The sequence below is a fragment of the Pseudomonas sp. PDM31 genome (assembly GCF_019218965.1).
GTDB lineage: Bacteria > Pseudomonadota > Gammaproteobacteria > Pseudomonadales > Pseudomonadaceae > Aquipseudomonas.
In genome coordinates this window covers 57672-173014 of the sequence record NZ_JAHUWS010000008.1, presented here as the reverse complement: position 1 = coordinate 173014, position 115343 = coordinate 57672, and the positions used below count along the sequence as shown (strand labels likewise).

The following is a 115343-nucleotide window of genomic DNA, read 5'->3' as shown; positions in this document are numbered from 1 at the left end:
GCCTTGCGAGTACGCCAATTGATCGGTGGCCGCCCGCACCGCCTTCAGTTCGAGGCGCGGATCGGCCATGCCAGTGCCGGACTTCAATAGCGGGGCGCGCAGAATGCTGCGCGGGTAAATGGTCAGCGTCAGGTTGTCATGCCCCATGACCTGGTCGAGCAGGATGTGCGGTTTGGAACTGATTTCTCCGGGGTTGGAGTACAGCGCCAGGCTGTGTTCCACCTGCTCCATCTTCTTTGCCAGGCTGTCTCTGGATAACGCGTTCAGCTCGTGGGTCAGGGTGAAATAGGCGAGGATCGCCAGGAACACCACCAGCAGCGCCCCGACAATGCTGACCGTCAGACCGAGGCGCAGCGACAGGCTCGCAGGCTTCATGGCCGCGCCTCCAGCACGTATCCGACACCGCGCAGGGTGTGAATCAACTTGTTGTCGAACGGCTCGTCGATTTTCGCCCGCAAACGCCGGATCGAGACTTCGACCACATTGGTGTCGCAGTCAAAGTTCATGTCCCACACCAGGGTAATGATCTGGGTGCGGGTGAGCACCTCGCCCGAATGGCGCATCAGCAGATGCAGCAGGGCAAACTCCTTGGTGGTCAGGTCGATGCGCTGCTCGCCACGAAAGGCTCGGTGGCGCCCCGGGTCGAGCTCCAGATCGGCGACTTTGAGCACCTGTGCAACCGGGATGTTTTCACTGCGGCGCATCAGGCTGCGCACCCGAGCGAGCAATTCGGGGAACTCGAACGGCTTGACCAGGTAATCGTCCGCGCCCAGATCCAGGCCGCGGATCTTGTCGGTAAGCCGACCACGGGCGGTGAGCATCATCACCCGGGTGGAGCGGGTACGGCGCAGTTGTTCGAGTACGCCCCAACCATCCAGTTGCGGCAGATTGACGTCCAGGATCACCAGTTCATAAGCCTGTTGTTGGGCCAGATGCAGTCCATCGGCGCCCGTTGCCGCGCGGTCAACGATATAACCACTTTCCGTCAGTCCCTGATGCAAGTATTCGGCAGTTTTGAGCTCGTCCTCGACGACAAGGATTCGCATGATCAATCACCACTTTTATTAAATGAAAAATAATTAAGGTGGTCTGGAAAGTTATTGTTTTTGTGGGCTTCCGGACGGTTGTTTGCAACGACTGGTTGAGTGCAATGCTGCTTTCCTGCAAATGTTTCTCCGGGTAACGGCGTGCAGGGTAAAGTCTGTAGTGGCTACAGAGTCAACCGCAACCCTCGGTCATCGGCCTTGAAAGTCGGGCTCTGCGACAGCTTGTCGCAGAGCCCGCGGATGATAGTTCTTCATCTTCACGGGGTTTTAAATCAGGCAACTACAGTTCGGCGGATAAATGCGTGTATTTGTTTCATTGTATTGCTGTGATCGCCTTTGCACTCAGCATGCTAGAGCAAAACAACTTGTCGGGCTGTTGAATAACGTATTTGTAATTTTCCAGTCACCTTGTCGATAAGTTCAAAACCCTAACGTGGCGGGATCGAAGATTCTTGGTTTATCGAAGGAAGTATTCAATTGCCCGGGTTTAAAGAACTGACGGCGCGATCTCGCCTGAAAAAAACCGCTAGCGGGGTGGCTGCCACCTGCTTTTTGTTGCTGTCCGGGTCGTGTCTGGCCGCTGTTTCGTCTGGCTCGATACTGACACTGGATCAGGCTTTGCAAACGGCGTTGGCCGGCAATCCGGATTTGGCGGCTGCCCAGTGGGATATCGGCATTGCCGAAGGGGATCGACAGCAGGCCGGATTGATCCCCAATCCCGAGGTGTCGTGGGAGGCTGAAGATACGCGGCGCGAATCGCGAACGACCACTGTGATGATCAGCCAGCCCCTTGAACTGGGCGGCAAACGGGGGGCGCGGATCGATGTTGCCAGCCGCGGGCAGGACGCCGCCGCAATCGAACTGGAGCTCAAGCGAAATGCGCTGCGAGCGGACGTCATCCAGGCGTTCTCCAGTGCGCAGACCGCGCAGCAGCGCTTGCAGTTGTCCCGCCAGTCACTGGAACTGGCCGAGCAGGGTTTGCGGGTGGCGCAAGGCAGCATCCAGGCAGGTAAATCATCGCCGGTCGAAGGCACGCGGGCGCAAGTGCAACTGTCGCAAGTGCGTCTGGAGTTGAGTCGGGCCGAGCGCGATCAGGCCAATGCCTATCAGCAACTGGCGCAAGTCATGGGCGCACCGTTGCCGACGGCGGTCAGTGTGCAGGCTGCGGCTCAAGGCTTGCCTGTCGTGCCGCCACCGACCCGATTGCTCCAGCGTCTGAATCAAACGGCCGAGCTGCGCCTGGCCAAAATGCAGATCGACCAGCGTGAAGCGTCGTTGGAACTGGAGAAGACGCAACGGATTCCCGATCTGACCGTGAGCGTCGGCAGCCAGTACAGCGAGCAGGAGAAAGAGCGGGTAAACGTCGTCGGGCTGTCGATGCCAATCCCACTGTTCAACCGCAATCAGGGCAACGTGCTGGCGGCCGCCCGGCGCAGTGATCAGGCGCGGGATCTGCGCAATGCCACTGAGCTACGGTTGCGCACGGAAATCCAGGCGTCGCTGGAGCAATGGCAGACCGCCAACGGCGAAGTCAAAGCGTTCAACCAAAGCATCCTGCCCGCCGCGCAAAGTGCCGTCGACAACGCTACCCGAGGTTTCGAAGCGGGCAAGTTCGGCTTCCTCGAGGTGCTCGACGCCCAACGGACCCTGATCGATTCACGCACCCAATACATCCAGGCCGTGGCCGAAGCCACGGACGCGCGAGTCCGTATCGAACGCATTTTTGGCGATCTCGACGCGCTCGCGGTCGGCCCCTGAATTTCATCTTTCAAATAACTGCGAGGCCGCGAAGCACTCACGACAGCGTGGTTGCCGAGGGGCTGATGCAGAGGAGTTTCCATGGATAAAAAACTGATCGTTGTCGCTGTGGCGACCTTGGCCCTGGGCATCGGTATCGGCTCGCTCAGGGTGGGCAACGCTTCCATTGACGCCCACGCCGATGAAGCTTCGGAGCATGCCGATCATGCCGAAGCTGGCGCATCAGCCGGCGGCGAACCTGCCGAAGATGAACCTGCCGAAGGTGAACACCAGGAAGGGTATCTGACTCTCAATGCCGAACAGATCAAGGCGGCGGGCATTCAATTGGTTGAAGCCGGCGCGCGGCCCATCAGTCTCGGCTTGCCGTTCCCCGGCGAAGTACGTTTCGATGAAGATCGCACGGCGCATTTGGTGCCTCGGGTGCCGGGGGTAGTGGAGTCGGTACAGGCCAACCTCGGGCAATCGGTAAAAAAAGGCCAGGTGCTGGCAGTGATTTCCAGTCAGCAGATTTCCGATCAGCGCAGCGAGCAGGCGGCGGCACAACGGCGTCTGGCGCTGGCGCGAACCACTTACGAGCGTGAGCGCAAATTGTGGCAGGACAAAATCTCCGCCGAACAGGATTTCCTCCAGGCCAGACAGGCGCTGGAAGAAGCCGAAATCGCCCTGAACAATGCCCGGCAGAAAATCAGCGTGCTCAGCGGCAGCGTGGTCGCCACCGGGGGCAATCGCTATGAACTTCGCGCGCCATTTGACGGCGTGGTGGTGGAAAAACACCTGACTCCGGGGGAGGTGGTCGACGAAACCACCACGGCCTTCACACTTTCGGATCTGTCCCGGGTGTGGGTGACCTTCGGCGTATCGCCCAAGGATCTGGCCAAGGTGCAGGTGGGCAAACCGGTCTTGGTGAGCAACCCGGAACTGAATGCCGAGGTTGCGGGTACTGTGGCTTACGTCGGCAGTCTGCTGGGCGAACAGACGCGTACCGCAACGGTTCGCGTAACGCTGGAAAACCCGCAAGGTTCGTGGCGTCCCGGGTTGTTTGTGACGGCTTTGGTCGCCACCGACAGCCGCCAAGCCAGGGTCGCCGTTCCTGAAACCGCGATCCAGACGGTCGAGGACAAACCCACAGTGTTCGTGCGCACCAGCGACGGGTTCAAGGCACAGCCAGTGGAGTTAGGCAGTCGTGCGGCCGGCCAGGTGGAAATCACCCAGGGGCTGGAAGCCGGCGTGCAGGTCGCCAGCGCCGGCAGCTTCATCCTCAAATCGGAACTGGGCAAAGCGGCAGCTGAGCACTCTCACTGAAAACGTCAGTGAATCCCACCGTTCCGCCCCCCCCTCGACGAGAGGTTCTCATGTTCGAACGCCTGATCCAGTTTGCCATCGAGCAGCGCATCATTGTGATGCTCGCCGTTCTTCTCATGGCCGGCCTTGGCATCGCCAGTTATCAAAAATTGCCGATCGACGCCGTGCCCGACATCACCAATGTCCAGGTGCAAATCAACACCGGTGCGGCCGGGTTTTCGCCGCTGGAAACCGAGCAGCGCATCACCTTCCCGATTGAAACGGCGATGGCCGGCCTGCCGGGACTTGAGCAGACCCGCTCGCTGTCGCGTTCGGGGTTGTCGCAGGTCACGGTGATTTTCAAGGAGGGCACCGATCTGTTCTTCGCCCGACAATTGGTCAACGAACGCCTGCAGATCGCCAGGGAGCAGTTGCCCGAGGGGGCGGACCCGATGATGGGGCCGATTTCCACCGGGCTCGGCGAGATCTTCCTGTGGACTGTGGAGGCGCAGGAAGGGGCGGTGAAGGACGACGGGAGCGCCTATACGCCGACCGATCTGCGGGTGATTCAGGACTGGATCATCAAACCCCAATTGCGCAACGTCCCCGGCGTGGCCGAGATCAACACCATTGGCGGGTTTGCCAAGGAGTACCAGATTGCCCCGGATCCGAAACGGCTGGCGGCTTACAAACTGACCCTTGGCGATCTGGTCACGGCGCTGGAGCGCAACAATGCCAACGTCGGCGCCGGCTACATCGAGCGCAGCGGCGAGCAGTTGCTGATTCGAGCCCCCGGTCAGGTGGCGAGCACCGAGGACATTGCCAATATCGTGATGGCCAACGTCGACGGCACGCCTATCCGGGTCAAGAACGTCGCCACTGTCGATATCGGCCGCGAACTGCGTACCGGGGCCGCCACGGAAAACGGTCGCGAAGTGGTGCTGGGGACTGTGTTCATGCTGATCGGCGAGAACAGTCGCACCGTCTCTCAGGCAGTGGCCAGCAAACTTGAGCAGATCAACCGTTCGCTGCCCAAGGGCGTGATTGCCGTTGCGGTGTATGACCGCACGCATCTGGTGGACAAAGCCATCGCCACGGTGAAGAAGAACCTGGTGGAAGGCGCGATTCTGGTCATTGCGATTCTGTTCCTGTTTCTGGGCAACATCCGCGCGGCGCTGATTACCGCGATGGTGATTCCGCTGTCGATGCTCTTCACGTTTACCGGCATGTTCACCAACAAAGTCAGCGCGAACCTGATGAGCCTCGGCGCACTCGACTTCGGCATCATCGTCGACGGTGCGGTGGTGATCGTCGAAAACACCCTGCGACGGCTGGCCCATGCGCAGCAACATCACGGGCGTTTGCTGACCCGCTCCGAGCGTTTTCACGAAGTGTTTGCGGCAGCCAAAGAGGCGCGGCGACCGTTGATTTTCGGCCAGTTGATCATCATGGTCGTGTACCTGCCGATCTTCGCCCTGAGCGGTGTCGAAGGGAAAATGTTTCACCCGATGGCCTTCACCGTGGTGATCGCGCTGCTGGGCGCCATGCTGTTGTCGGTGACCTTTGTCCCGGCGGCCATTGCGCTGTTCGTCACCGGTAAGGTCAAGGAGCAGGAAGGGGTGGTCATGCGCGGGGCGAGGCGCGTGTATGCACCGGCGTTGTCCTGGGTGATGAGCCATCGGCCGCTGGCCTTGGGCATGGCGCTGGCTGTGCTTGCACTCAGTGGCGTATTGACCAGTCGCCTGGGCAGCGAATTCGTGCCGAGTCTCAGTGAAGGCGATTTTGCCCTGCAGGCCTTGCGCGTGCCGGGTACCAGCCTGACCCAATCGGTCGATATGCAGCAACGCCTGGAAACGACGATCCTGGGCAAAGTGCCGGAGGTCGAGCGCGTCTTCGCCCGTACCGGCACGGCTGAAATCGCCTCCGACCCGATGCCGCCGAACATCTCCGACAGCTACGTGATGCTCAAGCCGAAGGAGCAGTGGCCAGACCCGGACAAGTCCCGGGAAACGCTGATGGCCGAACTGCAACAAGCCGCGGCGACGCTGCCGGGCAGCAACTATGAACTGTCCCAGCCGATCCAGTTGCGCTTCAACGAACTCATTTCCGGGGTGCGCAGCGACGTGGCGGTCAAAGTGTTCGGCGATGACATGGACGTACTCAACACTACGGCGGCGAAGATCGCGGCCGCGATGCAGAAGGTCGACGGCGCTGCCGAGGTCAAGGTCGAGCAAACCACTGGTTTGCCGGTGCTGACCATCAACATCGACCGCGACAAAGCGGCGCGCTACGGGCTGAATGTCGGCGATGTGCAAGACACCATTGCAATGGCGGTTGGCGGGCGTCAGGCCGGGACGCTGTATGAAGGTGACCGGCGTTTCGACATGGTGGTGCGCCTGTCCGATGCCATGCGCAAGGATATCGAGGGCCTGTCCGCGCTGTTGATCCCGGTACCGGCACCGCTCAATAGCGCCACCGATCAGATCGGTTTCATCGCCCTCAAGGACGTTGCCAGCCTCGATCTGGTGCTCGGACCGAATCAGGTCAGCCGCGAAAACGGCAAGCGGCTGGTGATCGTCAGCGCCAACGTGCGTGGGCGGGATATCGGCTCCTTCGTCGAAGAGGCTGGCAAGGTGATCGAGCGCGAGGTCCAGGTTCCGGCGGGTTACTGGACCAGTTGGGGTGGGCAGTTCGAGCAATTGCAGTCGGCAGCCAAGCGCTTGCAGATCGTGGTGCCGGTGGCGCTGCTGCTGGTGTTCGGCTTGTTGTTCATGATGTTCAACAATCTCAAGGATGGGCTGCTGGTGTTCACCGGGATTCCATTTGCCTTGACTGGCGGCGTCATGGCGTTGTGGATGCGCGATATCCCGCTGTCGATCTCGGCGGGTGTGGGGTTTATCGCGCTGTCGGGGGTGGCGGTGCTTAACGGCCTGGTGATGATCGCGTTCATCCGCAACCTTCGCGAGGAGGGGCGATCACTGGGTGATGCGATCAACGAAGGCGCACTCACACGTTTGCGGCCCGTGTTGATGACGGCGCTGGTGGCGTCCCTGGGCTTCATTCCCATGGCCCTGGCAACCGGCACGGGGGCGGAGGTACAGCGTCCGCTGGCGACGGTGGTAATTGGCGGGATTCTGTCTTCGACCATCCTGACGCTGCTGATATTGCCTGCGTTGTATCAGCTGGCGCATCGGCGGGAGGAGGAGATAACGCCCACTGCGTAGAACTTCCCGTTGGAAGTGAGAGTTGATTCGCGCACATAACGAACTTGTAATTTCGCCGCCACCGTGACGATAGGACCGGATTGTTACCCTGATTCCGTAAATTAATTCAACGAGGAATCAAACATGAAACTTGTACAACTGAGTGTGTTGGCGGCGGCGATGGTGATGTCTTCTGTTGTCCTGGCTGCAGGTGGTGGCGACAGAACCTTCAAAAGAATGATGGCGAATAAAGATCAGGCGATGGAGAAGTTTGTCGCCAAAGAGCAGGCGCGTGATCCCGTCGTGCTGAATGAAAAGAAGGATGACAAGACTAAAGACTTGTAAATGTTTTTTGTTGAATAAGCCCATCAACGAATGCCGATGATGGGCTTTTTTATCAGCCGGGTTTTAAAGGAATTGCAGATGAAAGTGACTAAATTGATTATGTTCGCCGCAGCGATGATGGTGTCGCTCAATGGGTTTGCTGAAGGTGGCGGTGACAGGGTGTTCGAGAAAATGCTGAGTGCCAACACTCGTGCCATGGAGCAATACGCCGTCAATCAGGGCAAACCCGTGCCTGTGGTGAAGGACTACGAGTACGGGATGAAACTGGATGTGGTCAAGGTGGTGAGCGTTGTACGGCCCGTGGCGGGGTGTGCGGCGGTGCCGGCAGCCATGACGTATGAAGACTCCCAAGGGCAACTGAATACGATCAAGTACACGGTGGCGGGGGATTGTCCCGGGCGTGGTGGTTAAGGGGTGAGGGCTAAACACCAGACAATAAAAAAGGCGTCCCGAAGGACGCCAAAAGATTCACCTCTTACCAAAGGAGCCAGGAGCTTCTAAAGGTGAATTTGTACAAAAGCTGAAGTCAGAGAACGGCCAGCGGATACTCGATAATCACCCGTACTTCATTCAGGTCTGATTCAAACGCCGTGGCGCGGGTAGTGGCTTGACGCACACGCAAGGACAGATCCTTGAGCGAGCCGCTCTGCACCACGTATTTGGCTTCGATATCGCGCTCCCAGCGTTTCTGGTCGGTCAACGGGTTGCCTTCGTCATCGCGGCGCATGTACACCGAGTTGGCGTTGGAGTAGTCGGCATCACTGCCACGAGCATAACGGGTCATGAACGACAGCCCCGGAACACCATAGCCCGTCATGTCGAGGTCGTAGCGCACCATCCAGGAACGCTCCTTCGGCGCGTTGAAGTCGCTGTACTGGATGGAGTTGTCGAGGTAGATCGAATCGGACTGTCTCAGATAGTCGAAGTCGTCATTGCCGTTGTTTTGCTGGTGCGACAGTGCGATGGAGTGGGCGCCGAATTTCACGCCGGCCTTGGCGCTCCAGATGTCGTTGTCGAACGCGCCGAGCAATTGCTTGCCTTCGTCGACGGCCTTGTAATAGTTCACGCCGCCAAACAGCGACAGGTCGGTCGACAACGGGTAAGTCCACGTGGTGCCGGCGTAGTACTGATTCCAGGCTTCCTTGAGACGGCTGGAGTACAGGCTGAAGCTGAGATTGTCGTTCAGTTCGTAGTCGCCACCGAAATAAGCGAGCCAGGGTGAATCGACCGGACCGCCATAGAAAGCCTCGAAGTTTTCGTTCATGTCACTGGAGTCCGGCTGGCTCATCGCATGCACGCGACCGCCCTGTATCGACAAACCGTCGATACTGCTATTGGTCGCGGTGACGCCCTTGAAGCTTTGCGGCATCAGCCTGGAATCGCCGGCAGCGACGACCGGGGTGGCGGGGAATACATCGCCGACTTTTATTTCCGTATCAAAGGCGCGCACTTTGGCGGCGCCTCCGACCTTGGAGTATTCGTCCTGCGCCTGGCCTTCGTTATTGACAGGCAGTACGTTGCCACCGTTGCGACCGTCGCCGGTATCGAGCTTCACGCCGATCATGGCAAACGCATCCAAACCCACCCCGACGGTGCCCTGTGTGTAGCCGGATTCAAACTTGCTGATAATCGCGTGAGCCCAGGTTTCTGTATACCCGTTACCGGTTGAACTGGACTGGCCTTTACGGTAATCACGGTTGAAGTAGAAGTTGCGGTTGAGCACGGTCAGGCTACTGCCCTCGATAAACCCTTCGGCTTTATCTTGCGCTGACACCATGGATGGCGCGGAGCCGATAACCAGCGCTAACGCCGCTATCGACCATTTAGTCTTGTTAACCATCAATCACTCCTTGGGTTTGGCCGCGCGGGTACATGCCCGGGACGTGAGCCTTTTGGGGCGGTGGCAGGCATGGGGGCGCCTGCCAGGGCGCCGGGTGACATCCTTGCAATGGGCGGATAACGCCAAGGTGATAGGGTGATTACAATTTCGTCATGTGCAGCCCGGCGGTACCGTTCGGCGAGTGCTTGCTAAAAAGGACGGAGGGCTTGGGGCCAATTGCTGTAGACGCAAAAACGGCACCCGAAGGTGCCGTTTCAATCGATCAGACCAGTACCGCCAGGTCCGTGTACCGGGCAATGCTGGAATCGGTAGTGAGCAGCTTCATGGGTTCGGTCATGGCCGTTGCCACAAGCAGGCGGGCGAACGGATCCCGGTGGTGATGTTCGAGGTCTTTCACCGCAATGCAATGTTCTGACGTCACCGGTAGCTCGATGAACCCGCTTTCGCGACAGTACTGACGAATTTCCTCCAGATCGACATTCAGCTTTCCTAACCCGATCTTGATTGCCAACTCCCAGAATGTCGCGGCGCTGATATAAACATCGGCGGCGTTTTCAATGAGCTTTCTGGCTTTGCCGGATAACCTGGGGTCGTCGCACAGGGTCCAAAGCAAGATGTGGGTGTCGAGCAGAACCCTCATTCGGGGATTCCTTCAAATGCATCCAGCATCTCGTCTGGCAGCGGTGCATCGAAGTCTTGAGGCAAGTTCAGTTTGCCCTTCATCGCCCCGATGCGTTGCCCGCTGGCTTTTCCCACGGGAACCAGTCGAGCAAGCGCACGACCATGTTTGGCGATCGTAATGACCTGCCCGGCGGCCGCATCATCGACGAGTTTGGACAGATTGTTTTTTGCTTCGGCCAGCGGAACGATGATCATGGCTCTTCTCCTTTATTCTGGCCAAATATGGCCAGAATAAAGGTCGTTGACCAAAGTAATTTCACGATAGGTTACGTCTTCATGTGTCGAGCGGGATGGGTAATCAAAACGACTGTCCCGTAATGTGAGGGTTTCCTGTTTCATTGGATGTTCCGAACGGCTTTCCATGCACCATACGTCCGGCAGCGATGATTGGATGTCAGCTATTGCACACCTTCAAGCAGGTTGCTTCCTGAAAAGGGTAGGGTAGGAAGGCCAAAACATTTCAGCTGGCGGCTATTCCTACAGTCTGTCCATCCCATGATGTAGGACTCACTTGGACAGCACTCCCGGGATACTGAAATCCCATAAAGCAAAAACGGCACCCGAAGGTGCCGTTTCTGTTTATTGCCAGGTTCGTCTAAACAATCAACCCGCCAGACCCGATTGCTGAACCAGGGTCAGCAGCGGTTGTGGGTAGACGCCGAGGAAGAACGCGACCACGGCAATGGCCAGCAGCATCACACCGCCTGCTTTCTGTTCCCAATGCAGTTGCGCATCGTGGCGACGCAGGCTCGGTTCGATCAGGTAGAGGGTGACCATGACGCGCAGGTAGTAGTACACGCCGATGGCACTGCCCAGTACCAGGGAGCCGACCAGCCACCATTGATGGGACTCGACGCCGGTGGCGATGATGTAGAACTTGCCGATGAAGCCCGCGGTCAGCGGGATACCGGCCAGGGACAGCATCATCACGGTCAGTACGGCGGTCAGGTACGGACGGCGCCAGAACAGGCCGCGGTATTCGTACAGGGCATCGGCGTCACGGCCGTTGTACGGCGAGGACATCAGGGTGATCACGCCGAACGCCCCGAGGCTGGTGATCACGTAGGTGACCAGGTACACGCCGATGGCTTCCACGGCCAGACCCTTGCTCGCCACCAGGGCGATCAGCAGGTAGCCGAAGTGGGCGATGGACGAGTAACCCAGCAGACGCTTGAGATTGCTCTGGGTCAGCGCCAGCAGGTTACCGAACAGGATCGAGGCGATGGCGATAACCGTCAGCACGTCGCTCAGAACGCCGCTGCTTGCGGCAGGGGAGATCTGGAACAGACGCACCATCACTGCGAACACGGCGACTTTCGAAGCGGTGGCCAGGAACGCAGCCACCGGTGCCGGAGCACCTTCGTAGACGTCCGGAGTCCACAGGTGGAACGGTACCAGCGACAGCTTGAACGCCAGGCCGATCAGCATCATGCCCAGGCCCAGTTGCGCCAGCGAGCTAGGCAGGCCCGTTGCCGCCAGCGCCTGACCGATACCGGTGAAGCTCAGGGAACCTGAGTCTGCGTACAGCAGCGCCATGCCGAACAACAGGAACGCGGAACCGGCAGCCGACAGCACCATGTACTTGATACCGGCTTCCAGCGAACGCTTGTTGAAGAAGGCGTAAGCTACCAGACCGTAGACCGGCACCGAGAGCAGTTCCAGACCGATGAACAACCCGGCCAGGTGCTGCGCGCTGACCAGCACCAGGCCACCGGCGGCGGCCATCAGGATCAGCAGGTACAGTTCTTCACGGTTGCCCGGGTAACCCGAACCGCCATCGCCGAGGTAGGCGTGGGCAAGGGTCACACAGGCGAGGGTGGCGACCAGGATCAGCGCCATGTACAGGCAAGCGAAGGTGTCGATCTGCAGCAATGGCGTCACGGCCAGGGGCGCGACTTTCAGGGCCGGCAGGATCGACAGCAAAGCCAGGTTCAGGCCCGCCACCGACAGCAGGAAGGTCTGGGAGTGGTTGCGGCGCCAGGCGATCGCCAGCATCACCACGATGATCGTGGCGCTGGTGATCAACAACGGCGCTAGCGCGATAAAGTGTTGAGTCGTGAATTCCATAGCGCTCTTACCGGGCCGAAGCGAGTTGAGTGAAGGCGGTGCCGAGCCATTGCTGCACGCCATGCATCGTAGCGGCAGAGGTATCGAGGAACGGTTGTGGGTACACGCCGATATAGATCAGCAGTGCAGCCAGACCGACCACCATGATCAGTTCGCGACTGTCCATGCCGTGCAGTACCGCGTCCGACTTGGCCGGACCGAAGTACGCACGGTGGATCATGATCAGCGAGTAGACCGAACCGAACACCAGGCCGGACGTGGCGATGATGGTGATCCATGGTGCGACCGGGAAGGTGCCGATCAGGATCAGGAACTCACCGACGAAGTTACCGGTACCCGGCAAGCCCAGGGACGCTGCTGCGAAGAACAGGCTGAGGGCTGGCAGGTAAGCGATCTTCGACCACAGGCCACCCATTTCACGCATGTCGCGGGTGTGGGTGCGTTCGTACAGCTGACCACTGAGGATAAAGAGTGCTGCGGCCGACAGACCGTGCGCCAGCATCTGCATGACTGCACCCTGCAGCGCCAGTTGGCTGCCGGAGTAGATGCCGATCAGTACGAAACCCATGTGGGAAACGGACGAGAAGGCAATCAGGCGCTTGATGTCGGTTTGTGCAAAGGCCAGGAACGCACCGTAGAAGATCCCGATCAGACCCAGGGTCATGGCGATCGGCGCGAACTCGGCCGAGGCATTCGGGAACAGCGGCAGGGCGAAACGCAGCAGGCCGTAGGCAGCGGTCTTCAGCAAGATACCGGCGAGGTCGACGGAACCTGCGGTCGGCGCCTGGGCGTGAGCGTCAGGCAACCAGGAGTGGAACGGTACGACTGGCAGCTTGACCGCGAAGGCGATGAAGAAGCCGAGCATCAGGATGTACTCGGTGGTCGTCGACATCTTGGTCTTCAACAGGTCGGCGTAGTTGAAGGTAATCACGCCGGTGTCGTTGAAGTTGACCAGGACCAGACCGAGGATCGCCACCAGCATGATCAGGCCGGAAGCCTGAGTGAAGATGAAGAACTTGGTCGCCGCGTAGATCCGGGTTTTCTTGCCGTCCGAAGAACTGTGACCCCAGAGCGCGATGAGGAAGTACATCGGCACCAGCATCATTTCCCAGAAGAAGAAGAACATGAACAGGTCGAGGGCGAGGAACACGCCGACGACACCGCCCAGGATCCACATCAGGTTCAGGTGGAAGAAACCAACGTGACGCTGGATCTCTTTCCACGAGCAGAGTACCGAGAGCACGCCCAGCAGACCGGTCAGCATGATCATCAACAGCGACAGGCCGTCGAGGGCCAGGTGCACGCTGATGCCGAAACGCTCGATCCAGACATGCTTGAACTCAAGCGCCCAGGTCGGGTCGGCGCCAGGCGCCGGTGCAAATGAATAGTCGCCATGGGCCCACAGCCAGAGGCCGAGAGCGAGTTCCAGGGACATGGTCAGCAACGCAATCCAGCGCGGGAGGGTAGAGCCGAAGCGCTCACCCATCCAGCACAGCAGGCCGCCGATAAAGGGAATCAGGATTAGCCAAGGCAGAATCATGACGGGCTCGTTTCCTTTCGCAAATTCGCAAGGTTCATATCAGACCGCTACCAGCACGACGGCGCCAATTACCAGCACGGCACCCGCAGCCATCGAGGCGGCATACCAACGCAGTTGACCGGTCTCGGTACGGCTCAGGGCGGTGTGACCGCCTTTGGCCATGCGCGGGATCAGACCGATGGTCTGGTCGAGCGGGTCTTTGCGCAGGATGTGGCTGATCGCCAGGTAAGGCTTGACGAACAGTTTGTCGTAGATCCAGTCGAAGCCCCAGGCAGCGAACCACCAGGCCGAAAGGAAACGGCCGATGCCGCTGTTGGCGATGGCGGTGACGAAGCGACGCTTGCCGAGGAACAGCAACGCAGCCAGCAGGATACCGGCCAGGGCAATGGCGCCCGAAGCGATTTCCAGACTGTGCTTGGCTTCGCCGCCGGCATGGCCGACGCTTTGCGGCAGCACGCCGTGCAGCGGTGGAACGATCATCGCGCCGATGAAGGTCGACAATACGATCAGCACCGACAGAGGCAGCCAGTGGGCGATACCGTGACCGGCGTGGGCTTCGGTCTTCGCTTCACCGTGGAACGCGATGAAGATCAGGCGGAAGGTGTACAGCGAAGTCATGAACGCGCCGACCAGACCGGCATAGAGCAGACCGTTGTTGCCGCTGGCGAACGCTTCCCAGAGGATTTCGTCCTTGGAGTAGAAGCCTGCGGTGACCAGAGGCAGGGCCGCCAGGGCCGCGCCGCCGACGATGAAGCTGGCGTAGGCCAGTGGCAGTTTCTTCCACAGACCGCCCATCTTGAAGATGTTCTGCTCGTGGTGGCAGGCAACGATCACCGCACCGGAAGCAAGGAACAGCAGGGCCTTGAAGAAGGCGTGAGTCATCAGGTGGAAGATCGCGCCGTCCCAGGCACCAACGCCCAGGGCCAGGAACATGTAGCCGATCTGGCTCATGGTCGAATAGGCGAGGATGCGCTTGATGTCGGTCTGGACCAGGGCAGCGAAGCCCGCCAGAACCAGGGTCACGCCGCCAACGATGCCCACCAGGTGCAGGATTTCCGGCGCCAGGGTGAACAGGCCGTGGGTACGGGCGATCAGGTAGACACCGGCGGTCACCATGGTTGCGGCGTGGATCAGTGCCGAAACCGGGGTAGGACCGGCCATCGCGTCCGCCAGCCAGGTTTGCAGCGGCAGTTGCGCGGATTTACCGACAGCACCACCGAGCAGCATCAGGGTGGCCATGACCATCCAGAAGTCGCCGGTCTGGAATTTCTGCGGTGCCAGCACCAGCAGTTCCTGAACGTTCAGCGTGCCCAGCTGGGCAAACAGAATGAACAGGCCGATGGCCATGAACACGTCACCGATACGGGTCACGATGAAGGCTTTGAGTGCCGCGTTACCGTTGTTGCGGTTGCTGTAGTAGAAACCGATCAGCAGGTACGAGCACAGGCCCACGCCTTCCCAACCGAAGTACAGGAACAACAGGTTATCGCCCAGTACCAGGAACAGCATGCTGGCGATAAACAGGTTGGTGTAGGCGAAGAAGCGCGAGTAACCGGCTTCACCGCGCATGTACCAGGACGCGAACAGGTGGATCAGGAAGCCGACGCCGACAACTACGCCGAGCATGGTCACGGACAGGCCGTCCAGATACAGCGCGAAGTTCGGCGTGAAGCCTTCCACCGCCATCCACTGCCACAACACCTGGGTGTAGTGACCGCCTTCTGGCGGGGCGACGTTGAATTGCCAGATCACGTAGGCGGTCACGATTGCCGACAGACCGATGGAACCCACGCCGATCAATGCGGCCAGGTTTTCCGAGATGCGTCCACGGGAGAACGACAGCAGCAGGAAACCAATGAGAGGGAATACGAAAGTCAGAAAGAGTAGGTTCATCCGCGCATCTCACTGGCAGCGTCGATATCGAGCGTGTGGAAGCGGCGATACAGTTGCAACAGAATCGCCAGGCCGATACTGGCCTCGGCGGCTGCCAGGCTGATCACCAGGATGAACATGATCTGTCCATCCGGCTGCGCCCAGCGGCTACCGGCAACGATGAACGCCAGTGCGGAGGCATTCATCATGACCTCCAGGCTCATCAGCACGAAAAGGATGTTGCGGCGGACCATCAGGCCGACCAGACCGAGGCAGAACAGGATGCCGGCGACCGCCAGACCATGCTCCATAGGGATAGCAGGCATCGTCATTGCTCCTTGGCTTCGTTGCGGCCCAAGTGGAACGCCGTCACGGCTGCAGCGAGCAGCAGCATCGAGGCGAGTTCAACCACCAGCAGGTAAGGACCGAACAGGCTGATGCCCACGGCCTTGGCGTCTACGGTGGTGTGGCCGACGGCTTCACCGCTCTGGTGGGCGAACAGCACGTACAGCAGTTCAGCCAGCAGCAGGGCGCCGAGAATGACCGGACCGAGCCAGATACCGGGCTTGAGCCAGACGCGCTCTTGCTGAACCGAGGCCGGGCCCAGGTTCAGCATCATCACCACGAACACGAACAGCACCATGATGGCGCCAGCGTAGGCGATCACTTCCAGGACACCGGCAAACGGTGCGCCGAGGGCGAAGAACGTCATGGCCACGGCGATCAGCGAAATGATCAGGTAGAGCAGGGCGTGCACAGGGTTGGTGTTGGTGATCACGCGAAGCGTGGACACCACAGCGATACCCGATGCGAAATAGAAAGCGAATTCCATCTTTCTTCCTTAAGGCAGCAAGCTCTTCACGTTGATCGGTTCGGCTTCATTCTGCGCGGAGCCCTTCGGCTTACCGGCAATCGCCATACCTGCAACACGATAGAAGTTGTAATCAGGGTTTTTGCCGGGGCCGGAGATCAAAAGATCTTCTTTCTCGTACACCAGGTCCTGACGTTTGAACTCGGCCATTTCGAAATCCGGCGTGAGCTGGATCGCGGTGGTCGGGCAGGCTTCCTCGCAGAGGCCGCAGAAAATGCAGCGCGAGAAGTTGATGCGGAAGAAGTCCGGGTACCAGCGACCGTCTTCGGTTTCAGCTTTCTGCAGCGAGATGCAACCCACCGGGCACGCCACGGCGCACAGGTTGCACGCTACACAACGCTCTTCACCGTCGGGGTCGCGGGTCAGGACGATACGGCCACGGTAGCGCGGCGGCAGGTAGACCGGTTCTTCCGGGTACTGCAGCGTGTCGCGCTTGCGGAAGGCATGGCCGAAAATCATCACCAGGCTGCGAAGCTGGGTGAAGAAGCCATGCACGATGTCAATTATGTACTTCATGATTCTCTATCCTCACTGAGCCGCGACGGCGGGCGTGTTGAGCAACACGATCGCAGCGGTCACCAGCATGTTGACGAGGGTCAGCGGCAGGCAGAACTTCCAGCTGAAATCCATCACTTGGTCATACCGTGGGCGCGGAATCGAAGCGCGCAACAGGATGAAGATCATGATGAAGAACGCGGTTTTCAGTGCGAACCAGATGAACGGGATCTGCGGCAGGATGCCGAACGGGCCGTGCCAGCCACCGAAGAACAAGGTCACCAGCAGCGCCGAGATCAGCACGATGCCGATGTACTCGCCGACGAAGAACATGCCCCATTTCATGCCGGCGTATTCAATGTGGTAACCGTCTGCCAGTTCCTGTTCTGCTTCCGGCTGGTCGAACGGGTGACGGTGAGTCACGGCCACGCCAGCGATGAAGAAGGTCAGGAAACCAAAGATCTGCGGAATGATGAACCACAGGTTCTGCGCTTGGTATTCAACGATGTCGCGCATGTTGAACGAGCCGACCTGGATCACGATGCCCATCAGCGACAGGCCCATGAACACTTCGTACGACACGGTCTGTGCCGAGGCCCGCAAGCTGCCGAGCAGGGCGAACTTGTTGTTGCTCGACCAGCCGGCGAACAGCACCGCGTAGACCGACAGACCCGCCATGGCGAAGAAGAACAGGATGCCGATGTTGATGTCCGCCACGCCCCAGGTCGGGGTGATCGGGATGATCGCGAAGGCAATCAGCAGGGCGCTCATGGCCACTACCGGTGCCAGGGTGAAGATCATCTTGTCGGCGAATGGAGGCGTCCAGTCTTCCTTGAAGAACATCTTGATCATGTCGGCGGCGATCTGGAACGCGCCGAACGGACCGACGCGGTTCGGACCGTAACGGTCCTGCCAGAGGGCGAGCAAACGACGCTCGACCCAGCTCAGCAGTGCACCGCAAACCACCACGGCAAGCAGAATCACCACGGCCTTGAGGACCGCGATGATGATGTCGATCACTTCAGGAGTGAACCAGGTCATTGAGCTGCCTCCTGCAGACCATCAACGGATTTGCCAAAGATCGCTGGCGGAATGCCGGCGATGCCCGCAGGCAGTGCCACCAGGCCGGCACCCAGCTCTTCGTTGATGCGCAGCGGCAGACGCAGGGTCTGGCCAGCAACGTTCAAGCTGAGCATGGCGCCGTCATTGACACCCAGGCGGTCGGCTTCGGACTTGGCCAGTGCGACGTAGGCAGCCGGAATGCGTTCCTGAACCGGAGCGGCTTTCGAAGAGTTCTCTTCGCTGCCGAACAGGTGGAAGAACGGTACGACATGCCAGGTGCCCTGGGCCGGGTTGAATGCACGCGGAACACTGGCGAACCAGTTCAGCGAGTCACCGTTGCTTTCGATCAGGCGGGTGCCCGGGTCGCCAGCGCGGATGTGACCACCGACTTCGTCCTGGAACTTGTTCCAGGCCTGCGGCGAGTTCCAGCCCGGAGACCAGGCGAATGGCACTTGCTGACGCGGTTCGGCGGAACCCGAGTAACCTTCCATGGAGAAGGCGAACGCGGTGTCCTTGTCTTGCGGGGTACGCGGTTCGTGCACGCTGATGTCGGCGCGCATGGCGGTACGACCGGAGTAGCGCAGCGGTTCACGGGCCAGTTTCATGCCCTTGATGCGGAACGCGGCGGACGGTGCGGCGTCGACGATGCGGTTCAGGATCGAAGTGCTGGAAGCGACGGCGGCGGTGACGTGGTCCAGTTGGGTCCAGTCGATCGGCTGGTTCAACAGGGTCGCGCGCAGGGCATGCAGCCAGCGCCAGCCTTCGTGAACCAGGATGCTCGCGTCCATGTACTTCGGATCGAACACCTGGAAGAAACGCTGGGCGCGACCTTCCTGGCTGACCAGGGTACCGTCGCCTTCAGCGAAGCTGGCGGCTGGCAGAACCAGGTGCGCGCGATCGCTGGTAGCGGTCTTCTGATGGTCGGCGACGATCAGTACTTTGGCGGCGGTCAGGGCAGCATCGACCTTGGCCTTGTCGGTACGGGTGTACAGATCGTTTTCCAGCACGACGATGGCGTCGGCTTTCCCGTCGATGACCGCTTGCAGCGCGGCGTCGACCGATTCGCCACCGAGCATGGCCAGGCCGAGGCTGTTGGCCTCTGGCACGATCAGGCTGATGGAACCGTTCTTCTCGCGCAGTTTCAGAGCCTTGGCGATGTTCGCGGCGGCTTCGATCAAGGCTTTGGAGCCCAGGGAAGTACCGGCGATGATCAGCGGACGTTTGGCCGCGAGCAGGGCGTCGGCAATGCGCTTGGCCAGCTCGAGGGCTTCAGCGTCCAGGCCTTCAACGGCTGGCGCGCTGGCGTCGAGGGCGTGTGCCACGGCGAAACCGATGCGGGCCAGGTCGTCTGGAGCGGCGTGCACGCATTCTTCAGCGATGTCGTCGAGCTTGGTTTCAGCCAGGCTGGCGATGAACAGCGGGTTCAGCGCGTGCTGACCGATGTTCTTCACCGCGGCGTCGAGCCAAGGCTGGACGCGCATGGCGTCGGCCATGTCTTCGGCCTTGCCCTTGACCGATTGACGCAGGGACAGGGCCATGCGCGCAGCAGTCTGGGTCAGGTCTTCACCGAGAACGAAAATCGCATCGTGGTCTTCGATGTCGCGCATGTTCGGCACAGGCAGCGGGCTGTCTTTGAGTACCTGCAGGACCAGGCGGATGCGTTCCAGTTCGGACGCTTCGATACCGGAGTAGAAGTGCTCGGCGCCGACCAGTTCGCGCAACGCGTAGTTGCTTTCGAGGCTGGCGCGGGGCGAACCGATACCGACGATGTTGCGACCGCGCAGCAGGTCGGCGGCTTTATCCAGCGCTTCGTCCAGGCTCAGCTTGGTGCCGTTGGCCAGCAGCGGCTGACGCGGACGGTCTTCGCGGTTGACGTAGCCGTAGCCGAAACGGCCACGGTCGCACAGGAAGTACTGGTTTACCGAACCGTTGAAACGGTTTTCGATACGACGCAGTTCACCGTAGCGCTCGCCCGGGGAGATGTTGCAACCGCTGGAGCAGCCATGGCAGATGCTCGGCGAGAACTGCATGTCCCATTTACGGTTGTAGCGCTCGGAGTGAGTCTTGTCGGTGAACACACCGGTCGGGCAGACCTCGGTGAGGTTGCCGGAGAACTCGCTTTCCAGGGTGCCGTCTTCAACGCGACCGAAGTACACGTTGTCGTGGGCGCCGAATACACCGAGGTCGGTGCCGCCGGCGTAGTCCTTATAGAAGCGCACGCAGCGGTAGCAAGCGATGCAGCGGTTCATTTCGTGGGAAATGAACGGGCCCAGTTGCTGGTTCTGGTGGGTACGCTTGGTGAAGCGGTAACGGCGCTCGTTGTGGCCGGTCATTACCGTCATGTCTTGCAGATGGCAGTGACCGCCTTCTTCACAGACCGGGCAGTCGTGAGGGTGGTTGGTCATCAGCCATTCAACAACACTGGCGCGGAACGCCTTGGATTCTTCATCTTCGATGGAAATCCAGGTGTTGTCGGTGGCAGGCGTCATGCAGGACATGACGATACGACCACGGGTGTCGTTCTCGTCGGTGTACTGCTTGACCGCGCACTGGCGGCAAGCGCCAACGCTGCCAAGGGCAGGGTGCCAGCAGAAATACGGAATATCGAGGCCCAGAGACAGACATGCCTGTAACAGGTTGTCTGCCCCATCGACTTCGAGCGCTTTGCCGTCTACGTGGATAGTGGCCATGGTTCAAAGTTCTTCGTTGGCCCGGTGTCAGCGGGCGTGGCTAATGGAATCTTGTTGTGCGCGTGAATCAACACAGCCGTTAAAGGCGTCATCACACGAAAAGCGAAGGGCACGGACCCTTCGCTTTTTTAAGCGTTTACGCGCCGACTACAATCGGCCTTGCCAGAGGCGGGACGGCGGCGCTGACTGGCGCGATACCGGCTTCGAACTCATGGCGGAAGTATTTGATTGCGCTGCCCAATGGCTCCACGGCGCCCGGTGCGTGAGCACAGAAGGTCTTGCCCGGGCCGAGGAAACCGACCAGACCCAGCAGGGTCTCGATGTCGCCTGGCTGGCCTTCACCGTTCTCGATCGCCATCAGGAGCTTGACGCTCCATGGCAGGCCATCGCGGCACGGGGTGCAGAAGCCACAGGATTCGCGGGCGAAGAACTGCTCCATGTTGCGCAGCAGGGACACCATGTTGATGCTGTCGTCCACCGCCATGGCCAGGCCGGTACCCATACGGGTGCCCACCTTGGCGATGCCGCCGGCGTACATTTGTGCGTCCAGGTGTTCCGGCAACAGGAAGCCGGTACCGGCGCCGCCTGGTTGCCAGGCCTTGAGCTTGAAGCCGTCGCGCATGCCGCCGGCGTAGTCTTCGAACAGCTCGCGACCGGTGACGCCGAATGGCAGTTCCCACAGACCCGGGTTCTTGACCTTGCCGGAGAAGCCCATGAGCTTGGTGCCCATGTCTTCACTGCCCTCGCGTGCCAACGATTTGTACCAGTCCACGCCGTCGGCAATGATCGCCGGGACGTTGCACAGGGTTTCAACGTTGTTCACGCAGGTCGGCTTGCCCCACACGCCAACGGCGGCAGGGAAGGGCGGCTTGGAGCGCGGGTTGGCGCGGCGGCCTTCGAGGGAGTTGATCAACGCGGTTTCTTCACCGCAGATGTAACGCCCGGCGCCGGTGTGGACGAACAGTTCGAAATCGAAGCCGCTGCCCAGAATGTTTTTACCCAGCAGGCCAGCTGCCTTGGCTTCTTCCACGGCACGGTTGAGGTGCTTGGCGGCGGTGGTGTATTCGCCACGCAGGAAGATGTAGCCACGGTAGGTTTTCAGTGCACGGGCACTGATCAGCATGCCTTCGATCAGCAGATGGGGCAGTTGCTCCATCAGCATGCGGTCTTTCCAGGTGTTGGGCTCCATTTCATCCGCGTTGCACAGCAGGTAGCGGATGTTGATGGATTCGTCCTTTGGCATCAGTCCCCACTTCACGCCTGTGGGGAAGCCTGCACCGCCGCGACCTTTGAGGCCGGAATCTTTCACGGTCTGGACGATATCGTCCTGAGCCATGTCGGCAAAGGCCTTGCGCGCAGCGGCGTAACCGTTCTTGGCCTGGTACTCGTCGAGCCATACGGCTTCGCCGTCGTCACGCAGACGCCAGGTGAGCGGGTGAGTCTCGGCCGAACGCTTGATGCGGTTGGCCGGGCCGAAAGAAGTCAGGGTCATACGTAGCCCTCGAGCAATTTGGCAACGCCTGCTGGCTGCACATCACCGAAAGTGTCGTCGTCGATCATCAACGCCGGCGCCTTGTCGCAGTTGCCGAGGCAGCAGACCGGCAGCAGGGTGAAACGACCGTCGGCGGTGGTTTGACCCAGGCCGATGCCGAGCTTGCTCTGGATTTCGCTGACAACCGACTCGTGGCCGCCGATGTAGCAGACCATGCTGTCGCAGACGCGAATGATGTGACGGCCGACCGGCTGACGGAAGATCTGGCTATAGAACGTCGCCACGCCTTCTACGTCGCTGGCCGGGATGCCGAGGATTTCGCCGATGGCGTACAGGGCGCCATCCGGCACCCAGCCACGTTCCTTCTGGACGATCTTCAGGGCTTCGATGGACGCCGCGCGCGGGTCTTCGTAGTGATGCAACTCGTGCTCGATGGCCGAGCGCTCGGTTTCACTCAAGGTGAAACGGTCTGTCTGGATAAGCGTGCTGTTCATGCTTAGCGGTCCACGTCGGCCATAACGAAATCGATACTACCCAGGTACGCGATCAAGTCCGCGACCATGCTGCCTTTGATCACCGAAGGGATCTGCTGCAAGTGCGGGAAGCTTGGGGTACGAATCCGGGTGCGGTAGCTCATGGTGCCGCCATCGCTCGTCAGGTAATAACTGTTGATGCCCTTGGTCGCTTCGATCATCTGGAAGGATTCGTTGGCCGGCATGACCGGGCCCCACGAAACTTGCAGGAAGTGCGTGATCAGGGTCTCGATGTGTTGCAGGGTGCGCTCTTTCGGTGGCGGCGTGGTCAGCGGGTGATCCGCCTTGTACGGGCCTTGCGGCATGTTGCGCATGCACTGCTCGATGATCTTGATGCTCTGGCGCATTTCTTCGACACGTACGATGCAACGATCGTAGGCATCGCCATTGGCGGCCAGCGGCACTTCGAATTCGAAGTTCTCGTAACCGGAGTATGGACGCGCTTTACGCAGGTCGAAGTCGCAACCGGTCGAACGCAGGCCGGCACCGGTGACGCCCCATTCCAGGGCTTCCTTGGTGTTGTAGGCGGCGACGCCGATGGTGCGGCCACGCAGGATGCTGTTGTCCAGTGCGGCTTTCTGGTATTCGTCCAGACGCTTTGGCATCCACTCGACGAAGTCTTTCACCAGTTTTTCCCAGCCGCGCGGCAGGTCGTGGGCGACGCCACCGATGCGGTACCAGGCCGGGTGCAGGCGGAAACCGGTAATGGCTTCGATCACCGTGTACGCCTTCTGGCGGTCGGTGAAGGTGAAGAACACCGGAGTCATGGCGCCGACGTCCTGGATGTAAGTACCCAGGAACAGCAGGTGGCTGGTGATCCGGAAGAACTCGGCCATCATGATGCGGATGACGTCGACCTTCTCAGGCACCTTGATGCCGGCCAGCTTCTCGACCGAGAGCACGTACGGCAGGTTGTTCATCACGCCGCCGAGGTAGTCGATACGGTCGGTGTACGGGATGAAGCTGTGCCAGGACTGACGCTCGGCCATCTTCTCGGCGCCACGGTGGTGGTAACCGATGTCCGGAACGCAATCGACGATCTCTTCACCGTCCAGCTGCAGGATGATGCGGAACGCACCGTGCGCCGAAGGGTGGTTAGGGCCGAGGTTGAGGAACATGTAGTCCTCGTTCGCGCCGGAACGTTTCATGCCCCAGTCTTCAGGCTTGAAGCGCGCGGCTTCTTCCTCGAGTTGTTGCTTGGCCAGGGTCAGGCTGAACGGATCGAATTCGGTGGCGCGCGCCGGAAAATCCTTGCGCAGCGGGTGACCTTCCCAGGTGGGCGGCATCATGATGCGCGTCAGGTGAGGGTGGCCTTTGAAGTCGATGCCGTACATGTCCCAGACTTCACGCTCGTACCAGTTGGCGTTCGGCCAGATGCTGGTGACGGTCGGCAGGCTGAGGTCGCTCTCGGACAGGGCGACCTTGATCATGACGTCGCTGTTACGCTCGATCGACATCAAGTGATAGAACACGGAGAAGTCGGCGCCGCTTGGCAGCCCTTGACGCTTGGTGCGCAGACGCTCGTCCACGCCGTGCAGGTCATAGAGCATGACGTACGGCTTGGGCAGGTTACGCAGGAAGGTCAGGACTTCGACGAGTTTGGCGCGGGCAACCCAAAGCACCGGCATGCCGGTGCGGGTAGGCTGGGCGGTGAACGCCTCCGGGCCAAAACGGTTGTTCAGTTCGACGACCACATCCTGGTCGTCTGCCTTGTAAGGCGGGATGTACAGAGCACTGCCTGTAGTCATGGTTATTTATCGCTTTCGGTCAACGTAAAGAATGAAGCCAGTGTCTCGTTCTATCAAAGAAGCAGATCTGGATCAGACTTCGTCGGGGCTGCGCAGGTTGGTGACTGCGATTCGCTGTTCGCGGCGCTTTTCCTTCTCGGAAGGCATCTCGGCGCGGTAGACGCCTTGATCACCAACGACCCAGGAAAGCGGACGACGCTCCTGTCCAATCGACTCCTGCAACAGCATCAGGCCTTGCAGGAAAGCTTCAGGACGGGGCGGGCAGCCAGGCACGTAGACGTCCACGGGCAGGAACTTGTCCACCCCTTGAACGACAGAGTAGATGTCGTACATGCCACCGGAGTTGGCGCACGAACCCATGGAAATTACCCATTTCGGTTCGAGCATTTGCTCATAGAGACGCTGAATGATCGGCGCCATCTTGATGAAGCAGGTACCAGCGATAACCATGAAATCCGCCTGGCGCGGCGATGCCCGGATAACCTCGGCGCCAAAGCGCGCGATGTCGTGGGGCGCCGTGAAGGCGGTGGTCATTTCCACGTAGCAGCACGAAAGACCGAAGTTATACGGCCACAGGGAGTTCTTGCGCCCCCAGTTGATCGTGCCGTTAAGCACGTCTTCGAGTTTGCCCATGAAGATGTTTTTGTGGACTTGATCTTCTAACGGATCGGAAACGGTTTCCCGCTCGCCAATCGGATACTGCTCGTTAGGAGCATCGGGGTCGATCCTGGTGAGATTGTATTGCATTGCCAAAGCCTCATTGTTTCAGCTTCGCTTGCCGCTTGCGCCGAGCTTCCGGAGCCCAGTCAAGGGCGCCCACTCGGAATAGGTAGACAAGGCCTGCCAACAGAATTGCTATGAAAACGAGAGCTTCGACGAATCCGGTCCAGCCGCTTTCGCGGACGGACACAGACCATGCAAAGAGAAAGAGGGCTTCGATATCGAAGATCACGAAGAGCATCGCGACCAGATAGAATTTTGCCGAGAGCCGCAAGCGGGCGCCACCTGTAGGTAGCATGCCGGACTCGAACGGTTCGTTTTTGCTGCGGCCCCAGGCTTTTGACCCGAGGAGGCTTGAGACGCCCAGCATGAAGGCACAGAGGCCGACGACGCCTAGAAGGAAAATGGCAAAGCCCCAGTTGTGGGCCATGAGTCCTGTCGCTTCGGGCATGCTGGTAATCCTTAACAGAGAGCAAAGGTCTCTGAGCTTGAAAAAGTAACAAAGCAGTGACGATATGTCGCAGCAATCAATCCCGCTGATTTTATGGCTAAACACCCGGCAAGTAAAATTCCTATAGCGAAATTTATTATAGGAATAAGGACATTCTGAGCCTTTGGAGCCCTGTAGCCCTTGCGATGCGGGCATTAGCCGGCATTTGGGGAATTATGTTTTGTTTGGAATGTAACGAACATGGTTTTTGCTAAATGATAATCAGTATTGTTTGTGCTGGTTTTTAAAGTGTTTAACTGGTTTATGGTGGGGAAGTTGTCTTACATGCGCATAACTGTAGGAGCTGTCGAGAGAAACGAGGCTGCGATCTTTTGATTTTTTACAAGCAAGATCAAAAGATCGCAGCCTCGTTTCACCAGACAGCTCCTGCGGTGAGGTATGGATGCAGGGTTTGTGGTGTTTGAGGAATCGCAGGCAAAAAAACGCCCCGAACCAGTCGGGGCGTCAGATGTGCAGCGCTGCGGTTAGCTTTTCAGTCGGTCCGCAGCGGCCGTGTACTCAAGAAGCAGATCAGTGGAACTGTTCTTCTTCAGTCGAACCGGTCAGCGCGGTGACCGAAGACGAGCCACCCTGGATCACGGTGGTCATGTCGTCGAAGTAGCCGGTGCCCACTTCCTGCTGGTGAGCCACGAAGGTGTAGCCCTTCGAAGCGTCAGCGAATTCCTGCTCTTGCAGCTTCACGTAGGCAGTCATGTCGTTGCGGGCGTAGTCGTGCGCCAGGTTGAACATGCTGTGCCACATGTTGTGAATGCCGGCCAGTGTGATGAACTGGTGCTTGTAGCCCATGGCGGACAGTTCGCGCTGGAACTTGGCGATGGTCGCGTCGTCCAGGTTTTTCTTCCAGTTGAAAGAAGGCGAGCAGTTGTAGGACAGCAGTTGGTCCGGGTATTCCTTTTTGATCGCTTCAGCGAAGCGACGAGCCTCGTCCAGGTCTGGCTTGGCGGTTTCGCACCAGATCAGGTCGGCGTACGGAGCGTAAGCCAGGCCGCGAGCGATCGCCTGGTCCAGGCCAGCGCGCACTTTGTAGAAGCCTTCCTGGGTACGTTCGCCAGTCACGAACGGCTGGTCGTACGGGTCGCAGTCGGAAGTCAGCAGGTCGGCGGCGTTAGCGTCGGTACGAGCCAGGATGATGGTCGGAGTACCGGCAACGTCAGCCGCCAGACGGGCAGCGGTCAGCTTCTGTACGGCTTCCTGGGTAGGAACCAGTACCTTGCCGCCCATGTGGCCGCATTTCTTCACGGAAGCCAGTTGGTCTTCAAAGTGAACGCCGGCGGCGCCTGCTTCGATCATGCTTTTCATCAGCTCGTAGGCGTTCAGTACGCCGCCGAAACCGGCTTCGGCGTCAGCCACGATAGGTGCGAAGTAGTCGATGTAGCCGTCGTCGCCCGGGTTCTTGCCGGCTTTCCACTGGATCTGGTCGGCGCGACGGAACGAGTTGTTGATGCGCTTGACCACGGTTGGAACCGAGTCCACCGGGTACAGCGACTGGTCCGGGTACATCGATTCGGCGGAGTTGTTGTCCGCAGCAACCTGCCAGCCCGACAGGTAGATCGCCTGGATACCGGCTTTAACTTGTTGTACAGCCTGGCCGCCGGTCAGGGCGCCCATGCAGTTGACGAAATCTTTCTCAGGACGGAAGGCTGGCTTGGCACCCTGGGTCACCAGGTTCCACAGCTTCTCGGCGCCCATTTTTGCAAAGGTGTGCTCAGGTTGAACCGAGCCACGCAGACGGACGACGTCAGCAGCGGAGTAAGTGCGTGTCACGCCTTTCCAGCGCGGGTTTTCAGCCCAGTCTTTTTCGAGGGCTGCAATTTGCTGTTCGCGTGTCAGTGCCATGGAGATAAACCTCGTCGCGTCTTTATGAAAAGTTGTTCTGCGGTGGAAAATTCCTGCGCTCGCTGACCAGAAGCTCAATGGTTCGGTCGGATTCGGCGGGGCTGACGACGGGGTGGACGATGACTCGGGGGGGAAGAGAGCAGGTAGAGGCGAACTGCGGGCGCATTCGGGCATCGTGGGCCTTGGTACGAACATCAGTGTGCTGCCGGGTTACCTATTAGCTTCCGTCCCTCGGGACAACTTCGTTCCAGTCGGCAACCTCGTCAAACACACCTTGTGGGCGGTACAGACACGAAGCGGATCGCGGGGTAGCTGCGAGACATCGCTTCGAAGGCCCTTGCCAGGGCCCCTGGTTAGCGGGAGCGAGGCCATCATGCCTTTGCTTTTTTGGCGCGTCAAACGTTTTGTAGTGCTTTTTTTCAAGCACTACATTTTTCGGTGAATGCGACTCGCCAGTCAGTTTTTGGGACGTTAGTCCAAAGTGTCGACTTTCACCCGCACAGTCATGTCATTGCGGCTCTGAGTCGCATAGTTGCGGGTCATACCCTGTTTGTCGGCCTGCGTCTGGCCATTCATGCCGGCCAGCAGGATCCATTCACCCAGGCGCCCGGTGACTGTCGTGTCGGTACTTTGCACGTTCACTACATCGGGACGTTCCTGGCTCATGCGGTCACGATTGGTACTGATCGACAGGTGAACGATGTCACCGGTGACGCTGGCGGTGACGTAGAAGCCCTGGGTGACGTTGCGGTATTCGGTCTGGCTGCGCAGGTCGCCGTAGGAGTCGGTCTGGCTGCTGGTCAGCGGGATGCTCTGGCCGACCTGGATCAGCGCCGGCGCGCCTTCACTGGCCTGGATTTGCTGGATGCCACCGTCGCGGCTGTCGGTGCCATAGCTGATGATCCGGGTCTTGCCCGGTTTGGCGCCGTTCACCGAATAACCCTGACCACCCTGAACGTTGTTTTCGTTGGTGTCGACAGTGATCAGCAGGCGTTTTGGGGCGGTGTCGAGTTGGCTGAGAAGGGCTTTAAGTTCGTCGATCTTGCGCTGATCGGCGTTGACAATGAGCTGATTGCCGTAGGCGCTGACCTGGCCGTCCTTGCCGATATAGTCTTGGGCGACCGGCAGCATGTCGGCGCTGGTGTGATATTTCAGCGGCACGATTTCCGTGGCTGCCATGACCGAAAAGCTGCTGGCTACCAACAGTGTGGTGAGCAGGGTGCGTAGGGACATATCCGTTATCTCCGCAATCAAAGGCTTGATGTTGCCAGTTTGTCGGCCTGGCGGGGCGGTAGTTGAATCCTAGACGGCAAAACGCCCCGGCATCTGAAGATGACGAGGCGTTTTGATGGTGTTCACATATTGCTTTTGTGGCGAGGGGGCTTGCCCCCGTTGGGCTGCGCAGCGGCCCTGAAAATACTGGGGCCGCTGCGCGACCCAGCGGGGGCAAGCCCCCTCGCCACAGAAGCCCTCTATGACACACAAGCCCCTCCATGACAAAGAGGCCCTCTATGACACAGAAGCCCTCTATGGCACACAAGCCTTCTGTGACACACAAGCCCCTCCATGACAAAGAGGCCCGCCATGACGCAGGGCCTCTTCATCACAGGGTTCAGGCCGAATGGCGAACCATGTCCACATGAGGAATCCCGGCTTCCAGGAACTCCTCGCTGACCATGCGAAAGCCCAGGCGCTCATAGAACGCCGTGGCCTGCACCTGGGCGCTGAGCATCTGCTGCTTGAGCCCGCGCTTCTCGGCTTCACCGATCACTGCATGCATCAGTGCATCGCCGACTTTCAGGCCGCGCCAGTCCTTGAGTACCGATACCCGGCCAACGTGCCCGTCGGGCAGCAAGCGGGCGGTACCGATCGGAAAGTCGCCTTCGAACGCCAGGAAATGCACGGCGGTCGCGTCATCGGCGTCCCATTCCAGCTCGGGTGGCACGCATTGCTCGGCGACGAACACCGTCTCACGAATGCGCCGGATCTCGGCGTTGTCCTTTTGCCAGTCTGCGACACTTACGTGAATCTTATTCATCGGCGAACCCCAGGCTTCCTTGCTTGACCAGCTCGCACAGCAGGCCGCGGCCGTCTTCGTCGCTCAGCCAGGCGCCGAGGTTGTCGATGTGCAGCGCGTCGGCGGCGCAGATCATCTTCAACAGTTCGCGCAACTTGCCTGGCAGGTAGCGGCTCTGGCCGCTGGCGAACAGCAGCAGGTCGTCGTCGACTTCCGACCAGGCCAGGCGTGCGCTCGGGTTGCGGATCAGCACGGCGCCTTCTTCCAGTGCGCTGAGCACGTCGTCTTCTTCCAGATCTTCCGGCCCGACCACCAGTTCCGGGTAGCGCGGCTCGGTCATGAACTGGCCGAACCAGGTCAGCAGCAGGCGCTCGTCGCTCATGTGTTCGGCCAGCAGGCCTTTCAAGCGGTCGAGGGCGTCATGCTGGATCTGGTGCGGATCCGCCACCGGCAGGGCGTCGGCGTCGGTGTAGCGCTCTTCATCCGGCAGGAACTGGCTGAGGAAATCGGTGAAGTGGGTCAGTACTTCAGCGGCGCTCGGTGCGCGGAAACCAACCGAATAGGTCAGGCAGTCATCGACTGCAACGCCGCAGTGGGCCAGGCGCGGCGGCAGGTACAGCATGTCGCCCGGTTCCAGGACCCACTCATCGGTGGCTTCGAAGTCGGCGAGGATGCGCAGGTCGGCATGCTGCAGCAGGGCGCTATCGGAATCGCACATCTGGCCGATCTTCCAGTTGCGCTTGCCATGGCCTTGCAGGAGGAACACGTCGTAGTTGTCGAAGTGCGGACCCACGCTGCCACCCGGGGCGGCGAAGCTGATCATCACGTCGTCGATGCGCCAGCTCGGCAGGAAGCGGAAATGTTCGAGCAGTTCGCTGACTTCCGGTACGAACTGGTCCACGGCTTGAACCAGCAGGGTCCACTCTCGCTCCGGCAATTTGCTGAATTCGTCTTCGGCAAACGGACCGCGGCGCAATTCCCACGGGCGTTCGCCGTTTTCGATGATCAGACGCGATTCGACTTCTTCTTCCAGTGCCAGGCCGGCCAGTTCGTCGGCGTCGATCGGGCTTTCGAAATCAGGAATTGCCTGACGGATCAGCAGTGGTTTTTTCTGCCAGTAGTCGCGCAGGAATTCCCGTGCCGTGATACCGCCGAGAAGTTGCAGAGGAGTGTCAGGATTCATGTGTAACCTATTGAAAAAATGCACTTTTCATACGGGAATAAAAACGCCCGGCGCTGCCGGGCGTCTCAAAGGGGTCTTGCGGTCGATCAGATACGTTTGGCTTGCTCTACAGCGTTACCGATGTAGTTCGCCGGGGTGAGCAACTTCAGCTCTGCCTTGGCGGCGGCCGGCATGTCCAGGCCGTCGATGAAAGTCTGCAACGCTTCCGGGCTGATGCCCTTGCCGCGGGTCAATTCTTTCAGCTTCTCGTACGGGTTTTCGATGTTGTAGCGGCGCATCACGGTCTGGATCGGCTCGGCCAGGACTTCCCAGCAGGCGTCCAGGTCAGCGGCGATTTTCTGCTCGTTGAGCTCCAGCTTGCTGATGCCCTTGAGGCTGGCTTCGTACGCGATCACGCTGTGGGCGAAGCCGACACCGAGGTTGCGCAGTACGGTGGAGTCGGTCAGGTCGCGCTGCCAGCGGGAGATCGGCAGCTTGCTCGCCAGGTGCTGGAAAAGCGCGTTGGCGATGCCCAGGTTGCCTTCGGAGTTTTCGAAGTCGATCGGGTTGACCTTGTGCGGCATGGTCGACGAGCCGATTTCGCCAGCGATGGTGCGCTGCTTGAAATAACCCAGGGAGATGTAGCCCCAGATGTCGCGGTCGAAGTCGATCAGGATGGTGTTGAAGCGCGCGATCGCGTCGAACAGCTCGGCGATGTAGTCGTGCGGTTCGATCTGCGTGGTGTACGGGTTGAAGCCCAGGCCCAGCTCGTCTTCGATGAAGGCGCGGGCGTTGGCTTCCCAGTCGATCTCAGGGTAGGCCGACAGGTGTGCGTTGTAGTTGCCCACGGCGCCGTTGATCTTGCCCAGCAGCGGCACGGCGGCGACTTGAGCGATCTGGCGCTCCAGGCGGTAAACCACGTTCGCCAGTTCTTTGCCCAGGGTGGTCGGCGAGGCCGGCTGACCGTGGGTGCGCGACAGCATCGGCACGTCGGCGAAACGGATGGCCAGTTCGCGGATGGCGTTGGCGGTCTGGCGCATCAGCGGCAGCATCACATCATCACGGCCTTCGCGCAGCATCAGGGCGTGGGACAGGTTGTTGATGTCCTCGCTGGTGCAGGCAAAGTGGATGAATTCGCTGACCTTGGCCAGTTCCGGCAGCTTGGCCGCCTGCTCCTTGAGCAGGTATTCGATGGCTTTGACGTCGTGGTTGGTGGTGCGCTCGATCTCTTTGACGCGCTCGGCGTGCTCCAGAGAGAAGTTTTCCGCCAGGGTGTTCAACGCCGCGTTGGCTTGCGCGGAGAACGCCGGCACTTCGCTGATGGCAGGGTGAGCGGCCAGGCGCTGGAGCCAGCGCACTTCAACCAGGACTCGGGCACGGATCAAGCCGTACTCGCTGAAAATTGGGCGCAGGGCCTGGGTTTTGCCGGCGTAGCGGCCGTCAACAGGGGAAACCGCAGTGAGCGAAGAAAGCTGCATGGGGTGTTCTCGGACAGTCGGGCAACGAAATGGGGCGCGTATCATACATGAAAAAATCCGCCGGTCCGTCGCCAACTGACCGGCGTATTACGCGTTACAGATTACAAAAGCATGTTGCGGGCGCGGTTCAGCTGCTGCGCATCAGCGGATAAAGCTCTTTGAGCAGCTTGCGCCGGCTGACCACCAGCTGCCAGCGATGCCCGCCCAGCTGCCGCCACAGGCGTGCCGAACGGATACCGGCGAGCAGCAGGGCGCGAATTTTCGAGGCATTGCTCGGTTGTTGCAGGTTGCGCATGTCGCCGTGCACCTGGATGCGTTGGCGCAAGGTGCTCAGGGTATCCTGGTACAGCGCGCCACAGGCGGCGATCACGTTTTCGTGAGCCGGGCCAAAGTGTTCGACCTGGGACTGGATTTGCGGCAGGCGCTTACCGATCACGTCGAGCATGTCGCCGCGCTTGGCCAACTGACGCTCCAGGCCAAGCATGGCCAGGGCATAACGCAAGGGTTCGCGCTGCAGGGCGCTTGGATCGCGTTCGAGGGCGCCGATCAAGGCACGATAGCCTTCGCGCAGATTGATATCGTCGCCGCCGTAGACTTCCAGGGTGTCCTTGGGATCGCGAATCAGCAGGCTACCCAGCATGCAGGTCAGGCCGGCTTCGTTGGTCTGGCCGGTTTTGGCGATCTTGTCGACCAGCACGGCGGCGAGAAACACGCCGCCCAGCGCCGTCAGTTGTTCCTGGGTGGGAGTCATTGCGCCTGGCCTTTACTGGTCCATGGCTCTGCCACTTCAATGACGCCGCCGCCCAGGCAGATTTCGCCGTCGTAGAACACCACGGACTGGCCCGGGGTGACTGCGCGCTGCGGGTCATCGAAAGTCGCACGGTAACCGGTGGCGGTCTTTTCCAGGGTGCAGGGCTGGTCGCTCTGGCGATAGCGGACCTTGGCGGTCAGCCTGCGCGGCTGGCTCAGGTCGATCGGGTTGACCCAATAGATGTCCGAAGCGAGCAGGGCGCGGGAGAACAGCCAGGGGTGATCGTTGCCCTGGCCGACGATCAGCTCGTTGTGTTCCAGGTCCTTGATCAATACGTACCACGGCTCGTCACTGGCATCTTTCAAGCCGCCGATGCCCAGGCCCTGGCGCTGGCCGATGGTGTGGTACATCAGGCCGTGGTGACGGCCGATGATCTCGCCTTCGGTGGTCTTGATCTCGCCCGGCTGGGCCGGCAGGTACTGCTTGAGGAAGTCACTGAAGCGGCGCTCGCCGATAAAGCAGATTCCGGTGGAGTCCTTTTTCTTCGCGGTCGCCAGTTCGTATTTCTCGGCAATCGCGCGCACTTCGGGTTTTTCCAGTTCGCCGACCGGGAACAGGGTCTTGGCGATCTGCTCGCCGCCGACGGCGTGCAGGAAATAGCTCTGGTCCTTGTTCGCGTCCAGGCCCTTGAGCAGTTCGGTGCGGCCGTCGATGTCGCGGCGACGCACGTAGTGACCGGTGGCAATCAGGTCGGCGCCAAGCATCATGGCGTAGTCGAGGAACGCCTTGAACTTGATCTCGCGGTTGCACAGGATATCCGGGTTCGGCGTGCGGCCGGCCTTGTATTCGGCCAGGAAGTGCTCGAACACGTTATCCCAGTACTCGGCGGCGAAGTTGGCGGTGTGCAGCTTGATGCCAATCTTGTCGCACACGGCCTGGGCGTCCGCCAGATCATCCATGGCGGTGCAGTATTCGGTTCCGTCGTCTTCTTCCCAGTTCTTCATGAACAGGCCTTCCACCTCATATCCCTGCTCGATCAGCAGAAGGGCGGAAACGGAAGAGTCCACGCCGCCGGACATGCCGACAATGACGCGCTTCTTTTGTGTGTCAGAAGGGGCTGGATCACGCATAGGGATTCAATGAGTGTCTTGAAAAAGGACGAGATTCTAACAGGCTCAAGCCTGCAAGGCTAAAGAGAAGGACGGATCAGTTCGAGGCCGAAGTGATGGCCGGCCAGGTAATCGTCGATGCAGCGGATGATCAGCTCGCTGCGCCAATGGTCGCGCTGCTCGATTAATTCGTCGCGGGTCAGCCACTTGGCGCCGACGATGCCGTCGTCCAGTTGGTAATCGGGGCGGTGTTGCAGCGGTTTGGCGATGAAGCAGACTCGCTGATAAGTCACGCCGTTGCTTGGGGCGGTGTAGAGATAAATTCCCACCACGCCGGTGGCTTCGACGTCCCAGCCGGTTTCTTCGAGGGTTTCGCGTACGGCGGCTTCGGTCAGGGTTTCATTCGGATCCAGATGGCCGGCAGGCTGATTGAGCACCACACGTCCGTGCTTGAGTTCCTCGACCATCAGGAAGCGGCCGTTGTCTTCGACGATGGTGGCGACGGTGATGTGGGGTTTCCAGTCCATGAAGTTTCCTCAAATTCTGAATATTGAAACACGGTCAATGTGGGAGCGGGCTTGCTCGCGAAAGCGGCGGTTCAGTCAATGGAGATGTTCAATGATAAACCGCATTCGCGAGCAAGCCCGCTCCCACATTGGATCTTTGGTGGGGCCAAAAACACAAACCCCGGCACATGGCCGGGGTTTGTGATGTTCCCTTACAACCTTAAACCAACGCTGCAACCGCTGCGTTGAAGGTTGCGCTCGGGCGCATGGCCTTGCTGATCAGCTCGGCACTGGCGTGGTAGTAACCGCCGATGTCCACTGGCTTGCCCTGAACGGCGTTGAGCTCGGCAACGATGGTTGCTTCGTTCTCGGTCAGGGTCTTGGCCAGGGTCGCGAACTGCGCTTGCAGTGCAGTGTCTTCGGTCTGGGCAGCCAGGGCCTGAGCCCAGTACAGCGCCAGGTAGAAGTGGCTGCCGCGGTTGTCGATGTTGCCGACTTTACGCGATGGCGACTTGTTGTTGTCCAGGAACTGGCCGGTGGCCTGATCCAGGGTCTTGGCCAGAACCAGCGCCTTCGGGTTGTTGTAAGTAACACCCAGGTGCTCGAGGGACGCGGCCAGAGCGAGGAACTCGCCCAGGGAGTCCCAACGCAGGAAGTTCTCTTCCAGCAGTTGCTGAACGTGTTTCGGAGCCGAACCACCGGCGCCGGTTTCGAACAGGCCACCGCCATTCATCAGCGGCACGATCGACAGCATCTTGGCGCTGGTGCCCAGTTCCATGATCGGGAACAGGTCGGTCAGGTAGTCGCGCAGTACGTTGCCGGTCACCGAAATGGTGTCCTTGCCTTCGCGAGTGCGCTGCAGGGTGTACTTCATTGCATCGACTGGGGCCATGATCTGGATGTCCAGGCCGGCGGTGTCGTGATCCTTCAGGTAAGCCTGAACTTTCTCGATCACCACGCCGTCGTGGGCGCGCATCGGGTCCAGCCAGAAAATGGCCGGTGTGCTGCTTGCGCGGGCACGGTTGACGGCCAGCTTGACCCAGTCCTGGATCGGCGCGTCTTTGGTCTGGCACATGCGGAAGATGTCACCGGCTTCAACAGCCTGTTCCATCAGCAGGGTGCCTTTGCTGTCGGTCACACGAACCACGCCGTCAGCCTTGATCTGGAAGGTCTTGTCGTGGGAGCCATACTCTTCGGCTTTCTTCGCCATCAGGCCAACGTTCGGCACGCTGCCCATGGTGGTCGGATCGAAGGCGCCATTGGCGATGCAGTCAGCGATCACAGCCTGGTAGATAGTGGCGTAGCAACGGTCCGGGATCACCGCCTTGGTGTCGTGCAGCTGGCCGTCGGTGCCCCACATCTTGCCGGAGTCACGGATCATGGCCGGCATCGAGGCGTCGACGATAACGTCGCTCGGCACGTGCAGGTTGGTGATGCCTTTGTCGGAGTTGACCATGGCCAGCGACGGACGAGCAGCGTAGACCGCCTGGATGTCGGCTTCGATGGCTGCTTGCTGCTCGGCCGGCAGGGCCTTGATGCGAGCGTACAGGTCGCCGATGCCGTTGTTCAGGTTAAAGCCGATCTGTGCCAGCACGTCAGCGTGCTTGGCCAGTGCGTCTTTATAGAACTCGGCAACGATCTGGCCGAACATGATCGGGTCGGAGACCTTCATCATGGTGGCTTTGAGGTGAACCGACAGCAGTACGCCATTGGCCTTGGCGTCTTCGATTTCAGCGGCGATGAAGTTACGCAGGGCGTTTTTGCTCATCACGGCGCAGTCGAGGATCTCGCCAGCCTGAACGCTGGTCTTTGCCTTCAGGACGGTGGTCGTGCCGTCTTGAGCGATCAATTCGATTTTCACGGCGTCAGCGGCGTCGATCAGGGCGGCTTTTTCGCTGCCGTAGAAATCACCGGTGCTCATGTGCGCGACGTGGGACTTGGAGTCCTTGGCCCAGGCGCCCATCTTGTGCGGGTGCTTGCGAGCGTAGTTCTTCACCGACAGCGGGGCGCGACGGTCGGAGTTGCCTTCGCGCAGAACCGGGTTCACGGCGCTGCCCTTGACCTTGTCGTAGCGCGCCTTGACGTCTTTGTCGGCGTCGCAGGTGACGGTTTCCGGGTAGTCCGGCAGTGCGTAGCCCTGAGCTTGCAGCTCTTTGATCGCGGCTTGCAGTTGCGGTACCGAGGCGCTGATGTTCGGCAATTTGATGATGTTGGCTTCAGGCGTAACGGCCAGGTCGCCCAGTTCGGCGAGGTGGTCGGCTACGGCTTTGTCACCCAGTTGCTCGGGGAAGCTGGCCAGGATGCGTCCTGCAAGAGAGATATCGCGGGTTTCCACGGCGATATCAGCCGAGGCGGTGAAAGCCTCTACGATAGGCAACAGTGAATAGGTGGCGAGGGCAGGAGCTTCGTCGGTGAAGGTATAGATGATCTTCGAGCGGGTGGGCATATTCGGATTAACTCTCTCTTCTTTGCTAAAGCGTGCGCAGAAACTCGAGGGGCGCCGGGTAAGCGCGTTCGTTCAAAGTCATCCATGAGCCGAATATCGAGATTTCGTTGCTGTGATGTTGGGTGCATCAGTAGGGCGTCAAGTGGCCGGGCTGTTGTAGCAGGCCGGCTTGCCGGGCGGAAACTGTCGTCGTAGAGCCGTTCCGCCGTCGTGACCCTTTAGTCAGCGGCCGCATTATACATAGGTAGCTGGCATTCTGCCGATGCTTCAGATGCAATGATTCTCGTCCATTGGTCTAAAGGTCGCAGGAGCGGGGTCGGTGCAAGGTCAATGCTTATCCCGGGTTTTGGCATTTTTGCCTTTGCTTTCAAGCTTGTAGTGCGCCCGTTGCAAGGCTTTACCGCAGATGACAGGAACATAGGGTTTGCGCGCCGATTTAACTGGGTTACGCTCGAACCAAGCCAGATGTTCAATCCAATCAATGGAGTTCAGCATGGGTTACAAGAAGATTCAGGTTCCAGCTGTCGGCGACAAAATCACCGTCAATGCAGACCATTCTCTCAATGTTCCGAATAACCCGATCATTCCCTTCATCGAAGGCGACGGTATTGGCGTTGATATCAGCCCCGTCATGATCAAGGTTGTCGATGCTGCCGTTAAAAAGGCCTACGGCGACGAGCGCAAGATTTCCTGGATGGAAGTGTACGCCGGGGAAAAAGCGACCCAGGTTTACGATCAGGACACCTGGCTGCCTCAGGAAACCCTGGACGCAGTCAAGGATTACGTGGTTTCGATCAAGGGCCCGCTGACCACTCCGGTCGGTGGCGGCATCCGTTCGTTGAACGTTGCACTGCGCCAGCAACTGGACCTGTACGTCTGCCTGCGCCCGGTGCGCTGGTTCGAAGGCGTGCCGAGCCCGGTCAAGAAGCCAGGCGACGTCGACATGACGATCTTCCGTGAGAACTCCGAAGACATCTACGCCGGTATTGAATGGAAGGCCGGTTCGCCGGAGGCGACCAAGGTCATCAAGTTCCTTAAAGAGGAAATGGGCGTCACCAAGATCCGTTTCGATGAAAACTGCGGTATCGGCGTCAAGCCGGTGTCCCTGGAAGGCACCAAGCGTCTGGCGCGCAAGGCGCTGCAGTATGTGGTCGACAACGACCGCGACTCGCTGACCATCGTGCACAAAGGCAACATCATGAAGTTCACCGAAGGTGCCTTCAAGGAGTGGGCCTACGAAGTGGCGGCTGAAGAGTTCGGCGCGACCCTGCTCGACGGTGGCCCGTGGATGCAGTTCAAGAACCCGAAAACCGGCAAGAACGTTGTCGTCAAGGATGCCATCGCCGACGCCATGCTCCAGCAGATCCTGCTGCGCCCGGCTGAATACGATGTCATCGCGACCCTGAACCTCAACGGCGACTACCTCTCCGACGCCCTGGCGGCGGAAGTGGGCGGTATCGGTATTGCGCCGGGCGCCAACCTGTCCGACACCGTGGCCATGTTCGAAGCCACCCACGGTACTGCACCGAAATACGCGGGCAAGGACCAGGTCAACCCGGGTTCGCTGATCCTGTCGGCAGAAATGATGCTGCGTCACATGGGCTGGACCGAAGCGGCCGACCTGATCATCAAGGGCACTAACGGGGCGATTTCCGCCAAGACCGTGACCTATGATTTCGAGCGCTTGATGGATGGCGCCAGGCTGGTTTCTTCCTCCGGCTTCGGCGATGCGCTGATCTCGCACATGTAAGCGAGCGGCAGTCATGCAAAAAACCGCCCGGCTCAATCGAGCCGGGCGGTTTTTTTATGACTGGGATGACGGTGTGGTCTTAAGCTGTAACGGTCTGTTGTACAGCGGGTGCCGTGGAATTCAGGCTGTCCACGGGGTTGCCGATGTTGACTGCGTGCAGGCCCTTGGGCCCCTGGATAATCTCGAATACAACAGCTTGACCGGCTTTCAGGGTTTTATAGCCATCCATCTGGATGGCGGAAAAGTGGGCAAACAGATCGTCTGTGTTGCCGTCTTCATTTATGAAACCGTAACCCTTGGCGTTGTTGAACCATTTGACCTTGCCGCTGACCTTGACGCCTGACATACCAACTCCCTCTGCAACAGACTCCATCACTGGAGTATCATCCAGTACATCCGCAGTCGTATCTGAAAATAAGATTGACTCCGCGGACCTTTTTTACCCACTGTGGGCTCTATTGGTTGTAACACCGTTTTGCCGATAGTCAAGCAGACCCGGCACTCGGAGTTGAAAACGCTGATAGCCGCCCCCACCACTGTAATTGAACAACAGACGAACCTTTCTTTCCATGCATGCAATCAGCCAGATTCGACTAACATTCAATCAGGATCGCCCGACTCTCCAGAAGGATCGCCCGGAGGAACACGACGACGATTCCGCAGGCATTGCTGTTCAGGAGGCCAAGCCTGCTTTACAGGCACCGCCGATGTACAAGGTGGTTTTGTTCAATGATGACTACACACCGATGGATTTCGTCGTCGAAGTGCTCGAGGTGTTTTTTAACCTGAATCGCGAGCTGGCGACCAAGGTCATGCTGGCCGTCCACACAGAAGGGCGGGCAGTATGTGGAGTGTTTACCCGGGACATCGCCGAGACCAAGGCCATGCAGGTCAACCAGTACGCCAGGGAAAGCCAGCATCCGCTACTCTGTGAAATCGAGAAGGACGGTTAATCGCCGGACACTTGGGTATGAGGTGAAGCTATGTTAAACCGCGAGCTCGAAGTCACCCTCAATCTTGCCTTCAAGGAAGCACGCTCGAAGCGTCATGAGTTCATGACCGTCGAGCATCTCCTGCTGGCCCTATTGGACAATGAGGCTGCCGCCACCGTTTTGCGTGCGTGCGGCGCGAACCTCGACAAACTCAAGCATGACCTGCAGGAGTTCATTGACTCCACCACGCCACTGATCCCCGTTCATGACGAGGACCGCGAAACCCAGCCAACCCTGGGCTTCCAGCGTGTACTGCAGCGTGCCGTGTTTCACGTACAGAGCTCGGGCAAACGCGAAGTGACTGGCGCCAACGTGCTGGTCGCGATCTTCAGTGAGCAAGAGAGTCAGGCAGTGTTCCTGCTTAAACAGCAGAGCGTTGCGCGCATCGATGTCGTCAACTATATCGCCCATGGCATTTCCAAGGTGCCGGGGCATGGCGATCACTCTGAAGGTGAGCAGGATATGCAGGACGACGAGGGCGGTGAATCTTCTTCCTCGGGCAATCCTCTGGATGCTTATGCCAGCAACCTCAACGAACTCGCGCGCCAGGGTCGGATCGATCCACTGGTGGGGCGCGAACTGGAAGTCGAACGCGTAGCGCAGATCCTGGCGCGTCGGCGCAAGAACAATCCGCTGCTGGTTGGCGAGGCGGGCGTGGGTAAAACCGCGATTGCCGAAGGCCTGGCCAAGCGCATCGTCGACAACCAGGTGCCGGATCTGCTGGCCAACAGCGTGGTGTATTCCCTTGACCTGGGAGCCTTGCTGGCCGGTACCAAATACCGCGGTGATTTCGAGAAGCGCTTCAAGGCGTTGCTCAATGAACTGAAAAAACGCCCGCAGGCGATCCTGTTCATCGACGAAATCCACACCATCATTGGTGCCGGTGCCGCCTCTGGCGGTGTCATGGACGCCTCGAACCTGCTCAAGCCGTTGCTGTCGTCGGGTGATATCCGTTGCATCGGCTCGACCACGTTCCAGGAATTTCGCGGGATCTTCGAGAAGGACCGTGCCCTGGCCCGGCGTTTCCAGAAGGTCGATGTGTCCGAGCCTTCGGTGGAAGACACCATCGGCATCCTGCGCGGCCTGAAGGGGCGCTTCGAGTCCCATCACAATATCGAATACAGTGATGAGGCCTTGCGCGCCGCTGCCGAACTGGCTTCGCGCTATATCAATGACCGGCACATGCCGGACAAGGCCATCGATGTCATCGACGAGGCGGGTGCCTATCAGCGCCTGCAGCCGGTGGAAATGCGCGTCAAGCGCATTGAAGTGCCGCAAGTCGAGGATATCGTCGCGAAAATTGCGCGAATTCCGCCAAAACACGTCACCAGTTCCGACAAGGAACTGCTGCGTAACCTTGAGCGTGACCTGAAGCTGACCGTGTTCGGTCAGGACGCGGCGATCGACTCGCTGGCAACCGCGATCAAATTGTCGCGCGCTGGCCTGAAGTCGCCTGACAAGCCTGTCGGTTCGTTCCTGTTCGCAGGGCCGACCGGTGTCGGTAAAACCGAAGCGGCGCGTCAACTGGCCAAGGCGCTGGGCGTCGAGCTGATTCGCTTCGACATGTCCGAGTACATGGAGCGCCACACTGTATCGCGTCTGATCGGTGCGCCTCCGGGTTATGTCGGGTTCGATCAGGGCGGTCTGCTGACCGAAGCCATCACCAAGCAACCACACTGCGTGCTGTTGCTCGATGAAATCGAGAAGGCGCATCCGGAAGTCTTCAACCTGCTGCTGCAGGTCATGGACCACGGTACCCTGACCGATAACAACGGGCGCAAGGCGGATTTCCGTAACGTGATCGTCATCATGACGACCAACGCCGGTGCCGAAACCGCAGCCCGCGCTTCGATCGGTTTTACGTTCCAGGATCACTCGTCCGACGCGATGGAAGTGATCAAGAAGAGCTTCACGCCAGAGTTCCGCAACCGTCTGGATACCATTATCCAGTTTGGTCGCCTCAGTCATGAGGTCATCAAGAGCGTGGTGGACAAGTTCCTCACCGAGCTTCAGGCGCAGCTGGAAGACAAACGTGTGTTGCTGGAAGTCACCGATGCCGCCCGCAGCTGGCTGGCAGCCGGTGGTTACGACTCGGCCATGGGCGCTCGTCCGATGGCTCGCCTGATCCAGGACAAGATCAAGCGTCCGCTGGCGGAGGAGATCCTCTTTGGCGAACTGGCCGAACATGGCGGTGTGGTGCACATCGACATCAAGGACGGCGAGCTGACCTTCGAGTTCGAGACCACGGCCGAGATGGCTTGACGTTAAGCCGCAACAAAACAGAAAGGCGCCGAAAGGCGCCTTTTTGCTGTGTGCCGATTTTCAGGGTTCACACATACCCCTGTGGGAGCGGGCTTGCTCGCGAAAGCGGTGGGTCAGTCAACATCGATGGTGAATGTCAGGCCGCCTTCGCGAGCAAGCCCGCTCCCACATTGGCCTGGTGTGCTGCATCAAATCCCAGACAAACAAAAACGCCCGGCATAGGCCGGGCGTCTTGTATTGACTTGATTAACGGGCGCGGTAAGTGATGCGCCCTTTGCTCAAGTCATAGGGAGTCAGCTCTACGCGCACTTTGTCGCCGGTAAGAATACGGATGTAGTTCTTGCGCATCTTGCCGGAGATGTGCGCGGTTACGACGTGCCCATTTTCCAACTCCACACGAAACATGGTGTTGGGCAGGGTGTCGACGACAGTGCCTTCCATTTCGAAGCTGTCTTCTTTCGACATGCAGTAAAGCCCTCGGTGTCCAATGAATGGCCCGGTGCAACTGCGCCAGGCAAAAGCGGCGTGCATTGTGCCCGAAAAGTGGGGTTCAAGCCAAGGGGTTTAGGGAATGCTCTAGTTCAGAACCACCCAGCGCTGGTTAATCAGCAGCTCGATAGGGCGATATTGAGTCTTGTAGCTCATTTTTTTGCAGTTTTTTATCCAGTAGCCAAGGTAGACGGCTTCCAGTTCCAGGCGGCGGGTCTCGGCGATTTGCCACAGGATCGCGAAACGTCCCAGGCTGCGGCGTTCTTCGGCGGGTTCGTAGAAGGTATAGACCGCCGACAAACCGTTGGGCAGTAAATCGGTGACGGCAACCGCGAGCAACTGGCCGTTCAGGCGGAATTCGTAAAATCGGGAGAACGGCAGGTCGCGTACCAGGAAGGTCGAAAACTGATCGCGGCTCGGCGGGTACATATCGCCATCGGCGTGGCGTTGCTCGATATAGCGCTGATAAAGGTCGAAGTACTCTTCGCTGTACCCCGGCTTGGCCGGGCGTACCTGCAGATCCGCGTTGCGCTTGAGGATGCGTTTCTGCTGGCGGTTCGGTGTGAATTGAGCCACGGGAATGCGCGCCGGAACGCACGCATTGCAATGCTGGCAATGCGGTCGGTAGAGATGATCGCCGCTGCGACGAAACCCCATCTCCGACAGGTCTGCGTAGACATGCACATCCATGGGCTGGCTAGGGTCCAGGAACAGGGTGGTGGCCTGCTCCTCGGGCAGGTAACTGCAAGAGTGCGGCTGAGTGGCATAGAACTTCAGACGCGCCAACTCGGTCATGATCAACCCTCGGGAATAAGCTTTTGATTAAGTGTAAGCCACGGCGGCAAAAGTCGCTCAGCAAACCCAGGTGGCACCATTGGGTTGATCCAGATGCCTGGCAAGGTAGGCGGCGAATTCGCGGCGGGGAATCGCCCGGGCGCCCAGGCTGTGCAGGTGATCGGTGGGCATCTGGCAGTCGATCAGGACAAAGCCTGAGTCTTGCAGATGCCGCACCAGGGTGGCAAAGCCGAATTTCGAGGCATTGTCGGCGAGGCTGAACATCGACTCGCCAAAAAACAGCTGTCCCATCGCCAGTCCGTACAGCCCGCCGACCAGTTCGTCCTGGTCCCAGACTTCCACCGAATGCGCATGACCACGCCTGTGCAGCTCTATGTAGGCGTCCTGCATGGCGTCGGTGATCCAGGTGCCGTCGGCGTATTCCCGTGGCGCGGCGCAGGCGCGGATGACGGCGGCAAAGTCCTGGTCGAAGGTCACTTGATAGCGTTGTTGGCGCAGCAGCTTGTTCAGGCTGCGCGAGACGTGCAGTTCGTCAGGAAACAGTACCGTGCGCGGGTCGGGCGACCACCAGAGAATCGGCTGGCCTTCGGAAAACCACGGAAAGCAACCATGGCGATAGGCGTTGATCAGCCTGTCGGCGGACAAATCACCACCGGCAGCCAGCAGCCCGTTGGGGTCGCGCATGGCTTTTTCCAGTGGTGGAAAGTTCAGGGAGTTGCGTTGTAACCAAGTCAGCATGGCATCCGGGCTTGCAGAAGGGGAGGGCAGTGGCGGGTGTTGTCCCGCCGTTGAGTTTGCCTTCAAATGACAGGAATGTCGTCCAGGTATTTCTCGGCGTCCAGTGCGGCCATACAGCCCGCGCCGGCAGAGGTCACGGCCTGGCGATAGACGTGATCGGCCACGTCGCCCGCAGCAAACACGCCGGCAATGGCGGTGGCGGTGGCATCGCCTTCGCTGCCACCCTTGACCAGCAGATAGCCGTCGCGCATCTCCAGCTGGCCGACGAACAGGTCGGTATTGGGTTTGTGGCCGATGGCTATAAACACCCCGGCCAGCGACAATTCGCTGGTTGCGCCAGTGTGGCTGTCACGCAAGCGGGCACCGGTGACGCCACTGGAGTCACCGAGCACTTCGTCCAGGTTCTGGTTCCAGTGCAGGCGGATATTGCCGTTGGCGGCCTTCTCGAAGAGTTTGTCCTGGAGAATTTTCTCCGAGCGCAACTTGTCGCGGCGATGGATGAGATGCACTTCCCTGGCGATGTTCGACAGGTAAAGGGCTTCCTCGACCGCCGTGTTGCCGCCGCCAACGACGGCCACTACCTGATTTCGATAGAAGAAGCCGTCACAGGTGGCGCAGGCGGAAACGCCTTTGCCGGCAAAGGTTTCTTCAGAGGGCAGGCCCAAATACTGCGCCGAAGCGCCGGTGGCAATGATCAGCGCGTCGCAGGTGTACGTGCCGCCGTCTCCGGTCAGCTCGAAGGGGCGTTGTTGCAACTTGGCGGTATGGATGTGGTCGTAAACGATCTCTGTGGCAAAGCGCTCGGCGTGTTTTTGCATGCGCTCCATCAGCACCGGACCGGTCAGGCCTTCGACGTCGCCCGGCCAGTTATCGACTTCAACGGTGGTGGTGAGCTGGCCTCCTGCCTGTATGCCGGTGATGACGACCGGTTTGAGGTTGGCGCGGGCGGCATACACGGCCGCACTGTAACCGGCAGGGCCGGAACCCAGAATGATCAGGCGGGAATGCTTCGCTGTGCTCATAAAAACACCTCATAAGCCTTTGTCACAAAAGAGAATGCATGCTCAAATTGAACTGCATGTCATGTGCTGTTGACTATGCTACACCCAAGGGTCGCAAACATGGCGTCGCACGCACAAACCCGTACAATGCCTCGCTATCAGGGCATTTGTATTAAAAAGCAGTGCATGCCGTGTTTATAAAAACCGCTGTGCAGTGTTAAAAGTAGTCCCGGTTACGCATCGCAACTTTTTTACCTGCCTGGATTGGGCAGTTTTTTATAGTCAATCAACAGATGGACGCGCCGTTGGCGCAGGAATAGAAGCGTTTTGAAGAAATCCACCGCAGCACCCAAACCAGCCGTCGTTCCGCTCTGGCGCCAACATCTGCACTACCGGCTCAAGGAAGGTGCACTGATCGCCATCGGTGCCCTGTGCCTGTTCCTGATGATGGCCCTGTTGACCTATGGCAAGGATGATCCGGGCTGGAGCCACAACAGCAAGATCGACGACGTGCAGAACTTCGGCGGGCCTGCGGGCTCCTACAGCGCCGATATCCTGTTCATGGTGCTGGGCTACTTCGCCTACATCTTCCCGTTGCTGCTGGCGATCAAGACGTATCAGATCTTTCGTCAGCGTCACGAACCGTGGCAGTGGAGCGGCTGGCTGTTCTCCTGGCGCCTGATCGGCCTGGTGTTCCTGGTGCTCTCGGGTGCGGCGCTGGCGCATATCCATTTCCACGCGGCAACCGGTCTGCCGGCCGGTGCCGGTGGTGCACTGGGTGAAAGCCTCGGCGACCTGGCCAGGACCGCCCTGAACATCCAGGGCAGCACGCTGTTGTTCATCGCCTTGTTCCTGTTCGGCCTGACGGTGTTCACCGATCTGTCGTGGTTCAAGGTGATGGACCTTACCGGCAAGATCACCCTGGACCTGTTCGAACTGTTCCAGGGCGCCGCCAATCGCTGGTGGGCCGCCCGTGCCGAACGCAAGCAACTGGTCGCCCAGTTGCGAGAGGTTGATGACCGTGTGCATGACGTGGTCGCACCGACCGTCACCGACAAGCGCGAACAGGCCAAGGTCAAGGAACGCCTGATCGAGCGTGAGCAGGCCCTGAGCAAGCACATGTCCGAACGCGAAAAGCAGGTGCCGCCGGTGATTGCCCCGGCTCCGGTCAAGCCGGCCGCGCCAAGCAAACGTGTGGAAAAAGAGAAACAGGCGCCGCTGTTCGTCGACAGCGCCGTGGAAGGCACCTTGCCGCCAATCTCGATTCTCGACCCGGCGGAAAAGAAACAACTCAATTATTCGCCTGAATCCCTGGCTGCGGTCGGCCATCTGCTGGAAATCAAGCTCAAGGAATTCGGTGTCGAAGTCGCGGTTGACTCGATTCACCCGGGCCCGGTGATTACCCGTTACGAAATCCAGCCGGCGGCAGGGGTCAAGGTCAGCCGTATCTCCAACCTGGCCAAGGACCTGGCACGTTCCCTGGCCGTGACCAGCGTGCGCGTGGTGGAAGTGATTCCCGGCAAGACTACGGTGGGTATCGAGATCCCCAACGAAGACCGGCAGATCGTGCGCTTCTCCGAGGTACTGTCGACCCCCGAGTACGACAACTTCAAGTCCCCGGTCACACTGGCCTTGGGCCATGATATCGGCGGCAAGCCGGTGATTACCGACCTTGCGAAGATGCCCCACCTGCTGGTGGCCGGTACCACCGGTTCCGGTAAGTCGGTGGGTGTGAACGCGATGATCCTGTCGATCCTGTTCAAGTCCGGCCCGGAAGACGCCAAGCTGATCATGATCGACCCGAAAATGCTTGAATTGTCGATCTACGAAGGCATTCCGCACCTGTTGTGCCCGGTGGTCACCGACATGAAGGACGCGGCCAACGCCCTGCGCTGGAGCGTTGCCGAGATGGAGCGGCGCTACAAGCTGATGGCGAAGATGGGCGTGCGTAACCTGTCCGGCTTCAACGCCAAGGTCAAGGAAGCCCAGGACGCCGGCGAGCCGTTGAGCGATCCGCTGTACAAGCGCGAAAGCATCCACGACGAAGCACCGCTGCTGCAAAAGCTGCCGACCATCGTGGTGGTGGTGGACGAATTCGCCGACATGATGATGATCGTCGGCAAGAAGGTTGAAGAGCTGATCGCCCGTATCGCCCAGAAAGCCCGAGCCGCCGGTATCCACTTGATCCTCGCGACCCAGCGGCCGTCGGTGGACGTGATCACCGGTCTGATCAAGGCCAACATTCCGACCCGCATGGCGTTCCAGGTATCGAGCAAGATCGACTCGCGGACCATCATCGACCAGGGTGGCGCCGAACAACTGCTGGGCCACGGTGACATGTTGTACATGCCGCCGGGCACCAGCCTGCCGATCCGTGTGCACGGTGCATTCGTGTCCGACGACGAGGTTCACCGCGTGGTGGAAGCCTGGAAGTTGCGTGGTGCGCCGGAGTATAACGACGACATTCTCAACGGTGTCGAAGAGGCCGGCAGTGGCTTCGAAGGCAGCAGCGGCGGTGGCGATGGCGACGATCCTGAGGCTGACGCGCTGTACGACGAAGCGGTGCAGTTCGTTCTTGAAAGTCGTCGCGCGTCCATCTCCGCGGTACAGCGCAAGCTGAAGATCGGCTACAACCGCGCTGCGCGCATGATCGAAGCCATGGAAATGGCCGGGGTCGTGACCTCCATGAACACCAACGGTTCGCGTGAAGTCCTGGCCCCCGGCCCGGTGCGCGACTGACCTGATATTGAAGGGCAGGTGTCTTCAGGCACCTGCCGCACTCCCACGAATGTTATGAGGACTCCCATGCGTCTGATCCGCATGCTGTTGCTGCCGGTACTGGCTTTGACCACGCTCCAGGCTCACGCCGACGACAAGGACGTGGCGCGCCTGACTCAACTGCTGGAAAAATCCCAGACCCTGAGCGCGCGTTTCTCCCAACTGACCCTTGACGGCACCGGCACCCAATTGCAGGAAACCGCCGGTGAAATGTCCTTGCAGCGTCCGGGGCTGTTCTACTGGCACACTAATGCACCGGCCGAGCAGACCATGGTCTCGGACGGCAAGAAGGTCACCCTGTGGGACCCGGATCTTGAGCAGGCGACCATCAAGAACCTCGATCAGCGCCTGACCCAGACCCCGGCCCTGTTGTTGTCCGGTGACGTGTCGAAGATCAGCCAGAGCTTCGATATCAGCGCCAAGGAAGCCGGCGGCGTGATCGACTTCACCCTGAAGCCGAAAACCAAGGACACACTGTTCGACAGCCTGCGTCTGTCGTTCCGTAACGGCCTGGTCAATGACATGCAGATGATCGACAGCGTCGGCCAGCGCACCAATATCCTGTTCACCGGGGTCAAGGCCAACGAGCCGATCCCGGCTTCCCGGTTCAAGTTCGACATCCCCAAGGGTGCCGATGTGATCCAGGAATAACATGCGACCCCTGTACCTGTAGGAGCGAGCATGCTCGCGATGGTCGACAACGATAACGTTGGCAGCTTGACACCCAGCGGTGTCCTTGAGTCCATCGCGAGCATGCTCGCTCCTACAGGGGGGGGCGTGTTCAATTGAGGTATCAGAGATAGTCATGGACCTGTTTCGCAGCGCTCCGATCGCTCAACCATTGGCCGCCCGCCTGCGCGCGACCAACCTGGACGAGTACGTCGGACAGGAACACCTGCTCGCTCGCGGCAAGCCTTTGCGCGAAGCCCTGGAGCAGGGTGCCCTGCATTCGATGATTTTCTGGGGCCCGCCGGGCGTGGGCAAGACCACCCTGGCGCGCTTGCTGGCGGAAGTCTCGGACGCGCACTTCGAAACCGTCTCGGCGGTCCTGGCCGGCGTGAAGGAAATCCGTCAGGCGGTGGAAATCGCCAAGCAGCAGGCCGGGCAGTACGGCAAGCGCACCATCCTGTTCGTCGACGAAGTGCACCGCTTCAACAAGTCCCAGCAGGATGCGTTTCTGCCGTATGTCGAAGACGGTACGCTGATCTTCATTGGCGCCACCACGGAAAACCCCTCGTTCGAACTCAACAACGCTTTGCTCTCCCGGGCCCGCGTCTATGTGCTCAAAAGCCTCGACGAAGCGGCCCTGCGCAAACTGGTGCACCGCGCGCTGAGTGAGGAGCGCGGTCTGGGCAAGCGCAACCTGACGCTCAGCGACGAAGGCTTCCAGATGTTGTTGTCGGCCGCCGATGGTGATGGCCGACGCCTGCTCAACCTGCTGGAAAACGCCTCGGACCTTGCCGAAGACAACAGCGAGATCGGCACAGACCTGCTGCAAAGCCTGCTCGGCGACACCCGCCGACGGTTCGACAAGGGCGGCGAAGCGTTCTACGACCAGATCTCCGCGCTGCACAAATCGGTGCGCGGCTCCAACCCCGATGGCGCATTGTACTGGTTCGCGCGGATGATCGACGGCGGTTGCGATCCGCTGTACCTGGCCCGGCGCGTGGTGCGTATGGCCAGCGAAGACATCGGCAATGCCGACCCGCGCGCCCTGAGCCTGTGCCTGGCCGCCTGGGAAGTGCAGGAGCGCCTTGGCAGCCCCGAAGGCGAACTGGCGGTGGCCCAGGCCATTACATATCTGGCCTGCGCACCCAAGAGCAACGCGGTGTACATGGGCTTCAAGACGGCATTGCGCGCCGCCGCCGAGCACGGTTCGCTGGAAGTGCCGCTGCACTTGCGCAACGCGCCCACCAAACTGATGAAACAATTGGGTTACGGCGATGAATACCGCTATGCCCACGATGAGCCGGACGCTTATGCCGCTGGCGAAGATTATTTCCCGGAAGAACTTGAACCGATCCCGTTCTATCAGCCGGTGCCCCGGGGCCTGGAGTTGAAGATCGGCGAAAAGCTCAATCACCTGGCGAAACTCGACCGTTTAAGCCCAAGACAGCGGAGAAAATAGTGCTTCCCTTGATCGTTGCGGTTTCCGTCGGCGGAGTTGCCGGCACGCTGTTGCGCTTTGCCACGGGCAATTGGATCAACGCTAATTGGCCGCGGCACTTCTATACCGCGACGCTGGCCGTTAATATCGTGGGCTGTTTGCTGATCGGCGTTCTATACGGTCTGTTTTTGCTACGCCCGGAGGTGCCGATTGAGGTGCGTGCCGGGTTGATCGTCGGCTTCCTCGGGGGGCTGACGACTTTTTCATCCTTTTCACTGGATACGGTGCGCCTGCTGGAAAGCGGGCAAGTGCCGCTGGCCCTGGGCTATGCGGCGCTCAGCGTATTCGGCGGGCTGCTTGCCACCTGGGCCGGCCTGTCCTTGACCAAACTTTGATAAACGAGAAACCGACATGCTCGATTCCAAACTGTTACGTAGCAACCTTCAGGACGTAGCGGACCGCCTGGCATCCCGTGGCTATGTGCTGGATGTTGCGCGCATCGAAGCGCTGGAAGAACAGCGCAAGACCGTCCAGACCCGCACCGAAGCACTGCAGGCTGAACGTAATGCGCGCTCCAAATCCATCGGTCAGGCCAAGCAGCGCGGCGAAGATATCGCGCCGTTGATGGCGGACGTCGAGCGCATGGCGGGCGAGTTGAGTGCCGGCAAAGTCGAGCTGGACGCGATCCAGACCGAACTGGACTCGATCCTGCTGGGTATCCCGAACCTGCCGCACGAATCCGTGCCGGTCGGTAAAGACGAAGAAGACAACGTCGAAGTGCGCCGTTGGGGCACCCCGACTGCCTTCGATTTTCCGGTTCAGGACCACGTCGCCCTGGGCGAAAAATTCGGCTGGCTGGATTTCGAAACCGCCGCCAAGCTGTCCGGCGCGCGTTTCGCCTTGCTGCGCGGCCCGATCGCCCGTCTGCACCGCGCCCTGGCGCAGTTCATGATCAACCTGCACGTCACCGAGCACGGCTATGAAGAGGCCTACACGCCTTATCTGGTCCAGGCCCCGGCGCTGCAAGGCACCGGTCAGTTGCCGAAATTCGAAGAAGACCTGTTCAAGATCGCCCGTGAAGGCGAAGCCGACCTGTACCTGATCCCGACCGCCGAAGTGTCGCTGACCAACATCGTTGCCGGCGAAATCGTCGACTCGAAACTGCTGCCGATCAAGTTCGTCGCTCACACACCGTGTTTCCGTAGTGAAGCCGGTGCATCGGGTCGCGACACTCGCGGCATGATCCGTCAGCACCAGTTCGACAAGGTCGAGATGGTGCAGATCGTCGAGCCGTCGCAGTCGATGGAAGCGCTGGAAGGCCTGACCGCCAACGCCGAGAAAGTCCTGCAACTGCTGGAACTGCCTTACCGTACCCTGGCGCTGTGCACCGGCGACATGGGCTTCGGCGCGGTCAAGACCTACGACCTGGAAGTGTGGATTCCGAGCCAGGACAAGTACCGCGAAATCTCGTCGTGCTCCAACTGCGGCGACTTCCAGGCCCGCCGCATGCAGGCGCGTTTCCGCAACCCGGAAACCGGCAAGCCGGAACTGGTACACACCCTCAACGGTTCCGGCCTGGCAGTCGGTCGTACCCTGGTGGCTGTGCTGGAAAACTACCAGCAGGCCGACGGTTCGATCCGTGTGCCAGAGGTGCTGAAGCCGTACATGGGTGGCCTTGAGGTCATCGGCTAAATGAACTATCTGCCGCTGTTCCACAACCTTCGCGGCAGTCGTGTGTTGGTCGTCGGTGGGGGGGAGATTGCCTTGCGCAAATCCCGCCTGCTGGCCGATGCCGGTGCGCTGCTGCGAGTGGTTGCACCTGAAATCGAAGCACAACTGCGTGAGCTGGTTGCCGGCAGCGGTGGCGAGTGCCTTGTGCGCGGTTACGTCGAGGCGGATATGGACGGCTGTGGCCTGATCATCGCCGCCACCGATGACGAAGCGCTGAACGCGCAGGTGTCCGCCGATGCCCATCGGCGCTGCGTGCCGGTCAATGTGGTGGACGCGCCGGCCCTGTGCAGCGTGATCTTCCCGGCGATTGTCGACCGTTCGCCATTGATCATTGCGGTGTCCAGCGGCGGCGATGCGCCGGTGCTGGCTCGCCTGATTCGCGCCAAGATCGAAACCTGGATTCCTTCTACCTACGGTCAGCTCGCTGGCTTGGCGGCGTGTTTTCGCCATCAGGTCAAAAAGCTGTTCCCGGATGTGCAGCAACGTCGCGCATTCTGGGAGGACGTTTTCCAGGGGCCGATTGCCGACCGTCAACTGGCCGGGCAGGGTGGTGAAGCCGAGCGTCTGCTGCAAGCCAAGATCGATGGTGAAGCGACGGTGGCCACCGGTGAGGTGTATCTGGTGGGCGCCGGGCCGGGTGATCCCGACCTGCTGACCTTCCGCGCCTTGCGCCTGATGCAGCAGGCCGACGTGGTGTTGTACGACCGTCTGGTGGCACCGGCGATACTCGAGTTGTGCCGTCGCGATGCCGAGCGGGTCTACGTCGGCAAGCGTCGCGCCGATCACGCGGTGCCGCAGGACCAGATCAACCAGCAACTGGTGGACCTGGCCAAACAGGGCAAGCGCGTGGTGCGGTTGAAGGGTGGCGATCCGTTCATCTTCGGTCGCGGCGGTGAAGAGATCGAGGAACTGGCGGCCCATGGCATCCCGTTCCAGGTCGTGCCGGGTATCACGGCGGCCAGCGGTTGCGCGGCGTACGCCGGGATTCCGCTGACTCACCGCGATTACGCGCAGTCGGTGCGTTTTGTTACCGGGCACCTGAAGGACGGCTCCAGCGATTTGCCTTGGGCCGATCTGGTGGCCCCGGCGCAAACGCTGGTGTTCTACATGGGGCTGGTGGGCTTGCCGAGCATCTGCGAACAGTTGATCAAGCATGGTCGCGCCGCCGATACCCCGGCGGCGCTGATCCAGCAGGGCACCACGGTCAACCAGCGGGTGTTTACCGGCACGCTGGCCGACCTGCCACGGTTGGTGGCGGAGCATGAAGTGCATGCGCCGACATTGGTGATCGTGGGTGAGGTGGTGCAACTGCGCGAGAAACTGGCGTGGTTTGAAGGCGCTCAATCACAAGTCTGATCTGTGGTGAGGGGGGCTATCGGGGCTTGTGTGGCGAGGGGGCTTGCCCCCGCTGGACTGCGCAGCAGGCCCATGCTTTTTGGGGCCGCTGCGCGACCCAACGGGGGCAAGCCCCCTCGCCACAGGCAAGCCCCCTCGCCACAGAAGCCCCCCTGTCACAGAAGCCCCCCTGTCACACAAGCCTCCCTCAACACAATTGATCGCATCTGCTCTCAGGTTTCAGTGTGTAATCAGGCCCTGCGCCAAACCCCTTTGCCATTCAACCGCTCCCGATCATGGGCTGCGGTGAAATCCTGCGCCGGGCCTTTTGGCACGATCCCCGTCGGATTGATGGTCTTGTGACTGCCGTAGTAGTGGGTCTTGATGTGGGTGAAATCCACCGTCTCAGCAATCCCTGGCCACTGGTAAATCTCCCGCAACCAGTTCGACAGGTTCGGATAATCGGCAATGCGCTTGAGGTTGCACTTGAAGTGCCCGTAATACACCGCGTCGAAGCGAATCAGCGTGGTAAACAGGCGGATGTCCGCTTCGGTGAGGTACTCGCCTGTCAGGTAGCGGTTGGCGTCCAACAACTGTTCCAGGTGATCGAGCTCGGCAAACAATTCATCGAACGCCGCCTCATATGCCTGCTGCGACGTGGCAAAACCGGCGCGGTACACGCCGTTGTTCACCGCCGGATAAATCCGCTCGTTCAGGACGTCGATTTCACCCCGCAGCGCAGCGGGATAGAAGTCCAGGTCGTTGCCGGTCAGTTCGTCGAACGCGCCATTGAACATGCGGATGATTTCCGATGATTCATTATTGACGATGTGCTCTTGCTGCTTGTCCCAGAGCACCGGTACCGTGACGCGGCCGGTGTAGTCGGCGGCATCGGCGGTATAGCGCTGGTGCAGGAAGGTCAGCCCGTCGAGTTTGTCGCCAGTGGAGCCGTGGGCCTTGTCGAAGGTCCAGCCGGTCTCCAGCATCGAATAGCTGACCACGGACACGTCGATCAGGTTTTCCAGGCCTTTGAGTTTGCGCAGGATCAGGGTGCGATGAGCCCAGGGACAGGCGAGTGACACGTAGAGGTGATAGCGCCCCGGTTCAGCCGCGAAGCCACCGACACCGCTCGGCCCCGGCTTGCCGTCTGCCGTCACCCAGTTTCGGCGCTGCGCCTGTTCGCGCTGGAACGCGCCGTCTTTGCTGCTTTCGTACCACTTGTCCTGCCAGCGGCCATCGACTAATAAACCCATGTTCAATCCTCCTGAAATCGTTAAGCGTTTGAGTCGAGTCTATTCCGATGAGTTCGAACAAAAAGCGCAAAGATCGGGCGTCAATAATCGATTAAATCGATTTGTTACGGGCGGCCCAATATTTCTCGGCAGTTTCGAAGGCTTGCTCACGGCTCTGGCGGAGGCCGCGCAAGGCCAAGGCCATGGTCGAAATCAACGCCATCTGCGGATAGCTGTCGACTACATCGCCACGCCATACGGCTTGCAAATGCCCGGGATCGAGCGCGGCGGGTTTGACGTGACGCTGCGCCGACAGCTGCGGCCATTCCTCGTCCCAGCTTTCGCCGCCGGTGGTGCCATACAGGTGACTGTCGGCGTCCGGGTTGATCTCGATTTCTCCACCGTCGCCCTTGATCACGATGGCGGTGTCGCCGAGCAAGCCGCTGGCATCGCGATGCACAGCCTGATAACCCGGATGGAAAATGCTTTGCAGGCCGCAGCGCGCGCCCAGTGGATTGAGAATCCGCGTCAGCGAGTGGATCGGTGAGCGCAGGCCCAGGGTGTTGCGCAGGTCGATCATCCGTTGCAGTTGCGGCGCCCAGTCCACCAGTGGCATGAACGCCAGGCCGCCGTTGTCCAGCGCCGAGCCGACCTGTTGCCAGGTGCGGCACAGGGGGATCTGCAATTGCGCCAGTAATTGCTCGCTGTACATCCGGCCCGCCGTGTGCGCGCCAGCGCCATGCATGAAGATCCGCACGCCGTTCTGCGCCAGGCATTTGGCTGCCAGCAGGTACCACGGCAAATGGCGCTTCTTGCCGGCGTAGGTCGGCCAGTCCAGATCGACATTCAATGCCGGTGCCTGCAAGCGCTCACGCAAGGCCTCGGTGAACCCGGCCATCTCCTCGGCGCTTTCTTCCTTGTGCCGCAACAGCATCAGGAACGCACCGAGCTGGGTGTCCTCGACCTTGTCGTCGAGCACCATGCCCATGGCTTCGCGGGCTTCGACCCGGGTCAGGTCGCGGGCACCGCGCTTGCCTTTGCCCAGGATCCGGACGAATTGGGCGAACGGATGTTCGGCGGGCGTTTCGAGGGTCAGCGCTGGAAAGTCGGTCATAAGCAATTCGTCGGTTTGGGCAGGCCCGCCAGTTTCGCGGCGAGTTTGGCAGGGGTGCCTTTGAACAGTTGGTTGAGGTGCAGGCTGTTGCCTTTTTCCGGGCCGAGCTTCAATGCGGTGTACTTGATCAGCGGACGTGTCGCCGGTGACAGCTGGAACTCGGCATAGAAGCTGCGCAGCAGTTCGAGGACTTCCCAGTGCGCAGGCGTCAACTCGATGTCTTCGGCGGCCGCCAGGGCACCGGCCACGTCAGCATTCCAGTCACTGAGCTCGACCAGAAAACCGTCCTTGTCCAGTTCGATGGCGCGGGCGCCGACCGTCAGGGAATTCATAGCCAACTGTTTACCTTGTCGTGGTGGATCGTCAGTTCGACGAAGGTCGGGTAATCAATGGCTTTGACCCAGTCAGGGGCTTGAAGCGCCCGGGCCTGGGCATCTTCTGCCAGAACGTAGAGTTTCAGGCCGCTTGCCTGCAGCGTGGTGTAGGGCGCGGTGGCGGGTTGCAGGGCATAGGCGGCGTCACCGGACAGCAGCAAGGCGTCGCCGGCGCCAATCACGCGCAGGCAACTGGTCAGGCGATCGTCGCCGAACGGGGAATGAGACAACACATGCAAAGTCGACATCAGAGGGTGATCACCTGGTCGTAACGGTCAATGAGGGCGGTGATTTGCTGGGCAGTCAGCACCTGGGCTTCTTCCAGCGAGAGAGCGCTGGAATCCAGACCACGTTGCGCGGCGCTGTCGGCACAGAAAAACAACTCTTCGACACCGAACATCGGGAGAGCCTGAAGGTTGGCGCTCAGGTCTTTCTGCTGCAGGGCCTTGGCATCCTGTTGCGCGGCCAACTGGAACACGCCGTCATCGAGAAACAGCAGGCCGATCGGCAGATCGAAGGCGCCGCCGGCCAGCACGATGTCCAGCGCTTCCCGGGCACCCGGCCCAGACCATGGCGATTGGCGGCTGATGATCAGCAAGGATCTGGCCATCTCAAGCACCTCCGAAACAGATCAGGCGGTCAGCATCCTGCACCGCATCGTGCAACTGGCCGAGGCCGGACAATTCCCAAGGCGCGCCGACGGCAACCGCCTCACGTTGATAGCGCCTGGCTTCTTCTTCGTTCAACACACCACGGCGCAAGGCGGCGGCGATGCACACGACGCCGTCGAGTTGATGGTCGCTGACAAAGGCGCGCCATTGCTTGGGCAAATCCAGTTCATCCTGAGGCGTGACCACGCTGCCGGAGGCGTTGCCGACACCGTCCTGATAGAAAAACAGCCGGACAATCTCATGCCCGCCGGCCAGTGCCGCCTGGGCGAACAGCAGGGCGCGGCGCGAGGAGGGCGCGTGGGCGGCGGAAAATACGGCAATGGCGAACTTCATGGCGGACTCGATCAGCGAAACTGCGGCCATGATAATGCTTTATCGACGGGGCGGCTAAGTCGATGTTGTCTGTGCCGGCGCCTTCGCGAGCAAGCCCGCTCCCACAGGAGGACTTACTATCGACACAGAACCAATGTGGGAGCGGGCTTGCTCGCGAAGGCGGCCTGACCGTCACACCTGAATCAACGCGGCATATAACCCAACTGCCAGCGCCGCGGGATCTTCAACGACAACAGCCCCAGCGCGGCAGCCAGCAGACCACTGGCAAACAACGCCTTGAGCCCCAGGTGATGTTCCAGCACGGCACCGAGTACCGCGCCGGCGAACATGCCCGTCCAGGGGATCAATTGCACGCGCCAGCCATTACGGCGCTCGCCGAGCATCCAGCGGCCCAGCCCGCGACCGAAGCGCGACAGGGCACCGGTCACATAGGTCAGGCCGACCGGCAGGCCATTGACCTCCTCGACGGCCGCATTGAGCATGCCCATGGCGATGATCGCCGCCAGCAGCGCGGGCAATTGCTCGTCGTAAGGCCAGGCGCCGGCAGCGCAGAGCAGGGCGGCGATGCACAGCAGCAACGGCAGCGCCCGCCGTCCGCCGAAACGGCTGACGACGATGCCCAGCGCATTGCCGATGACGAACATGAGCACCAGCAGCAACCGCAGGATCAGCCCCAGGTCACCGACGCTGATGGCGACGGCAAGGCGGGTGGTGTTGCCGCTCATGAAGGAGACGAAGTCGCCCGTTGCCATGAAGCCGATGGCATCGGTCATGCCGGCCAGTACCGAGAGCATGGCCACCAGGCTCAGGCCGATACGCCCGCGCCATTTCTGTGTGTGCAGGTGACCGGGGCTGGCGTGGGTTCTGGAAGCGGAAGGCAGCATCGGCGATGGCACTCCTTGAGCGGTGATTACGGTGTTATTCCATATAAATCGCAATATTCCAGCCAATCCATGCCGGCCATCTCCGCCACTTCCCGGTGCACTTCAAGGCGCCGGGCTTCGTATTCCTCTGGCGTGGCGGCCGTCAGTTGCAGGGTCAACTCCCAGGCGAACAATCCCTGTCGCTCTGCCTCGGCCTCGAACGCTTCATGCAAGCGTTCTTCACGGTACTGCTCCGAGGTTTCGCCCTTGGCTTGAGCCAACAGCGGATTGAGGTGGTCGAGTTCGACGCGCAATTGCGGGCGTTCGTCGAGAAACTTCTTCAGCGCTTGTTCGTGTTGCAGCTCGGATGCCGCCATGGTCGCTCCTTGAACAGGGATTACGAAGACTGCTTTTTGCTGGCCTTGGCGGCAGCCGCCAGGCATTCGAGGGCAAATTGTTCGGTGTAGGTCATCTGGATCGGCGTGGTTTCGCCCTTGACGGTTCTTTCGCCGTCGAGGATGTAACGGATGCGCTTGTCGGTGACGCCGATTCGCTTGGCGATCCAGGAAGGTGTCTGGCCGATCTGGCTGATCAGCTTGTCGGCATATTCAGTGGTTGGTTTGTAAAACTCGGCGTTGGGTGTCATTGGGGTTCCAGTCAGGTATTGATGTGGCGGGATTGGCGCGACAGGGTGCGCGAATCGTCGCGTGGTGTCGCGTTATAAATGCAGTAAAGCAGAACGATACGCCGCGCCACGGTGATACAGTCCGCTTTTTCCTCATGAGTGAATGCAATGCGAATTCTGATGGTGGCGCTGGCCGCTGCCTTGCTGGCGGGATGCGCGGGCTCGGCGATGAACGATGCTCGCACCAAGGCGCCCTACAAGACCCTCAACTCGAGTAAACCGGCCAAGGATGTCGCCCAGTGCGTGCAGTTTTCCTGGCAGGACGAGGCCGTCTTTGGCGTCGACGCCGCTGCCTACCTGGAGCCCGGCGAGAAGGGCGTTACTACCGTTTACACGCGCTCGGCCGAGTCCTTCGTCGACGTGACGACCGACGCCTCGGGAACGGTCCTGAGCTACTACGCCCAGCAGGATGACTTCGTGGCCAAGCGCCGCCTGGCGGCGTTGGCGACCTGCCTGTGATCTGAAAATTGATGCATTACCCCTGTGGGAGCGGGCTTGCTCGCGAAAGCGGTGTGTCATTCTAATAGGATGTCGACTGGCACACCGCTTTCGCGAGCAAGCCCGCTCCCACAGGGTTTTTGTGCGTTGATCAGTAACTCAGGCGCTTCTGTAAAAAGAAATGCTTGTACCCCGGCGGGTAGTCGGCAATGTGGCCAATCTCGCTATAGCCGCATTTGCTGTAGAACGCCGGGGCCTGGAATTCAAAGGTATCGAGCCACAGCCCGACGCATTGGCGCTCGCGCGCAAGGTCCTCGGCCATCTGCATCAATTTCGTGCCCATGCCTTGTCCCCGCGCCTGTTCCGGCACCGACAACAGATCGATGAACAGCCACTGGTAAAACAGGCGCGCGTACAGGCCGCCGAGGATCTCGTCATTGTCATCGCGAATCAGCAGGGCGACATGCTCAGGCACCGCGCCAGGTACCTTCGAGGCGTTGTAGGCGCGTAACGGCTGCAGGATGGCCTGGCGTTGTTCTTCCGTAGGGTTTTGCGTCAGCTCGATTCGCAGGGTCATGGCTATATCCTTATGGCATTGAAGCGGCAGCCTATCCCGCTTGTCGCGATGGATCCAGCCCCGAAAAGTTGAACCCTCGATCGTGTGCAGCTGTCATTTCTCAGGAAGCCCACAACGCGCTCCTTGAGGAAAAACCGTGAACATTTTTGAAGCCTTGCGCGAAAGCCATGAACGCCAACGCACTTATGCCAAAGCGCTGATCCGTACCAGCGGCGATACGCCGGAGCGGGTCGAGGCATACAAACAGCTCAAGTCTGAACTGCAAGCCCATGAAACCGCCGAGGAACGTCACTTCTATATACCCTTGATGGAGTTCGACAACGGCATCGATCTGAGCCGCCATGCGATTGCCGAGCATCACGAAATGGATGAGATGATGGAAGAGCTGGATCAGACCGAAATGTCCAGCCCGGCCTGGCTGGCGACCGCGAAAAAGCTGTCGGAGAAAGTTCACCACCACCTTGAGGAGGAAGAGCAGAAGTTCTTCCAGATGGCCGGCAAACTGCTCGACGACAAGCAGAAAGAAAAGCTGGCGGGGCAGTATGAAAAGGAATACCAGGCGCAACTTTCTTGAGCTGCGCGCTGCCGGGTTTCTGCATTTTCACCTAACATGCCTGCCTTCAGGACAAAAACGGGGTGGGTTGTCATGGCGAAGAACACAGCCGAGCGGGTCAACATCGTCGAATCTCAGGTGTTGTCCCACGACTGGTATCTGTTGAAGAAAGTCACCTTCGATTACCTGCGCAATAACGGCGACTGGCAGCGTCAAAGCCGGGAAGTCTATGACCGCGGCAATGGTGCGGCGATTCTTTTGTACAACCGGGAAAAGCGCACCGTCGTGCTGACGCGTCAGTTTCGCTTGCCGGTGTTCGTCAACGGTCACGATGGCTTGTTGATCGAGGTGGCCGCCGGCCTGCTGGAGGGGGCTGCGCCCGAAGAACGCATCCGTGACGAAGCCGAGGAAGAGACCGGTTACCGCGTGCACCACGTGCAGAAGGTCTTCGAGGCATACATGAGCCCAGGCTCGGTGACAGAAAAGCTGCACTTCTTCATTGCTCAATACGATGCGTCGTCGAAGGTCAGCGATGGCGGTGGGCTGGAAGAAGAAACCGAGGAACTGGAAGTGCTGGAGTGGACATTCGAGCAAGCGCTGGCAGCATTCGAGCGCGGTGAAATCTGCGACGCCAAGACCATTATGTTGTTGCAGTACGCGGCCATGAAAAACCTGTTCGCGCCCGCGCGCTAGACGACTCCCCGCTGCAGGCGACAGGACCTCGAGCCTTGCACCGCACTTGCGGCCGTCATCGCCGGCAAGCCAGCTCCCACACAATTGCGGTGTTCGTTGCTCTCGGAGTTTGACGCAGATCTGTAGGAGCCGGCTTGCTGGCGATTGGACCACAAGCCTTGCATCCCACCCCAGGCCACCATCGCTGGCAAGCCTGGTCTTGCGAATCAGAAACCCGGCAGGCGCGAGGTTCCAGGCCACAGTCCGCCTTCAAGGGTGAGCAGCAATTGCTTGGCCTCAAGCCCCCCGGCAAACCCGGTCAGCTTGCCCGAGGCGCCAATCACCCGGTGACAGGGCGCCACGATCGAAATCGGATTCTTGCCATTCGCCGCACCCACCGCGCGGACCGCCGCCGGGTTGCCGATCTGTTCGGCGATCTGGCTGTAGCTGCGCGTCTCACCGAACGGGATGGTCAGCAGCGCCGCCCAGACCTTCTTCTGAAACTCCGTCCCGACAAAGTCCAGCTCCAGGTCGAAGCAATGGCGGGTACCGGCAAAATATTCGCGCAACTGCCCTGCGGTGCGGATCAGCACCGGATCGTCCGGCGCCTCGCGCATTGGTCCGAGCCGCACCCGCCCGGGTTTGTCGTTTTCCCAGAGGATGGCCGCCAGTCGTGAACCGTTCGCCACCAGCTTCAGTTCGCCGACCGCAGACGCAAAGGTGGTGCAGGTGTAGGTCATGCCGCAGGCCGCGCCGAATTGCTGAACAGCTGTCAAGCATACCGCCTCGAAGGGGAGGCGCAATACGCAAAGCCGACCATACTTGCCTACTGCTCCTCAAGCGCTCCCCTGTTCAATAACAAGAAGAGACCGACTCAATGAAGTACGAACCTTTTTCCAAATCGCTGATTGCGACCTCATTGGCGCTCAGCTGCCTGACGGCCCATGCGGCCTCCGTAGCCCCGGTTGCCGGCGAAAACGGCATGGTGGTCACCGCCCAGCATCTGGCCAGCCATGTTGGCGTGGATGTGCTGAAGAACGGCGGCAACGCTGTGGATGCCGCCGTGGCTGTGGGTTATGCGCTGGCGGTGGTTTACCCTGCGGCCGGTAACCTCGGTGGCGGTGGTTTCATGACCATCCAGCTCGCGGACGGACGCAAGACCTTCCTCGATTTCCGCGAAAAGGCCCCACTGGCCGCCACCGCGAACATGTACCTCGACAAAGAGGGCAATGTAGTCCCGGACCTGAGTACCCGTGGCCACCTGGCGGTCGGCGTGCCGGGCACGGTGTCGGGCATGGAACTGGCATTGTCCAAGTACGGCACCAAGCCACGTAAAGAGGTGATCGCCCCGGCCATCAAACTCGCCGAAGACGGTTTCGTGCTGGAACAGGGTGACGTCGAACTGCTGGAATACGCCACCGACGTGTTCAAGAAAGACATCAAGGATTCCGGCTCGATCTTCCTCAGCAACGGCGAACCGATGCAGGTCGGGCAGAAACTGGTGCAGAAGGACCTGGGCAAAACCCTGCGGGAAATTTCCGAAAAAGGCACTGATGGTTTCTACAAAGGCTGGGTCGCCGACGCCATCGTCACTTCAAGCCAGGCCAACAAGGGCATCATCACCCAGGCTGACCTGGACAAATACAAGACCCGCGAACTGGCGCCGATCGAGTGCGATTACCGTGGCTACCACGTGGTCTCGGCACCGCCACCGAGCTCCGGGGGCGTGGTGATCTGCCAGATCATGAACATCCTCGAAGGCTATCCGATGAAGGAATTGGGCTATCACTCGGCCCAGGGCATGCACTATCAGATCGAAGCGATGCGCCATGCCTACGTGGATCGCAACAGCTACCTCGGCGACCCGGATTTCGTGAAGAACCCGATCGCCCACCTGCTGGACAAAAACTACGCGACCAAGCTCCGTGAGGCGATCAATCCGCAGAAGGCCGCGGTATCCAGCGAGCTCAAACCGGGCGTAGCACCCCACGAAGGCAGCAACACCACCCACTATTCGATCGTCGACAAATGGGGCAACGCGGTGTCGGTGACCTACACCCTCAACGACTGGTTCGGCGCCGGGGTCATGGCCAGCAAGACCGGGGTCATCCTCAACGATGAAATGGACGATTTCACCTCGAAAATCGGCGTGCCGAACATGTACGGCCTGGTTCAGGGCGAAGCCAACGCCATCGCCCCGGGCAAGGCGCCGCTGTCGTCCATGAGCCCGACCATCGTCACCAAGGACGGCAAAGTGGTGATGGTGGTCGGCACCCCAGGCGGCAGCCGGATCATCACCGCAACCTTGCTGACCATGCTCAACGTGATCGACTATGGCATGAACATTCAGGAAGCGGTCGACGCGCCGCGTTTCCACCAGCAATGGCTGCCGGAGGAAACCAACCTGGAGTTGTTCACCACCAGTCCCGATACGGTGAAGTTGCTGGAAAGCTGGGGCCACAAGTTTGCCGGTCCCCAGGACGCCAACCACCTGGCGGCGATCCTCGTCGGCGCACCGTCCCTGGAGGGCAAGCCGGTGGGCAAGAACCGCTTCTACGGGGCCAACGATCCACGGCGTAACACCGGGCTGTCGCTGGGTTATTGAGGCTTGTGTTTAAAAGGGGCGGCCCTATGGTCGTCCCCCTGTTCAACGACACTTCAAGGAGGAATCATGGCCACCGCGCTGCTTGTCATCGACGTCCAGCAGGCTCTGAGCTGCGGCGAATACGAGTGTTTCGACATCGCCCGGGTCATCAATACGATCAACGACCTGTCTGCCCGGGTGCGCAAGGCCGGGTTGCCGGTAGTGCTGATCCAGCACGAGGAAGAGGGCGGTCCTTTCACCCATCAAACGCCCGGCTGGCAACTGGCCGAAGGGCTGCAAACCGCAGCCGGTGACCTGCGTGTACGCAAGACCACCGGGGATTCGTTCTACCAGACCAATCTGCAGAAACTGCTGCCCGCGCAGGACTTCGAACGCCTGATCATCTGCGGTCTGCAAACCGACTATTGCGTCAACGCCACGGTGCGCCAGGCCTTGAAACTGGGTTACGACGTGGTGCTGGCGGCCGACGCGCACTCGACCATGGACAACGGCACCCTCACCGCCGAAGACATCATCGCCGAACACAACAAGGACCTGGCACACCTGACCGGTTCGGTGGCGCGCATCGATGTGATACCCGCCCAAGACATCCACTTCTGAATCACCGCAATCCCCCCTACACGGGAGTGGACGTTGTTGCTGCGGCTGTGGCATGTTCGAAAAATCACGTCATGTAGCCAGCAGGATCAAAATAATGGGGGAGGGTGACAAGGTCAGCGCAACGATGCCAATGACCACGCTAAAGGCGTTCAACCGCTGTGTATTGCACCTGGGCCAGTTGGCGCGCGATGGCGGTGCCTGCGGGTTCATCGCCGATGGCCTGCAGTCGTTCGCAGAGCTTGTGCCTTTCACCTCTGCCTGGTGGGGCGAAATGTCCACACCGGGGGTCGATGTTCCCCCGCAAAGCTGGATGCACGGGCGCATCAACCTGCCCGAATCCTTTGCCGCCGAATGGCATCCAGTGGCGGCCAACGACAAATTTTCCCACGACACCCTGAGCCAACCCGGCGAGGTGTTGCGCGACACCGGCTTCAACGACCCGTGCGAAGCGGTTAACGACTTCGCCCGGCGCTACGATCTTTTTCACCTGATGTGCGTCACCTACGAGTTGCCCGAAAGCGGTCTGATGTTCTTCGTCTGTCTCTACCGGGGCGAGCACGAACAGGCCTTCGATGAAATCGAGGCGCAGCTGTTTTCGGCTTTCTGCGATCACCTGTTCCAGTCATGGCGGTTTCAGGTGCAGGACATGATTCGCTTCGACACCGGCAACGGCGCCAGCGATTTCGGTGTCGCGCGCAGGGATGGCAGCCTGCTGTTTGTCGGCGCCCACCTGTGCGCCGCGATCCAGCGCGAGGTACCCGGCTGGAGCGGCTCGATGCTACCGGCGCAGGTGATCGCGCAACTGCACAAGGCACCCTGCGTGACTCGTTTGGGCCGCTGCGCGCTGACCCTGAGCTCCAACGCCGAACACGTCATCCTGTCCCTCGAAGCCCCCACCGGCGGGGAGGGCCTGGCACCGCGGGAGCGCACCGCAGCCATGCTGTTCGCCGCGGGCCACTCCTACAAGGAAATCGCCAAGCTACTCGCCCTGAGCCCTGCCACCGTGCGCACCTACCTGCGCAATTGCTACTTGCAGCTGGGGGTGAAAAGCAAGGTGGAGCTGGGCTCTGCGCTGCGTTTACCGAACTCGCCAGCGGAGTTTGCACGCAAGGATTGAATGTCGCGGATTGTGAACTGCTGCGATTGAATCTGTGGTTTATCAGTCCAATTGCCTATCAGTTCTGATAGTTCCAGTCGTGGGTAAAGTATTTGATACTCATCTCCTTCAGCTTTGGTTCTGAAGGAGTAGACGCTCATGACCTGTCCACCTGAAGCGATTCTGCGCAAATATCAGTACGACGCATTGGATCGACTTGCCAGCGATACACTGACGGATATTTCCGTGCGGAAGCGCTTTTACTGTCGTAGTCGTTTGTCTACCGAAGTACAAGGAGCTGTTACCTATTCACTGTTCCAAAGTGGTGATCAGTTGTTGGCGCAACAGCGATTTCACGGCGCGATACGTGAAGCCATATTAATAGCCACTGATCAGCAACGTTCGGTTTTGCGTAGCGTTGATGTCAATGCGCCCGAAGCCAGTGCCTATACGCCCTATGGCCATCGCTCTGGTAGAGATGAGTTTACCAGTCTGCTGGCATTCAACGGCGAATGGCGGGATGCATTGACTGGGCACTATTTGTTGGGCAACGGGTATCGGGCGTTTAATCCGGTGTTGATGCGGTTTAACAGTTCGGACAGTTTCAGTCCGTTTGGGAAGGGGGGAGTGAATGGGTATGCCTATTGTCAGGGGGATCCGATCAACAATAGCGATCCGACTGGGCATATGATTTTGCCAAGCAGAGTTAAAACGTTGGTCTCGGGGTGGTTAGGGAAAGTCAGAGCCAACTTGCGTGTTCGAGTCGGAGAGTCAATGCATAATTATTACTCTGTCGGGCCAGCCGCGATCAAGGAACTGGGTATTCGCACAATAAACCCACTCGATCCGATGTCTGGACCAGGCAATAAACTAGGGAGTTATTCAACGAGGTACGCTGATGAACCGGGAGTCAGATACCAAGAATACAGCTCCGGCGTGACCCGCAGCACAGTGCTTGATCCAACACCAGCCCAAGTACTGTTCGATGCTACACCAGGCTCAGAACTTGATCGCATTTATATGAACCCGCGACATCCGCAGCACCTAGAAGTACACCATGTGCATCAGCGAAGTTCCCAAAGAAATATTAGCAATCATTTATCTGTTCCGAACCCAGCCACGACCAATACTAATGGAATTCGTGAACCTAGCCTTGTATTTGCGCGAATTGATAGCGGGCTGGGGGGTGATATCCCAGGTGTTATGCCAAGCCAGTTGCTTCGTAGGATCACGTCTGGACGTATACCGGGCGTATCCCCAGCAGCAATACAGCGGCGATACCCTCAGTTTTTTTTCCGCTGAAATTTTCAGAGTAATGGAGGGTCGGGCTCGCCAGTAATAGTGCTTTATACCCACTTGTGCAAATTTGAGCCGGAGGGTTGCCACCTTTGCATAACCATACTATTTACCCGACCCTCCTCATTTGCAGAGGTCCATTCCAACGCTGCGCCCTATAGGGTAGGCCCTGTCTTTCAAGGGCTTGCGCAGTCGCTTGCGGCCGTTTCAAAACAATAGGAACAGTGTTGGCCAAGCTGGCGTTGCAGGCCATTGCGCAAACCGCTACTTCCCGATTCGCCCAATAATAATCAGAGAGCGTTCCGATGCAGCGATTCATTCCCAATCTGTTGGCCGCCGCGCTGGCCTTGTCCTCGGTGCACGCCATGGCGGCCGCGGACCTTGTGCTGTTCAACGGCAAGGTATTCACCGCCGAACCCGGTCAAGGACTGGTACAGGCCGTCGCGGTGCAAGACGGCAAGATTCTGAAAGTGGGCAGCGATGCCGAAATCAATGCCCTGGCCGATGCCAGTACCCAGCGCATCGACCTGGCGGGCAAAGTGTTGATGCCGGGCATGATCGATACCCACAGCCATCCCGTCTCGGGCGCTTTCGACAGCATGAAGGCCAACCTGCTGGACGAGGTCAAACCCTTGCCGGAACTGGAGCAATGGTTGATCGAAGAAGACAAGGCCGGGCGTGCCCGGTCCGGTGATGTGATCAGCGTGGCCGGGGTCAGTTCGGCCTACTGGGAGAAAAGCCGTGAGCTCGGCAAAGTGTTCAACCAGGGGCGCTGGGCGGATCAACCGATTGTCTTCGGCGGCATCGACGGCCACACCGGTTGGGCCAACAACGCGATGCTCAAGCGTCTGAACATCGACGCGGCACTGGTCAAGAGCCTGCCGGAGAAAGAGCGCAGCTTCGTCGGCCATGAAGCAGACTTCACCCCTAACGGATACTTCGCCGAATCGCGCTGGGACGTGGTGCGCAACGGTATTCCGGCGCCCAGCCCGGAGGCCATGCTCAAGGCCGCTCGCGAGGCGGTGAAGATCAACAATCAATTCGGTGTCACCGCCTGGATGGATGCGGCGGCGAACGGTGGCAGTGAAGATTCGCTGTTCGACTTCCATGCCACCGCCGAAAGTGTCGGCGTGCTGCCGCTGTACAAGGAGCTGGCGCAGAGCGGCGAACTCAGCGCCCACGTCGCCGCGTTGATGGTCACCAATCCGAAGAGCAAACCCGCCGACCTGGAGGTGATCGCCACGGTGATGAAGCAATTCGAGGGCGTGCCTAACCTGACGTTCCCCGGCGTGAAGATATTTGTCGACGGTATTCTCGAGTTCCCGGGGCAAACAGCGGCGGTCGTGGTGCCGTACAAGAACAGCCACAAGGACGGTCAACTGCTGACCGACCCGGCGCATTTCGGCGAACTGGTCGTGGCGGCAGAAAAACGCGGCTGGATCGTGCACATGCACGCCGTCGGCGACCGCGCGGTGCGTGAAGCGCTCAATGGCGTGGCGTATGCGCGCAAGCTCAGTCCGACGCCCGTACCCCACAGCGTCGCGCACCTGCAACTGGTCAATCCCAAGGAGTTTCCACGCTTCAAGGAACTGGGCGTGATCGCTTCGATGCAACTTCTGTGGGCCACCGGCGAGTCTTACACCGTTGAACTGGTCAAGCCTTACATCAGCGCCTTTGCCTACGGTTACCAGTATCCCGCGCGGTCCTTGCAAAACGCCGGCGCGACGATTGCCGGTGGCAGCGACTGGCCGGTGTCGAGCGCCAACCCGTTCAACGCCATTGCCCAGGCCAGCACGCGCAAAGGTCCGTTGGGCGTACTCAATGCCAAGGAAAGCATCGACCGTCAGACCATGTTCTACGCCTACACCATCAACGCGGCGAAAACCCTGCGCCTGGAGCAGCAGATCGGTTCGCTGGCACCGGGCAAGCAGGCCGACCTGATCATCCTCGACCGCGACGTGTTCAAGGTCAGCGATGACGAACTGTTCGAAACAAAAGTCCTGAACACCTTCTTCGCCGGTAAGCAGGTCTACGCCCCCGCGTCCTGACCTGCGTACACCCGACACTTGTAAAAAAAACGGCCAGCCCCTCGTAGCGCGAGGGGCCTGGCTTGGCCATGCCTGAAATTCCCCGTACGCCATAACAACAAGAGAACTGTATGAACGCACTTTCAGCATTGACCCTCGCAGCACTCGCGCTGGCCCCCTTGACCAGCCAGGCCCTGACCCTCAACGATGATTTCAGCCTGGAGATGACCCTGGGCGTCGTCAGCGATTACCGCACCCGGGGCATCTCGCAGACTCTGGGGGATCCGGCAGTGCAGGGCGGCGCAACGCTGCTGCACAGCAGCGGTCTGTACATTGGCGCCTGGACCTCCAACGTCGATTTCGGCGGCGGCTTCGACACTCGTCAAGAACTTGAGTACTACGCCGGTTACTACTGGCAGGCCACGGACGCCATCAGCCTGGATTTGGGCTACATCAAGTACGACTACCCGAAAAATGCCGAATTCAACCTCAGCGAGGTCTACGCCGTCCTCGACCTGTACGGCGTAAAGCTGGGTGCCTATTACTCCAAGGACACGCCGAACTTCTTCGGCGAGGACCAGGACACCCTTTACACCTACCTGGGCTACAAAATCGATTTGCCGGCCGAAGTCGGCCTGGACCTGCGCTTTGGGCGCAACGATGTGAATGACCCCGCGTTCTGGTCCGCCAGTGGCGATAGCCGTGAGTCTTACTACGAGTGGGAAGCCAAGCTGACCCGCGACTTCGTCGGCGTGACCTGGGGGCTGAGCTATGTCGACACTGACCTGTCGAAAAGCGAGTGCAGCAGTTGGTACGGCTATAACGACCTTTGCTCGGCAACGGTCGTAGCCAGCGCAACCAAGACCTTTTAAATTCCGTCCCTGACAACAAAAACAGTTCCACAAAGGAAACACCGTCATGAGTGCGCAACGCAGTCCCCTGATCGAGACCCGCTCGATCGATTTCATTCCCGAGGCTGAGCGACACGGCAGTCTCTACAGCCAGTTCACCCTGTGGCTCGGCGCCAACCTGCAAATCACCGCCATCGTCACCGGCGCCTTGGCCGTGGTGCTGGGCGGCGATGTGTTCTGGTCGTTGATCGGCTTGCTGATCGGGCAAGTGCTCGGCGGTGCCGTGGTGGCGCTGCACGCAGCGCAAGGGCCGAAGCTCGGTTTACCGCAGATGATCTCCAGCCGCGTGCAATTCGGCGTGTATGGCGCGGCTATCCCGATTGTCCTGGTGTGCCTGATGTACCTGGGTTTCAGCGCCACTGGCGCGGTGCTGTCGGGGCAGGCGATCGCGCAGTTGATCAGTGTCAGCGACAGCACCGGCATCCTGATCTTCGCGGCGAGCATAGCGTTCCTGACGATCTTCGGTTATCGGGTGATTCACCTGGTCGGGCGAGTGACCAGCGTGCTGGGCATCATCGCCTTCGCCTATCTGTTCACCCGGTTGATGAGCCTCAACGACATCGGGCTGCTGCTCGACAATCGTCATTTTGGCTGGAGCACCTTCCTGCTGGCGGTTTCGCTCTCGGCATCCTGGCAGATCGCCTTCGGCCCCTACGTGGCGGACTACTCGCGCTACCTGCCGAGCAAGACTTCGTCCTGGAAAACCTTTACCGCCGTGGGCCTCGGCACAGTGCTGGGGGCTCAGACTTCGATGGTGCTGGGGGTGTTCGCCGCCGCATTGGCAGGGGCCAGTTTCCGTGGACACGAAGTGGCGACCATTGTCGGTCTGGGCAGTAGCGGAGTGATCGCGTCCTTGCTGTACCTGAGCATCGTGTTCGGCAAGGTCACAGTGTCCACCCTCAACGCCTACGGCAGTTTCATGTGCATCGCCACCATCATCAGTGGCTTTCGTCGTCGCCTGGAAATCACCGCCCGCCAGCGCATGCTGTTTGTGCTGCTGATCGTCGCGGCGTCCACCGCGCTGGCATTGCTGGGGCAGTACTCGTTCCTCAACTCGTTCAAGTACTTCATCCTGTTTTTGCTGACGTTCTTCACCCCGTGGAGCGCGATCAACCTGGTGGATTACTACTTCATCAACAAGGAGCGTTACGACATTGCGGCACTGTCCGACCCGAACGGGCGCTACGGTCGCTGGAACGTGCTGGGGATCAGCGTGTACGTGATCGGCGTGTTGATCCAGTTGCCCTTTGTCGACACCCATTTCTACTCCGGGCCGATGGTTGCGCAGTTGGGCGGCGTGGATATTTCCTGGATCGTCGGGCTGCTGGTGCCGGGTGTGATCTATTACGCGCTGGCCAAGCCATCGATGGCTGCCGTGGCGGTCGAGCGCGGTTAATACCGGCAAGCACGGCTAGCTCTTGTAGTCAGGGGCTGCCTGTGGCGAGGGGGCTTGCCTGTGGCGAGGGGGCTTGCCCCCGCTGGACTGCGTAGCAGGCCCAAGTTTTTTTGGGGCCGCTGCGCGACCCAACGGGGGCAAGCCCCCTTGCCACAAAAGCCTGTTCGCCACAAAAGCTCCATTATCTCAGGCAGCGCTTCACCACAGGCAAGTCCGCTCAGCGTCCTGTTCAGCGCTCGGGAAGCTTCCAGTCTTCGTCCAATTGTGGCGAGGGGGCTTGCCCCCGCTGGACTGCGTAGCAGGCCCAAGTTTTTTGGGGCCGCTGCGCGACCCAACGGGGGCAAGCCCCCTCGCCACAAAAGCCTGTTCGTCACAAAAACTCCATTATCTCAGGCAGCCTTTCGCCACAGGCAAGTCCGCTCAGCGCCCTGTTCAGCGCTCGGGAAGTTTCCAGTCTTCGCGCAATTGTGGCGAGGGGGCTTGCCCCCGCTGGACTGCGCAGCAGGCCCAAGTTTTTTGGGGCCGCTGCGCGACCCAACGGGGGCAAGCCCCCTCGCCACAAAAGCCTGTTCGCCACAAAAGCTCCACTTTCTCAGGCAGCCTTTCGCCACAGGCAAACCCGCTCAGCGTCCTGTTCAGCGCTCGGGGAGCTTCCAGTCTTCGCGCAATTGTGGCGAGGGGGCTTGCCCCCGCTGGACTGCGTAGCAGGCCCAAGTTTTTTGGGGCCGCTGCGCGACCCAACGGGGGCAAGCCCCCTCGCCACAAAAGCCTGTTCGCCACAAAAGCTCCATTATCTCAGGCAGCGCTTCACCACAGGCTCAGCGTCCTGTTCAGCGCTCGGGAAACTTCCAGACTTCGCGCAACTGCTCGTACTGCGCCTCGGGCAGTTGCACTAGCACGGGTGATTTTTTCGGGTCCAGCCACTCGAACAAACGGGCGATATCGGCCGGGTCCATGGCGGTGCAGCCACGGGTAGGCGCGGTGGGGCCGCGCCAGATGTGGAAGAAAATGCACGAGCCGGCGGTGGGCGAGGCCGGGGTGTTGTGTTCGATGAAGATGCCTTGTCGATACAGCTCATCGCTGCGGCGCATGCGTTCGGAACTGTGCCAGTCCCTGGTGACCGCAGCACCGTCGACCAGTTGGTTGTAGCGTGCTGAGGCGCTGTCGTCCACGCACTCGATGGTCGACGCCAGGGGCAGGTAGGGCAGCTTGGTCACAGCCGTGCCGGCGTAGCCAAACGCGCTGCCCAGCCTGAACATCCCGGCCGGGGCTTTGCCGTCGCCTTCCTGTTTAACCGGCCCGGAGTTTTGCTCAATGTCGAGCAAGCCCTTGCCCCAGCCCATGCCGTTTTTGCCGAGCACCACCGCAAAAGGTGCTGCAAACTTTTCGAAGACCTTGCCACGCCGTTCATAGCGCTGGGCACTGCCCTGGAGGTCATCCCAGTTTTTGCTGGTGACCACGATCAGTTGTTCGCTGTCGTCCAGCCCTTGGGCCATGGCCGCCAATGGAAAACACAACAGCAACAGGATGCTGACCAGTTTGTTCATGGCGCGGGCGGCGTAATGGGGAAATCCATGACGTCCGGCTTCGGCGCATCTGCGCGGTAGGTGAAGTGCCACCACTCGGCCGAATAACCGCTGAAACCCTCTTTTTCCATGGCGCTATTGAGCCGTTGGCGGTTGGCTTTGGCCGTCGCGCCGATCAGCGCCGAGTCGGTGTGCGCGCGTTCATCGAAGCAGTCGAAGCCGGTGCCCATGTCGAGCGCGCCGTCGCGCCAGCGCTGGCCGTAAGGGGCGGTGCAATCGACAGGCGTGGCAGCCGGCGTCCAGGCTGCGGCGGGCAGGGCGTCGGGCCCGGTCAGGGTCAGGTCGACGGTGTTGCCCCGGGAATGATTCGACACCCGGGCTACATAGCCCAGACGCCAGAAATCTTTCTTGTCCAGGGTCGGGTAGAACTCGCTTTTCAATGGGTCACCCGGCTGCGTGGCGAAGCGTCCCATGTCGGCCACGGCCCGGGTCGGTCGGTAGCAGTCGAAGACTTTCAGTCCGTAACCCTGGGCTTGCAGCGCCGTCTGCACCCGGGCCAGCGCCTGGGCAGCGTCCAGGGACAGCAGGCACTGCGGCGCCTGGTAGCCGTCGAGTGGGTGCCCGGTGAAGTTGTGGGCGCTGGCGTAACGGATGTCCTGCTCAATGCTTGGGGCGACCGAGCGCAAGTACACCATATGGCCGGGCCTTGGCTCGTCGGCCAGGCACGGCAGGGCGAGGCTCAGGCACAGCAACAATAACGGACGTGAACGGGCGGCTGAAGACATCGGCAAGGGCCTCAGGGCAGGAGCAGTCTGCTTATGATGGCTTGAAACCGTCTGCACCTCCATGAAGTTGTTGATCGGCATGGTAGGACGAGCGCACCAGCGGGCCGGACGCGACATTCTTGAAGCCCATGCGCATGCCTTCCTCGGCGAACCAGGCGAAGGTGTCGGGATGCACGAAGCGCTGGACCGGCAGGTGACTGCGCGAAGGCTGCAGGTACTGCCCCAGGGTCAGCATGTCGATCTCGTGCTCACGCATGCGCTGCATGACTTCGATGACTTCCTCGTCGGTTTCGCCCAGGCCGAGCATCAGCCCGGATTTGGTCGGCACCCCGGGCACTGCTTGCTTGAATTTGTGCAGCAAGTCCAACGACCACTCGAAGTCCGATCCCGGCCGTGCGGCCTTGTACAGGCGCGGCACGGTTTCCAGGTTGTGGTTGAACACATCCGGTGGTTCGCTGGCGGTGATTGCCAGCGCCACGTCCATGCGCCCGCGATAGTCAGGCACCAGGGTTTCCAGCGGCACCCCCGGCGACAGCTTGCGGATTTCCCGCAGGCAATCGACAAAATGTTGGGCGCCGCCATCGCGCAGGTCATCGCGATCGACCGAGGTGATCACCACGTATTTCAGGCGCAGTTCGGCGATGGCCACGGCCAGGTTCATCGGCTCATTGGTATCCAGCGGTTTGGGCCGGCCATGGCCGACATCGCAAAACGGACAGCGGCGGGTGCAGATGTCGCCCATGATCATGAAGGTCGCGGTGCCCCCGGAGAAACATTCGCCCAGGTTCGGGCACGAGGCTTCTTCGCAGACGCTGTGCAGCTTGTGTTTGCGCAACAGTTGCTTGATGCGCTCGACTTCGGGAGAGATCGGCATGCGCACGCGAATCCAGTCGGGTTTGCGCGGGAACTCGTCGGTGGGGATGATCTTCACCGGAATCCGCGCGACTTTTTCTGCGCCGCGCAGTTTGGTGCCGACTTCTACTTTGGCCGGGCTGTTTGCGACTGATGACACAGGTGTACTCATGGGTATTTTCTATAGGTCGAGTGGGGAGAGGTGAGTGCAGTCACGGACCCTGTGGGAGCGGGCTTGCTCGCGAAGAGGGAGTGTCAGTCGATATCAATGGTGACTGGCACACCGCCTTCGCGAGCAAGCCCGCTCCCACAGGGTTTTGTGCTGTGGTGCTCAGTCGCGGTAGACCGGGAAATCAGAACACATGGCCGCCGCTTGCTGTGCGACCCTGGCTTCTACACCGGCATCGCCGAGGTGGTCGAGGATGTCGCAGATCCAGCCGGCCAGGGCAATGCTTTGCGCTTCCTTGAAACCACGGCTGGTAATCGCCGGGGTGCCGATGCGCAAGCCGGAAGTCACGAAGGGTGACTGCGGGTCATTCGGCACGGCGTTCTTGTTTACGGTGATGCCGGCACGCCCCAGGGCCGCGTCGGCGTCTTTGCCGGTCAGGCCCTGGCGGATCAGGCTGACCAGGAACAGATGGTTGTCGGTGCCGCCGGACACCACGTCATAACCACGCTCGATAAAGACCTTGGCCATGGCCTGGGCATTGCGGATCACCTGCGCCTGATAGGTCTTGAACGCCGGCTCCAGCGCCTCCTTGAAACACACGGCCTTGGCCGCGATCACGTGCATCAGCGGGCCGCCCTGGCCACCGGGGAATACCGCAGCGTTGAGCTTTTTCTCCAGTTCCGGGTTGGCCCTGGCCAGAATCAGGCCGCCGCGAGGGCCGCGCAGGGTCTTGTGGGTCGTGGTGGTGACCACGTCGGCATACGGCAGCGGGTTCGGATACAAACCGGTCGCCACCAGGCCAGCGACGTGGGCCATGTCGACGAAGAAGTAAGCGCCGACCTTGTCGGCAATCTGCCGGAAGCGCGGGAAGTCCAGGGTCTTGGAGTACGCGGAAAACCCGGCGATGATCATCTTCGGCTGGTGCTCGACCGCGAGGCGCTCGACTTCGTCGTAATCGATCAGGCCGGTGACCGTGTCGATACCGTACTGCACCGCGTTGTAGAGCTTGCCGGAGAAGCTCACCTTGGCGCCGTGGGTCAAGTGGCCGCCATGGGCCAGGCTCATGCCCAGCACGGTGTCACCGGCTTGCAGCAGGGCCAGATACACCGCCGCGTTGGCCTGGCTTCCGGAGTGCGGCTGTACGTTGGCGTAGTCGGCGCCGAACAGCTGTCTGGCACGGTCGATGGCCAGTTGCTCGACCACATCGACGTGTTCGCAGCCGCCGTAGTAACGCTTGCCCGGATAGCCTTCGGCGTACTTGTTGGTCAGGCCGCTGCCTTGGGCCTGCATCACCCGTTGGCTGGTGTAGTTCTCCGAGGCAATCAGCTCGATATGGTGTTCCTGTCGTGCATCCTCGGCGTTCATCGCCGCCAGCAGTTCGTCGTCGTAGCCTTTGATCTGGTCGTGTTTGCTGAACATGGTGGGGTCCTTTTGCGTATTCGGGAAATGGCGAAGGGTTTTCAAGCGTCTGCGTGTTCGGCGGTCAGGCGTTCATAGGCGTCTTGATCCAGTAAATCGCTCAACGCCTCGACATCGACCGGCTTGAAACGAAAGAACCAGCCTTCGCCCAGTGGATCTTCGTTGACCAGTTCAGGGGTGCTTTCCAGCGTTGCGTTGACGTCGACAACCTCACCATCGAGCGGCATGCCGATACTGCTGGCGGCTTTCACCGATTCCAGTACCGACACTTCAGCTCCAGCTTCGAAGGCGCCCGGTTCAGGCACCTGAACGAACACCACATCCCCCAGCGCCTGCTGGGCAAACGCAGTGATGCCCACGGTGACCAGACCATTGCTCTCAAGGCGCAACCATTCGTGATCGACGGTAAAACGCAGTTCGCTCATCTCAATTCCTCATTGTTCTGACTCATCCGCTGCAGGTGGCGGATGGCGATTGACGGGCTCGTGGCGAGGCAACGAGCGGGGCTGAGGGGGAGATAGCAAGGGTGATGCCAATGTTTGTTTATTGTTTTAAATCAATGAGTTGGCAGTTATTTAAAAAGGACGGTCAATTATTTTGTATTGAAATCAATACAGACAGGTCAAGCTCTGGAGGCAAGCAGCGTGATTGCTGGCAGGGAAGAGGGTGTCTTGATTTCGCTACGCTGTAGCGATTTGCGAACGCAGAGCGCGGGCACGGCTCATTCCACTGTGGGAGCGGGCTTGCTCGCGAATGCGGGGTGTCAGTCAAATCAATAGTGACTGACACCCCGCATTCGCGAGCAAGCCCACACACACACACACACAGTGGAATTGTGTTGGCGGCGACAATCTGTTCCGACAGAGAACTCAGGCCTTGCCGGGGATGCCGTATTTGCGCAGGCGAATGGCGATTGCGCTATGGGATGTCTGCAACCGCGCTGCGAGCAAACGGCTGGACGGATAGCTGCGATACAACTGCTCCAGCAGGTTCTTCTCAAAGTCGCCAACGGCCTCTTCCAGACTGCCGACTTCACCATCATTCTGTCGCTCCACGGCGGTGCGGGCGATGTCGAGGTCGTCGATGTCCACCAGCGGATTTTCGCAAATGGCCGCCGCCCGGAAGATCACGTTCTGCAGTTGCCGCACATTGCCCGGCCAGCGATTGCCGAGCAGGGCGGAAAAGGTACTCGGCGCCAGGCGACACACCGGGCGCTGGATCTGCGCGCAGGCCTGCTGCATGAAGTGATTGGCCATCAGCAGAATGTCGTGGCCGCGCTCGCGCAATGGTGGAACCTGCAGGTTGAGCACGTTGAGGCGGTAGAACAGGTCTTCGCGAAAACGTCCTTCTGCGACCATTTTTTCCAGGTCGCGGTGGGTCGCACTGAGCACCCGCACATTGACCCGGACCTCCTTGTCGCCTCCCACCCGACGGAAGCAACCGTCACTCAAAAAACGCAGCAACTTGGCTTGCAGGTACGGCGACATTTCACCCACTTCATCGAGGAACACCGTGCCCTGGTCGGCCAGTTCCAACAGGCCGAGCTTGCCACCCCGTTGCGCGCCGGTGAAGGCGCCGGGGGCGTAGCCGAACAGTTCGCTCTCGGCCAGGCTCTCCGGCAGCGCGGCGCAGTTAAGGGCCAGAAAGGGCGCGTCGTGACGCGGGCTGATGGCATGGCAGGCGCGGGCCACCAGCTCCTTGCCGGTGCCGGTTTCACCCTGGATCAACAACGGCGCATCGAGCGCCGCCACTCGCTGCGCCCGGGCCTTGAGCGCACGAATCGGTGGCGATTCGCCGAGCAGTGCATCGAAGCCTTCGGCGTGGTCATGGTGCAGCGCCGACAGGCGTTCGCCGATACGGCTGGGTTGATACAGCGTGAGCAGGGCGCCGGCGTCGGTGACAGGCATCGCATCGAGGAGCAAGGTCTGGCCACCCAGGCTGACCTCGTGCATCGGCAGGCGAAAGCCGTGTTCGATCAGATTGCGCTGCAAATCGGCATCATCGAACAGTGCCGTCAGCGGTTCTCCGGCCGGTTCCCGACCGCAGAGGGCGATCAGCGCCGGGTTGGCCAGCAGTACATGGCCGCGATCATCGACGGCCAGCACCGGGTCGGAACTGGCCGCCAGCAACGCATCCAGTTGCAGGCGCCGGCGTTGTCCCGGAAGGATGTCGACCATGGTCACCGCTTGTACGCCACGCACACCGAACAGCGCCTCGCGTAACTCTTCCAGCACCTCGGCGCCGAGGGTCGGCGCGTCGATGTAAACGTTCGGCGGCACCATTTCCACCGCATCCAGGTTGAAACTGCGCCCGCCGAGCAGGGCCAGCACTTCCTGGGTAATACCGACGCGGTCGATGAAGGTAACGTGAATGCGCATGACGGGCCTGCAAGGTTGGCGGACCCAATCAGTATGCCCGGCCAATTTTCCTTTTGGCGAGCGTCACGTCAGCCGTTGGCGGTTTTGCGCGAGCTGGCCGCCAGGTCTTCGAGGAAGGCCTGCAGGATCGGCGGCGGGGCGACGCCGCGTCGGGTGATGACGTCGAACGGCGACTTCAGGCGCAGGCTGGCGGGGGCAAGCTGGTGCATCTCGCCGCTCTTGACCCATTGCGCGGCGAAGTGCTCGGGCAGGAAGCCCAGGTAGGCGCCGGAAATGATCAGGATTGCCGTGGCTTCGATGTTGTCCACCGTGGCGGCGGCCTTGCTCACGCCCAGGTGCTCGAGGTCGTATTGCTGCATGTAGCCGCGCACCACGATCCGCCCCGCAGCGACCTCTTCGAGTAGCTCCTGGCCTTCTGCCTGGCTGCCGTACAACGGGTGCCGCCGGCCGCAATACAAACCGAGGGCTTCCTGGTACAGCGGCGATTGCAGCAGCCCCGGCACATGGATCGGAAAGTGCCCGATGGCCAGGTGCAAGCGGCCGTCGAGCACCCGTTCTTCGAGTTCCGCCGGGGTGCCGACGTACACGTTCAGGTGCACGTCATGACCCCGGGAGACGAAGCGTTGGGTAGTGCGCGGGATCGGCGACTCGGGGTCGGTGATGGTGGTGTCGATGATCCCCAGATTGAGCTTGCCGCTGATGTGCTGCTTGAGCACATCGGCGTCCATGCAGAAGTTTTCCACCGCCGAGAGCAGGCGCTGGGTGGCTTCATGAATCGCCACGCCTTGCTCGGTCAGGCGAAAGCCACTGCGCCCGCGCTGGCAGAGTTTGACCCCGAGCCGGGTTTCCAGATGGGTCATCTGTTCGCTGATGGTCGACTGCCCGGCGTTCAAGGCCGCCTGCGCGGCCGAGAAACCGCCGCAGCGGACAATCGTGGCGAACACCCTGAGCAGTTTCAGATCGACATCGTGCAGCTGGATCACCTGGGACCTCCGGCGTGTGGATGCATCGGTTATGCCGATATGAGTATCTGATGTTTAGCATTTTTTCCACGAAAACCTGCGCCCATAGTCACTCCAACGGCGGTCGCCTTGCAGTCCGCCAAGCCGATAACAAGAAGTGGAGAGGCTTGAAATGTCGAATAACGGTTATGAATCCGGTCGCCTGAACCTGCCGTTCGTAGGTCACTGCACCTTTGGCAAATCCCCGGTGTGCACCGATTGGGATGCCCTGGACGCCGACGTCGCGGTGCTTGGCGTGCCCAACGACATGGGCACCCAGTGGCGCTCCGGCGCCCGCTTCGGGCCACGCGGGATTCGTGAAGCATCGACGCTGTTTTCCTTCGGCCATGCCGGCGCCTACGACCACGAAGATGACGTCATGTACCTGACCGCGTCCGACGTGCGCATGGTCGACGTCGGTGATGCCGACATCGTCCACACCGACATGCAAACCAGTAACCAGAACACCGAATACGCGGTCCGCAAGATCCTCGATGCTGGCGTGATGCCGGTGGTACTCGGCGGCGACCACTCGGTGCACGCGCCGGTGATCAAGGCCTTTGAAGGCCGCGGCCCGATCCACATCATCCACTTCGACGCCCACCTCGATTTCGTCGACGAACGCCACGGCGTACGCTACGGCCACGGCAACCCGCTGCGTCGCGCGTCGGAAATGAACCACATTGTCGGCATGACCCAGATGGGCATCCGCAACGTTTCCTCGTCCAATCGCGATGACTATGAAGCCGCCCATGAAGCCGGTTCGAAGATCCTCTCGGTGCGTGACGTACGCCGACTCGGCGTGGAAGGCGTGCTGGCGCTGATCCCGCAGAACATCAACTACTACATCACCATCGACATCGACGGTTTCGACCCGTCCATCGCCCCTGGCACCGGCACCCCGAGCCACGGCGGTTTCCTCTACTACGAAGTGCTGGAAATCATCCAGGCCCTGGCCAAGCGCAGCAAAGGCAACATCGTCGGCATGGACCTGGTGGAAGTCGCACCGGTGTACGACCCGACCGGCATGACCTCGATTCTCGCTGCGCAACTGCTGCTCAACAGCATCGGCTTCATCTTCCACGAGCGTGGCCTGGTACGGGCAGCCGCCGTGAGCGAAACGACGCTGGCTTAAGAGCTGAGCCTGAACATCGAAACCACAAAGCCCCGGCAGGACCTGACTGCCGGGCAGAGAGAATAAAAAATGGACACGATCGTCAAAAGTTACCTGCAAAAATTCGGCGTCAGCGAAGCCACCCAGACCTTCCTCAGCAAGGTCCAGAAAATGTTCATCGGTGGTGCCTGGGTCGAGGCCAGCGACGGCCAGACTTCCGATGTCATCGAGCCATCCACCGAAGGCCTGATCACGCGCATTCCCATGGGCACCACCGATGACCTGGACCGCGCCGTGCAAGCCGCCCGCGCCCAGTTCGACGGCGGCGCCTGGCGTCAGGCGAAACCGGCGGAACGCGAGCGCATGATGCAGCGCCTGGCCGACCTGATCGAACAGAACGCCGCAGAACTGGCCGAAATCGAATCGATCGACATGGGCAAATCCGTGGCCTTTGCCAAGGATGTCGATATCCAGGGCACCGTTGATACCTTGCGCTACTTCGCCGGTTGGGCCACCAAGCTTCACGGGCGCACCGTCGAGCCCTCGCTGCCGGGCAATTACCTGGCCTATACCCGCAAGGAAGCGGTCGGGGTGGTCGGCGCCATCGTGCCGTGGAATTTCCCGCTGCAGACCATGGCGTGGAAGCTCGGTGCCGCCCTGGCCACCGGTTGCACCGTGGTGGTCAAACCCGCCGAACTGACCTCGCTGTCGGCCCTGCGCTTTGCCGAACTGGTGCAGGAAGCGGGCATCCCTGACGGCGTGATCAACATCGTCACCGGGCGCGGCAGTGTGGTTGGCGCGGCCATGGCTACGCACCCGGGCATCGACAAACTGACCTTCACCGGATCGACTCCCGTAGGCCGCACCGTCGGCCAGGCGGCAGTGGACGAAATGAAGCGACTGACCCTCGAGCTCGGCGGCAAATCACCGGTCATTGTCTTCGCCGATGCGGATATTCCAGCTGCCGCCCAAGCGGTCGCAAACGGTGTGTTTTTCAACTCGGGACAGGTATGCGACGCCGGTACACGGGCTTATATTCATAGCAGCGTCTACGAGCAATTCCTGGGCGAGCTGATCGCCTACACCCGCACCCTGAAGATCGCTCCGGGCCTGGACCCTGAGTGCTTCATCGGCCCGCTGGTTTCGGCCCTGCAAAAGCAGCGCGTGACCGAGTACATCGAAACCGGCAAGCAGGAAGGCGCGCAACTGGTCTACGGCGGCCAACCGGTCGATGGCCCGGGCTTCTTCGTCGAGCCGACCATCTTCGCCAACTGCCGCAACGACATGCGCATCGTCCAGGAAGAGATCTTCGGCCCGGTGCTGGTCACTGCACCGTTCGACGACGAAGAGCAAGCGCTGGCCCTGGCCAACGACTCGCAATATGGCCTGGCTGCAGCGCTGTATTCCAACGACCTGGACAAGGTGCACAGCCTGATCCCCCGCCTGAAGGCAGGCTCGGTCTACGTCAACGCCCACGGCACCCTCGATCCATCGATGCCGTTCGGTGGCTACAAACAGTCCGGGTTCGGCAAGGACCTGGGCGCCGAGCAGCTCGACTACCTGCTCGAAACCAAGGCGGTGTGGATCACGCTGCCTTGAGTCACGGTTGACTCTGCTTTTGTGGGAGCGGGCTTGCTCGCGAAGGCGGCCGGTCAGTCGACATGGATGGTGCCTGACACACCGCTTTCGCGAGCAAGCCCGCTCCCACAGGGGCGTCGTTCACCCGAAACAACGCGGTTTTTATCGTCATGATCTTCCAACAATAAGAGTCCATCATGAACACAAACGCCAAGTCCGCCACGAGCGTGTCCGCCCTCGATGACAAGTCCGTCGTCGAGGGGCATTCGATTGATTTCATTCCCGAGAACGAGCGCACCGACAAACTGTCGAGCCAGGGCCCGTTCTGGTTCCTCGGCAATTTCACTTTCTTCACCATGACCATCGGCTTCGTCGGCCCGAGCGTCGGCCTGACTGCGCTGTGGACCACGCTCGCCGGCACCCTGGGCATCATGTTCGGCACGCTGTTCATGGCTTTCCATGGTTCGCAGGGCCCGCACCTGGGCTTGCCACAGATGATCCAGTCCCGTGCGCAGTTCGGTTATCGCGGGGTGATTCTGGTACTGCTGGCGACGCTGTTCGTGTTCGCCGGGTTCAATATCGTCAACCTCGTATTGATGATGCAGGGGCTGCATACGCTGTTCGGTTTCGACCCTGCGGTGATCGCCGTGGCGGTGACCCTGCCGGCGGCGGTCCTGGCGATCCTGGGCCATGACTGGATGCACCGCAGCTTCAAGTGGGCGCTGTACCTGTCGCTGCCGTTGTATGGCCTGGTGACCCTGGCGGTGTTGATGGGTTGGGTTCCGGATGCGGTGTTGCCGGCGCTGGCAGAAGGTGAAGTGGCCCGGGAACCGCTGGGCTTCAACTGGACCGGTTTCATCGCGCAATTCGCCGCGGCCGCCAGTTACAACATCGCCTACGCCCCTTATGTATCGGACTACTCGCGCTACCTGCCGAAGAACACCTCAAGCGGCAAGCTGATCGCCGTGGTGTTTCTCGGGGCTTCGTTGTCCGGTGCGTGGATGATTTCCGTGGGCGGCTGGCTCGCCGATCACCTGCATTCGACCGACGTGCTGGTGGCCCTCGGGCAAGTGGGCAACACCGTGTCGCCGCTGATGGGTACGGCGGTGGTGGTCGTGACCATCCTGGCATTCCTGCCGGTGATCGCGATGAATATCTACAGCGCCAAGCTGACCACCCTGACCTGCGTCGACTCGATCAAGCACATCGAGCCAACGCGCAGGGCGCGCATCCTCGCCATTGCCTTTGTGATCCTGCTGCAACTGGGTGTGGCCCTGAGCATCCAGAGTTCCGGTAAAGGCCTGTCGGTACTGGGCATCTACCTGGTGGTGATGCTGTACTTCCTGGTGCCCTGGACCTCGGTCAATCTCACCGACTACTTCTTCGTGCGCAAGGGTCGCTACGCCATCCCGCACTTCTTCATGCCCAACGGCAACATCTACGGCAACTGGGGACTGCGCGGCATCGCTGCCTATGCCATCGGCTTCATTTCGATGATTCCGTTCTTCTACATCTTCGACGGCGTTGAACAGCGCGAAGTCTATGTCGGCCCGCTCGCCAAGGCGCTGGGCAGCATCGACATCGCCTGGCTGGTCGGTTTGATCGTATCGGGGCTGGCGTACTACTGGCTGAGCCGCTCGATCGATCTCAAACGCGAAGAAACAGTGATCCAGCAGATCGAGAAAACTTCCCCGCAATTCACCACCGGCGACACGCTGACCCACAAACAGCAACCACTGCCGGTATTCACACAATCGTCGGTCGGGAGATAGTCATGACCACGCAAAAATACGACTACATCATCATTGGCGCAGGCTCGGCTGGTTGTGTGTTGGCCAACCGCCTGAGCGAAGACCCGGCCACCTCGGTGCTGGTCCTGGAATTCGGCGGCAGTGACAAGAGCGTAGTGATCCAGATGCCCAGCGCCTTCTCGATCCCGATGAACACCAAAAAATACAACTGGCGCTACGAGACCGAGCCGGAGACTTACCTCAACGGCCGGCGCATTCACTGCCCACGGGGCAAGGTGCTCGGTGGTTCGTCATCGATCAATGGGCTGGTGTACATCCGTGGCCACGCGTTGGATTTCGACGAGTGGGAATCCCTCGGGGCCGAAGGCTGGGGCTATCGCAACTGCCTGCCGTACTTCAAGCGTGCCGAGAGCTACGAGTCCGGTGGTGACAGCTATCGCGGGCAGACCGGGCCGCTGCACACCACCAACGGCAACCACATGAAAAACCCGCTGTACGGTGCCTGGGTCGATGCCGGTGCCGAGGCGGGCTACATTAAGACCGAGGACTGCAACGGCTACATGCAGGAGGGTTTTGGCGCCATGCACATGACCGTGAAAAACGGTGTGCGCTGCTCCACGGCCAACGCCTATCTGCGCCCGGCCATGGACCGTCCCAACCTGACCGTGATCACCCACGCGATGACCCGCCAGATCATTCTTGAAGGCAAGCGCGCGGTGGGGGTCATCTACGACCACGGCGGCCAGACGCAGCAGGTCTATTGCAGCCGCGAAGTGCTGGTGTCGTCGGGCCCCATCGGTTCGCCGCACCTGCTGCAACGTTCCGGCATCGGCCCGGCCGAAGTCCTGCGCAAGGCCGGGATCGGCGTACGCCATGACCTGCCGGGAGTAGGGGAGAACCTGCAGGATCACGCCGAGGTGTACATCCAGTTCGGCTGCAAGGAACCGGTGACCCTCAACAGTAAAATGGACCCGCTGAGCAAGCTGATGATCGGTTTGCGCTGGCTGCTGTTCAAGGACGGCCTGGGCGCCACCAACCACTTCGAGGCCGGAGGTTTCATTCGCTCCGAGAAGGGTTTGCGCTGGCCGGACATCCAGTTCCACTTTCTGCCGGCGGCGATGCGTTACGACGGCAACAAGCCGATCAAGGGCCATGGCTTCATGGTGCTCACAGGTCCCAACAAACCCAAGAGCCGCGGCTATGTGCGGGTGCGTTCGGCCGACCCGTACGAGCATCCGGAAATTCGTTTCAACTATCTGGAGCGCGAAGAGGACCGCGAAGGTTTCCGCCGCTGCATCCGCCTGACCCGCGAAATCATCGGCCAGAAAGCCATGGACCGCTTCCGCGACGGCGAAATCGCCCCGGGTGCTCAGGTCACCAGCGATGAAGACCTTGATGCCTTCGTACGTGACAACCTGGAAAGCACCTACCATCCGTGCGGTTCGTGCCGCATGGGTGAGGACGACATGGCGGTGGTCGATTCCGAGTTGCGCGTGCGCGGCATCGCCGGCCTGCGGGTGATCGACTCCTCGGTGTTCCCGACCGAGCCCAATGGCAACCTCAACGCACCGACCATCATGCTCGCCGAGCGGGCCTCGGATCTGGTTCGCGGGCGGAACATGTTGCCGGCGGCGGACGTGCCGGTGGGGCTGGTGGAGAACTGGGAAAGCAGCCAGCGCACTTCATTGCCAGGGCGCAACGTACGGGTCTGACTGCGTCGTCGACCCAAGTGGGAGCGAGCCTGCTCGCGATGAGGCCATCAGATTCAATAGTGATGTTGACTGACGGACCGCTATCGCGAGCAGGCTCGCTCCCACAGGGGGGCGGTGGTGTTTTCAGAAAGTTTTACGTCGCCGACCCTTCGCCATTGCTAGTCTGAAGATCCCTGAGACCGCAACGGAGCACCCTCATGGCTATTCAGGCCCTGCGCGCCGACGCATCCGACATCGACAAAATCGCCAGCCTCTTCGACGCCTACCGGGGCTTCTACGGCCAGCCGTCAAACCTGGCGCAGTCCCGCGCATTCATCGCCGAGCGTATCGCCCGGGATGAATCGGTGATTTTCTACGCGCAAGAGCAGGGCGGCGAAACCCTGGGCTTCGTGCAGATGTTCCCGACCTTTTCCTCCATCGATGCCCACCGCACCTGGCTGCTGGGCGACCTGTTCACCACCCCCGCCGCCCGCGGCAAAGGGGTAGGGACCCTGTTGATGAATACCGCCCGCGACTTTGCGCGGCTGGCCGGTGCCAAAGGCATGACCCTGGAAACCGCCACCGACAACTTCACTGCCCAGCGTTTGTATGAAGCCCGGGGCTGGGTACGCGACACCGGTTACTACACTTATTGCCTGGATTTGAACAAAGGCTGATTCAGCGACCTTGTTCCCCGAACACCGGTCGCAGGAACGAGCGCTCGTAGCTGAGGATGAATTTTTTCTCCTCGGCATACTTGAACGCCGCGATGCACTGCGGATCGCTCATCGACTGTTGCCGGTAATCCTCGTACGCCGCCAGGCTGGGGAAGGTGAATAACGCCAGGGCGATATTGTTGGCGCCCTCGGACGGCAGGAAGTAACCGTGATGCTGGCCGCCGAATTTCTCCACCAGTGGAATCCACAACTTGCCGTAATGCTCGAACGCTTCGAGTTGGTAGGGATCGATGACGTATTTCAGGTAGCAGGTGACCATGGTCTTTCCTTGATCGAGGTTTGAGGGAAGGCCAACACTGTAGTGGACAGTCGCCAAAGTCCATAGCCATGCACTCGACTTTGAGCGGTGAATTTGCGCCAATCACGCCACGCGCAGCACTATTGCTTCAGTCAATAGTCATCATCAAAAATCGCAAGTTCTGTTTTTTCGGCAAAGGCGGACAATCACCTTCATCGAATACGCTGCCAAAGGAATTTGCGCGATGAAGATGCTGACCCGACTGTTTGTGATCGCCCTGCTGCTGGGTAATGTTGCCACCCCTGCATCGGCGCGTGCCGAAGACGCGCCGGCCTGCCATTTGCCGCCGATCGCCGGCAGTGGCGGCGAATTGAGATATGGGCAGACAGTCGGGGTGCTCTACAGCGAAAACACCGTGCAAAACCTGCAATACCTGGAGCAGTACCACTCGGTGGCGTTGAACGGTGCAAAGAACGCTCTGGATGTGCGGATTCGCCAGGCATTCGTCAACAGCTCCGATCCGCAACTGGCGATCGACTGGCTGATGAGCTCGTTGCAGCACAGGTTCCTGTCCGTGACCGTCTATGACAACCTCGATGCACTGCTGCAAGCCCGCCCGGACGTAGTGGTCATGCTCGATACCCACAACCAGTTGCTGACCCGGCGCAATGACCGGGTCGAGGCACGATTCGCCGCGCGGTTCTACGACGCCAACCTGCAATACATCGGCAAGGCCGAAGGCGCGTTGGAAAAACAACTGCCGTCGGTATGGGGGAGCCACAAGGCCGCTGCGCAAATCGCCGCACAAATCGAACAGCAGCGCGATCTGCAGCTGAGCGCATTGAAGCAGTTCGATGCATCGTTGAAGGCGCTGGTAACAGCGGGCTAGCAAGAGCCGGCAACATGTCCCAAACCGGCGAAATGGTCCTGCTGGCACACATAACCTGTGGGAGCGGGCTTGCTCGCGAAGGGGGCATCAGCTTCAACATGGAAGTTGCCTGACCTGCCGCCTTCGCGGGCAAGCCCGCTCCCACCGTGACCCTGTCTAACCGACAGGCACCAGTTCATTTGGGTTTCCGCCGTGTGCCATGTTCCAATAGTCCGCACCACCGGACTGGATATGGACCATGAAGAAAATCGCCGCACTGACCTTCGCCGCAGCCATCCTGCTCAGCACCCCCGCCAGCGCCGCAGGCGATGCCCAGGCCGGGCAAAAGGTGTACAAGCGTATGTGCAGCGGTTGCCATCAGATCGGCGAATCGGCCCGGGCTTTTTTTGGCCCACAACTCAATGGCGTGATCGGTCGCCCCTCAGCTGTCACCACAGACTACGTGTATTCCGACGCAATGAAATCCGCCAACCTGGTCTGGGACCGCGACACCCTGATCGCCTATATCGAGGCGCCGAAGAAGGTGGTACCCGGCACGCGCATGATTTTCTGGGGGCTCAGTGACCCGGAGAAAATCGACGATCTGCTGGCCTACCTGGAAACCTTCAAGACCCAGTGAGCCTTTTGGCATCTGTGGTGAATAGCCAGCACGCTAGCAAGCGCTTGTGCAGATAGCGGTCGAGGGTGAAGAACGCCCTGGGGTTTTTGATGACCCGCAAAATTGCCCATCAACTATCATTCGAAAAAGCGCTTCACTCGATCCAGTCTGATTTTTCACAAGTGTCCATAGCAGACTTTCACCAGCTGATCGGCACTACTGCGATTTCGTTTGAGCGAGAGGCGCAACGGATTTCAAAGCAGACTCTCCCGGTCGCACCGCGCGCTTCTCGAAAACGCTCCAGCGGGAAATAGGAGGTGTAATGTCTGAACCATCCGCTCCTGTGAAAACATCTCGGTACTCCGGGATCAATGCAGGAAAAAGTAGCAAATGGATGGCCCTCTTGTTTTGGTCAACCCTCGTCGGGGTCACCGCCCTGCTGCTTATCAGCGGATACAGTGCGTTCACCGGGGGGAACCGGGTCAACTTGCAATATGCATTTCTAGGCGGTCTCTGCGGTTTTGGCGCCACGGCGTTTGGCGCCATCGCAGCGGTTGTGTTGCGCGACATCACCGCGCGTACCCAAGACATTATGCTGGGTTTCGCCGCCGGCATGATGCTCGCCGCCAGTTCCTTCTCGCTCATCCTCCCTGGCATCGAGGCAGCCCAGTCCATTTGCCATAACAAGTTACTGGCTGCGTGTGTCGTGGTATCAGGCTTGGGATTGGGCGTGGCGCTTATGGTCGGTCTGGATCGTTTCGTACCCCATGAACATTTGCAGATTGGACGCAAAGGGCCTCAGGCGCAGCGCTTCAGTCGGGTGTGGCTTTTCGTCCTGGCTATCACGCTGCATAACTTGCCAGAAGGCATGGCCATCGGTGTCAGCTTCGCCAACGGCGACATGAAGGTGGGATTGCCGCTGACAACGGCGATTGCCATACAGGACATTCCGGAGGGGCTTGCTGTCGCATTGGCACTGCGAGTGACCGGCATTGGCGCGTTGCGCGCTGCGTTGATTGCCGTTGCATCAGGCCTGATGGAGCCATTAGGTGCTGTAGTCGGCCTCGGCATTTCCAGCAGTTTCGCCTTGGGCTATCCCGTCGCTCTGGGTCTTGCTGCAGGGGCGATGATCTTTGTGGTCTCCCATGAGGTCATACCAGAGACACATCGCAATGGCCACGAAACGCCCGCGACGTTAGGCCTGATGCTGGGGTTCGGGGTCATGATGTTTCTTGATACAGCATTGGGCTGAACGCGATCCGGGTATCAACGCCATTCGAAGCCGGCGACTCACCGCCGTGCTGCTGGCTGAGCAATTCGATGCCAATCGGCTGGCCGATGCAGCAAAAGGCATGAGCCTTACTGGGCGATCAAGATCCGGAGACTCCCGGCACATCCATGTTTATCTTGCGCCAGGCAGCCTCGGAAAAGCTGTAAGCCGAAAAGGCGATCAAGCCCAGAGCCATCACCATCAAAATCAAAGCGCCGGCTGGCAGGTTCTGGAGAGCATCAAGGGCTTCCTTCATGCCAGGGGGATCCGTGGCTTTATAGCGCGAGCCGCTGATTGCCAGCAGCAGCGCTATCTCGATAAACACTACGCCGCGGGCTATGAGTCCGAACCGAGCCACCGGGCGTATATAGCGCATTACGTCTTCGTCCGCCTCAAAGTACTTCTCGAACGACGCCTTCCATCCTTTGATGATGTGAGCAATGCCTACACCTAATGGCACGAGTGCCACGAGGTAGACCAACACGTTTGAGTGATCCCAGGACAAAAGATGCGCCAGTAAATCCTTTGTCTCCCCACCTGCGGAGTGACCTGAACTTCTGACGCCGCTAACGAGCAGGCCCAATGCAAAGAACGCCAGCGCGCCGTTAACCAAACCTCCCGCCAACAAACCTGCACGAATCACCAGCCCCTTGAGTTTCGTACCGTGATGATCAACGTCGCGAATCGCTTGCAGCACTCGCCACCCGGCGAAGGCTACCAAACCAGCCACCACTAGCCCGACCAGGACATATCCGAATGGCTGGCTTAACAGCGCCTCAAGGCTTTTGTGACTGTCCTTCGGTTTTGTCGAGTCTTGAGCTGCCAGCAGAGCGAAGATACCTATGATCAGATACAGAACACCTCGAGCGACATATCCGCCCCGAGCGAGTAGGACAAGCGTGTGTTGAGTGGACATTGGATTATTTCCGAGGAGCTATATAGCAGCAGACCCCATCGCTTGGAGAAGGGTTCGATAAAGCTCGACACTCTTGAGCAACTGACCAACCTCGCTCCCACAGGGATGGTGGCGAAGAGGTATTCGTCAGGCCTTGCTGGCCTTGAGGTACGCGCCCAAACGCTGCCCCATCTGCTCACCCAGCGCCTGCAAGCCACTGAGCGGGCGCACCATCACTTCAAATTCGACAATCTTGCCCTGCTCATTGAAGCGGATCATGTCGATGCCTTTGAGCTCCTTCTCCCCGACCTTCGCACTGAATTCGAGGATGACGTTCAAGCCATCCGCCGTCGCCAGCTCACGGTAATAGGTGAAATCCTCGAACACGTTCATCACCGTGTTGAGGATCATCGACACCACGGGCGCCCCGGGGTAGGGCGTGTGGGCCATCGGCGAACGAAACACCGCTTGCGGGTCCAGCAGTTCGGGCAAGGCACCCAAGTCTTTTCGACTGATCATCGCGTGCCAGTGCTTCAGGGACGCCGCGGCGTTGGGGTGCAGGTTCAGTTCGGACATCTTCAACTCCTGTTTATTATTGTTTTACTGACGGGATATTCTAAAGCGTCTATCAATGACCTCGGCGGCATCGTCGGCCCATTGACCGTAGATCTGCGGCCCGGGATGAAAGCCATCGCTGGCCATCAGCCCTGCCTCGGGCGCCAGGCGGATTGTCAGCATCGTACATTGATCCACGCGCTGCGCCAGATCCGCGAGATGCGCGTTGAAACGCCGGGCCCTGTAGCCCAGGTACCAGCGCAGCGGCTGCGGCAACGCGGGGAACAGGTGCATGGGCGGCAACGGCGACAGGACAATCTGCTTCACCGCGAACTTGTCGCACAACAGCGTCATCAAGCGCTGTTGCCGGGCGAGCCACTGATCAAGCGTCAGGGTACTGGTGACGTCGTTGACCCCGATCGACAACAGCACCACATCGAAGGGCTCTGGCGCGTGCTGTTCCAGCAGCGCCAGCAATGCTTGTGAATCCAGGCCCGAGCGCGCCAGCAATTTCCACGACACCTGATAATCAGCCGCCAGCCGACTGACCAGCCGACCGCTGAGCGCTTCGTCCTGAGTCGACGCACCCACGCCCGCAGCGGCACTGTCGCCGACAATCAGCAACCGCAGGGCATCGCCGCTGCCGGCCACGCCCTGGCGTTCGCCTTCGGCTTCCGGCAGCTTGGGCGTGATACGCCGGGTGTATAGGCCCTGCATCAGTAACAGGGGGCCGAGCAGGATTTTTGCCAAGGTTTCAATGTGGCTCATAAGACATTCCTGGACCAGCATCCGGAAAGCAACCTGACATGAATCACCCTGCGAACTCATCGTCGAAAATATGCTCGATGGGCAGCGCAAACGCCCGGGCGATCTGAAATGCAAGAGGCAGACTTGGATCAAAACGACCGTTTTCGATGGCGTTGATGGCTTGCTGGCGATGTGCTCGCCTGCGTTGCGCAAGCCAATGAACCGAGCAGGGTGCACGTCGGCAGGTACCGCAGGCGTGGAGAACGGGGCATGGGCAGAACCTCCTTGGACGCGGACTCACAACGGCATCTTGTGTATCACAACTGCGGCCAGGGAACGACAGGTTGCGATGTATTCAATCGATCCCGGGCGCGGGATTGCCTGATGCAGGCACCAGCCGCTTTTCTATCTGCGCCAGTTCCCAGGTGCTGAGCAGGCTGACCGGGTCGGTGCCGAAGCGTTGCCCGTTGTCGAACGCATACTCGCGGCCATCCGGGCTTTGGCCATGCAGGCAGTGGCGCAGATGCCCGGCGTCGACCTCAAGGGTCAGGCGCCAGCCATCGATGTCGACCAGGACGTGGCCGGGCCCGCACTGTTCGTCGAGCCGCTCGAAAGCGCGAATACCCTGGGCGACGTCACGCATTTGCTGGTAAACCTCGCGGGCGGTGAGGGCGGGCACGGCTGTCTCCAGTGTGGAATCAAGGGTGCTCAGGATAAACGAAGAGGATGCCAAAAAGCCCGGCTGATGAGGCCGGGCTTTTCGTGGAGTGCAGCGGCGAAGCCACGCAATCACACAGTGCGGTTCTGGATCAGGCGATCAGAGCCCCCTTCAGCGATGCGGTTTTCGATCAGGCGATCGGAACCACCTTCGGCCACACGACTTTCAATCAGGCGATCCGAGCCGCCTTCAGCGACCACGGGTTGAGCAGAGGTAGCGGCGAAAGCGTTAACTGCAAAAACCGAGAAAGCGATGCTGAGAAGGACTTGGCGTTTCATGATGGTGTGCTCCGGGGCGCTCATGGGTTGGTATGGAGCAGATGTTACGCCGCGGATTTTTTTAGAGAACTTCATTGAATCAATGGTGACTATCGATGCCGCTAATGGTTTACGCAAAGGCCCGGATGATCGGGCCTGATGTTGATTTACTGTAGGAGCGAGCCTGCTCGCGATGGACTCAAGAGCGCCGCGTTTAGTCAGTAAGCACGCGTTATCGTTAACGTCCATCGCGAGCAGGCTCGCTCCTACAGGTGGATCACAATTGCCCGCAGCGGACTTCAGTTCGGCTTATTCAGCGCCGCTTCCGCCGCAGCAATCTCAGCCTGGCGCTTGACGATCATGTCGCCTATCGGCGGCCCCTGGAAGCGCCGGGCTTCGAAGCCGAACCAGACGATCGCCGTCAGCACCAGGAACCCGATAGTGATGTACAGCGCCCAATCATTCGGTGGCTGGATGCCGATGACGAAGATGATCACCATCGACAGGATCGATAGCAGCGCGAACACCGTGTACCAGAAGCGCCCCATGTTCCATGGCCCCATGGTCGGCCACTTCGCCGTCCCGTAGGCAAACAGGCCCAGCACGATGGGAATTACGAAAGAGAAGAACAGGAAGATCACCGTGCAGGACACCACGATCGTATAAACCGGCGTTTCCCCGACCGAGATCACCGAGGAACCCCAGTCGAACAACACAGCCAGAGTGGCACCGGTCCAGATCGCCGCTACCGGGCTGCGAAAGGTCGGCGAAACCGAGGACAGGGCTTTGGAACAAGGCAGGCCACCGTCCCGGGAGAACGCGAAGATCATCCGTGAAACCGAGGTGACCGTGGCCAGGCCACAGAGCACCTGCGAGATGAAAATCGCCAAGAACAGCACCAGCTTCAACGTCGGGTTGACCTGGGTGTTCATGGCCCAGAAAAATACGTTCCAGCCTTGCTTGGCCGCCTCATCCATGTTCGGCAGCATCAGCACGAAGGCGCTGAGCATCACCCAGCCGAACAACAGCGACCAGACCACCGACATGACCATGCCCCGTGGCACCGACATGGCCGCGTTGCGGGTCTCTTCGGAGGTGTGTGCCGAGGCGTCATAACCGGTGATGGTGTAGATCGGCAGCAGCAGGCCGAGCATGAAAATCCAGCCGTTCGAAGCCTGCGGCCAGACACTGCCGCCGGCCTCGCCAGAGTAGTTGCCGAAGGTCCATAACCGCGCGAACTCGTAGCTGGGCGCGGAGATCAGGCAGACGATGGTCAGCGCCAGCGCCGTAGCGAAAATCAGGTAGCCGGAGAAGTCGGTGAGTTTGGCGGTCAGGCCGATGCCCAGGTGATTGCACAAGGCCTGGAGGCCAGTGAGGATCGCCAGGAAAATCACCCGGACCGTGGTGGTGTCTTCCATGCCCAGGGCCGGTCCGAAGGCGCCGAAGAAAAAGTAATAGGTGCCGACGTTGATCGCGCCGAGTACCGTGACCAGCCCCAACAGGTTGAACCACGCGGTCAGCCAGCCGGTGAAGCGGTTACCGAGAATCGAGCCCCAGTGATACAGGCCGCCAGCGGTGGGGTAGGCCGAGGAAATCTGCGCCATGGCCATGGCGAACACCCCGGAGATCAGGCAACCGATCGGCCAGCCGATGCCGATCGATGCTCCCCCCGCGCCCGAGGTGCCCTGGGCCAGTGAGTTGATGCCGCCGGAGAGGATGCAGATGATCGAAAAGGAAATGGCGAAGTTGGAGAAAACGCCCATTCGTCGCGACAGTTGCTGGGCATAGCCCATGCTGTGCAGCACCTTGACGTCATCGTCGTGGGCGTCGGTGCCGGGCTGGCTTGCTGGGTTCATGGTATGGGTGCCCCTTTTCAGGTTTTGGACAGGCCGAACTGAGCCGCCGTAGGCTCGACCTTGGTTTTCTGTAGGAGCGAGCCTGCTCGCGATGGACTGAGGACGACGCGGGGTGTCAGGCTCCCCGCGTCATCGTTGACGTCCATCGCGAGCAGGCTCGCTCCTACAGACGGCCGTGAAGTGCCGCGTCGAAAATCTTCGCCACACCGTCCCGGGTCAATGGCAGCGGGTTGCCGCCGGCAGAGGGGTCGACAATCGCCATGTCTGCGATCAGGTCCGCCTGCAGGTCATCCACACCCAACTCGACCAGTGTGTGGGGAACGCCGATGTCCTTGCGCAGCTTGAGGACGAAGGCGAGGAAACTGTCGAAACCCGGGGAGGGCAGGCGCAGATACGCCGCCAGCCGGGTGATGCGTTCCTCGATGACCGAGCGATTGAATTGCAGGACATAGGGCATGAAGGTGGCGTTGGTCATGCCATGGTGGGTGTCATACAAAGCGCCCACCGGATGCGAAAGCGCATGCATCCCCCCCAGGCCTTTCTGGAACGCGGTGGCACCCATTGCCGCCGCCGCGAGCATTTGCGCGCGTGCCTCAAGGTCTGACGGCGTGTGTACTGCCTTCACCAGAGAGTTGGCCACCAGGCGCATGCCCTCTAGCGCAATACCATCGGCCAAGGGATGGAAACCGGGGGCGCAATACGCCTCCAGGCAGTGGGAGAGGGCGTCCATGCCGGTGCCGGCGGTGATTTTCGCTGGCATGCCGACAGTGAGCGCCGGGTCGCTGATCACCACCCGCGGCATCATTTTCGGGTGGAAGATGATGCGCTTGGTGTGGGTGCGGTCGTCGATGATCACCGCCGCGCGGCCAACTTCGGAACCGGTGCCGGCGGTGGTCGGTACGGCAATCACCGGGGCGATGCGATCGGCATCGGCGCGGGTCCAGTAGTCGCCGATGTCTTCGAAATCCCACACCGGTCGGGTCTGACCGCTCATGAAGGCGATGAGCTTGCCCATGTCCAGACCACTGCCGCCGCCAAACGCGATCACCCCGTCATGCTTGCCGGCGCGCCAGGCATCGAGCCCGCCAGCGAGGTTGGCTTCGACCGGATTGGGCTTGAGGTCGCAGAACAATTCGACAGCCAGGCCTGCGGCGCGCAGGGCGTCCAGCGCCGCCGTGGTGATCGGTGCGCGGCCCAGGCCACTGTCGGTGACCAGCAACGGGCGCTCGATGCCCTGGCTGCGACAGACCTCGGCCAGCTCGGCAATGCGCCCGACACCGAATCGAATGCTGGTGGGGTAGTTCCAGTTTCCAGTCAGGCTCATGGTCTACACCTCGTGACGCAGATGAAAGGATTTGGCCCGGGTCAGGTGCTCGTAGCCAAGGCGCGACAGGGTGACGCCGCGCCCGCTGTTCTTCACCCCGGTCCAGGCCAGTGCCGGGTCCAGGTAATCGCAGCGGTTCATGAACAGAGTGCCGGTGGCAATCTCGTCGCCCAGGCGTTCAGCGGCGGCGAGGTCTTGGGTCCAGAGGGCGGCGCTGAGTCCAAACGCGCTGTCGTTCATCAGGGCGATGGCTTCGTCGTCACCGGCCACCGGCATGATGCCGACCACCGGACCAAAGCTTTCCTCGCGCATCACTGACATCTGGTGGCTGACGTTTACCAGCACTTGTGGTGCAAGGTAGGCGCTGCCCGGCACATCAGCGGCAAAGGCCTTGGCATCGATCAGCGCCTTGGCCCCCAGGTTCAATGCTTCGGCGATCTGCGCGCGCACGAAATCCGCTGCGCCCGGTGAAACCAGCGGGCCGAGGGTAGTGGCCTGGTCCAGCGGGTTGCCCAGCACATACTGCCGGGTCAACTCGACGAACCCCTCGACAAAGGCCGGGTAGATCTTCTGGTCGACATAGATGCGTTCGATGGCGCAGCAACTCTGCCCGGAATTGAAGAAGCTGCCGTCTACCAGGTTTTCCACCGCATGTTCGAGGTTGGCGTCGGCCCGCACATAGGCCGGGTCCTTGCCGCCGAGTTCCAGGCCAACACCGATGAAACGGCCCGTGGCGGCGCTTTCCATGGCCCTGCCGGCTTCGACCGAACCGGTGAAATTGACCTGATGCACGCGGCCCGAAGCGATGATCGCGGCGGTCTGCTGATGGTCAAGCAACAGGTTATGGAACAAACCATCCGGCAGATGGGCGCGGCGCATGGCCTCGGCGAAACGCTCGCCAACCAGCAGGGTTTGCGTGGCGTGCTTGAGGATCACACTGTTGCCGGCCATCAGCGCCGGGATGAGGGTGTTCACCGCAGTCAGGTAAGGGTAATTCCAGGGTGCGACGACCAGCACCGTGCCCAGCGGCTCGCGTTTGATGCAACGGCGAAAACCCGCAATGGGCTCGGGCTCTATCGCTGCAAGCGCCTCGGGCGCGATTGCGATCATATGCCGGGCGCGCTCGGCAAAACCTCGCAGCTCGCCGGCGCCGAAGCGTACGGGGCGACCCATCTGCCAGGCCAGCTCCGGCACGATATCGGCCTGCATCGACAGCATCGCCTCGACCACTGCGCTGCAAAACGCCGCGCGCTCGTTGAGTGGGTACTGTTTCCATAACGCCTGTGCACTGGCAGCGGCCGTCAGCGCCTGTTCGATCTGCGCCGCGTCAGCACGGTCGCGTTCGACATACACCCGGCCATCGACCGGTGAGATCAATTGAATCTTTGCAGTCATGGTATGTGCTCAATAGCGCTCGAAGCCGCGTTGCAGTTCCCAGTCGGTGATCCGCCGGTCGTACTCCTTCTGCTCCCACTCGGCGGTGTGAACGTAGTGATCGATCACCTCATCACCAAAGGCTTCGCGCAACATGCTCGAGCCCTTGAGTGCGGCGCTGGCATCACGCAGGGTCTTGGACACCTCCGGCAGATGCTCGTCGAGGTAGGCGTCACCTTCGAACGGCGCCGCCAGTTCGAGCTTCTCGTCGACACCGGCCAGGCCCGCCGCAATCAATGCGGCAAAGGCCAGGTAGGGGTTGAGGTCGGCGCCGCCGATGCGGCATTCGATGCGGATCGACTTGCTGCTTTCTGCGCACAGACGAAAGCCGGCGGTGCGGTTGTCGCGACTCCACACGGCCCGCGTCGGCGCAAAGGTGCCGGCCTGGAAGCGCTTGTAGGAGTTGATGTAGGGCGCGAGAAAACAGGTGATGTCGTTGGCGTACTTGAGCTGCCCGGCGACCCAGGAGCGCATCAGTTTCGACATCCCGAACTCGGCCTTGGCATCGTAGAACAGCGGCTTCTTCGCGTTCTTGTCCCACAGCGAGTTATGGATATGACTGCTGGAACCGGCGGCGTCGTAGCGCCACTTGGCCATGAAGGTGATCGCCTTGCCCTGCAACTGCGCGATCTCCTTGCAGGCGTGCTTGATGATGACGTGGTGGTCGGCCATGGTCATGGCATCGGCATAACGAATATTGATCTCTTCCTGGCCCGGGCCCCATTCGCCCTTGGAGTTTTCCACGGGAATGCCCGAGGCCTGCAAATGCTTGCGGATCGCTCGCAGCACGGGCTCTTCGCGGGTGGTCTGGAGGATGTTGTAATCTTCGATGTAATGGCCGGCGGTTTTCGGTTTGTGATAGTTGCGCTTGTGGATCGCCTCGTAGGTCTCGTCAAACAGATAGAACTCCAGCTCCGAGGCGAACATGCCGGTGTAACCGCGCTGGCGCAGGCGTTCGACCTGCTTTTTCAGAATTGCCCGGGGGCTGTGGGGCAGGTCCTGGCGATGGTGGTGGTCGAGCACGTCGCACAGCACCAGCGCCGTGCACTCCAGCCAGGGCACGCGCCGCAGGGTGGACATGTCGGGCTTGAGCACAAAGTCGCCATAGCCCTTGCTCCAGCTGGCCGCCGCGTAACCGGGCACGGGCTCCATGTCGATGTCATCGGCCAGCAGGTAATTGCAGCAGTGGGTTTCTTCGTGGCCGCTGTCGATGAAAAACTCGACCTGGAAACGCTTGCCCACCAGTCGACCCTGCATGTCGACCATGCAGACCAGGACGGTATCGATTTCGCCGGCGGCAGCGGCGCGCTTGAGTGCATCAAAGCTGAGGAGGGGCTCGGTCATCACGTCAATCCTGCGTGAAAGGTATGGGCCAGTCTGAGATAGCTGTTGCAGACGCTCTCCAGAAAAAACCAAAACCTGCAGAATCGAGCATCGTGAGCAACGAGTTGCTCAAAGCTTAGCCTACAGTGGCAAAGTGCAAGTTTTGCCAGTTCGAAGCGGCGTTGAACGCACGAACGCAGCGCATGAAAAATCCCGGTGGGGGAGGCCGGGCTTTGCGTGGGTGGATTTTTTCACTTGGCGGGGAGTTATGTGGTGTGGCGAATATCCACTCCCCTCATCGGAACGCCGCCCGCCCATCCCTCTCCCCACGGGGGAGAGGGAGCCGATCTCCAGTGTTTTCGGATGCTGGGTTCGACTTGAGTTTGGAAGCGTTGTTTTCAAACCCGAGTTCAACCTGAACCAGGCTGGGCTGTTTTCAAACCCGAGTTCAACGCGATCTTTCAGGTCGATGTAGCCCGACTAAACACCTCGGTCAGTCCCTTCTCCCAGTGGGAGAGGGCTAGGGTGAGGGCTGGTTCCAAAGTGAAAACCCATACCCGGACCACCGCGAAAACCCCATCCCCTCAGGCAAGCCCTGGCAACCCGATCAAGCCTCCCTGATCTGACTGACACTGGTAATCTGCCCATTCCACACCATCTCGTAATGCGCCGACTGCACAATCGATGCAACCGGCCGCGGGGTCATCAACGCCCAACAAAAACTACCCTGCATGCGCACCGAGTGATACCGCAAGCCCGGGCAGCCGGCATCCCTGACCGCCCGGCCCAACAACCGGGAATGACTGTAATCATCCAGCGCATACACCGCATCGCTGATCGGCAGGGCCGTGGCATCCTTCATTCCGGTATCTACAAATGCACAAGACAACCCCCGGAACACAAACCGCTCATAGTTCAGCCCCGGCACATTTGACCAATACACACTCTGATGATGGCGCACCTCAGCCAGCGCCGCCTCCATCGAATCGGCCAGGTACAGAACCCCGAAACTGCCATCGCTGAACCGCGAACCCGCAGGATTCACATGAGTAAAGGGCGCCGTCGCGTAAGAACAGCCAACAATTCCGAACGGGATCTCGCCCCGGGCAATCCACTCAAGCTGACCCACCTCATTCCTCAGCCGTGGATTGGTCAGCGCCTGAATCTCGAACAAAACGTCAAACTCATCGGCGTCCGCCACGTCTTCAAACAGCGCAATGGGTGGAAATTTCGAATTGACCAGCCGATAAGCCTGCAACGATTGCCCGGCAAAGGTTGGCAGTTCGCCCACCGTTACCATTGCGCGCCCCGCAGCACATCAATGCGGCGGAAGGTTTCATACAACGAGACCATGTCGCCCTGGGCCATGATCTCCAGCGGTGAACGCCCGTTGAAAAACTCGTTGTGGTTGGCCATCGACACAAAGCCATAAACGTTTTCCGGGTTATCGAACACCAGGCGCAACGTGGCATGCATGTTCAGCACAAAACTGATGCGCTGCATCTGATCAGAATCCAGTGCTACCGCCCATTCGACGTCACGCTGGCGCGCGCGGGTGTAGGTGCTGCGTGAAATACGCAGGATGCGACAGGCCTGATCGCTGGACGCGGCCCATTTTTCCAGAATGCCGACCGCTGCCCGCAGGCCCGCCACGCACTGGTTCTTGGTGAATGCCTGTTCTTTGAGAGGGACTGCCATGTTCAATACCTTCCTCTGAATCCATAGACTCAAAGATAGGTAATTAGAATCTATAGATCAAGGCGAGGTCGACCAGTGGGCGCACAGGAGGCTTGTGAGGGGGGAATCTTCTTACGATCGTCCAGGACAGACACCGCAGGTGTTGAGCGCTTGCGTCTCAACACCTGCGTGGGGGCGTCAGAAATCGAAGAACACGGTTTCCGCTTCACCTTGCAGATGAATGTCGAAGCGGTAAGCCAATTTGCCATCCACAGTGCAACGCCTGGCAATCAGGGATTCGCGACGGTGGGGCTGTTCGATCAGGTTCAATACCGGGTCCAGCGCATTTGCCTGGGATTCGTCATCGAAATACAGGCGGGTTTGCAAGTGGATGTTGATGCCACGGGCAAACAGCGCCACGTTGATATGCGCGGCCATAGGGACGCCCGCAGCGTTTTTCACAACGCCAGGCTTCACCGTCTTGACCGTCCATTCACCGGCTTCGGTGGTGGCGGTACGGCCAAAACCGTTGAACGGTTTATCCAGGTCGTAAGCGCTGTCGTAGACACCCTCATGATCGGCCTGCCAGAGCTCCAGAAAGGCGTCCCGGATCAGCTGACCATTACCGTCATAGACGTGGCCCATCAATAAAATGTGCTCGCCCGGTGCGCCAGGCTTGGCCATCTCGTTCCAGATTTCCTGCTCGCGCGGCTCGTTGCCGGCGGCTTCCAGCGCCAGGCCGATATGCACATAAGGGCCGGCGGTTTGCGATGCAGTTTCCGGCAGAAGTTGAACGGGCATACGCAGGCCTCCTCAGCAGTTTTCGAAGTGGGTCTTGCGCTGGCCGCGCAGGACGATATCAAAGCGATAAGCCAGGCAATCCATGGGATTGGCCATGCTCATATCCAGCCGGGCGATCAGGCTCTGCACCGCCTCCGGATTGGCGATCGACTTGACGATCGGGCACATGGGAACGAGCGGATCACCTTCGAAATACAGCTGGGTAATCAAACGCGTGGCAATGGACGGGCCACTGATGGAGACATGGATATGCGCCGGGCGCCAATCGTTGGGACCGTTGCGCCATGGGTAGGGGCCGGGTTTTACGGTGCGGAAGCTGTAGTTGCCATCGCGGTCGGTCAATGCACGGCCGACGCCGCCGAAGTTGGGGTCAAGGGGCGCCAGGTAACTGTCTTTTTTGTGCCGGTAACGGCCACCGGCATTGGCCTGCCACATCTCCACCAGAGTGTGAGGAATCGGCTTGCCGTACTGATCACACACGCGACCGGCGACGATGATGCGTTCGCCGATGGGCAGGCCGCCGTGGTTGAAGTTCAACAGCAGATCGTTATCGTGCTGGCCCATCTTCAGATGGGAAAAGTCCGGGCCGCTGGTCTCGGATACCGATTGCGGGATGCTCACCAGTGCCTGGCGAGGGGATCGCAGGATCGAAGTCTTGTAGTCCGGAGTCAGGGCTTTGGGATGCCAATTACGGTCACGAATGACGAAGCGGCTGTCGTGCGCATCAGACATGTCGTTTTTCCTGTTGTTATGGTTGGACAGAGGCAGGCACTGCGCTGGCAGTGACATGTAGGCCACTTTCCTCTAAAAAAAGCCGACCCAACATTGAAAAAAACGACCTTATCCATATCCAGATGGTTATGGATACTTCCCTTCCCGGTACTCCTGGCCGACCTCGCGCAGGGCCTCCACGCACCATTGCGCCGCCTGGTTCAGCGGCAATGCAGGGTTGGTGCAAAGCCCCACCGAACCCCCAGGTTCACGCATACCCAGGTCCAGTTCCACCAGTTCACCCTGGCGCAAGTCCTGTCTGACCGCGTCCAGCGGGGCGACCCAGATGGCCTGGCTGCGTTGCACGTAGCGCCGGCTCAAGGCAACCGACAGGGTCTCCAGGCGCTGACGGGAGGGCGTTATCCCGTGCTGCACAAACAGGCTGTCGGCGAATTTGCGGATCGTCGTGCCGGCCGACGGCAATACCAGCGGATAGTCTTCGAGGTGTTTATGCCCCGGTGACTCAGCGAGCGCCGGATGGCCGTTGCGTACGACCAGCGTCATGGATTCACTGTAGAGATGTTCGAACGACAATCCCTGAATCAACGGGCTGTCGGTCATTCTGCCCACCACCAGGTCCAGCTCACCGACCCGCAGGCGCGACAGCAGATAGGCACTTGGCCCGGTCACCACACTGATCACCAGGGCGGGGTGGCGCTCATGCAAGCGGCAGACAACCTCCGGAATCAGCAGGCTTTCGACAGTGGACAGCACACCCAGCTGCACGGTAATGGGCTCATGCACCCCGGAGCGCAAACTGTTGACCCCTTCGCGCAGCGATTGCACGCTCGGCCCGGCATAGCGCAAAAAGGCCACGCCGGCCTCGGTCAGCGTCGAGCCCTTTTTACCCCGTTCAAACAGCGTGGCTTCGAGCAGGGACTCCAGCTCCTTGAGGGTCTTGGACAGAGCCGGCTGGCTGATGGCCAACGTGTCGCAGGCGCGGGCCAGGCTGCCCTGGCGCGCCACTTCGAGAAAACACACCAGGTGCCGGAATTTTATGCGGGTATCGATGTTCAATCCGCTGCTCTACTTTCGGGGTATGGCATCCATTATCGCTGGATGCGCAGCTTAGATGCCACTGAACATCCCGATGATCACGGCGTTGACCAGGTCAATGAAGAAGCCGCACACCAGCGGCACGATGAGGAAAGCCTGGTGCGCCGCTCCGTACTTCTGGGTGACGGTGGTCATGTTGACGATGGCCGTCGCGGTGGAGCCCAGGGCAATACCGCCGAAGCCTGAGGCGATCACGCTGGCTTCGTAGTCACGGCCCATGCAGCGGAACACCACAAAGTACGTATAGAGCACGGTCATCAGGATCTGCAGGGACAAAGCGCACGTAATGAACAGCAGCGCACCGCTGAGCTGCCACAACTGCAGGCCCATCAGGGCCATGGTCAGGAACATGCCCAGGCTGACATCGGAAATCAGCGACAGGCCCTGGCTGGCGCCGCTCCAGGATTTCAGACGCTTGTCGCCAATCAGGGCATGGACGATGTGGTGAATGACGATACCGGCGAACAGGCAGCTGACGAACTTGGGCAGGGTGATACCGCTGTCGGCCAGCAGCAGGTTGAGGCCGTAGCCGAGCATCAAGGCCAGGTTGAGCCACATCCATGCCCAGAGCACATCGTAGTAATCCAGAGGCTTGCTTTGCTGATGCTCCAGAACGCCGACTTCCAGCTCGGGATCCTTGGAAGGGGTGATGTGGTGGCGACGGATCAAGCGGTTGGCGATAGGACCGCCGATTACACACGCGGCAATCAGGCCGACGGTGTTGCTGGCGATCCCCAGTTCGTGGGCGTTCTCAATGCCCAGCTTTTCGACGAACAGCGGCGCCCAGGCCAAAGCAGTACCCACCCCACCGGTAAGGGAGATGGAGCCCACCATCAGGCCGGCCTTGGGGTCCAGCCCGAACAACTCGGCCATGCCCATGCCCAGGGTGTTCTGCAGCAAGATGAACACGGTCGCGAGCACCAGCAGGATCAATAGCGGGCGCCCGCCCTTGATCAGTTGGCGCATGTCCGAGCGCAAGCCGATGCCGGCAAAGAAGTAGAGCAGCAGGGTGTCGCGAACTGCCAGGTCGAACTCGACCTGAATACCGAGGCCGAAATACAGAATACTCGTGACCGCCGCACAGACAAACCCGCCGACCACCGCTTCGGGAATGCAGTAGCGGCGCAGCAGGGTGCTGTGCTGGACAAGCGTCTTGCCCAGAAAGAGCAGAAGAATGGCGAGGGTGAAACTCACCAGTCCGTGAACAGTAAAGATCTGGGCGGTCATCTATGGCCTATCTGAAATCCAAAAAAAGAAATTATCCAGACTCGATCGCACGTCTTTCAGACTTGGGTCAATGAAAGTGCAGATCGTCGACCAGGCCGAACCTTGCCGAGGTAATATGATGGCGCAAGCCTCCGGCCGGCTATCACATTCCTGCGAGGCTCTTGAGTTTCCCGGGCAAGACGACTGCTGGTCAACACCCCGCGACTTTGCCTGTTTGCCGGGGTGAGTCAAGCACCTGATCCGGCAACATGCAAACACCCGGGCAGGAGAACATCTGCATGAAGACGCCGTAGTCGGACGGCGTGTAATTGACCACCCAATCACTGTTCCAGCATCGATGCAAAGAGGTCGCGTCAGCGCAGGGGTGATCGCGCCTGGCGATGACGCTCATTTCATAGGTCAACAACGGCGTGCTGTCGAATTCCTGTAACGACATGGTCGGCGTCACAGGGCCGCCGGCAAAATCGAGCGGGAGGGGGCCGGCAGGTGTGCATGCGGCGTCCGAGTTGCTGGCGTCGCGTTGCCTGAACGAACGGGTGTCGGCGAAGTTGCTGCCGAGCCTGTAAGAACCAACCCCCTCACCCCAACCCTCCCGAAACGTCGGACCGCCCCCAAGGGGGAGAGGGGAAAGGGAGCAGATCTGCATGTTTTTCCAGACCTGAGTTCGGCTCGAACTTTCAGGTCGATGCAGACCGGAAAAACACCACGGTCAGTTCGCTCTCCTGCACTCGATCCTCATGTTTTTCCAGACCTGAGTTCGGCTCGAACTTTCAGGTCGCAGAATATCGAACATTCAACCGGGTCAGTCCCCTCTCCCTCCGGGAGAGGGTTAGGGTGAGGGGGCTCTTGAGGGCTCCTCGCCACCGTCGCCATCACTGATGAAACGTACGCCCCAGCGCATCCAGCCGCGTGGCAATCGGTGGCAAGCGCCGACTGCTCAAGGCCAGGGACTCAACGTCGTCCGCGGTCTCCTGCGCAATGTCCTGCACTGACTGCAAGCGCCCGACAATCTCCAGGCTCACCGTGGATTGCTCGCGGGTAGTGCTGACAATTCGCCCGTTAAGCTCATCGATCCGTGCGATATCACTGCCCACTGCCAGCAACATCTGCGCCGCCAACTGACTGTCTTCGACACAACGCTCCACACCTTTGTGACTGTCCTGCATGGCCTCGACGGCTTGGCGACTGCCTTGCTGCAAGGCCTCGATGATGCCCCTGATTTCCTTGGTGGAAACAGCCGTACGCTGCGCCATACGGGCTACTTGCGCATTTTCAGAATCTTCTTAGTGGCCTTTCTGCCTAGATTTGAGGTATCGGCGTGCACGTGATGCGTGTGGTTGTCAGCGCGCAACTGTTGAGCGGGCAGATCGGCAGGGCACAACCTATATAAGAAAAAAAGGGAATGACCATGAATCATGTATTTCGCGTTGTATGGAGTGCCAGTGCTGGTACTTTCGTAGCAGTCAGCGAGTATGCGAAATCCCATGGCAAAGGCCGCAACGGCGGGCGGCGGGGGGGCAAGCTACGCAAGGTAGGCCTGGTGCTGTCGGCGGGCATGGTTTTCAGCCCGATGCTGCAGGCAGTCGACCGGTATTGGGATACCAATGGCACGGCACTGGGCTCCGGTGGTAGCGGCGCCTGGAATCTCACCAGCGCTTTCTGGAGCCCCAACGGCGACGGCGCCAGCGGCCCCTACAGTTCCTGGAACAACGCCGCCCTGTACGACGCCATTTTCGCCGGCACCGCCGGTACCGTGACCCTGGGCACACCGATCACCGTTCACAACCTCACTTTCCAGACCACCGGTTACACGCTCACCGGCAGTACCCTGACCCTGGGGGGGATCACGCCCACCATCAACACCAGTGGCACCGTTACCATCAACTCGATCCTGGCGGGCAGCGCGGGTCTGACCAAGACGGGGGCCGGCCTCCTCAGCCTTAACGGCGTCAACACCTTCAGCGGAGACGTGCTGGTCAATGCCGGTGGCCTGGCCCTCAACGGCGATTCGGCGCTGGGTGTGGCGGGCAACGGCGTCACCATGGCCAGCGGCACAAACCTGAGCAGCACGGCTGCCCTCGCCGCGAGCCGCAACATCACCGTCACCGGCGGCACCCTCCTGCTGGCCGGTGCCGGCGTGGGCTCGGCCCGCTTCACCGGCGCTGGCGGGCTCAGGCTCAATAATGGTGTCAGCCTCACCAACGCCGCCAGCAACTATACCGGGGCGACCATTTTCGGTAACGGGAATGGCGGCAGCTTTTCGTTCAACTCCATCGCCGATCTGGGCGTGGCCAGTTCCCTGGGTGCGCCAACAACAGTGGCCAATGGCACCATCACGCTTGGGTCCGGCGGTGGTGTTGGTGCAACCCTGAGCTATTTCGGTGCCGGCAGCAGTTCCAACCGCAACTGGCAACTCAGCGCCGCGGGCACCGTAGCGCCGCTCACCTTCCGCAACATAGGGACAGGCACGTTGACACTGACCGGCAACATGGTCGTGTCCGGTGGCAGTAACTTTGGCACCAGCTTCAGTGCCAATAACGCCGACATGTCATTGCTGGGCATCATTTCAGGCAATGGGTCGGTCTCCTATACCGGTGGCGCCGGAAGAACCATCACGCTTGGCAACGTCAATACGTATACGACCGCCACCGGCATCAACGGCGTAACCGTACGGGCCGGCTCGCTCAAGGACACTGGCACCGCCAGTTCCTTTGGCACCGGCACGGGTGGTGGCATCGGTATCACCAATGGCGCCTTGTCTTACACTGGCGCTGGCGATAACAGCAATCGGACATGGGGGCTCAACGGCGGCGCGATCAACAATGACGGCACCGGCGCGCTTGCGCTCAGCGGCACCCTGGCACTCACCAACACCGGCACGCTCGGCGGAAGCTACACGGGGGCCGACAACCTTTTCTCGGGTGTCATCTCGGGTACGGGCGGCGTGGCCAAGAGCGGCGCTTCCACCTGGGTGCTCAGCGGCGCCAATACCTACACCGGTAGCACCACGGTCAATGGCGGCACACTCCGTGCCGGCAGCAACACGGCCTTTGGATCAACCAATGGGGTCGTCGTGAACAGCGGCGGTACGCTGGACCTCAACGATCTGGACAACACGGTGCGCTCGTTGGCCGGCACGGGCGGCACTGTCGACCTGGGATCGGGGGAACTGACCCTGAACGCTGCCGCGGGTGTGAGTACCGCCTACGCCGGCAACATCACCGGCAGCGGTGGCCTCACCAAAACCGGGGCCAGCACACAAACCCTCACCGGGACCAACACCTATACGGGTGCGACCACGGTCAGCGGCGGCACGCTGCGGTTGGACTTCGGTGCAGCCACCGCGCCCACCAGCAACATCATTTCCAGCGCCTCGACCCTGAACCTGGGTGGCGGCGTACTCAATGCCATCGGTGCCGCCAGCGAGGCCAACACGCAGACGTTCAACGGTGTCCTCGTCACCGCAGGCAACAACACCATCGGCGCGACATCCGGCACCGGCGGCAGCATGACGGTCAACCTGGGGGGGATCAACCGCACCGGTGGCCTGGTCAACTTCAACCTGCCAGGCAGCGGCAACATCACCACTACCAATACCACACTGGGTGGTTGGGCTACTGTCAACGGTACCGACTACGCCAAAGTGGTTGGCGGCAACATCCTTGCGTTCACGAACTCCGACTACATCGACAAGGACAACGCGGCGACCTGGTTGAGTGGCGATTTCATCTCCGACAGCGATGCCAATACCGAAAGCTTTTTCGGCACGGTTGCCGGCAGCAAACAACTGGGCGGCCTGCAGTTCACTACGGCAGACCCGACGACCACCATCACCGTAGCCAATGGCCAGACACTGGGGGTTGATGGAACCATCCTCGTTGCGCCGTCGGTCGGCGCCAACAATCAGACGATCACGGGTGGTTCGCTTACCGGTACCTCCGGCGGTGGCGTGCTGGGCATCCAGCAGAACGGCACCGGCAACTTCACCATAGCGTCTCAGATCGTCAACAACGGCGGCGCAATCGGTTTCACCAAGGCCGGTACCGGGCTGGTCACGTTGACCAATACCAACAACACCTACACCGGTGCCACCACTGTGTCGCAGGGGATCCTCTCGGTCGGCAACATCGGCAACGGCGGCACCGGGAGCGGCATCGGCGCCTCGTCCGCGGCGTCGTCCAACCTGTTCCTGGAAGGCAGCACACTGCGCTACACCGGTCTCAACACGACCAGCGACCGCGGTTTCACCATCGCCAAGTCCGGCGCGATCCTGGGCAGCATCATCGATGTCACCGGTACCACCAGCAACCTGACGTTCAACGGCCAGGTCACCAGCACCGATGGCGCCACGTTCACCAAGACCGGCGCCGGCACGCTGACGTTGGGCAACGCGGGCAACGACTACACCGGCATCACCACCGTCACCGGCGGCACGCTGGCGGTCAACACCCTGGCCGATGGCGACCTGGTCAGCGGCATCGGTGCGTCCAGCAATGCCTCGGGCAATCTCGTCCTCAATGGTGGCACGCTCGGTTACCTCGGTGGTACGACCAGCACTGACCGTGGTTTCACCCTCGGCACGCCCGGTGCAGGCGGCAGCGTGGGTGCCATTGGCGTGAGCAACGCTGCCACTACACTGACCATCAGTGGTACGGCAGTGGGTGATGATGGTTTTCGCAAGGACGGGCCGGGTACCCTGGTGCTCTCCGGCACCAATACCTACTCGGGCGGTACCACGGTCGCTGCCGGCACGCTGCGTGCTGGGTCCACCCAGGCTTTTGGCACTACAAACAACGGCCTGACCGTGGCGAGCGGAGCCACGGCGGATCTCAACGGTTTCAATATCTCGGTCGGGGCGCTACAGGGCCTCGGCAACGTGGCCCTGGGCTCCGGCACGCTAACGTCGGTTCTCGGCGGAACCTTCGGCGGGGTCATCAGCGGTAGCGGCGGCTACAGGCAGGGCGGTGGCACCCAAACAATGTCCGGTTGCAACAATACCTACACCGGCGTCACCGCCATGAACAACGGTGGGATTAGCGTTGATTGTCTGGCCAATGGCGGGCAGGCAAGCGGTATCGGCGCATCGACCAGCGCTGCTTCCAACGTTCTGTTCAATAGCGGTACGCTCAATTACACCGGTGGCAACGTCAACATCGATCGCGGGCTGACGATGCAGAGCGGGTTTGGCGTGCTTACCGTCTCTGACGCGGCGACCACCCTGGGCATCAGCGGAGCGGTGGGCGGCGCCGGCACCCTGTACAAGAGAGGGCCCGGCACGCTGGTGCTGTCCGGTAACAATACGTATACCGGCGGCACAGTGGTCGATCAGGCCGGTATCCTGCGCGCCGGCTCAGCCACGGCCTTTGGCAACGGCTCCCTGAACATGGGCAACGTGGCCGGCGCCACGCTGGATGCCAACGGTTTCAATCAGTCGTTCACGTGGTTGCAAGGGGGGGGCACCACGGGCGGCAACATCAACTTGGGCGGACAGACGCTGACAATCAGTCAGGGTAACAATACGGCTGGCGTTGCCTATGCAGGCAACATCATTGGCGCCGGTAACCTGGTCAAGAGTGGCGCGCAGGTCCAGCGAATGTCCGGATGCAACAACAGCTACACCGGCACCACCACCATCAACGGCGGCACCCTGGCCGTCGACTGCCTGGCCGACGGCGGCAGCAACAGTGGCGCCGGCGCCAGTAGCGCGGCGGCAAGCAACCTGATCATCAACGGCGCCACCCTGTCGTACACCGGCGCGAACCAAAGCAGCGATCGCCTGTTCACCCTCGGCACGGGCGGTGGCTCGCTGGACGCCTCGGGCACAGGCGCGTTGAACCTGACCAACGCCGGCGCCATTGCGTTGTCCGGCACCAACGCGGCGCGCACCTTGACGCTCAACGGCACCAACACCGGCAACAACACGCTGTCGGCGCAGCTCGACAACAACGGCACGGGTCTCAGCTCGCTGACCAAGACCGGCGCCGGCACCTGGATCCTGACCAACAACAACAGCAGTTACACCGGTGTCACCACCGTCACCGGCGGCGTGCTCGGGGTCAGCCAACTCAGCAATGGCGGCACGGCCAGCGGTATCGGCGCGGCGTCCAGTGCGGCCGCCAACCTGGTGATTGGCAACGGCTCGACCTTGCGCTACACCGGCGCGGGCGACAGCAGTGATCGACTGTTCACGCTGGCGGGCGGCGTTTCGTTCCTCGAATCGTCCGGTACGGGCGCGATCAACCTCACCAATCCCGGCACGATCGGGCTATCGAATCCGAACGTGGCGCGCACCGTCGCCCTGGGCGGCACCAACACCGGTAACAACACCGTGGCCGGCGTGATCGGCAACAGCGGCACCGGCATCACCACGCTGGCCAAAAACGGCGGCGGCACTTGGGTCCTGACTGGCAACAACACGTACACCGGCGACACCGTCATCAATGATGGCAACCTGATGATCGGCGATGGCAACACATCGGGCAATTTAGGCACCGGCAACGTGATCGTCGATGCGGCAACTTCGACCTTGTCGATGAACCGCAGTGACACGGTCATCTTCAATGCCATCATGAGCGGTCCGGGCACCTTTGCCCAGGTCGGCGGCGGCACCACCACGCTGACCGCGAACAACAGCATCGGCGCCACCACGGTGAGCGCGGGTACGCTGGACGTCAATGGCGTGCTGAACACCGGCACCATCGGTATGAGTGGCACCTCCATCCTTAACGTGGACGGCACCGTGCAGGCGGCGGGCGGCACGACTGCCGCGATCACTGGCGACACAGGCACCAGCACGATCAACGTCAGCAGCGGTGCGACCCTGCGCGCCAACGGCGACCTGGGCGATGGCAGCGATGCCCTTACCGTGACCGGCACGCTGGACACCGGTGCTGCGGTGTTGAACCTGGGCGCTGGCAACGACACCCTGACCATCAATGATGGCGTGATCAACGGCGTCGGCATCGACGCGGGGGCCGGCACCACCGACAGCCTGGTAATCAACAACGCCCTGGCGAAGACCTTCGGCGGTTTCAGCGGCTTCGAGCAACTGACCAAGAATAACGCGGGCATGCTGACCCTGACCGGTAACCAGAATTACAGCATCGGTACCGCGATCAACGGCGGCACGCTGGATGTGAACGGCACGCTCGAAACCCCGGCGCTATCGATGGCGGACGCCACCACCTTGAATGTGGACGGCACGGTGCAGGGCACAGGCGCGACGACCGCCACCCTTACCGGCAGCGCCGGCGCCAACACTCTCAACATCAGCAGCGGCGCGACGCTGCAGGCGAACGGCAGTTTGGGCGACGGCATCGACAACGTCACCCTCGCAGGTACGCTCAACACCGGCAGTGCCGCCCTCGACCTGGGCGCGGGGGACGAAACCTTGATCCTGCGTGACGGCACCGTGATCAGCGGTGTGGGCATCAACGCCGGGACCGGCAACGACCAGTTGGTGCTCGACAATGCCCTGGCGCTGACCTTCAGTGGCGGCGCGACCGCGGGCTTCGAAAGCCTGCTCAAGCAGAACAGCGGCGTCACTACCATGACCGGCAGTCAGAGCTTCAGTGCCGGCACCACCCTCAACGGCGGCGTGCTGAATGTGGTGGGTGCGATGGAAACGCCCACCGTGGCACTGGCCGACGGCACGACGTTAAATGTCAACGGCTCACTGCAAGGTGCTGGCGCAACAGCAGCCACGATAACCGGCAGTGCCGGCGTGAATACCTTGACGGTGGGGGCAGGTGCCAACCTGATCGCCAGTGGCGATCTGGGTGACGGCAACGATGTCCTGGACGTAGCCGGCACGCTCGACACCGGCGGCGGTACTTTCGCACTCGGCAACGGCGATGACACCCTGAGCATCCACGGCGGCACCAGCCTCATCGGGACCGTGACGGCGGGCGCGGGCACCGATACTTTCGCCACTGATATCGCTACCAGCGCAGACGTGGGCGCCGTGCAGGGGTTTGAAACCCTGACCAAGACCGGCGTCGGCTCACTCAGCTTCACAGGTCCTGCGGCTTCGGACTTCACGACCGTCAACGTTCTGGCCGGCAATTTGAATATCAATGCCGCTGCCGGCTTTACCGGTGTAACCAGCGCGACGGTCGCCAGCAACACGACGCTGAACGTCGACGGTAGCCTGGGTTTCACCGCAGGCGCTGACAGCTTCACTGTTGGCGGCAATGTTACGGGGGCAGGCACCATCGCCATGCTCGATGGCGACGATCAATTGCTGTTGCAAAATGGCGCGGATCTAAGCGGTCTGACGACCGCGATCGACGGCGGCCTGGGCAACGATACGTTGACGGCCAACATCGCCACCACCGCGGCACTGGGCGGCGCGATCAATTTTGAAACCCTGATCAAGTCCAATGTCGGCACGCTCAACATCAACGGCCCGGTGACTTCGCAGTTCGGTACGGTATTGGTGCAGGGCGGGACGCTACACATCGCTGCAGGCACCATCGTCGATCCGCAGACCACTGTGGTGTCCTCGGGCGCGACCATGACCGTGGACGGCACGTACCAAGGCACCACGGGCGACGACACGTTCACGGTGTCGGGCACGGTCGATGGCGCGGGCACGATCAACCTGCTCGGAGGTGACGACGTACTGACCTTGAACGACGGTGCCGACCTGAACGGGCTGGCCAACCCACTCGACGGTGGCGCGCATGGCACGGGCGACACGGTCGTGTTGAACAACGCCGGCGCATTTGCCCTCGACGGCAGCGACATCGTCAACTTCGAACGCCTGCAGAAGAACAACATCGGCACGCTTGCGCTGAACGGTACACACAGCTTCAGCGGCGGTACCGCGATCAATGGCGGCACGCTGGATGTGAACGGTGCGCTGACTACATCGACCGTGACGCTTGCCGACAACACTACGCTCAATGTTGATGGCTCACTGCAGGGCACGGGCGGCACCGCCGCGACAGTCACCGGCAGTGTGGGCATCAATACCGTCACTGTGGGATCGGGCGCGACCTTGCTGGCCATCGGCGATCTGGGCGCCGGCAACGATGTCCTCGACGTGACTGGCACGCTCGACACCGACGGCGGTACTTTCGCACTCGGCGACGGCGATGACACCCTGAGCATCCACGACGGCACCAGTCTCATCGGCACCGTGACGGCGGGTGCGGGCACCGATACTTTCGCCACTGATATCGCTACCAGCGCAAACGTGAGCGCGGTACAGGGCTTTGAAACCCTGACCAAGACCGGCGTCGGCGCACTCAGCTTCACAGGTCCTGCTGCTTCGGACTTCACGACCGTCAATGTGCAGGCCGGCAATCTGAACATCAATGCCGCTGCCGGCTTTACCGGTGTAACCAACGCCACGGTGGCCAGCGCCGCGACGCTGAACGTCGACGGTAGCCTGGGTTTCACCACCGGAGCTGACAGCTTCACCGTTGCCGGCACTGTTGCGGGGGCAGGCACCATCGACATGCTCGATGGCGACGATCAATTGCTGCTGCAGGAGGGTGCGGATCTAAGCGGTCTGACGACCGCTATCGACGGCGGCCTGGGCAACGATACGTTGACGGCCAACATTGCCACCGCCGCGGCCCTGGGTGGCGCGATCAATTTCGAAACCCTGATCAAGTCCAATATCGGCACGCTCAATGTCGACGGCCCGGCGTCGTCGTTCACCACGGTCAACGTCAGCGGTGGCGTGCTGGATATCGGTGCCGCCGGCGCGATCAACGGCGTGGTCACCACCACGGTGGCGAGCGGCGCGACCTTGAATGTCGATGGCGGCTACACAGGCAGCACGGGCGACGACACGTTCACGGTGTCGGGCACGGTCAATGGCGCGGGCACTATCGACCTGCTCGATGGCGACGACGTACTGACCTTGAATGACGGCGCTGACCTGAGCGGGCTGGCCAATCCGCTCGATGGTGGCGTGCACGGCGCAGGCGACGCGGTCGTGTTGAACAACACCGGCGCATTTGCCCTCAACGGCAGCGACATCGTCAACTTCGAACTCCTGCAGAAGAACAACACCGGCACGGCTGCGCTGAACGGTACCCAAAGCTTCAGCGGCGGCACCGCGATCAATGGCGGCACGCTGGATGTGAACGGTGCGCTGACGACGCCGACCGTGACGCTTGCCGACAACACGACGCTCCTTGTCGATGGTTCGCTGCAGGGCACGGGCGGCACGGCCGCGACGATCACTGGCAGCACCGGCATCAATACTGTGACGATCAATGGCACCGTGGCCGCGACCGGCGATCTGGGCGCCGGCAACGATGTGCTCGAGATGTTCGGTACGCTCGATACGCAGGCCGGAACCTTCGCACTGGGCGACGGCGACGATAGCTTCATCGTGCACGATGGCACTGTCACCGGTACTGTCGATGGCGGACTCGGCCTGGATACCCGCGTTTACGACATTGACCTGACGGCGGACCTGGGCGCGCTGGTGAGCTTTGAAGGCGTGACCAAGACCGGTGCCGGTACCCTCAACATCAACGGCCCCGTCGCGACCGACCTGCAACAAGTCAGTGTGCTTGACGGCACGTTGAACATCGGCGCCCTTGGCAGCGTGGTGGGGACCCCCGGCAGCACGCTCACCACCCTGGTTGGCAGTGGCGGTACCTTGAACGTGGATGGCAGCTACGGCTGCAGTGACGGCGACGACAGCATGACCGTGTCCGGTACGGTGTCGGGTAGCGGCACCGTCGATCTGTGTGGCGGCGATGACACGCTGACCCTCAACGATGGCGCTGTGCTGAACACTAATGTCGTCAGTGGTGGCAACGATGGCACAAGCGGCGATACCGTGGTGCTGAACAACGCGCTGGCAGCGACGTTCGACCTGAGCAACACAACCGAATTCGAAACCTTGCGCAAGGACAACACGGGCACGGCGACCCTGATCGGACTGCAGGATTTCGGCAGCGTCAATGTGATGGCTGGCACGCTGGATGTGGACGGCACGCTGGAAGCGTCGAATATATCTCTGGCTGGCGGCACGACGTTCAACGTCGACGGCGTGGCACAAGGTTCAAATGGCACCGAAGTGTTTGTCGGCGGCGACGATGACGTCAACACGGTAACGATCGGGGCCGGCGGCTTGCTGTTCGCGACAGGCGACTTGGCGGGCAGCAACGACGTGCTGGACGTGTTCGGTGAACTCAATACAAATGGCAGCAGTTTAAGCGGCGTACTTTCGCTGGGCGACGGCGCCGATTTGTTCACCCTGCACGACGGGGCGGTGGTGGATGGCGTCGTCTACGGCGCTGATGGCACCGACACCGCCATCGCCGATATCAACCTGACTGCCGATCTCGGCGCACTGGTTCAGTTTGAGGTCCTGACCAAGACCGGAGTCGGCACCCTCAACATCAACGGCGATACCGACGGCGTTATATTCCCGTCCAGCATCCAGAACGTCGACGTGCAGGAGGGCACGTTGAACATCGGGCCGGATGGCACCGTGGAGGGGCCCGCCGACGGTAGCCCGCTCAGTACGCTCGTCGCCAGTGGCGCCACCCTCAACGTGGATGGCAGCTACGGCTGCGGCACTGGCAACGACACGATGACCGTCGGCGGCACGGTGACGGGCAGCGGCACCATCGACCTGTGCGCAGGCGACGACACCTTGACCCTCAACGACGGCGCCGACCTGTCGGGCCTGGTCAACTCGCTGGATGGCGGAGACGGGACGGCGGACACGGTGTTGGCCGACATCACCGGCACCGCGGTCCTGGGTGGCGTGGTCAACTTCGAGACCCTGATCAAGTCCAATATCGGCACGCTCAATGTCGACGGCCCGGCGTCTTCGTCGTTCACCACGGTCAACGTCAACGGCGGCACGCTGGACATCGGTGCCAGCGGCGCGATCAACGGCGTGGTCACCACCACGGTGGCGAGCGGCGCGACCTTGAATGTCGATGGCGGGTACACTGGCAGCGCGGGCGACGACACGTTCACGGTGTCGGGCACGGTCAATGGCGCGGGCACTATCGACCTGCTCGATGGCGACGACGTACTGACCTTGAATGACGGCGCCGACCTGAGCGGGCTGGCCAATCCACTCGACGGTGGCGCGCATGGCGCAGGCGACACGGTCGTGTTGAACAACGCCAGCGCATTTATCCTCGACGGCAGCGACATCGTCAACTTCGAACTCCTGCAGAAGAACAACACCGGCACAGCTGCGCTGAACGGTATACAAACCTTCAGCGGCGGCACCGC

The 115343-nt window shown here is 60.5% G+C and carries 100 protein-coding genes and 4 pseudogenes (2 of these 104 cut by a window edge); 34 read left to right on the top strand and 70 right to left on the bottom strand.

Going from position 1 to position 115343, the window contains the following annotated elements; all coding sequences use genetic code 11:
• Positions 1 to 375: the start of a heavy metal sensor histidine kinase gene (locus KW839_RS17245; RefSeq protein WP_060543539.1), read on the bottom strand. The gene continues 1035 nt to the left of window position 1, outside the view; the window shows 375 of its 1410 coding nt (coding positions 1–375); it begins with the start codon at positions 373 to 375; its stop codon lies beyond the left edge, outside the window.
• Positions 372 to 1046, bottom strand: a complete 675-nt coding sequence (locus tag KW839_RS17240; RefSeq protein WP_218425009.1) for a heavy metal response regulator transcription factor — start codon at positions 1044 to 1046, stop codon at positions 372 to 374. Before KW839_RS17240 ends, KW839_RS17245 begins: the two co-directional genes overlap by 4 nt.
• 477 nt (positions 1047 to 1523) lie before the next feature.
• Between KW839_RS17240 and KW839_RS17235 the strand changes: the two genes are divergently transcribed.
• The 5 genes from KW839_RS17235 to KW839_RS17215 all read left to right on the top strand — a co-directional run bounded on the left by KW839_RS17235 (position 1524) and on the right by KW839_RS17215 (position 8044).
• Positions 1524 to 2804, top strand: a complete 1281-nt coding sequence (locus tag KW839_RS17235) for a TolC family protein (protein WP_218425008.1) — start codon at positions 1524 to 1526, stop codon at positions 2802 to 2804.
• An 81-nt stretch (positions 2805 to 2885) separates the two neighbouring features.
• Positions 2886 to 4106 (top strand): efflux RND transporter periplasmic adaptor subunit, encoded by a 1221-nt coding sequence (locus tag KW839_RS17230; RefSeq protein WP_218425007.1) that lies wholly within the window; start codon positions 2886 to 2888, stop codon positions 4104 to 4106.
• A 50-nt stretch (positions 4107 to 4156) separates the two neighbouring features.
• Entirely contained in the window at positions 4157 to 7309 is a 3153-nt protein-coding gene (locus KW839_RS17225) for an efflux RND transporter permease subunit (RefSeq protein WP_218425006.1), read from the top strand.
• A 123-nt stretch (positions 7310 to 7432) separates the two neighbouring features.
• A complete protein-coding gene (locus tag KW839_RS17220) occupies positions 7433 to 7633 on the top strand; it encodes a co-regulatory protein PtrA N-terminal domain-containing protein (protein WP_060543544.1) in 201 nt (66 codons plus the stop codon).
• Positions 7634 to 7711: 78 nt separating this feature from the next.
• Positions 7712 to 8044 (top strand): DUF2790 domain-containing protein, encoded by a 333-nt coding sequence (locus KW839_RS17215; protein ID WP_218425005.1) that lies wholly within the window; start codon positions 7712 to 7714, stop codon positions 8042 to 8044.
• A gap of 115 nt (positions 8045 to 8159) precedes the next feature.
• Here the strand turns inward: KW839_RS17215 and KW839_RS17210 are convergent, their stop codons facing one another.
• From KW839_RS17210 to KW839_RS17085, 26 genes are all read right to left on the bottom strand, one after another.
• Positions 8160 to 9473 carry an OprD family porin gene (locus KW839_RS17210; protein WP_218425004.1) on the bottom strand — a complete coding sequence of 438 codons (1314 nt, stop codon included), beginning with the start codon at positions 9471 to 9473 and terminating at the stop codon, positions 8160 to 8162.
• Positions 9474 to 9735: 262 nt separating this feature from the next.
• Positions 9736 to 10113, bottom strand: coding sequence for a type II toxin-antitoxin system VapC family toxin (locus KW839_RS17205; protein WP_060543546.1), 378 nt, complete (start codon positions 10111 to 10113; stop codon positions 9736 to 9738).
• Complete coding sequence (locus tag KW839_RS17200; RefSeq protein WP_060543547.1) at positions 10110 to 10349, bottom strand: type II toxin-antitoxin system Phd/YefM family antitoxin; 240 nt, start codon at positions 10347 to 10349, stop codon at positions 10110 to 10112. The genes KW839_RS17205 and KW839_RS17200 overlap by 4 nt, the downstream gene beginning before the upstream one ends.
• Before the next feature lie 408 nt (positions 10350 to 10757).
• Positions 10758 to 12221 (bottom strand): NADH-quinone oxidoreductase subunit NuoN, encoded by a 1464-nt coding sequence (nuoN, locus tag KW839_RS17195; RefSeq protein ID WP_060543548.1) that lies wholly within the window; start codon positions 12219 to 12221, stop codon positions 10758 to 10760.
• 7 nt (positions 12222 to 12228) lie between these two features.
• Positions 12229 to 13761 (bottom strand): NADH-quinone oxidoreductase subunit M, encoded by a 1533-nt coding sequence (nuoM, locus tag KW839_RS17190; RefSeq protein WP_218425003.1) that lies wholly within the window; start codon positions 13759 to 13761, stop codon positions 12229 to 12231.
• 39 nt (positions 13762 to 13800) lie between these two features.
• Positions 13801 to 15654 (bottom strand): NADH-quinone oxidoreductase subunit L, encoded by a 1854-nt coding sequence (nuoL, locus tag KW839_RS17185; protein WP_218425002.1) that lies wholly within the window; start codon positions 15652 to 15654, stop codon positions 13801 to 13803.
• The gene (nuoK, locus tag KW839_RS17180; RefSeq protein ID WP_007946416.1) at positions 15651 to 15959 is read right to left on the bottom strand and encodes an NADH-quinone oxidoreductase subunit NuoK; all 309 of its coding nucleotides are present in this window, start codon (positions 15957 to 15959) and stop codon (positions 15651 to 15653) included. Before nuoK ends, nuoL begins: the two co-directional genes overlap by 4 nt.
• Before the next feature lie 2 nt (positions 15960 to 15961).
• Positions 15962 to 16465, bottom strand: coding sequence for an NADH-quinone oxidoreductase subunit J (gene nuoJ / locus KW839_RS17175; RefSeq protein ID WP_060543551.1), 504 nt, complete (start codon positions 16463 to 16465; stop codon positions 15962 to 15964).
• A gap of 9 nt (positions 16466 to 16474) precedes the next feature.
• Positions 16475 to 17023 (bottom strand): NADH-quinone oxidoreductase subunit NuoI, encoded by a 549-nt coding sequence (gene nuoI, locus KW839_RS17170; protein ID WP_060543552.1) that lies wholly within the window; start codon positions 17021 to 17023, stop codon positions 16475 to 16477.
• Between the two features lie 9 nt (positions 17024 to 17032).
• On the bottom strand, positions 17033 to 18040 hold the full coding sequence (gene nuoH / locus KW839_RS17165) for an NADH-quinone oxidoreductase subunit NuoH (protein WP_034146906.1): 1008 nt from the start codon (positions 18038 to 18040) through the stop codon (positions 17033 to 17035).
• Complete coding sequence (gene nuoG / locus KW839_RS17160; protein ID WP_218425001.1) at positions 18037 to 20751, bottom strand: NADH-quinone oxidoreductase subunit NuoG; 2715 nt, start codon at positions 20749 to 20751, stop codon at positions 18037 to 18039. Before nuoG ends, nuoH begins: the two co-directional genes overlap by 4 nt.
• 136 nt (positions 20752 to 20887) lie before the next feature.
• Positions 20888 to 22243 carry an NADH-quinone oxidoreductase subunit NuoF gene (gene nuoF / locus KW839_RS17155; protein WP_218425000.1) on the bottom strand — a complete coding sequence of 452 codons (1356 nt, stop codon included), beginning with the start codon at positions 22241 to 22243 and terminating at the stop codon, positions 20888 to 20890.
• Entirely contained in the window at positions 22240 to 22737 is a 498-nt protein-coding gene (nuoE, locus tag KW839_RS17150; protein WP_008020715.1) for an NADH-quinone oxidoreductase subunit NuoE, read from the bottom strand. The genes nuoF and nuoE overlap by 4 nt, the downstream gene beginning before the upstream one ends.
• Before the next feature lie 2 nt (positions 22738 to 22739).
• Positions 22740 to 24524, bottom strand: a complete 1785-nt coding sequence (gene nuoC, locus KW839_RS17145; protein ID WP_060543555.1) for an NADH-quinone oxidoreductase subunit C/D — start codon at positions 24522 to 24524, stop codon at positions 22740 to 22742.
• Positions 24525 to 24596: 72 nt separating this feature from the next.
• Positions 24597 to 25271 carry an NADH-quinone oxidoreductase subunit B family protein gene (locus KW839_RS17140; RefSeq protein WP_007946424.1) on the bottom strand — a complete coding sequence of 225 codons (675 nt, stop codon included), beginning with the start codon at positions 25269 to 25271 and terminating at the stop codon, positions 24597 to 24599.
• Positions 25272 to 25281: 10 nt separating this feature from the next.
• Positions 25282 to 25695, bottom strand: a complete 414-nt coding sequence (locus tag KW839_RS17135) for an NADH-quinone oxidoreductase subunit A (protein WP_003223812.1) — start codon at positions 25693 to 25695, stop codon at positions 25282 to 25284.
• 570 nt (positions 25696 to 26265) lie between these two features.
• Complete coding sequence (gene aceA / locus KW839_RS17130; protein ID WP_034146910.1) at positions 26266 to 27591, bottom strand: isocitrate lyase; 1326 nt, start codon at positions 27589 to 27591, stop codon at positions 26266 to 26268.
• A 471-nt stretch (positions 27592 to 28062) separates the two neighbouring features.
• The gene (locus KW839_RS17125) at positions 28063 to 28824 is read right to left on the bottom strand and encodes a secretin N-terminal domain-containing protein (protein WP_060543556.1); all 762 of its coding nucleotides are present in this window, start codon (positions 28822 to 28824) and stop codon (positions 28063 to 28065) included.
• Between the two features lie 379 nt (positions 28825 to 29203).
• Positions 29204 to 29629, bottom strand: coding sequence for a GNAT family N-acetyltransferase (locus tag KW839_RS17120; RefSeq protein ID WP_060543557.1), 426 nt, complete (start codon positions 29627 to 29629; stop codon positions 29204 to 29206).
• Positions 29622 to 30791 (bottom strand): cupin domain-containing protein, encoded by a 1170-nt coding sequence (locus KW839_RS17115; protein ID WP_218424999.1) that lies wholly within the window; start codon positions 30789 to 30791, stop codon positions 29622 to 29624. The genes KW839_RS17120 and KW839_RS17115 overlap by 8 nt, the downstream gene beginning before the upstream one ends.
• Before the next feature lie 86 nt (positions 30792 to 30877).
• Positions 30878 to 32248 (bottom strand): adenylosuccinate lyase, encoded by a 1371-nt coding sequence (gene purB / locus KW839_RS17110; protein ID WP_218424998.1) that lies wholly within the window; start codon positions 32246 to 32248, stop codon positions 30878 to 30880.
• Between the two features lie 127 nt (positions 32249 to 32375).
• Entirely contained in the window at positions 32376 to 32999 is a 624-nt protein-coding gene (gene hflD, locus KW839_RS17105; protein WP_060543560.1) for a high frequency lysogenization protein HflD, read from the bottom strand.
• Positions 32996 to 34129 carry a tRNA 2-thiouridine(34) synthase MnmA gene (mnmA, locus tag KW839_RS17100; RefSeq protein WP_060543561.1) on the bottom strand — a complete coding sequence of 378 codons (1134 nt, stop codon included), beginning with the start codon at positions 34127 to 34129 and terminating at the stop codon, positions 32996 to 32998. The genes hflD and mnmA overlap by 4 nt, the downstream gene beginning before the upstream one ends.
• Before the next feature lie 59 nt (positions 34130 to 34188).
• Positions 34189 to 34635 (bottom strand): NUDIX hydrolase, encoded by a 447-nt coding sequence (locus tag KW839_RS17095; RefSeq protein WP_060543562.1) that lies wholly within the window; start codon positions 34633 to 34635, stop codon positions 34189 to 34191.
• A gap of 199 nt (positions 34636 to 34834) precedes the next feature.
• On the bottom strand, positions 34835 to 37060 hold the full coding sequence (locus KW839_RS17090; protein ID WP_060543563.1) for an NADP-dependent isocitrate dehydrogenase: 2226 nt from the start codon (positions 37058 to 37060) through the stop codon (positions 34835 to 34837).
• A gap of 327 nt (positions 37061 to 37387) precedes the next feature.
• Positions 37388 to 37555, bottom strand: coding sequence for a hypothetical protein (locus KW839_RS17085; RefSeq protein ID WP_177337000.1), 168 nt, complete (start codon positions 37553 to 37555; stop codon positions 37388 to 37390).
• Between KW839_RS17085 and icd the strand changes: the two genes are divergently transcribed.
• The gene (gene icd, locus KW839_RS17080; protein ID WP_218424997.1) at positions 37554 to 38810 is read left to right on the top strand and encodes an NADP-dependent isocitrate dehydrogenase; all 1257 of its coding nucleotides are present in this window, start codon (positions 37554 to 37556) and stop codon (positions 38808 to 38810) included. The two genes, KW839_RS17085 and icd, sit on opposite strands and share 2 nt — an antisense overlap.
• A 79-nt stretch (positions 38811 to 38889) precedes the next feature.
• Here the strand turns inward: icd and cspD are convergent, their stop codons facing one another.
• Positions 38890 to 39156, bottom strand: a complete 267-nt coding sequence (cspD, locus tag KW839_RS17075) for a cold shock domain-containing protein CspD (protein WP_218424996.1) — start codon at positions 39154 to 39156, stop codon at positions 38890 to 38892.
• 223 nt (positions 39157 to 39379) lie between these two features.
• Here cspD and clpS point away from each other — a divergent pair, with 223 nt between their 5' ends.
• Both clpS and clpA read left to right on the top strand, forming a co-directional pair.
• Positions 39380 to 39763 carry an ATP-dependent Clp protease adapter ClpS gene (gene clpS / locus KW839_RS17070; protein ID WP_020799529.1) on the top strand — a complete coding sequence of 128 codons (384 nt, stop codon included), beginning with the start codon at positions 39380 to 39382 and terminating at the stop codon, positions 39761 to 39763.
• A gap of 30 nt (positions 39764 to 39793) precedes the next feature.
• The gene (clpA, locus tag KW839_RS17065; RefSeq protein ID WP_060543566.1) at positions 39794 to 42064 is read left to right on the top strand and encodes an ATP-dependent Clp protease ATP-binding subunit ClpA; all 2271 of its coding nucleotides are present in this window, start codon (positions 39794 to 39796) and stop codon (positions 42062 to 42064) included.
• 246 nt (positions 42065 to 42310) lie between these two features.
• Here the strand turns inward: clpA and infA are convergent, their stop codons facing one another.
• The 4 genes from infA to trxB form a co-directional block, all read right to left on the bottom strand.
• Positions 42311 to 42529 (bottom strand): translation initiation factor IF-1, encoded by a 219-nt coding sequence (infA, locus tag KW839_RS17060; RefSeq protein WP_002553999.1) that lies wholly within the window; start codon positions 42527 to 42529, stop codon positions 42311 to 42313.
• Positions 42530 to 42640: 111 nt separating this feature from the next.
• Complete coding sequence (locus KW839_RS17055; RefSeq protein ID WP_060543567.1) at positions 42641 to 43348, bottom strand: arginyltransferase; 708 nt, start codon at positions 43346 to 43348, stop codon at positions 42641 to 42643.
• Between the two features lie 57 nt (positions 43349 to 43405).
• Positions 43406 to 44086: a leucyl/phenylalanyl-tRNA--protein transferase gene (gene aat, locus KW839_RS17050; protein ID WP_060543568.1), complete on the bottom strand. Its 681-nt coding sequence runs from the start codon at positions 44084 to 44086 to the stop codon at positions 43406 to 43408.
• A 62-nt stretch (positions 44087 to 44148) separates the two neighbouring features.
• Positions 44149 to 45108: a thioredoxin-disulfide reductase gene (gene trxB / locus KW839_RS17045; RefSeq protein WP_060543569.1), complete on the bottom strand. Its 960-nt coding sequence runs from the start codon at positions 45106 to 45108 to the stop codon at positions 44149 to 44151.
• A gap of 306 nt (positions 45109 to 45414) precedes the next feature.
• On the opposite strand from trxB, the gene KW839_RS17040 reads away from it, so the two are divergent.
• The 6 genes from KW839_RS17040 (at position 45415) to cysG (ending at position 53059) form a co-directional block, all read left to right on the top strand.
• Positions 45415 to 47826, top strand: coding sequence for a DNA translocase FtsK (locus tag KW839_RS17040; RefSeq protein ID WP_218424995.1), 2412 nt, complete (start codon positions 45415 to 45417; stop codon positions 47824 to 47826).
• Positions 47827 to 47892: 66 nt separating this feature from the next.
• A complete protein-coding gene (gene lolA, locus KW839_RS17035) occupies positions 47893 to 48516 on the top strand; it encodes an outer membrane lipoprotein chaperone LolA (RefSeq protein ID WP_060543571.1) in 624 nt (207 codons plus the stop codon).
• 154 nt (positions 48517 to 48670) lie between these two features.
• Entirely contained in the window at positions 48671 to 49993 is a 1323-nt protein-coding gene (locus tag KW839_RS17030; protein ID WP_060543572.1) for a replication-associated recombination protein A, read from the top strand.
• A complete protein-coding gene (gene crcB / locus KW839_RS17025; protein WP_060543573.1) occupies positions 49993 to 50367 on the top strand; it encodes a fluoride efflux transporter CrcB in 375 nt (124 codons plus the stop codon). The genes KW839_RS17030 and crcB overlap by 1 nt, the downstream gene beginning before the upstream one ends.
• A 16-nt stretch (positions 50368 to 50383) precedes the next feature.
• Positions 50384 to 51664 carry a serine--tRNA ligase gene (serS, locus tag KW839_RS17020; protein ID WP_060543574.1) on the top strand — a complete coding sequence of 427 codons (1281 nt, stop codon included), beginning with the start codon at positions 50384 to 50386 and terminating at the stop codon, positions 51662 to 51664.
• Positions 51665 to 53059, top strand: a complete 1395-nt coding sequence (gene cysG / locus KW839_RS17015; protein WP_218424994.1) for a siroheme synthase CysG — start codon at positions 51665 to 51667, stop codon at positions 53057 to 53059.
• Between the two features lie 230 nt (positions 53060 to 53289).
• Here the strand turns inward: cysG and KW839_RS17010 are convergent, their stop codons facing one another.
• The 9 genes from KW839_RS17010 to KW839_RS16970 all read right to left on the bottom strand — a co-directional run bounded on the left by KW839_RS17010 (position 53290) and on the right by KW839_RS16970 (position 58271).
• On the bottom strand, positions 53290 to 54291 hold the full coding sequence (locus KW839_RS17010; protein ID WP_060543576.1) for a glutathione S-transferase family protein: 1002 nt from the start codon (positions 54289 to 54291) through the stop codon (positions 53290 to 53292).
• Positions 54292 to 54382: 91 nt separating this feature from the next.
• Positions 54383 to 55384: a glycosyl transferase family protein gene (locus KW839_RS17005; protein ID WP_218424993.1), complete on the bottom strand. Its 1002-nt coding sequence runs from the start codon at positions 55382 to 55384 to the stop codon at positions 54383 to 54385.
• Positions 55381 to 55716: a TusE/DsrC/DsvC family sulfur relay protein gene (locus tag KW839_RS17000; protein ID WP_060543578.1), complete on the bottom strand. Its 336-nt coding sequence runs from the start codon at positions 55714 to 55716 to the stop codon at positions 55381 to 55383. The genes KW839_RS17005 and KW839_RS17000 overlap by 4 nt, the downstream gene beginning before the upstream one ends.
• Positions 55713 to 56006, bottom strand: coding sequence for a sulfurtransferase complex subunit TusB (tusB, locus tag KW839_RS16995; RefSeq protein WP_218424992.1), 294 nt, complete (start codon positions 56004 to 56006; stop codon positions 55713 to 55715). The genes KW839_RS17000 and tusB overlap by 4 nt, the downstream gene beginning before the upstream one ends.
• Positions 56006 to 56368: a sulfurtransferase complex subunit TusC gene (gene tusC / locus KW839_RS16990; RefSeq protein WP_060543580.1), complete on the bottom strand. Its 363-nt coding sequence runs from the start codon at positions 56366 to 56368 to the stop codon at positions 56006 to 56008. The genes tusB and tusC overlap by 1 nt, the downstream gene beginning before the upstream one ends.
• A 1-nt stretch (position 56369) precedes the next feature.
• Positions 56370 to 56762 (bottom strand): sulfurtransferase complex subunit TusD, encoded by a 393-nt coding sequence (gene tusD, locus KW839_RS16985; RefSeq protein ID WP_060543612.1) that lies wholly within the window; start codon positions 56760 to 56762, stop codon positions 56370 to 56372.
• Between the two features lie 182 nt (positions 56763 to 56944).
• Complete coding sequence (locus tag KW839_RS16980) at positions 56945 to 57646, bottom strand: YoaK family protein (protein ID WP_218424991.1); 702 nt, start codon at positions 57644 to 57646, stop codon at positions 56945 to 56947.
• A gap of 26 nt (positions 57647 to 57672) precedes the next feature.
• Positions 57673 to 58002, bottom strand: a complete 330-nt coding sequence (locus tag KW839_RS16975; protein WP_060543582.1) for a DUF6388 family protein — start codon at positions 58000 to 58002, stop codon at positions 57673 to 57675.
• A 20-nt stretch (positions 58003 to 58022) separates the two neighbouring features.
• Positions 58023 to 58271, bottom strand: coding sequence for a hypothetical protein (locus KW839_RS16970; RefSeq protein ID WP_034146936.1), 249 nt, complete (start codon positions 58269 to 58271; stop codon positions 58023 to 58025).
• Between the two features lie 147 nt (positions 58272 to 58418).
• On the opposite strand from KW839_RS16970, the gene KW839_RS16965 reads away from it, so the two are divergent.
• A complete protein-coding gene (locus KW839_RS16965) occupies positions 58419 to 58769 on the top strand; it encodes a hypothetical protein (protein ID WP_060543583.1) in 351 nt (116 codons plus the stop codon).
• Positions 58770 to 58899: 130 nt separating this feature from the next.
• On the opposite strand, the gene KW839_RS16960 is transcribed toward KW839_RS16965, so the two are convergent.
• The gene (locus tag KW839_RS16960; protein WP_060543584.1) at positions 58900 to 59325 is read right to left on the bottom strand and encodes a GNAT family N-acetyltransferase; all 426 of its coding nucleotides are present in this window, start codon (positions 59323 to 59325) and stop codon (positions 58900 to 58902) included.
• Between the two features lie 136 nt (positions 59326 to 59461).
• On the opposite strand from KW839_RS16960, the gene KW839_RS16955 reads away from it, so the two are divergent.
• Together KW839_RS16955 and KW839_RS16950 are read left to right on the top strand one after the other, a co-directional pair.
• Positions 59462 to 59899 carry a hemerythrin domain-containing protein gene (locus KW839_RS16955; protein ID WP_060543585.1) on the top strand — a complete coding sequence of 146 codons (438 nt, stop codon included), beginning with the start codon at positions 59462 to 59464 and terminating at the stop codon, positions 59897 to 59899.
• A 72-nt stretch (positions 59900 to 59971) separates the two neighbouring features.
• Positions 59972 to 60571: an NUDIX domain-containing protein gene (locus KW839_RS16950; RefSeq protein WP_218424990.1), complete on the top strand. Its 600-nt coding sequence runs from the start codon at positions 59972 to 59974 to the stop codon at positions 60569 to 60571.
• 206 nt (positions 60572 to 60777) lie between these two features.
• Here the strand turns inward: KW839_RS16950 and KW839_RS16945 are convergent, their stop codons facing one another.
• The gene (locus KW839_RS16945; protein WP_218425068.1) at positions 60778 to 61290 is read right to left on the bottom strand and encodes a methylated-DNA--[protein]-cysteine S-methyltransferase; all 513 of its coding nucleotides are present in this window, start codon (positions 61288 to 61290) and stop codon (positions 60778 to 60780) included.
• 137 nt (positions 61291 to 61427) lie between these two features.
• Here KW839_RS16945 and ggt point away from each other — a divergent pair, with 137 nt between their 5' ends.
• The 7 genes from ggt (at position 61428) to KW839_RS16910 (ending at position 70481) form a co-directional block, all read left to right on the top strand.
• Positions 61428 to 63155, top strand: a complete 1728-nt coding sequence (gene ggt, locus KW839_RS16940) for a gamma-glutamyltransferase (protein WP_218424989.1) — start codon at positions 61428 to 61430, stop codon at positions 63153 to 63155.
• A 66-nt stretch (positions 63156 to 63221) separates the two neighbouring features.
• Complete coding sequence (locus KW839_RS16935) at positions 63222 to 63755, top strand: cysteine hydrolase family protein (RefSeq protein WP_218424988.1); 534 nt, start codon at positions 63222 to 63224, stop codon at positions 63753 to 63755.
• Between the two features lie 94 nt (positions 63756 to 63849).
• Positions 63850 to 64872: a helix-turn-helix transcriptional regulator gene (locus KW839_RS16930; protein WP_218424987.1), complete on the top strand. Its 1023-nt coding sequence runs from the start codon at positions 63850 to 63852 to the stop codon at positions 64870 to 64872.
• Positions 64873 to 65010: 138 nt separating this feature from the next.
• Complete coding sequence (locus tag KW839_RS16925) at positions 65011 to 66153, top strand: RHS repeat-associated core domain-containing protein (RefSeq protein WP_082457617.1); 1143 nt, start codon at positions 65011 to 65013, stop codon at positions 66151 to 66153.
• 299 nt (positions 66154 to 66452) lie between these two features.
• Complete coding sequence (locus KW839_RS16920) at positions 66453 to 68195, top strand: amidohydrolase (RefSeq protein ID WP_060543591.1); 1743 nt, start codon at positions 66453 to 66455, stop codon at positions 68193 to 68195.
• A gap of 110 nt (positions 68196 to 68305) precedes the next feature.
• The gene (locus KW839_RS16915) at positions 68306 to 69046 is read left to right on the top strand and encodes a TorF family putative porin (RefSeq protein WP_218424986.1); all 741 of its coding nucleotides are present in this window, start codon (positions 68306 to 68308) and stop codon (positions 69044 to 69046) included.
• Positions 69047 to 69092: 46 nt separating this feature from the next.
• Complete coding sequence (locus KW839_RS16910) at positions 69093 to 70481, top strand: cytosine permease (protein ID WP_060543593.1); 1389 nt, start codon at positions 69093 to 69095, stop codon at positions 70479 to 70481.
• Positions 70482 to 71311: 830 nt separating this feature from the next.
• On the opposite strand, the gene KW839_RS16905 is transcribed toward KW839_RS16910, so the two are convergent.
• The 7 genes from KW839_RS16905 to KW839_RS16875 all read right to left on the bottom strand — a co-directional run bounded on the left by KW839_RS16905 (position 71312) and on the right by KW839_RS16875 (position 78593).
• The gene (locus KW839_RS16905) at positions 71312 to 72028 is read right to left on the bottom strand and encodes a L,D-transpeptidase (RefSeq protein WP_218424985.1); all 717 of its coding nucleotides are present in this window, start codon (positions 72026 to 72028) and stop codon (positions 71312 to 71314) included.
• Positions 72025 to 72792, bottom strand: a complete 768-nt coding sequence (locus KW839_RS16900; protein ID WP_060543595.1) for a M15 family metallopeptidase — start codon at positions 72790 to 72792, stop codon at positions 72025 to 72027. The genes KW839_RS16905 and KW839_RS16900 overlap by 4 nt, the downstream gene beginning before the upstream one ends.
• Before the next feature lie 31 nt (positions 72793 to 72823).
• Positions 72824 to 73804, bottom strand: coding sequence for a lipoyl synthase (lipA, locus tag KW839_RS16895; RefSeq protein ID WP_371318082.1), 981 nt, complete (start codon positions 73802 to 73804; stop codon positions 72824 to 72826).
• Between the two features lie 171 nt (positions 73805 to 73975).
• Complete coding sequence (gene glyA / locus KW839_RS16890; protein WP_060543597.1) at positions 73976 to 75232, bottom strand: serine hydroxymethyltransferase; 1257 nt, start codon at positions 75230 to 75232, stop codon at positions 73976 to 73978.
• Between the two features lie 41 nt (positions 75233 to 75273).
• On the bottom strand, positions 75274 to 75657 hold the full coding sequence (gene gcvH / locus KW839_RS16885; protein WP_218424983.1) for a glycine cleavage system protein GcvH: 384 nt from the start codon (positions 75655 to 75657) through the stop codon (positions 75274 to 75276).
• Positions 75658 to 76101: 444 nt separating this feature from the next.
• Positions 76102 to 77610, bottom strand: a complete 1509-nt coding sequence (locus KW839_RS16880) for a sigma-54-dependent transcriptional regulator (RefSeq protein WP_218424982.1) — start codon at positions 77608 to 77610, stop codon at positions 76102 to 76104.
• Between the two features lie 68 nt (positions 77611 to 77678).
• Positions 77679 to 78593: a LysR family transcriptional regulator gene (locus KW839_RS16875; RefSeq protein ID WP_218424981.1), complete on the bottom strand. Its 915-nt coding sequence runs from the start codon at positions 78591 to 78593 to the stop codon at positions 77679 to 77681.
• Between the two features lie 151 nt (positions 78594 to 78744).
• Between KW839_RS16875 and speB the strand changes: the two genes are divergently transcribed.
• The 5 genes from speB (at position 78745) to KW839_RS16850 (ending at position 85422) form a co-directional block, all read left to right on the top strand.
• Entirely contained in the window at positions 78745 to 79746 is a 1002-nt protein-coding gene (gene speB, locus KW839_RS16870) for an agmatinase (protein WP_060543601.1), read from the top strand.
• Positions 79747 to 79815: 69 nt separating this feature from the next.
• A complete protein-coding gene (locus tag KW839_RS16865) occupies positions 79816 to 81324 on the top strand; it encodes an aldehyde dehydrogenase (protein WP_218424980.1) in 1509 nt (502 codons plus the stop codon).
• A gap of 176 nt (positions 81325 to 81500) precedes the next feature.
• Positions 81501 to 83075, top strand: a complete 1575-nt coding sequence (locus tag KW839_RS16860) for a cytosine permease (RefSeq protein WP_218424979.1) — start codon at positions 81501 to 81503, stop codon at positions 83073 to 83075.
• A gap of 2 nt (positions 83076 to 83077) precedes the next feature.
• The gene (gene betA / locus KW839_RS16855; protein WP_218424978.1) at positions 83078 to 84766 is read left to right on the top strand and encodes a choline dehydrogenase; all 1689 of its coding nucleotides are present in this window, start codon (positions 83078 to 83080) and stop codon (positions 84764 to 84766) included.
• Positions 84767 to 84963: 197 nt separating this feature from the next.
• Positions 84964 to 85422, top strand: coding sequence for an N-acetyltransferase (locus KW839_RS16850; protein ID WP_218424977.1), 459 nt, complete (start codon positions 84964 to 84966; stop codon positions 85420 to 85422).
• A 1-nt stretch (position 85423) separates the two neighbouring features.
• On the opposite strand, the gene KW839_RS16845 is transcribed toward KW839_RS16850, so the two are convergent.
• Entirely contained in the window at positions 85424 to 85741 is a 318-nt protein-coding gene (locus KW839_RS16845) for an NIPSNAP family protein (protein ID WP_060543864.1), read from the bottom strand.
• Between the two features lie 223 nt (positions 85742 to 85964).
• Between KW839_RS16845 and KW839_RS16840 the strand changes: the two genes are divergently transcribed.
• The 4 genes and pseudogenes from KW839_RS16840 (at position 85965) to KW839_RS16825 (ending at position 88459) form a co-directional block, all read left to right on the top strand.
• On the top strand, positions 85965 to 86609 hold the full coding sequence (locus tag KW839_RS16840) for an ATPase (RefSeq protein ID WP_218424976.1): 645 nt from the start codon (positions 85965 to 85967) through the stop codon (positions 86607 to 86609).
• A gap of 238 nt (positions 86610 to 86847) precedes the next feature.
• Entirely contained in the window at positions 86848 to 87228 is a 381-nt protein-coding gene (locus tag KW839_RS16835; protein ID WP_218424975.1) for a c-type cytochrome, read from the top strand.
• 65 nt (positions 87229 to 87293) lie between these two features.
• A pseudogene (locus KW839_RS16830) lies at positions 87294 to 87521 on the top strand (manganese catalase family protein); the annotation flags it as partial.
• An 80-nt stretch (positions 87522 to 87601) separates the two neighbouring features.
• Positions 87602 to 88459, top strand: coding sequence for a ZIP family metal transporter (locus KW839_RS16825; RefSeq protein ID WP_256352711.1), 858 nt, complete (start codon positions 87602 to 87604; stop codon positions 88457 to 88459).
• Positions 88460 to 88577: 118 nt separating this feature from the next.
• On the opposite strand, the gene KW839_RS16820 is transcribed toward KW839_RS16825, so the two are convergent.
• The 18 genes and pseudogenes from KW839_RS16820 to KW839_RS16735 all read right to left on the bottom strand — a co-directional run.
• Positions 88578 to 89393, bottom strand: a complete 816-nt coding sequence (locus KW839_RS16820; RefSeq protein WP_060543860.1) for a DUF1206 domain-containing protein — start codon at positions 89391 to 89393, stop codon at positions 88578 to 88580.
• A 126-nt stretch (positions 89394 to 89519) separates the two neighbouring features.
• The gene (locus KW839_RS16815) at positions 89520 to 89948 is read right to left on the bottom strand and encodes a nuclear transport factor 2 family protein (protein ID WP_218424973.1); all 429 of its coding nucleotides are present in this window, start codon (positions 89946 to 89948) and stop codon (positions 89520 to 89522) included.
• Positions 89949 to 89972: 24 nt separating this feature from the next.
• Positions 89973 to 90695, bottom strand: a complete 723-nt coding sequence (locus KW839_RS16810; protein WP_218424972.1) for an SGNH/GDSL hydrolase family protein — start codon at positions 90693 to 90695, stop codon at positions 89973 to 89975.
• 43 nt (positions 90696 to 90738) lie between these two features.
• Positions 90739 to 90861: pseudogene (locus KW839_RS16805) on the bottom strand (helix-turn-helix transcriptional regulator); the annotation flags it as partial.
• A gap of 168 nt (positions 90862 to 91029) precedes the next feature.
• Positions 91030 to 91353, bottom strand: a complete 324-nt coding sequence (locus KW839_RS16800; protein WP_060543857.1) for a hypothetical protein — start codon at positions 91351 to 91353, stop codon at positions 91030 to 91032.
• A 119-nt stretch (positions 91354 to 91472) separates the two neighbouring features.
• Positions 91473 to 91670, bottom strand: a pseudogene (locus KW839_RS27920) (phage infection protein); the annotation flags it as partial.
• A gap of 278 nt (positions 91671 to 91948) precedes the next feature.
• Positions 91949 to 93505: an amino acid permease gene (locus KW839_RS16790; protein WP_218424971.1), complete on the bottom strand. Its 1557-nt coding sequence runs from the start codon at positions 93503 to 93505 to the stop codon at positions 91949 to 91951.
• A 163-nt stretch (positions 93506 to 93668) separates the two neighbouring features.
• The gene (locus KW839_RS16785) at positions 93669 to 94829 is read right to left on the bottom strand and encodes an iron-containing alcohol dehydrogenase (protein ID WP_060543854.1); all 1161 of its coding nucleotides are present in this window, start codon (positions 94827 to 94829) and stop codon (positions 93669 to 93671) included.
• Between the two features lie 3 nt (positions 94830 to 94832).
• On the bottom strand, positions 94833 to 96224 hold the full coding sequence (locus KW839_RS16780) for an aldehyde dehydrogenase family protein (protein WP_060543853.1): 1392 nt from the start codon (positions 96222 to 96224) through the stop codon (positions 94833 to 94835).
• Positions 96225 to 96233: 9 nt separating this feature from the next.
• On the bottom strand, positions 96234 to 97607 hold the full coding sequence (locus KW839_RS16775; RefSeq protein ID WP_060543852.1) for a glutamine synthetase family protein: 1374 nt from the start codon (positions 97605 to 97607) through the stop codon (positions 96234 to 96236).
• 586 nt (positions 97608 to 98193) lie between these two features.
• Positions 98194 to 98886 (bottom strand): RES family NAD+ phosphorylase, encoded by a 693-nt coding sequence (locus KW839_RS16770; protein WP_218424970.1) that lies wholly within the window; start codon positions 98884 to 98886, stop codon positions 98194 to 98196.
• Positions 98880 to 99284, bottom strand: a complete 405-nt coding sequence (locus KW839_RS16765; RefSeq protein WP_060543884.1) for a hypothetical protein — start codon at positions 99282 to 99284, stop codon at positions 98880 to 98882. The genes KW839_RS16770 and KW839_RS16765 overlap by 7 nt, the downstream gene beginning before the upstream one ends.
• A 177-nt stretch (positions 99285 to 99461) precedes the next feature.
• Complete coding sequence (gene pcaG / locus KW839_RS16760) at positions 99462 to 100064, bottom strand: protocatechuate 3,4-dioxygenase subunit alpha (RefSeq protein ID WP_060543850.1); 603 nt, start codon at positions 100062 to 100064, stop codon at positions 99462 to 99464.
• Positions 100065 to 100076: 12 nt separating this feature from the next.
• Positions 100077 to 100796 carry a protocatechuate 3,4-dioxygenase subunit beta gene (pcaH, locus tag KW839_RS16755; protein ID WP_060543849.1) on the bottom strand — a complete coding sequence of 240 codons (720 nt, stop codon included), beginning with the start codon at positions 100794 to 100796 and terminating at the stop codon, positions 100077 to 100079.
• A gap of 126 nt (positions 100797 to 100922) precedes the next feature.
• A complete protein-coding gene (gene pcaQ / locus KW839_RS16750) occupies positions 100923 to 101852 on the bottom strand; it encodes a pca operon transcription factor PcaQ (protein ID WP_218424969.1) in 930 nt (309 codons plus the stop codon).
• A gap of 51 nt (positions 101853 to 101903) precedes the next feature.
• A complete protein-coding gene (gltS, locus tag KW839_RS16745; RefSeq protein WP_060543847.1) occupies positions 101904 to 103118 on the bottom strand; it encodes a sodium/glutamate symporter in 1215 nt (404 codons plus the stop codon).
• 190 nt (positions 103119 to 103308) lie between these two features.
• A complete protein-coding gene (locus KW839_RS16740) occupies positions 103309 to 103764 on the bottom strand; it encodes a hypothetical protein (protein WP_218424968.1) in 456 nt (151 codons plus the stop codon).
• A gap of 226 nt (positions 103765 to 103990) precedes the next feature.
• Positions 103991 to 104383: pseudogene (locus KW839_RS16735) on the bottom strand (methyl-accepting chemotaxis protein); the annotation flags it as partial.
• A gap of 143 nt (positions 104384 to 104526) precedes the next feature.
• On the opposite strand from KW839_RS16735, the gene KW839_RS16730 reads away from it, so the two are divergent.
• Positions 104527 to 115343: the 5' portion of an autotransporter-associated beta strand repeat-containing protein gene (locus tag KW839_RS16730; RefSeq protein ID WP_218424967.1), read on the top strand. The gene runs 6484 nt beyond the window's last position; only the first 10817 of its 17301 coding nucleotides appear in the window; the start codon lies at positions 104527 to 104529; the stop codon falls past the right edge of the window.

Bases quoted from the DNA above. Each gene is read 5' to 3' on its own strand.
- KW839_RS17240 (WP_218425009.1), bottom strand. From the start codon at position 1,046: ATGCGAATCCTTGTCGTCGAGGACGAGCTCAAAACTGCCGAATACTTG.
- KW839_RS17230 (WP_218425007.1), top strand. From the start codon at position 2,886: ATGGATAAAAAACTGATCGTTGTCGCTGTGGCGACCTTGGCCCTGGGC.
- KW839_RS17225 (WP_218425006.1), top strand. From the start codon at position 4,157: ATGTTCGAACGCCTGATCCAGTTTGCCATCGAGCAGCGCATCATTGTG.
- KW839_RS17220 (WP_060543544.1), top strand. From the start codon at position 7,433: ATGAAACTTGTACAACTGAGTGTGTTGGCGGCGGCGATGGTGATGTCT.
- KW839_RS17215 (WP_218425005.1), top strand. From the start codon at position 7,712: ATGAAAGTGACTAAATTGATTATGTTCGCCGCAGCGATGATGGTGTCG.
- KW839_RS17210 (WP_218425004.1), bottom strand. From the start codon at position 9,473: ATGGTTAACAAGACTAAATGGTCGATAGCGGCGTTAGCGCTGGTTATC.
- KW839_RS17205 (WP_060543546.1), bottom strand. From the start codon at position 10,113: ATGAGGGTTCTGCTCGACACCCACATCTTGCTTTGGACCCTGTGCGAC.
- KW839_RS17200 (WP_060543547.1), bottom strand. From the start codon at position 10,349: ATGATCATCGTTCCGCTGGCCGAAGCAAAAAACAATCTGTCCAAACTC.
- nuoN (WP_060543548.1), bottom strand. From the start codon at position 12,221: ATGGAATTCACGACTCAACACTTTATCGCGCTAGCGCCGTTGTTGATC.
- nuoM (WP_218425003.1), bottom strand. From the start codon at position 13,761: ATGATTCTGCCTTGGCTAATCCTGATTCCCTTTATCGGCGGCCTGCTG.
- nuoL (WP_218425002.1), bottom strand. From the start codon at position 15,654: ATGAACCTACTCTTTCTGACTTTCGTATTCCCTCTCATTGGTTTCCTG.
- nuoK (WP_007946416.1), bottom strand. From the start codon at position 15,959: ATGCCTGCTATCCCTATGGAGCATGGTCTGGCGGTCGCCGGCATCCTG.
- nuoJ (WP_060543551.1), bottom strand. From the start codon at position 16,465: ATGGAATTCGCTTTCTATTTCGCATCGGGTATCGCTGTGGTGTCCACG.
- nuoH (WP_034146906.1), bottom strand. From the start codon at position 18,040: ATGACCTGGTTCACTCCTGAAGTGATCGACATCATCATCGCGGTCCTC.
- nuoG (WP_218425001.1), bottom strand. From the start codon at position 20,751: ATGGCCACTATCCACGTAGACGGCAAAGCGCTCGAAGTCGATGGGGCA.
- nuoF (WP_218425000.1), bottom strand. From the start codon at position 22,243: ATGACCCTGACTTCTTTCGGCCCGGCCAACCGCATCAAGCGTTCGGCC.
- nuoE (WP_008020715.1), bottom strand. From the start codon at position 22,737: ATGAACAGCACGCTTATCCAGACAGACCGTTTCACCTTGAGTGAAACC.
- nuoC (WP_060543555.1), bottom strand. From the start codon at position 24,524: ATGACTACAGGCAGTGCTCTGTACATCCCGCCTTACAAGGCAGACGAC.
- KW839_RS17140 (WP_007946424.1), bottom strand. From the start codon at position 25,271: ATGCAATACAATCTCACCAGGATCGACCCCGATGCTCCTAACGAGCAG.
- KW839_RS17135 (WP_003223812.1), bottom strand. From the start codon at position 25,695: ATGCCCGAAGCGACAGGACTCATGGCCCACAACTGGGGCTTTGCCATT.
- aceA (WP_034146910.1), bottom strand. From the start codon at position 27,591: ATGGCACTGACACGCGAACAGCAAATTGCAGCCCTCGAAAAAGACTGG.
- KW839_RS17125 (WP_060543556.1), bottom strand. From the start codon at position 28,824: ATGTCCCTACGCACCCTGCTCACCACACTGTTGGTAGCCAGCAGCTTT.
- KW839_RS17120 (WP_060543557.1), bottom strand. From the start codon at position 29,629: ATGAATAAGATTCACGTAAGTGTCGCAGACTGGCAAAAGGACAACGCC.
- KW839_RS17115 (WP_218424999.1), bottom strand. From the start codon at position 30,791: ATGAATCCTGACACTCCTCTGCAACTTCTCGGCGGTATCACGGCACGG.
- purB (WP_218424998.1), bottom strand. From the start codon at position 32,248: ATGCAGCTTTCTTCGCTCACTGCGGTTTCCCCTGTTGACGGCCGCTAC.
- hflD (WP_060543560.1), bottom strand. From the start codon at position 32,999: ATGACTCCCACCCAGGAACAACTGACGGCGCTGGGCGGCGTGTTTCTC.
- mnmA (WP_060543561.1), bottom strand. From the start codon at position 34,129: ATGCGTGATCCAGCCCCTTCTGACACACAAAAGAAGCGCGTCATTGTC.
- KW839_RS17095 (WP_060543562.1), bottom strand. From the start codon at position 34,635: ATGGACTGGAAACCCCACATCACCGTCGCCACCATCGTCGAAGACAAC.
- KW839_RS17090 (WP_060543563.1), bottom strand. From the start codon at position 37,060: ATGCCCACCCGCTCGAAGATCATCTATACCTTCACCGACGAAGCTCCT.
- icd (WP_218424997.1), top strand. From the start codon at position 37,554: ATGGGTTACAAGAAGATTCAGGTTCCAGCTGTCGGCGACAAAATCACC.
- KW839_RS17085 (WP_177337000.1), bottom strand. From the start codon at position 37,555: ATGCTGAACTCCATTGATTGGATTGAACATCTGGCTTGGTTCGAGCGT.
- cspD (WP_218424996.1), bottom strand. From the start codon at position 39,156: ATGTCAGGCGTCAAGGTCAGCGGCAAGGTCAAATGGTTCAACAACGCC.
- clpS (WP_020799529.1), top strand. From the start codon at position 39,380: ATGCATGCAATCAGCCAGATTCGACTAACATTCAATCAGGATCGCCCG.
- clpA (WP_060543566.1), top strand. From the start codon at position 39,794: ATGTTAAACCGCGAGCTCGAAGTCACCCTCAATCTTGCCTTCAAGGAA.
- infA (WP_002553999.1), bottom strand. From the start codon at position 42,529: ATGTCGAAAGAAGACAGCTTCGAAATGGAAGGCACTGTCGTCGACACC.
- KW839_RS17055 (WP_060543567.1), bottom strand. From the start codon at position 43,348: ATGACCGAGTTGGCGCGTCTGAAGTTCTATGCCACTCAGCCGCACTCT.
- aat (WP_060543568.1), bottom strand. From the start codon at position 44,086: ATGCTGACTTGGTTACAACGCAACTCCCTGAACTTTCCACCACTGGAA.
- trxB (WP_060543569.1), bottom strand. From the start codon at position 45,108: ATGAGCACAGCGAAGCATTCCCGCCTGATCATTCTGGGTTCCGGCCCT.
- lolA (WP_060543571.1), top strand. From the start codon at position 47,893: ATGCGTCTGATCCGCATGCTGTTGCTGCCGGTACTGGCTTTGACCACG.
- KW839_RS17030 (WP_060543572.1), top strand. From the start codon at position 48,671: ATGGACCTGTTTCGCAGCGCTCCGATCGCTCAACCATTGGCCGCCCGC.
- serS (WP_060543574.1), top strand. From the start codon at position 50,384: ATGCTCGATTCCAAACTGTTACGTAGCAACCTTCAGGACGTAGCGGAC.
- cysG (WP_218424994.1), top strand. From the start codon at position 51,665: ATGAACTATCTGCCGCTGTTCCACAACCTTCGCGGCAGTCGTGTGTTG.
- KW839_RS17010 (WP_060543576.1), bottom strand. From the start codon at position 54,291: ATGGGTTTATTAGTCGATGGCCGCTGGCAGGACAAGTGGTACGAAAGC.
- KW839_RS17005 (WP_218424993.1), bottom strand. From the start codon at position 55,384: ATGACCGACTTTCCAGCGCTGACCCTCGAAACGCCCGCCGAACATCCG.
- KW839_RS17000 (WP_060543578.1), bottom strand. From the start codon at position 55,716: ATGAATTCCCTGACGGTCGGCGCCCGCGCCATCGAACTGGACAAGGAC.
- tusB (WP_218424992.1), bottom strand. From the start codon at position 56,006: ATGTCGACTTTGCATGTGTTGTCTCATTCCCCGTTCGGCGACGATCGC.
- tusC (WP_060543580.1), bottom strand. From the start codon at position 56,368: ATGGCCAGATCCTTGCTGATCATCAGCCGCCAATCGCCATGGTCTGGG.
- tusD (WP_060543612.1), bottom strand. From the start codon at position 56,762: ATGAAGTTCGCCATTGCCGTATTTTCCGCCGCCCACGCGCCCTCCTCG.
- KW839_RS16980 (WP_218424991.1), bottom strand. From the start codon at position 57,646: ATGCTGCCTTCCGCTTCCAGAACCCACGCCAGCCCCGGTCACCTGCAC.
- KW839_RS16975 (WP_060543582.1), bottom strand. From the start codon at position 58,002: ATGGCGGCATCCGAGCTGCAACACGAACAAGCGCTGAAGAAGTTTCTC.
- KW839_RS16970 (WP_034146936.1), bottom strand. From the start codon at position 58,271: ATGACACCCAACGCCGAGTTTTACAAACCAACCACTGAATATGCCGAC.
- KW839_RS16965 (WP_060543583.1), top strand. From the start codon at position 58,419: ATGCGAATTCTGATGGTGGCGCTGGCCGCTGCCTTGCTGGCGGGATGC.
- KW839_RS16960 (WP_060543584.1), bottom strand. From the start codon at position 59,325: ATGACCCTGCGAATCGAGCTGACGCAAAACCCTACGGAAGAACAACGC.
- KW839_RS16950 (WP_218424990.1), top strand. From the start codon at position 59,972: ATGGCGAAGAACACAGCCGAGCGGGTCAACATCGTCGAATCTCAGGTG.
- KW839_RS16945 (WP_218425068.1), bottom strand. From the start codon at position 61,290: ATGACCTACACCTGCACCACCTTTGCGTCTGCGGTCGGCGAACTGAAG.
- ggt (WP_218424989.1), top strand. From the start codon at position 61,428: ATGAAGTACGAACCTTTTTCCAAATCGCTGATTGCGACCTCATTGGCG.
- KW839_RS16935 (WP_218424988.1), top strand. From the start codon at position 63,222: ATGGCCACCGCGCTGCTTGTCATCGACGTCCAGCAGGCTCTGAGCTGC.
- KW839_RS16930 (WP_218424987.1), top strand. From the start codon at position 63,850: ATGGGGGAGGGTGACAAGGTCAGCGCAACGATGCCAATGACCACGCTA.
- KW839_RS16925 (WP_082457617.1), top strand. From the start codon at position 65,011: ATGACCTGTCCACCTGAAGCGATTCTGCGCAAATATCAGTACGACGCA.
- KW839_RS16920 (WP_060543591.1), top strand. From the start codon at position 66,453: ATGCAGCGATTCATTCCCAATCTGTTGGCCGCCGCGCTGGCCTTGTCC.
- KW839_RS16915 (WP_218424986.1), top strand. From the start codon at position 68,306: ATGAACGCACTTTCAGCATTGACCCTCGCAGCACTCGCGCTGGCCCCC.
- KW839_RS16910 (WP_060543593.1), top strand. From the start codon at position 69,093: ATGAGTGCGCAACGCAGTCCCCTGATCGAGACCCGCTCGATCGATTTC.
- KW839_RS16905 (WP_218424985.1), bottom strand. From the start codon at position 72,028: ATGAACAAACTGGTCAGCATCCTGTTGCTGTTGTGTTTTCCATTGGCG.
- KW839_RS16900 (WP_060543595.1), bottom strand. From the start codon at position 72,792: ATGTCTTCAGCCGCCCGTTCACGTCCGTTATTGTTGCTGTGCCTGAGC.
- glyA (WP_060543597.1), bottom strand. From the start codon at position 75,232: ATGTTCAGCAAACACGACCAGATCAAAGGCTACGACGACGAACTGCTG.
- gcvH (WP_218424983.1), bottom strand. From the start codon at position 75,657: ATGAGCGAACTGCGTTTTACCGTCGATCACGAATGGTTGCGCCTTGAG.
- KW839_RS16880 (WP_218424982.1), bottom strand. From the start codon at position 77,610: ATGCGCATTCACGTTACCTTCATCGACCGCGTCGGTATTACCCAGGAA.
- speB (WP_060543601.1), top strand. From the start codon at position 78,745: ATGTCGAATAACGGTTATGAATCCGGTCGCCTGAACCTGCCGTTCGTA.
- KW839_RS16865 (WP_218424980.1), top strand. From the start codon at position 79,816: ATGGACACGATCGTCAAAAGTTACCTGCAAAAATTCGGCGTCAGCGAA.
- KW839_RS16860 (WP_218424979.1), top strand. From the start codon at position 81,501: ATGAACACAAACGCCAAGTCCGCCACGAGCGTGTCCGCCCTCGATGAC.
- betA (WP_218424978.1), top strand. From the start codon at position 83,078: ATGACCACGCAAAAATACGACTACATCATCATTGGCGCAGGCTCGGCT.
- KW839_RS16850 (WP_218424977.1), top strand. From the start codon at position 84,964: ATGGCTATTCAGGCCCTGCGCGCCGACGCATCCGACATCGACAAAATC.
- KW839_RS16845 (WP_060543864.1), bottom strand. From the start codon at position 85,741: ATGGTCACCTGCTACCTGAAATACGTCATCGATCCCTACCAACTCGAA.
- KW839_RS16840 (WP_218424976.1), top strand. From the start codon at position 85,965: ATGAAGATGCTGACCCGACTGTTTGTGATCGCCCTGCTGCTGGGTAAT.
- KW839_RS16835 (WP_218424975.1), top strand. From the start codon at position 86,848: ATGAAGAAAATCGCCGCACTGACCTTCGCCGCAGCCATCCTGCTCAGC.
- KW839_RS16825 (WP_256352711.1), top strand. From the start codon at position 87,602: ATGGCCCTCTTGTTTTGGTCAACCCTCGTCGGGGTCACCGCCCTGCTG.
- KW839_RS16820 (WP_060543860.1), bottom strand. From the start codon at position 89,393: ATGTCCACTCAACACACGCTTGTCCTACTCGCTCGGGGCGGATATGTC.
- KW839_RS16815 (WP_218424973.1), bottom strand. From the start codon at position 89,948: ATGTCCGAACTGAACCTGCACCCCAACGCCGCGGCGTCCCTGAAGCAC.
- KW839_RS16810 (WP_218424972.1), bottom strand. From the start codon at position 90,695: ATGAGCCACATTGAAACCTTGGCAAAAATCCTGCTCGGCCCCCTGTTA.
- KW839_RS16790 (WP_218424971.1), bottom strand. From the start codon at position 93,505: ATGAACCCAGCAAGCCAGCCCGGCACCGACGCCCACGACGATGACGTC.
- KW839_RS16785 (WP_060543854.1), bottom strand. From the start codon at position 94,829: ATGAGCCTGACTGGAAACTGGAACTACCCCACCAGCATTCGATTCGGT.
- KW839_RS16780 (WP_060543853.1), bottom strand. From the start codon at position 96,224: ATGACTGCAAAGATTCAATTGATCTCACCGGTCGATGGCCGGGTGTAT.
- KW839_RS16775 (WP_060543852.1), bottom strand. From the start codon at position 97,607: ATGACCGAGCCCCTCCTCAGCTTTGATGCACTCAAGCGCGCCGCTGCC.
- KW839_RS16770 (WP_218424970.1), bottom strand. From the start codon at position 98,886: ATGGTAACGGTGGGCGAACTGCCAACCTTTGCCGGGCAATCGTTGCAG.
- KW839_RS16765 (WP_060543884.1), bottom strand. From the start codon at position 99,284: ATGGCAGTCCCTCTCAAAGAACAGGCATTCACCAAGAACCAGTGCGTG.
- pcaG (WP_060543850.1), bottom strand. From the start codon at position 100,064: ATGCCCGTTCAACTTCTGCCGGAAACTGCATCGCAAACCGCCGGCCCT.
- pcaH (WP_060543849.1), bottom strand. From the start codon at position 100,796: ATGTCTGATGCGCACGACAGCCGCTTCGTCATTCGTGACCGTAATTGG.
- gltS (WP_060543847.1), bottom strand. From the start codon at position 103,118: ATGACCGCCCAGATCTTTACTGTTCACGGACTGGTGAGTTTCACCCTC.
- KW839_RS16740 (WP_218424968.1), bottom strand. From the start codon at position 103,764: ATGCAGATCTGCTCCCTTTCCCCTCTCCCCCTTGGGGGCGGTCCGACG.